General features: G+C 68.0%; 106 protein-coding genes, 1 tRNA gene and 3 pseudogenes (2 of these 110 cut by a window edge). 54 read left to right on the top strand and 56 right to left on the bottom strand.

Annotated elements, in window-relative coordinates:
- Positions 1-515, bottom strand: the 5' end (the start) of a protein-coding gene (gene clpX, locus MZV50_RS14310; RefSeq protein ID WP_223390216.1) for an ATP-dependent Clp protease ATP-binding subunit ClpX. The gene continues 748 nt to the left of window position 1, outside the view; the window shows 515 of its 1263 coding nt (coding positions 1-515); the start codon lies at positions 513-515; its stop codon lies off the left edge, out of view.
- Positions 516-852: 337 nt separating this feature from the next.
- Between clpX and MZV50_RS14315 the strand changes: the two genes are divergently transcribed.
- Positions 853-1527 carry an HAD-IB family hydrolase gene (locus MZV50_RS14315; protein ID WP_252629836.1) on the top strand — a complete coding sequence of 225 codons (675 nt, stop codon included), beginning with the start codon at positions 853-855 and terminating at the stop codon, positions 1525-1527.
- 82 nt (positions 1528-1609) lie between these two features.
- On the opposite strand, the gene MZV50_RS14320 is transcribed toward MZV50_RS14315, so the two are convergent.
- Both MZV50_RS14320 and tig read right to left on the bottom strand, forming a co-directional pair.
- Complete coding sequence (locus MZV50_RS14320; RefSeq protein ID WP_436792177.1) at positions 1610-2242, bottom strand: ATP-dependent Clp protease proteolytic subunit; 633 nt, start codon at positions 2240-2242, stop codon at positions 1610-1612.
- Positions 2243-2438: 196 nt separating this feature from the next.
- A complete protein-coding gene (gene tig / locus MZV50_RS14325) occupies positions 2439-3797 on the bottom strand; it encodes a trigger factor (RefSeq protein ID WP_289781867.1) in 1359 nt (452 codons plus the stop codon).
- A 202-nt stretch (positions 3798-3999) separates the two neighbouring features.
- Here tig and MZV50_RS14330 point away from each other — a divergent pair.
- Positions 4000-4082: transfer RNA gene (locus MZV50_RS14330), tRNA-Leu, on the top strand.
- A 2-nt stretch (positions 4083-4084) separates the two neighbouring features.
- Here MZV50_RS14330 and MZV50_RS14335 read toward each other — a convergent pair.
- From MZV50_RS14335 to MZV50_RS14350, 4 genes are all read right to left on the bottom strand, one after another.
- Positions 4085-4549 (bottom strand): potassium transporter Kef, encoded by a 465-nt coding sequence (locus MZV50_RS14335; RefSeq protein ID WP_252629838.1) that lies wholly within the window; start codon positions 4547-4549, stop codon positions 4085-4087.
- Between the two features lie 66 nt (positions 4550-4615).
- Positions 4616-6067 carry an NAD(P)H-hydrate dehydratase gene (locus MZV50_RS14340; RefSeq protein WP_252629839.1) on the bottom strand — a complete coding sequence of 484 codons (1452 nt, stop codon included), beginning with the start codon at positions 6065-6067 and terminating at the stop codon, positions 4616-4618.
- 9 nt (positions 6068-6076) lie between these two features.
- On the bottom strand, positions 6077-6646 hold the full coding sequence (locus tag MZV50_RS14345; protein ID WP_252629840.1) for a histidine phosphatase family protein: 570 nt from the start codon (positions 6644-6646) through the stop codon (positions 6077-6079).
- A complete protein-coding gene (locus MZV50_RS14350) occupies positions 6643-6876 on the bottom strand; it encodes a hypothetical protein (RefSeq protein ID WP_252629841.1) in 234 nt (77 codons plus the stop codon). Before MZV50_RS14350 ends, MZV50_RS14345 begins: the two co-directional genes overlap by 4 nt.
- 247 nt (positions 6877-7123) lie before the next feature.
- On the opposite strand from MZV50_RS14350, the gene MZV50_RS14355 reads away from it, so the two are divergent.
- The 3 genes from MZV50_RS14355 to MZV50_RS14365 all read left to right on the top strand — a co-directional run bounded on the left by MZV50_RS14355 (position 7124) and on the right by MZV50_RS14365 (position 11403).
- Positions 7124-7462 carry a P-II family nitrogen regulator gene (locus MZV50_RS14355; RefSeq protein WP_125158582.1) on the top strand — a complete coding sequence of 113 codons (339 nt, stop codon included), beginning with the start codon at positions 7124-7126 and terminating at the stop codon, positions 7460-7462.
- Positions 7463-7510: 48 nt separating this feature from the next.
- Complete coding sequence (gene glnA / locus MZV50_RS14360; RefSeq protein WP_252629842.1) at positions 7511-8920, top strand: type I glutamate--ammonia ligase; 1410 nt, start codon at positions 7511-7513, stop codon at positions 8918-8920.
- Positions 8921-9222: 302 nt separating this feature from the next.
- Positions 9223-11403: a TonB-dependent receptor gene (locus MZV50_RS14365; RefSeq protein WP_252629843.1), complete on the top strand. Its 2181-nt coding sequence runs from the start codon at positions 9223-9225 to the stop codon at positions 11401-11403.
- A 61-nt stretch (positions 11404-11464) separates the two neighbouring features.
- Here the strand turns inward: MZV50_RS14365 and MZV50_RS14370 are convergent, their stop codons facing one another.
- Together MZV50_RS14370 and MZV50_RS14375 are read right to left on the bottom strand one after the other, a co-directional pair.
- Entirely contained in the window at positions 11465-11854 is a 390-nt protein-coding gene (locus MZV50_RS14370) for a putative quinol monooxygenase (RefSeq protein ID WP_252629844.1), read from the bottom strand.
- Positions 11855-11928: 74 nt separating this feature from the next.
- Positions 11929-12279 (bottom strand): Kazal-type serine protease inhibitor family protein, encoded by a 351-nt coding sequence (locus MZV50_RS14375; RefSeq protein WP_252629845.1) that lies wholly within the window; start codon positions 12277-12279, stop codon positions 11929-11931.
- Positions 12280-12441: 162 nt separating this feature from the next.
- Between MZV50_RS14375 and MZV50_RS14380 the strand changes: the two genes are divergently transcribed.
- From MZV50_RS14380 to MZV50_RS14395, 4 genes and pseudogenes are all read left to right on the top strand, one after another.
- Complete coding sequence (locus MZV50_RS14380) at positions 12442-13893, top strand: amidohydrolase (RefSeq protein ID WP_252629846.1); 1452 nt, start codon at positions 12442-12444, stop codon at positions 13891-13893.
- Complete coding sequence (locus tag MZV50_RS14385) at positions 13893-15245, top strand: amidohydrolase family protein (protein WP_252629847.1); 1353 nt, start codon at positions 13893-13895, stop codon at positions 15243-15245. The genes MZV50_RS14380 and MZV50_RS14385 overlap by 1 nt, the downstream gene beginning before the upstream one ends.
- A gap of 103 nt (positions 15246-15348) precedes the next feature.
- On the top strand, positions 15349-17457 hold the full coding sequence (gene parE, locus MZV50_RS14390) for a DNA topoisomerase IV subunit B (protein ID WP_252635243.1): 2109 nt from the start codon (positions 15349-15351) through the stop codon (positions 17455-17457).
- Positions 17458-17638: 181 nt separating this feature from the next.
- Positions 17639-17997: pseudogene (locus MZV50_RS14395) on the top strand (hypothetical protein); the annotation flags it as partial.
- A gap of 214 nt (positions 17998-18211) precedes the next feature.
- Here MZV50_RS14395 and MZV50_RS14400 read toward each other — a convergent pair.
- Positions 18212-18937 (bottom strand): EcsC family protein, encoded by a 726-nt coding sequence (locus tag MZV50_RS14400; protein WP_252629848.1) that lies wholly within the window; start codon positions 18935-18937, stop codon positions 18212-18214.
- A gap of 211 nt (positions 18938-19148) precedes the next feature.
- Between MZV50_RS14400 and MZV50_RS14405 the strand changes: the two genes are divergently transcribed.
- The 4 genes from MZV50_RS14405 (at position 19149) to MZV50_RS14420 (ending at position 23773) form a co-directional block, all read left to right on the top strand.
- The gene (locus tag MZV50_RS14405; RefSeq protein WP_252629849.1) at positions 19149-20054 is read left to right on the top strand and encodes an STM4504/CBY_0614 family protein; all 906 of its coding nucleotides are present in this window, start codon (positions 19149-19151) and stop codon (positions 20052-20054) included.
- Positions 20055-20241: 187 nt separating this feature from the next.
- Positions 20242-20931 (top strand): DnaA regulatory inactivator HdaA, encoded by a 690-nt coding sequence (hdaA, locus tag MZV50_RS14410; protein ID WP_252629850.1) that lies wholly within the window; start codon positions 20242-20244, stop codon positions 20929-20931.
- A 230-nt stretch (positions 20932-21161) separates the two neighbouring features.
- Positions 21162-23387 carry an RNA degradosome polyphosphate kinase gene (locus MZV50_RS14415; protein ID WP_252629851.1) on the top strand — a complete coding sequence of 742 codons (2226 nt, stop codon included), beginning with the start codon at positions 21162-21164 and terminating at the stop codon, positions 23385-23387.
- Positions 23384-23773: a hypothetical protein gene (locus MZV50_RS14420; protein WP_252629852.1), complete on the top strand. Its 390-nt coding sequence runs from the start codon at positions 23384-23386 to the stop codon at positions 23771-23773. Before MZV50_RS14415 ends, MZV50_RS14420 begins: the two co-directional genes overlap by 4 nt.
- Here the strand turns inward: MZV50_RS14420 and MZV50_RS14425 are convergent.
- A complete protein-coding gene (locus tag MZV50_RS14425; RefSeq protein WP_252629853.1) occupies positions 23770-24753 on the bottom strand; it encodes a phosphotransferase in 984 nt (327 codons plus the stop codon). The two genes, MZV50_RS14420 and MZV50_RS14425, sit on opposite strands and share 4 nt — an antisense overlap.
- Positions 24754-24934: 181 nt before the next feature.
- Here MZV50_RS14425 and MZV50_RS14430 point away from each other — a divergent pair, with 181 nt between their 5' ends.
- Both MZV50_RS14430 and MZV50_RS14435 read left to right on the top strand, forming a co-directional pair.
- A complete protein-coding gene (locus MZV50_RS14430) occupies positions 24935-26461 on the top strand; it encodes a Ppx/GppA phosphatase family protein (RefSeq protein ID WP_252629854.1) in 1527 nt (508 codons plus the stop codon).
- A gap of 156 nt (positions 26462-26617) precedes the next feature.
- Entirely contained in the window at positions 26618-26890 is a 273-nt protein-coding gene (locus MZV50_RS14435; RefSeq protein ID WP_252635244.1) for a hypothetical protein, read from the top strand.
- 47 nt (positions 26891-26937) lie between these two features.
- Here the strand turns inward: MZV50_RS14435 and MZV50_RS14440 are convergent, their stop codons facing one another.
- Positions 26938-29523, bottom strand: a complete 2586-nt coding sequence (locus MZV50_RS14440) for a glycosyl hydrolase 115 family protein (protein ID WP_252629855.1) — start codon at positions 29521-29523, stop codon at positions 26938-26940.
- 204 nt (positions 29524-29727) lie between these two features.
- On the opposite strand from MZV50_RS14440, the gene MZV50_RS14445 reads away from it, so the two are divergent.
- On the top strand, positions 29728-30429 hold the full coding sequence (locus MZV50_RS14445) for a class I SAM-dependent methyltransferase (RefSeq protein ID WP_252629856.1): 702 nt from the start codon (positions 29728-29730) through the stop codon (positions 30427-30429).
- Positions 30430-30453: 24 nt separating this feature from the next.
- On the opposite strand, the gene MZV50_RS14450 is transcribed toward MZV50_RS14445, so the two are convergent.
- The 4 genes from MZV50_RS14450 to rnd all read right to left on the bottom strand — a co-directional run bounded on the left by MZV50_RS14450 (position 30454) and on the right by rnd (position 36483).
- Positions 30454-31941: a PAS domain-containing sensor histidine kinase gene (locus MZV50_RS14450; protein WP_252629857.1), complete on the bottom strand. Its 1488-nt coding sequence runs from the start codon at positions 31939-31941 to the stop codon at positions 30454-30456.
- Between the two features lie 121 nt (positions 31942-32062).
- Positions 32063-33364 (bottom strand): serine hydrolase domain-containing protein, encoded by a 1302-nt coding sequence (locus tag MZV50_RS14455; protein WP_436792178.1) that lies wholly within the window; start codon positions 33362-33364, stop codon positions 32063-32065.
- A 107-nt stretch (positions 33365-33471) separates the two neighbouring features.
- Positions 33472-35106, bottom strand: a complete 1635-nt coding sequence (locus MZV50_RS14460; RefSeq protein WP_252629858.1) for an ATP-binding protein — start codon at positions 35104-35106, stop codon at positions 33472-33474.
- A gap of 207 nt (positions 35107-35313) precedes the next feature.
- Positions 35314-36483 (bottom strand): ribonuclease D, encoded by a 1170-nt coding sequence (gene rnd / locus MZV50_RS14465; protein ID WP_252629859.1) that lies wholly within the window; start codon positions 36481-36483, stop codon positions 35314-35316.
- A gap of 136 nt (positions 36484-36619) precedes the next feature.
- Here rnd and purM point away from each other — a divergent pair, with 136 nt between their 5' ends.
- From purM to MZV50_RS14480, 3 genes are all read left to right on the top strand, one after another.
- Entirely contained in the window at positions 36620-37657 is a 1038-nt protein-coding gene (gene purM / locus MZV50_RS14470; protein ID WP_252629860.1) for a phosphoribosylformylglycinamidine cyclo-ligase, read from the top strand.
- Entirely contained in the window at positions 37657-38250 is a 594-nt protein-coding gene (gene purN / locus MZV50_RS14475; RefSeq protein WP_252629861.1) for a phosphoribosylglycinamide formyltransferase, read from the top strand. Before purM ends, purN begins: the two co-directional genes overlap by 1 nt.
- 84 nt (positions 38251-38334) lie before the next feature.
- Positions 38335-38976: a DedA family protein gene (locus MZV50_RS14480; protein ID WP_252629862.1), complete on the top strand. Its 642-nt coding sequence runs from the start codon at positions 38335-38337 to the stop codon at positions 38974-38976.
- A gap of 13 nt (positions 38977-38989) precedes the next feature.
- Here the strand turns inward: MZV50_RS14480 and MZV50_RS14485 are convergent, their stop codons facing one another.
- The 3 genes from MZV50_RS14485 to ndk form a co-directional block, all read right to left on the bottom strand.
- A complete protein-coding gene (locus MZV50_RS14485) occupies positions 38990-39340 on the bottom strand; it encodes a PRC-barrel domain-containing protein (protein ID WP_252629863.1) in 351 nt (116 codons plus the stop codon).
- 77 nt (positions 39341-39417) lie between these two features.
- On the bottom strand, positions 39418-40059 hold the full coding sequence (locus tag MZV50_RS14490; RefSeq protein ID WP_252629864.1) for a YoaK family protein: 642 nt from the start codon (positions 40057-40059) through the stop codon (positions 39418-39420).
- Between the two features lie 79 nt (positions 40060-40138).
- Positions 40139-40558 (bottom strand): nucleoside-diphosphate kinase, encoded by a 420-nt coding sequence (ndk, locus tag MZV50_RS14495; protein WP_252629865.1) that lies wholly within the window; start codon positions 40556-40558, stop codon positions 40139-40141.
- Between the two features lie 94 nt (positions 40559-40652).
- Here ndk and MZV50_RS14500 point away from each other — a divergent pair, with 94 nt between their 5' ends.
- Together MZV50_RS14500 and MZV50_RS14505 are read left to right on the top strand one after the other, a co-directional pair.
- A complete protein-coding gene (locus MZV50_RS14500) occupies positions 40653-42518 on the top strand; it encodes an ABC-F family ATP-binding cassette domain-containing protein (protein ID WP_252629866.1) in 1866 nt (621 codons plus the stop codon).
- Positions 42519-42606: 88 nt separating this feature from the next.
- A complete protein-coding gene (locus tag MZV50_RS14505) occupies positions 42607-43005 on the top strand; it encodes a hypothetical protein (RefSeq protein WP_252629867.1) in 399 nt (132 codons plus the stop codon).
- A gap of 7 nt (positions 43006-43012) precedes the next feature.
- Here MZV50_RS14505 and MZV50_RS14510 read toward each other — a convergent pair whose 3' ends face one another.
- Positions 43013-43918: a LysR family transcriptional regulator gene (locus tag MZV50_RS14510; protein WP_252629869.1), complete on the bottom strand. Its 906-nt coding sequence runs from the start codon at positions 43916-43918 to the stop codon at positions 43013-43015.
- A gap of 130 nt (positions 43919-44048) precedes the next feature.
- Here MZV50_RS14510 and MZV50_RS14515 point away from each other — a divergent pair, with 130 nt between their 5' ends.
- The gene (locus MZV50_RS14515; RefSeq protein WP_252629871.1) at positions 44049-44798 is read left to right on the top strand and encodes an SDR family oxidoreductase; all 750 of its coding nucleotides are present in this window, start codon (positions 44049-44051) and stop codon (positions 44796-44798) included.
- Between the two features lie 3 nt (positions 44799-44801).
- Here MZV50_RS14515 and MZV50_RS14520 read toward each other — a convergent pair.
- From MZV50_RS14520 to MZV50_RS14540, 5 genes and pseudogenes are all read right to left on the bottom strand, one after another.
- A pseudogene (locus tag MZV50_RS14520) lies at positions 44802-45083 on the bottom strand (c-type cytochrome); the annotation flags it as partial.
- Positions 45084-45247: 164 nt separating this feature from the next.
- Positions 45248-47734 (bottom strand): MASE1 domain-containing protein, encoded by a 2487-nt coding sequence (locus MZV50_RS14525; protein ID WP_252629873.1) that lies wholly within the window; start codon positions 47732-47734, stop codon positions 45248-45250.
- A gap of 89 nt (positions 47735-47823) precedes the next feature.
- On the bottom strand, positions 47824-48177 hold the full coding sequence (locus MZV50_RS14530; RefSeq protein ID WP_436792227.1) for a peptidase inhibitor I78: 354 nt from the start codon (positions 48175-48177) through the stop codon (positions 47824-47826).
- A complete protein-coding gene (locus MZV50_RS14535; RefSeq protein WP_252629875.1) occupies positions 48177-48641 on the bottom strand; it encodes a DNA polymerase III subunit chi in 465 nt (154 codons plus the stop codon). The genes MZV50_RS14530 and MZV50_RS14535 overlap by 1 nt, the downstream gene beginning before the upstream one ends.
- A 2-nt stretch (positions 48642-48643) precedes the next feature.
- Complete coding sequence (locus MZV50_RS14540; RefSeq protein WP_252629877.1) at positions 48644-50125, bottom strand: leucyl aminopeptidase; 1482 nt, start codon at positions 50123-50125, stop codon at positions 48644-48646.
- A gap of 228 nt (positions 50126-50353) precedes the next feature.
- Here MZV50_RS14540 and lptF point away from each other — a divergent pair, with 228 nt between their 5' ends.
- The 7 genes from lptF (at position 50354) to MZV50_RS14575 (ending at position 58910) form a co-directional block, all read left to right on the top strand.
- Positions 50354-51493 carry an LPS export ABC transporter permease LptF gene (gene lptF, locus MZV50_RS14545; protein ID WP_252629879.1) on the top strand — a complete coding sequence of 380 codons (1140 nt, stop codon included), beginning with the start codon at positions 50354-50356 and terminating at the stop codon, positions 51491-51493.
- Positions 51490-52596 carry an LPS export ABC transporter permease LptG gene (gene lptG, locus MZV50_RS14550; protein WP_252635246.1) on the top strand — a complete coding sequence of 369 codons (1107 nt, stop codon included), beginning with the start codon at positions 51490-51492 and terminating at the stop codon, positions 52594-52596. The genes lptF and lptG overlap by 4 nt, the downstream gene beginning before the upstream one ends.
- On the top strand, positions 52589-55018 hold the full coding sequence (locus tag MZV50_RS14555; protein WP_252629880.1) for an LPS-assembly protein LptD: 2430 nt from the start codon (positions 52589-52591) through the stop codon (positions 55016-55018). The genes lptG and MZV50_RS14555 overlap by 8 nt, the downstream gene beginning before the upstream one ends.
- Before the next feature lie 167 nt (positions 55019-55185).
- The gene (locus MZV50_RS14560; protein WP_252629882.1) at positions 55186-56547 is read left to right on the top strand and encodes a peptidylprolyl isomerase; all 1362 of its coding nucleotides are present in this window, start codon (positions 55186-55188) and stop codon (positions 56545-56547) included.
- Positions 56544-57542: a 4-hydroxythreonine-4-phosphate dehydrogenase PdxA gene (gene pdxA, locus MZV50_RS14565; RefSeq protein ID WP_252629884.1), complete on the top strand. Its 999-nt coding sequence runs from the start codon at positions 56544-56546 to the stop codon at positions 57540-57542. The genes MZV50_RS14560 and pdxA overlap by 4 nt, the downstream gene beginning before the upstream one ends.
- Positions 57543-57564: 22 nt before the next feature.
- Positions 57565-58383 (top strand): 16S rRNA (adenine(1518)-N(6)/adenine(1519)-N(6))-dimethyltransferase RsmA, encoded by an 819-nt coding sequence (rsmA, locus tag MZV50_RS14570; protein WP_252629885.1) that lies wholly within the window; start codon positions 57565-57567, stop codon positions 58381-58383.
- Between the two features lie 5 nt (positions 58384-58388).
- Positions 58389-58910, top strand: coding sequence for a GNAT family N-acetyltransferase (locus MZV50_RS14575; protein ID WP_252629886.1), 522 nt, complete (start codon positions 58389-58391; stop codon positions 58908-58910).
- On the opposite strand, the gene MZV50_RS14580 is transcribed toward MZV50_RS14575, so the two are convergent.
- Positions 58907-59317, bottom strand: a complete 411-nt coding sequence (locus tag MZV50_RS14580) for a MerR family DNA-binding protein (protein ID WP_252629888.1) — start codon at positions 59315-59317, stop codon at positions 58907-58909. The two genes, MZV50_RS14575 and MZV50_RS14580, sit on opposite strands and share 4 nt — an antisense overlap.
- A gap of 69 nt (positions 59318-59386) precedes the next feature.
- Here MZV50_RS14580 and MZV50_RS14585 point away from each other — a divergent pair, with 69 nt between their 5' ends.
- From MZV50_RS14585 to MZV50_RS14595, 3 genes are all read left to right on the top strand, one after another.
- Positions 59387-60148 carry a glutaredoxin family protein gene (locus MZV50_RS14585; RefSeq protein ID WP_252629890.1) on the top strand — a complete coding sequence of 254 codons (762 nt, stop codon included), beginning with the start codon at positions 59387-59389 and terminating at the stop codon, positions 60146-60148.
- 70 nt (positions 60149-60218) lie between these two features.
- Positions 60219-61898, top strand: a complete 1680-nt coding sequence (locus MZV50_RS14590; protein ID WP_252629892.1) for a sensor histidine kinase — start codon at positions 60219-60221, stop codon at positions 61896-61898.
- A 273-nt stretch (positions 61899-62171) separates the two neighbouring features.
- Positions 62172-62429, top strand: a complete 258-nt coding sequence (locus tag MZV50_RS14595; RefSeq protein ID WP_252629894.1) for a GlsB/YeaQ/YmgE family stress response membrane protein — start codon at positions 62172-62174, stop codon at positions 62427-62429.
- Positions 62430-62471: 42 nt separating this feature from the next.
- On the opposite strand, the gene gmk is transcribed toward MZV50_RS14595, so the two are convergent.
- From gmk to MZV50_RS14635, 8 genes are all read right to left on the bottom strand, one after another.
- Positions 62472-63119 carry a guanylate kinase gene (gene gmk / locus MZV50_RS14600; protein WP_252629896.1) on the bottom strand — a complete coding sequence of 216 codons (648 nt, stop codon included), beginning with the start codon at positions 63117-63119 and terminating at the stop codon, positions 62472-62474.
- Positions 63112-63993: a YicC/YloC family endoribonuclease gene (locus MZV50_RS14605; RefSeq protein WP_252629898.1), complete on the bottom strand. Its 882-nt coding sequence runs from the start codon at positions 63991-63993 to the stop codon at positions 63112-63114. Before MZV50_RS14605 ends, gmk begins: the two co-directional genes overlap by 8 nt.
- Positions 63994-63997: 4 nt before the next feature.
- On the bottom strand, positions 63998-65101 hold the full coding sequence (gene mltG / locus MZV50_RS14610) for an endolytic transglycosylase MltG (RefSeq protein ID WP_252629900.1): 1104 nt from the start codon (positions 65099-65101) through the stop codon (positions 63998-64000).
- Entirely contained in the window at positions 65098-66378 is a 1281-nt protein-coding gene (fabF, locus tag MZV50_RS14615; protein ID WP_252629902.1) for a beta-ketoacyl-ACP synthase II, read from the bottom strand. The genes mltG and fabF overlap by 4 nt, the downstream gene beginning before the upstream one ends.
- Before the next feature lie 166 nt (positions 66379-66544).
- Positions 66545-66781 (bottom strand): acyl carrier protein, encoded by a 237-nt coding sequence (locus MZV50_RS14620; RefSeq protein ID WP_004615098.1) that lies wholly within the window; start codon positions 66779-66781, stop codon positions 66545-66547.
- A gap of 138 nt (positions 66782-66919) precedes the next feature.
- On the bottom strand, positions 66920-67660 hold the full coding sequence (gene fabG / locus MZV50_RS14625; protein ID WP_252629904.1) for a 3-oxoacyl-[acyl-carrier-protein] reductase: 741 nt from the start codon (positions 67658-67660) through the stop codon (positions 66920-66922).
- Positions 67661-67694: 34 nt separating this feature from the next.
- On the bottom strand, positions 67695-68639 hold the full coding sequence (gene fabD, locus MZV50_RS14630) for an ACP S-malonyltransferase (RefSeq protein WP_252629905.1): 945 nt from the start codon (positions 68637-68639) through the stop codon (positions 67695-67697).
- A gap of 94 nt (positions 68640-68733) precedes the next feature.
- Positions 68734-69213 (bottom strand): group II truncated hemoglobin, encoded by a 480-nt coding sequence (locus MZV50_RS14635; protein WP_252629907.1) that lies wholly within the window; start codon positions 69211-69213, stop codon positions 68734-68736.
- A gap of 115 nt (positions 69214-69328) precedes the next feature.
- On the opposite strand from MZV50_RS14635, the gene MZV50_RS14640 reads away from it, so the two are divergent.
- The 3 genes from MZV50_RS14640 (at position 69329) to MZV50_RS14650 (ending at position 71954) form a co-directional block, all read left to right on the top strand.
- Entirely contained in the window at positions 69329-69862 is a 534-nt protein-coding gene (locus tag MZV50_RS14640; protein ID WP_252629909.1) for a peroxiredoxin, read from the top strand.
- A 68-nt stretch (positions 69863-69930) separates the two neighbouring features.
- Positions 69931-71058 carry a helix-turn-helix domain-containing protein gene (locus tag MZV50_RS14645; protein WP_252629910.1) on the top strand — a complete coding sequence of 376 codons (1128 nt, stop codon included), beginning with the start codon at positions 69931-69933 and terminating at the stop codon, positions 71056-71058.
- 71 nt (positions 71059-71129) lie between these two features.
- Entirely contained in the window at positions 71130-71954 is an 825-nt protein-coding gene (locus MZV50_RS14650) for a sterol desaturase family protein (RefSeq protein ID WP_252629911.1), read from the top strand.
- Here MZV50_RS14650 and MZV50_RS14655 read toward each other — a convergent pair.
- Positions 71929-72606 (bottom strand): hypothetical protein, encoded by a 678-nt coding sequence (locus tag MZV50_RS14655; RefSeq protein ID WP_252629912.1) that lies wholly within the window; start codon positions 72604-72606, stop codon positions 71929-71931. The genes MZV50_RS14650 and MZV50_RS14655 overlap by 26 nt on opposite strands.
- A gap of 270 nt (positions 72607-72876) precedes the next feature.
- Here MZV50_RS14655 and rpsF point away from each other — a divergent pair, with 270 nt between their 5' ends.
- The 13 genes from rpsF to MZV50_RS14720 all read left to right on the top strand — a co-directional run bounded on the left by rpsF (position 72877) and on the right by MZV50_RS14720 (position 87443).
- Positions 72877-73257, top strand: coding sequence for a 30S ribosomal protein S6 (rpsF, locus tag MZV50_RS14660; protein WP_252629913.1), 381 nt, complete (start codon positions 72877-72879; stop codon positions 73255-73257).
- A 14-nt stretch (positions 73258-73271) separates the two neighbouring features.
- A complete protein-coding gene (gene rpsR / locus MZV50_RS14665; RefSeq protein ID WP_172271605.1) occupies positions 73272-73553 on the top strand; it encodes a 30S ribosomal protein S18 in 282 nt (93 codons plus the stop codon).
- Positions 73554-73566: 13 nt separating this feature from the next.
- A complete protein-coding gene (gene rplI, locus MZV50_RS14670; RefSeq protein WP_252629914.1) occupies positions 73567-74151 on the top strand; it encodes a 50S ribosomal protein L9 in 585 nt (194 codons plus the stop codon).
- Positions 74152-74349: 198 nt separating this feature from the next.
- Positions 74350-76755: a TonB-dependent receptor plug domain-containing protein gene (locus MZV50_RS14675; protein WP_252629915.1), complete on the top strand. Its 2406-nt coding sequence runs from the start codon at positions 74350-74352 to the stop codon at positions 76753-76755.
- Positions 76756-76969: 214 nt separating this feature from the next.
- Positions 76970-78499, top strand: coding sequence for a replicative DNA helicase (locus MZV50_RS14680; RefSeq protein ID WP_252629916.1), 1530 nt, complete (start codon positions 76970-76972; stop codon positions 78497-78499).
- 80 nt (positions 78500-78579) lie between these two features.
- Positions 78580-79266, top strand: coding sequence for a MarC family protein (locus MZV50_RS14685; protein ID WP_252629917.1), 687 nt, complete (start codon positions 78580-78582; stop codon positions 79264-79266).
- Between the two features lie 39 nt (positions 79267-79305).
- Positions 79306-80385, top strand: a complete 1080-nt coding sequence (alr, locus tag MZV50_RS14690; protein WP_252629919.1) for an alanine racemase — start codon at positions 79306-79308, stop codon at positions 80383-80385.
- A gap of 83 nt (positions 80386-80468) precedes the next feature.
- Positions 80469-81851, top strand: coding sequence for a DNA repair protein RadA (gene radA, locus MZV50_RS14695; protein WP_252629920.1), 1383 nt, complete (start codon positions 80469-80471; stop codon positions 81849-81851).
- Positions 81848-82465 carry a CvpA family protein gene (locus MZV50_RS14700; protein ID WP_252629921.1) on the top strand — a complete coding sequence of 206 codons (618 nt, stop codon included), beginning with the start codon at positions 81848-81850 and terminating at the stop codon, positions 82463-82465. Before radA ends, MZV50_RS14700 begins: the two co-directional genes overlap by 4 nt.
- The gene (gene purF / locus MZV50_RS14705) at positions 82462-83964 is read left to right on the top strand and encodes an amidophosphoribosyltransferase (protein ID WP_252629922.1); all 1503 of its coding nucleotides are present in this window, start codon (positions 82462-82464) and stop codon (positions 83962-83964) included. The genes MZV50_RS14700 and purF overlap by 4 nt, the downstream gene beginning before the upstream one ends.
- Positions 83965-83973: 9 nt before the next feature.
- On the top strand, positions 83974-84957 hold the full coding sequence (locus MZV50_RS14710) for a bile acid:sodium symporter family protein (protein WP_252629923.1): 984 nt from the start codon (positions 83974-83976) through the stop codon (positions 84955-84957).
- A 48-nt stretch (positions 84958-85005) separates the two neighbouring features.
- Positions 85006-85761, top strand: coding sequence for an SDR family NAD(P)-dependent oxidoreductase (locus tag MZV50_RS14715; RefSeq protein ID WP_252629924.1), 756 nt, complete (start codon positions 85006-85008; stop codon positions 85759-85761).
- Between the two features lie 191 nt (positions 85762-85952).
- Positions 85953-87443, top strand: coding sequence for a methyl-accepting chemotaxis protein (locus MZV50_RS14720; protein ID WP_252629925.1), 1491 nt, complete (start codon positions 85953-85955; stop codon positions 87441-87443).
- Here the strand turns inward: MZV50_RS14720 and MZV50_RS14725 are convergent.
- The 16 genes from MZV50_RS14725 to MZV50_RS14800 all read right to left on the bottom strand — a co-directional run bounded on the left by MZV50_RS14725 (position 87440) and on the right by MZV50_RS14800 (position 99203).
- Positions 87440-88576, bottom strand: a complete 1137-nt coding sequence (locus MZV50_RS14725) for a serine hydrolase domain-containing protein (protein WP_252629926.1) — start codon at positions 88574-88576, stop codon at positions 87440-87442. The two genes, MZV50_RS14720 and MZV50_RS14725, sit on opposite strands and share 4 nt — an antisense overlap.
- A gap of 69 nt (positions 88577-88645) precedes the next feature.
- Positions 88646-90403: a ribosome biogenesis GTPase Der gene (gene der / locus MZV50_RS14730; protein ID WP_252629927.1), complete on the bottom strand. Its 1758-nt coding sequence runs from the start codon at positions 90401-90403 to the stop codon at positions 88646-88648.
- 131 nt (positions 90404-90534) lie between these two features.
- Positions 90535-91965: a PQQ-like beta-propeller repeat protein gene (locus MZV50_RS14735; RefSeq protein WP_252629929.1), complete on the bottom strand. Its 1431-nt coding sequence runs from the start codon at positions 91963-91965 to the stop codon at positions 90535-90537.
- On the bottom strand, positions 91962-92729 hold the full coding sequence (locus MZV50_RS14740) for a tetratricopeptide repeat protein (RefSeq protein WP_252629930.1): 768 nt from the start codon (positions 92727-92729) through the stop codon (positions 91962-91964). Before MZV50_RS14740 ends, MZV50_RS14735 begins: the two co-directional genes overlap by 4 nt.
- 154 nt (positions 92730-92883) lie before the next feature.
- Positions 92884-93711: a 3-methyl-2-oxobutanoate hydroxymethyltransferase gene (gene panB / locus MZV50_RS14745; protein ID WP_252635247.1), complete on the bottom strand. Its 828-nt coding sequence runs from the start codon at positions 93709-93711 to the stop codon at positions 92884-92886.
- A gap of 91 nt (positions 93712-93802) precedes the next feature.
- Complete coding sequence (locus MZV50_RS14750) at positions 93803-94183, bottom strand: hypothetical protein (RefSeq protein ID WP_252629931.1); 381 nt, start codon at positions 94181-94183, stop codon at positions 93803-93805.
- Positions 94176-94760: an RNA polymerase sigma factor gene (locus MZV50_RS14755; protein WP_252629932.1), complete on the bottom strand. Its 585-nt coding sequence runs from the start codon at positions 94758-94760 to the stop codon at positions 94176-94178. The genes MZV50_RS14750 and MZV50_RS14755 overlap by 8 nt, the downstream gene beginning before the upstream one ends.
- Before the next feature lie 22 nt (positions 94761-94782).
- Positions 94783-95169 (bottom strand): DUF6249 domain-containing protein, encoded by a 387-nt coding sequence (locus MZV50_RS14760; protein ID WP_252629933.1) that lies wholly within the window; start codon positions 95167-95169, stop codon positions 94783-94785.
- A 130-nt stretch (positions 95170-95299) separates the two neighbouring features.
- Positions 95300-95608 (bottom strand): hypothetical protein, encoded by a 309-nt coding sequence (locus MZV50_RS14765; protein WP_252629935.1) that lies wholly within the window; start codon positions 95606-95608, stop codon positions 95300-95302.
- A complete protein-coding gene (locus MZV50_RS14770; RefSeq protein WP_252629936.1) occupies positions 95608-96120 on the bottom strand; it encodes an RNA polymerase sigma factor in 513 nt (170 codons plus the stop codon). The genes MZV50_RS14765 and MZV50_RS14770 overlap by 1 nt, the downstream gene beginning before the upstream one ends.
- Positions 96120-96533 carry a hypothetical protein gene (locus MZV50_RS14775; protein ID WP_252629937.1) on the bottom strand — a complete coding sequence of 138 codons (414 nt, stop codon included), beginning with the start codon at positions 96531-96533 and terminating at the stop codon, positions 96120-96122. The genes MZV50_RS14770 and MZV50_RS14775 overlap by 1 nt, the downstream gene beginning before the upstream one ends.
- 13 nt (positions 96534-96546) lie before the next feature.
- Positions 96547-96726, bottom strand: a complete 180-nt coding sequence (locus tag MZV50_RS14780) for a hypothetical protein (RefSeq protein ID WP_252629939.1) — start codon at positions 96724-96726, stop codon at positions 96547-96549.
- Positions 96727-96773: 47 nt separating this feature from the next.
- Complete coding sequence (locus MZV50_RS14785; RefSeq protein ID WP_289781926.1) at positions 96774-97448, bottom strand: HAD family hydrolase; 675 nt, start codon at positions 97446-97448, stop codon at positions 96774-96776.
- Positions 97449-97565: 117 nt separating this feature from the next.
- Entirely contained in the window at positions 97566-97913 is a 348-nt protein-coding gene (locus tag MZV50_RS14790) for an ArsC family reductase (RefSeq protein ID WP_252629943.1), read from the bottom strand.
- Between the two features lie 40 nt (positions 97914-97953).
- On the bottom strand, positions 97954-98625 hold the full coding sequence (locus MZV50_RS14795) for a DNA alkylation repair protein (RefSeq protein WP_252629945.1): 672 nt from the start codon (positions 98623-98625) through the stop codon (positions 97954-97956).
- Entirely contained in the window at positions 98625-99203 is a 579-nt protein-coding gene (locus MZV50_RS14800) for a 2'-5' RNA ligase family protein (RefSeq protein WP_252629946.1), read from the bottom strand. Before MZV50_RS14800 ends, MZV50_RS14795 begins: the two co-directional genes overlap by 1 nt.
- A 126-nt stretch (positions 99204-99329) precedes the next feature.
- Here MZV50_RS14800 and MZV50_RS14805 point away from each other — a divergent pair, with 126 nt between their 5' ends.
- The 6 genes and pseudogenes from MZV50_RS14805 (at position 99330) to MZV50_RS14830 (ending at position 103439) form a co-directional block, all read left to right on the top strand.
- Entirely contained in the window at positions 99330-99713 is a 384-nt protein-coding gene (locus MZV50_RS14805) for a BlaI/MecI/CopY family transcriptional regulator (protein WP_252635248.1), read from the top strand.
- Positions 99703-100275 (top strand): annotated as a pseudogene (locus tag MZV50_RS14810) (M56 family metallopeptidase); the annotation flags it as partial. The gene MZV50_RS14805 and the pseudogene MZV50_RS14810, both read left to right, overlap by 11 nt.
- A 115-nt stretch (positions 100276-100390) precedes the next feature.
- Positions 100391-101170, top strand: a complete 780-nt coding sequence (locus tag MZV50_RS14815; RefSeq protein ID WP_252635249.1) for an ankyrin repeat domain-containing protein — start codon at positions 100391-100393, stop codon at positions 101168-101170.
- A gap of 48 nt (positions 101171-101218) precedes the next feature.
- Positions 101219-102742, top strand: a complete 1524-nt coding sequence (locus MZV50_RS14820; RefSeq protein ID WP_252629947.1) for a GMC oxidoreductase — start codon at positions 101219-101221, stop codon at positions 102740-102742.
- Positions 102739-103068 carry a hypothetical protein gene (locus MZV50_RS14825; RefSeq protein WP_252629949.1) on the top strand — a complete coding sequence of 110 codons (330 nt, stop codon included), beginning with the start codon at positions 102739-102741 and terminating at the stop codon, positions 103066-103068. The genes MZV50_RS14820 and MZV50_RS14825 overlap by 4 nt, the downstream gene beginning before the upstream one ends.
- Positions 103069-103118: 50 nt before the next feature.
- Positions 103119-103439, top strand: a complete 321-nt coding sequence (locus MZV50_RS14830) for a plasmid stabilization protein (protein WP_252629950.1) — start codon at positions 103119-103121, stop codon at positions 103437-103439.
- 12 nt (positions 103440-103451) lie between these two features.
- Here the strand turns inward: MZV50_RS14830 and MZV50_RS14835 are convergent, their stop codons facing one another.
- From MZV50_RS14835 to MZV50_RS14855, 5 genes are all read right to left on the bottom strand, one after another.
- The gene (locus tag MZV50_RS14835) at positions 103452-103922 is read right to left on the bottom strand and encodes a DUF2147 domain-containing protein (RefSeq protein WP_252629952.1); all 471 of its coding nucleotides are present in this window, start codon (positions 103920-103922) and stop codon (positions 103452-103454) included.
- A gap of 111 nt (positions 103923-104033) precedes the next feature.
- Positions 104034-104762 carry a response regulator transcription factor gene (locus MZV50_RS14840; protein ID WP_252629954.1) on the bottom strand — a complete coding sequence of 243 codons (729 nt, stop codon included), beginning with the start codon at positions 104760-104762 and terminating at the stop codon, positions 104034-104036.
- Positions 104763-104899: 137 nt separating this feature from the next.
- Positions 104900-108124 carry an autotransporter outer membrane beta-barrel domain-containing protein gene (locus MZV50_RS14845; protein ID WP_252629955.1) on the bottom strand — a complete coding sequence of 1075 codons (3225 nt, stop codon included), beginning with the start codon at positions 108122-108124 and terminating at the stop codon, positions 104900-104902.
- A gap of 207 nt (positions 108125-108331) precedes the next feature.
- Entirely contained in the window at positions 108332-110143 is a 1812-nt protein-coding gene (locus tag MZV50_RS14850; RefSeq protein WP_252629956.1) for a CIA30 family protein, read from the bottom strand.
- A 26-nt stretch (positions 110144-110169) separates the two neighbouring features.
- Positions 110170-112236 carry the 3' portion of a zinc-dependent metalloprotease gene (locus MZV50_RS14855; RefSeq protein WP_252629957.1) on the bottom strand. 444 nt of this gene lie beyond the right edge of the window, so only the last 2067 of its 2511 coding nucleotides appear in the window; the start codon falls outside the window, past its right edge; the stop codon is at positions 110170-110172.

A 112236-nucleotide genomic window follows, 5' to 3' on the forward strand; every position in this document is an offset into this window, starting at 1 on the left:
ACGTTGTAGTCGGCGGCTTGCAGCAGCTTCAGCACGATGTTCTCGACGTCTTCGCCGACATAACCGGCTTCGGTCAGCGTCGTGGCGTCGGCCATCGTGAACGGCACGTCGATGATTCGGGCCAATGTCTGGGCCAGCAGCGTCTTACCCGTACCGGTCGGACCGACCAGCAGGATGTTCGACTTGGCCAGTTCGACGTCGTTGTTCTTCGACGCGTGGTTCAGGCGCTTGTAGTGATTGTGCACCGCGACCGCGAGCACCTTCTTGGCGTGACCTTGACCGATCACGTAATCGTCCAGGACTTCGCAGATCTCACGCGGCGTCGGCACGCCGTCCTTGGACTTCACGAAGGCGATCTTGTGCTCTTCGCGAATGATATCCATGCAAAGCTCGACGCATTCATCACAAATGAACACCGTCGGCCCTGCGATGAGCTTGCGCACCTCGTGCTGGCTCTTTCCGCAGAAAGAACAATACAGAGTGCTCTTGGTGTCGCCGCTCGCGGCTTTCGTCATGATCGCTTCTCACACTATGGCGACTTACGGCTTTACGCCGAAACGCCCCTCCGAGCGCATACGCCGCCACCGAAGCAGACAGGATATACGCCGGGAGTTGTCTAATCCTTGACATTCCCCGATCCGGGGCCGGTTCACAACCCTTCGCGGCTCCTTTCAAGCCTCAAACGTTCAAACCAGCCGGATCGTGTCATGACCTCGTCATCTAAATTGGGCGATTGGCGCTCGGGTGCAAGCGTCGCGCGTCTTGGCCCTTACGGTTGCGGCGGGAAGACCGTATTACCGAAGCTGGAATCGCAAGGAAATGGGCGCGTCGTCGCGCTCTGATGGTAGGTCGATGGCGAAGCGTTCGTTGATGTCCAAGGGGTTGAGCGCGTCGCGCCCGATGACCGGCGACATGGGGCACGAGCCCGGTCTAGTGGCCTTCGATTTCGACGGCACCCTGACCGTCAAGGACAGCTTCAACGCGTTCCTGAAGTGGCGCGCGGGGCCGCGCAAGTGGACGCGTGGCGTTCTTCGCCTGACCCCCTCGCTGATCGCTTACGTGTTCGACCGCAACCGCGCGAAACTCAAGGCCGCCGCGGTTCGCGAGTTCCTGAAGGGCGCGAGCGTCGAGCAGATCGAGAACGACGCCAGGGCCTTCGCCCAGGCCCACGCCGCCTCGCTATTGCGGCCCGACGCGGTGGCCGTCTGGCGCGCGTGGCGGGCCAAGGGCGCCAAGCTGGTGATCGTCACTGCCTCGCCCGAGATCACCGTCGCGCCGTTCGCGCGAGGCCTCGGCGCCGATATGCTGATCGGCACCCGCCTGATGACCAATGACGCTGGCCGCATCCTGGGCGGCCTGGACGGAAACAACTGCCGGGCCAAGGAGAAGGTGCTGCGCCTGCGCGAGATCTTCGGCGCCGACGTCCGCCTGACGGCGGCCTATGGCGACACCTCGGGCGACACCGAGATGCTCGCCATCGCCGACGAGAAGGGCTACCGCGTCTTCCGGGGCAAGCCGATCACCTGAGCGGATTTGCCGCAGGGTCCGAAGCAACAAAAAAGCCGCCGATCCCGAGATCGGCGGCTTTGTCGTTCAGTGAAGCTTGGCCCTATTCGGCGCCGGCCTCGGCCGCTTCGCGGCTGTCGTAGACGTGGTCGACCAGGCCCCAGGCCTTGGCTTCATCGGCGCTCATGAAGTGGTCGCGGTCGAGAGTCTTCTCGACCTCTTCGTAGGTGCGGCCGCAATGCTTGACGTAGATCTCGTTCAGGCGACGCTTGGTCTTGATGATGTCCTCGGCGTGGCGCTCGATGTCCGAGGCCTGGCCGCGGAACCCGCCCGACGGCTGGTGCACCATGATGCGGGCGTTCGGCAGCGAGATGCGCTGGCCGGCGGCGCCGGCGGCGAGCAGCAGGCTGCCCATCGAGGCGGCCATGCCCATGCACACCGTCGAGACCGGGCTCTTGATGTATTGCATGGTGTCGTAGATCGCCAGACCGGCCGTCACCACGCCGCCCGGCGAGTTGATGTACATGGCGATCTCTTTCTTGGGGTTCTCCGACTCCAGGAACAGCAGCTGGGCGCAGATCAGGCTGGCCATGCCGTCTTCCACGGGACCGGTCAGGAAGATGATCCGCTCCTTCAGCAGGCGCGAGAAGATGTCGAACGCGCGCTCGCCGCGGCTGGTCTGCTCGACCACCATCGGAACCAGGTTCATCGCCGTCGCCATCGGATCGTACATCATAGGGATCGCCCTTCGTCGTGTATGCCTGAGCACTTGCTTATGGGGCGGCGCGAAAACGAATCAGCCCCCGCGCGCCGTCGCTACCGCATATCGCGTGGCGCTTAACAGGTTGCAAGGAGCGGACGTTTTCGTGGCGACACGAAAAAGGCGCGGCCCTCGCGGACCGCGCCTCGTTTCCTTCGGCTCGCAGGGGCTTTTAGCCGCCGTAGCCTTCCGGCAGGTCGTCTTCTTCCAGGAGCTCGTCCTTGGAGACTTCCTTCTCGTCGATCTTGGCCTTGCCGAAGATCAGGTCGACGACCTTGTCTTCGTAGATCGGGGCGCGAAGGGCGGCCTGCAGGTCGGCGCGCTGGCGGTACATGTCGAACACCTGCTGGGCTTGCGCGCCGTACTGGCGAGCTTCGCGCATGATGGCGTCGGTCAGTTCCTGGTCGGTGACGACGACGTCGTTCTTGCGACCGATCTCGGCGAGGACCAGGCCCAGGCGCACGCGGCGCTCGGCGATCTTCTTGTACTCGTCCTTCAGGGTCTCTTCCGACTTCTCGGCGTCTTCCGGCGGCAGGCCGCCACGGGCCTTGTCGGCCTCGACCTGTTGCCAGATGCCGGCGAACTCGGCGTCGACCATGCGCGGCGGCAGCGGGAAGTCGTGCTTGGTGTCCAGCACGTCCAGCAGGGCGCGCTTCAGCTTGAAGCGTGAGCTGTTGTCGTAGCGGCTGCCCAGGTTCGAGCGCAGCAGGTCCTTCAGAGCGGCCAGGTCCGACAGGCCCAGGCGCTTGGCCAGCTCGTCGTCGGCCTTGCCGTCGACCGGGGCGCGGACTTCGGTGACCTTGGTGGCGAACTCGGCGTCCTTACCGGCCAGGTCGGCGGCTTGGTACTCTTCCGGGAACTTCACCTTCACGACGATCTCGTCGCCCGGCTTGGCGCCGACCAGTTGCTCTTCGAAGCCCGGGATGAACTGACCCGAACCCAGGACGAGTTCAGCGCCCTCGGCCTTGCCGCCAGCGAACTCGACGCCGTCGATCGTGCCGACGAAGTCGATCAGCAGTTGGTCGCCGTCCTTGGCCTTCAGGCTCTTGCCGGTGCGCGGCTCATACGTGCGGGCCTGCTTGGCAAGCTCGTCCAGGGCCTCGTCGACCTCGGCGTCGCCGACCTTGTAGACCGGCTTGGTCAGCTCGATCGTCGCGGGATCGATCGGTTCGAACTCCGGCATCACCTCGACGGCCAGTTCGAAGGCCAGGTCTTCACCGCCGGCGATGACCTTTTCCATGTCCGACGACGGGTTCAGCTCGGGCTGACCAGCGGGACGCAGCTTGTTCTCTTCAAGGACCTTCTGGGTGGTCTCGTTCAGGGCCTGCTCGACGACCTCGCCCATCAGGGCCTTGCCGTACAGGCGACGGACGTGGGCAGTCGGCACCTTGCCGGGGCGGAAGCCCTTCACGTTCATCTGCGGGGCGACTTCAGCGATCCGCGCATCCAGGCGCGTGGCCAGTTCACTCGCGGGCACCGTGACGCCAAAAACGCGGCTGAGGCCTTCGCCCGACTTTTCAACGATCTGCATCGACATTCTTATTTCTCGGGTCCGGGTCGCCGCGCGCCCGAGCTCCGCCCTGGGGTCCAAAAGATCGACGCCGCCCGCGAAAGCCGGGGGCGGCGAAAGAGCGCCCTTATGTCACGACGTGCACGAGCATCCAAGAGCGGCGGCGAGAAAACTCATCAGGCGTCTGGATAATCGCGGCGGGTCGCGCTAGATCGACTGCCGCGCGGTTATGGCGGAATTGGTAGACGCAGCGGTTTTAGGTACCGCCGGGAGACCGTGGGGGTTCGAGTCCCTCTAGCCGCACCACATCATCGACCATTGGCGACCGGAGCTTCGGAAGCGATCCTGGCCCGCCAGTCGCGCGCCATGACCATGAAGGTCAACGAAGTCGACCAGCCGATCAGGATCAGCCCCACCAGCGGCTCCAAGCTCGCCAAGAGGCGCAGACCGCCAACCGGGTAGAGGTCGCCCACGCTTTGGGTGGTGTAGGTTTCCAGCGCGAACGAATAATACTGGAAGACGTCCGTCGGGGCCCGGCCGACGAACCGTCCGAAGTGCAGAACTTCAGCGCCCAGCCAGAAGCCGATGGCGAAAAGACCGGCCTCCAGCGCGTGAGCCGCCAGCACGCCGAAGATCACCGCCAACACCCGAAGCCTAGAAACCCCGGGGCGATCGATCAGCGACGTCGATATCACCCGCAGCGCTTCGTAGTGAATCAGCACCGCGAAACAGCTGACCACCAGCGCCAAGCACAGCCCTTCGGTGATGTTCATCGGCGACCTCTCGTCCTCGCGTGGCGAGGTTTCGGCGAAAATCGCGGCCGAAGCGAGACGGGCAAGTCAACGGCGGCGGTAGAGCTCGGCCAGAGCGGCCGGAGCCAGTCCCGGCAGATCCTCGGCGATCAATCCAGGGCCGTGACGGGCGCCGCACTCAGCATGGATCCAAGCGCCCGCGCAGGCCGCCTCGAAGCTCTCCATGCCCTGGGCGATCAGGCCCCCGATGAATCCGGCCAGCACGTCGCCCGATCCAGCGGTGGCCAGCCAGGGCGTCCCGTTCAGCGAGACGGCCGCCCGGCCATCCGGCGCGGCGACTACGGTGTCGGCGCCCTTGAGCAGCACCACGGCTCCGGCTTGGCTCGCCGCCTCCCGCGCCGCCGCGATCCGCTCGGGAGAGCCGGCCAACAGGCCCGGAAAGATCCGCTCGAATTCACCGGGATGCGGCGTCAGCACATCGTCGCGATCAAGGCAGGCGAACAGTTCCTCGGGATCGCGCCGGAAGCTGGTCAGGGCGTCGGCGTCGACCACGAGCGCCGCGCCGGTGCGGGCCAGGGCCGCCAGATTGCGGGCCGTGACCTCCCCTACCCCGGCCGCCGGACCGATGATCACCGCATCGGCCTGCTCGCCCGCGCTCTCCAGGTCGGCGTCCGTCTCGAACGGCGCCAGCATCACCGCTTCGAGATGGGCCGCGTTCACCGCCAGGGCGCTGGGCGGCGACAGCAGGGTCACCGCGCCGGCGCCGATGCGTAGGCCGCCACGCGCCGACAGCCGCGCCGCCCCGGTGTTCCAGGCCTCGCCGCTGACGACCTTCAACCGACCCCGCGTATGCTTGTGGGCGTCCAGCGCCGGCCAGGGAAAGCGCCGCTCCCAGAGCCTGGGATCGTTCTCGAACAGGTCCACGTCCTGGACGGACCGCAGGCCGATGTCGGCGACGACGATCTCGCCGCAGGCCTTGCGTCCCTCGACCAGCACATGGGCGCGCTTGCGGCGGTGGAAGGTCACCGTCAGGTCTGCGTGGAAAGCCGCCTCGCCCAAGGGTCGACCAGTATCGCCGTGAAGGCCCGAAGGCGTATCGACCGCGACGATGGCCAGCGGCTGCTCGCGGCACAGCCGCGCCAGCCGCGCGACCTCGCCCTCGAGCGGACGTGACAGACCCGCGCCGAACAGCGCGTCTATATAAAGAGCGCCGGCCGCCAGCTCCGTCGACAATGGTCGGGTTTCGCCCTTCCAGCGCGAAGCGGCCCGGCGGGCGGCGTCGGTGGATGGGGGATAGGCCACCTCGACCACCACCTGCCAGCCGCGCCGGCGCAGATGGCGCGCGGCGACATAGCCGTCACCGCCGTTGTCGCCGGGACCGCACCAGATCACCACCGGGCGACGGGCGTAGCGCGCGCGGACGGCCTGGGCCACGGCCTCGCCGGCCCGCTCCATCAGGACCGCCGTCGGTGTTCCCCCCGCGACGGCGGCGCGGTCGGCCGCGACCATCTCGGCGACGGACAGTATCTCTCGCGGCACGCCGACTCCTTAAAGGACCTGGCTTCGAGCTTCGCGCCCTTTCTCGATCAGGATCAAGCGGTCGCCGTCGATGTCGAAAACGGTGCGCGAACAATGGTCAGGTCGAAAGGCCATCACCTCGGCGCCGCCCGTCGCCGCCGAGACCGCCGCGTTCAGCGCCACGAAATGGCTGAACACGGCCGCGCCCCCATGCGCGCGCACGGCTTGGGCCACACTCTTCGTCCACGCGACATAGTTCAGGTCGCCGACGATCTCGTCCCAGCGCCCTTCGAACGCCCGACGCAGCCAGGCCGGCCGCTCCTCATGGCTGAGCGCCGCCGGGGTGGGAATCTCGCCGACGCGCGGATCGACGATGATCTCGACGCCCAGGGCGGCGGCCAGCGGCGCCGCCGTCTCGCGGCAGCGACGCAAGGGCGAGGACACGACGCGCGTCGGTCGCTGCGCCTCGGGCAGCGCCAGGATTTCCTTGGCGACGGCCACCGCCTGCGCCAGGCCCGCCTCGTCCAGGCCGGGATCCCCGTCGGCGTCGCCCCAGGTCGAGGCCGGACGGCCGTGACGGATGACGTGCACGCGGATCATGGCGCCCGATACCCGATGCGAAGGCCGCGTTCATCGCCACCCGCGCCGACATCGAACGCCACGATCGGAAAAGCGCCCAGATCGGCAAGAACCGACCCTTTGCAGCCCGCATCAAGACCCGCGCGTTCCGCCGCAACTTTCAGCAATTCCGGCTGAGATGGCGAATTTCCGCCATCTTCTCGATACGCGAATTGAGCTCCAGCGCCCCGGGCCAACGTGTCGTTGCGCAATTCCACCCCCGTTCAAACGAACGTTTTCCGCAATCGTAGGCGCCAAACGATGCATCGCAAGGCCATTTGGCAGCCATTCCGAAAATGCACACTTCATCGGCGCCATATGCGCAATTCTTGATCACATGCCTGCAACTCAATCGATCGGTCATGTTTGTCACGGGCGCTCGCTTGCGGCGCTCGGGGCGGCGTGATGGTTGCGCGCTCAGTGAAGGCGGTTCGCCGCCGACGGGCCCGAGTGGAACCGATGAAGAAGATCGAAGCCGTCATCAAGCCGTTCAAGCTGGATGAGGTGAAGGAGGCCCTGCAGGACATGGGCGTCCAGGGCATGACCGTGCTCGAGGCCAAGGGCTATGGCCGTCAGAAGGGCCATACCGAACTCTATCGCGGCGCCGAGTACGTCGTGGACTTCCTCCCCAAGATCAAGGTGGAGGTGGTCGTCGAGGACAGCCAGCTGGAACCCGCGCTGGAAGCCATCACCCGCGCCGCCCGTACGGGCCGCATCGGCGACGGCAAAATTTTCGTCTCGGACATCGCGGAAGTGATCCGCATCCGAACCGGAGAAAGCGGCCCGGCCGCCGTCTAGGCGTCTGGACCGTCAATACTTACGAGAGTTCTACAAAGGGGATACGGAATGACCACCGCCAAGGATATCCTGAACCTGATCAAGGAAAAGGACGTCAAGTACGTCGACGTCCGCTTCACCGACCTGCGCGGCAAGATGCAGCACGTCACGTTCGACATCGATCTGGTCGACGACGACTTCCTGAACGACGGCACGATGTTCGACGGCTCGTCGATCGCCGGCTGGAAGGCCATCAACGAGTCGGACATGAAGCTGCGTCCGGACCTGGACAGCGCCATCATCGACCCGTTCTACCAGCAGACCACGCTGGCCTTGTTCTGCGACGTCGTGAACCCCGACAGCGGCACCCCCTACAACCGCGACCCGCGCTCGATCGCCAAGGCCGCGCTGAACTACGTGAAGTCGGCGGGCGTGGGCGACACCGTCTACTTCGGCCCGGAAGCCGAGTTCTTCATCTTCGACGATGTGCGCTGGTCGACCTCGCCGAACAACACCGGCTACTCGTACGACTCCACCGAACTGCCGGTGAACTCGGCCAAGGAATATCCGGAAGGTAACATGGGTCACCGTCCGGGCCCCAAGGGCGGCTACTTCCCGGTGAACCCGGTCGACAGCTGCCAGGACCTGCGCGGCGAAATGCTGGCCGTCATGGGCGAGCTGGGCATGAAGCCGGAAAAGCACCACCACGAAGTGGCCCCGGCCCAGCACGAACTCGGCTTGAAGTTCGACACCATGGTCACCATGGCCGACCGGATGCAGCTCTATAAGTACGTCATCCACAACGTCGCGGCCGCCTACGGCAAGACGGCCACCTTCATGGCCAAGCCGATGTTCGCCGACAACGGCTCGGGCATGCACGTGCACCAGTCGATCTGGCAGGACGGCAAGCCGCTGTTCGCCGGCGACAAGTACGCTGGCCTGTCGCAGGAATGCCTGTGGTACATCGGCGGCATCATCAAGCACGCCAAGGCCATCAACGCGTTCTCGAACTCGACGACGAACTCGTACAAGCGCCTGGTGCCCGGCTACGAAGCCCCGGTGAAGCTGGCCTACAGCTCGCGTAACCGCTCGGCCTCGATCCGCATCCCGCACGTCGACTCGCCGAAGGCCAAGCGCCTGGAAGCTCGCTTCCCCGATCCGATGGGCAATCCGTACCTGACCTTCGTCGCCCTGCTGATGGCCGGCCTGGACGGCATCATCAACAAGATCGACCCGGGCGCGCCGGCCGACAAGAACCTGTACGACCTGCCGCCCCGCGAGCAGAAGAAGATCCCGGAAGTCTGCGGCTCGCTGCGCGAAGCCCTGGAAAGCCTGGACAAGGACCGCGCCTTCCTGAAGGCCGGCGGCGTCATGGACGACGATTTCATCGACAGCTACATTGAGCTGAAGATGGAAGAAGTGATGCGCCTGCAACTGCACCCGCACCCTGTCGAGTTCGACATGTACTACAAGTGCTGATCGCGTAAGCGTTAGGACGAACGAAGGGCCGGAGAGCGATCTCCGGCCCTTTTTCGTTGCGCCGCACAACAACAGCAGGCGCAAAGCTTGGGAATGACTTATTACTTATGGGCAGCGACTGAACAAAAATGTCGCAACTTCGCAACATAACCGCCGCAATCGCTCTTTTCGGGCTGAAATCGCATGGCGGGAGATATCCGGCGAGCCGAGACTTGGCCTATCGCAGCGCAAACGGAATCGCCCGCGAAACGCCCCATCCAGAGACGGCGGCGCGGGGCCAGATCACAACAGGATCTCTCTCCATGCCCAAGATCAACCGCTCCCTTCGTCACGCCTTGACCGTGTCTTGCGGCGCCGCCGCCCTCGCCTCGGCCCTGGCCGCAGCGCCGGCCGCCTTCGCCCAGGACACCAAGGTCGGCGAGGTGATCATCACCGCCCAGAAGCGCAGTGAAAATCTGCAGGACGTGCCCGTATCGGTGGCGGCCATCGGCGGCGAGAAGCTGCAGGCGACCTTCGCCGCCGGCGACGACATCCTGGCCCTGTCGGCCAAGGCGCCGGGCCTTTACGCCGAGTCCTCGAACGGCCGCGCCGCCCCGCGCTTCTACATCCGCGGCCTGGGCAACGCCGACTTCGACCTGGCCGCCTCGCAGCCGGTGTCGATCATCCAGGACGAAGTCGTCCTCGAGAACGTCGTGCTGAAGAGCTCGCCGATCTACGACCTCGACCACGTCGAAGTCCTGCGCGGCCCGCAAGGCACCCTGTTCGGCCGCAACACCACGGCCGGCATCGTCAAGTTCGACACGGTCAAGCCGAGCGAGGAGCTCAAGGGCCGTCTCGCGGCGTCGTACGGTTCGTTCGGCACCTTCACCTTCGACGGCGGCGTCGGCGGCGCCCTGGTCCCGGGCAAGGTCGCGGCGCGCGCCTCGGTGCTGTACCAGCACCGCAACGACTGGATCGACAATACCTACACCAAGGAAAACAACGCGCTGGGCGGATTCAATGAAAAGGCCGCCCGCCTGCAGCTGCTATTCACTCCGACCGAGAAGCTGTCGGCCCTGTTCAACGTCCACGGCCGCGACCTGGACGGCACGGCCGCGGTGTTCCGCGCCAACGTGCTGACCAAGGGCTCCAACAAGCTCAACAGCAACTACGACCGCGACAAGGTCGCCTACGACAACACCGCCAACAACCCGCAGAAGTACAAGGGCTACGGCGCGTCGGCCAACATCGAGTACGACTTCGACGGCGCCAAGCTGACCTCGATCACCGCCTACGAGAACACCCACGGCTACAGCCTGGGCGACATCGATGGCGGCAACCCGACCGGTCCCGGCTTCATCCCGTTCCAGTCCAACACCCAGGACGGCATCAAGAACCTGTTCCAGTGGACGCAGGAAGTGCGCCTGGCCAGCGACACCGACGGCCCGCTGAGCTGGCAGGTCGGCGGCTTCTACTTCGACACCAAGTACGACATCCGCACCGACCCGTTCTTCATGCCCGCCACCACCCTGCGCCAGAAGAACAAGGCCTGGGCGGTGTTCGGCCAGGCCTCCTACGCGGTCAACGATCAGCTGACCCTGACCGGCGGCCTGCGCTACACCGACGACGACAAGGACATGAACGTCGTCTCGGGCCCGAACCCGGCTCCGTCGGTCTCGGTGTCGGACTCGCAGGTCAGCTGGGACCTGTCGGCCTTCTACAAGATCGACGAGGACGTCAGCGTCTACGCCAAGGTCGCCTCGGGCTTCCGCGGCCCGTCGATCCAGGGCCGCGACATCGCCTTCGGCTCGCCGGCCTCGTCGGCGAAGTCGGAAACGATCATGTCCTATGAGCTGGGTCTGAAGAGCGAACTGATGGACCGCCGCGTCCGTCTGAACGGCGCGGTCTTCGCCTACACCATCGACGACCCGCAGTTCAGCGCCGTCGGCGGCGGCAGCAACTCCAACCGCCTGATCAACGCCAAGAAGGGCGAGGCCTACGGCCTGGAACTGGACAGCGAGTTCGTGATCACCCCGAACTTCGTCGTCACGGCCGGCTACAGCTACGCCCACACCAAGATCAAGGATAGCACGCTGGCCGTCGCGACCTGCGCCGCCTGCACCGTCACCGATCCGCTGAACGCCGCCGGCCAGGCCTTGGTGAACGGCAATCCGTTCCCGAACGCCCCGAAGTACACCTTCGACTTCACCGCCCGCTATGCCTACCCGGTGGCCTCGGGCGAGCTGTTCGCCTTCACCGACTGGAAGGTCCAGGGCTACACGAACATCTTCCTGTACCAATCGAAGGAGTTCTACACGAAGGGCGACTTCGAGGGCGGCCTGAAGCTGGGCTACGCCAACAAGGAAGGCGGCTGGGAAGTCGCGGCCTTTGCTCGCAACATCACCAACGAGAGCAACATCAAGGGCGCAATCGACTTCAACAACCTGACCGCGTTCGTCAACGAACCGCGTGTCATCGGCGTCTCGGTGGACGCGCGCTTCTAGGACCTTCGGGTTTTGCAGACAGGAAGGCCGCGGAGCGATCCGCGGCCTTTTCTGTTTGGGCTTAGGGCTTAGCCAGCCCGTGGCCGGTAACCGGGATGGTGTCGAAGTGCTGGGGGAAGCCGGCGATGATCGGCCGAGCCTTGGCGATGGCGGCCTGCACCGCCGGCAGCTTCAGAGACGCGGCGTGGGCGTCCTTGTCCGTCCAGACCTCGGTGATCCACAGCGCGTCGGCGTTGGCCGGGTCCTTGGCGATCACGTAGCTGAGGCAGCCGGGCATGTCGCCGGTGCTCTCGCCCAGGATGGCCAGCAGGTCGTCCCGCTTGCCGGGCGCGGCCAGCATCTGTCCGATCAGTCCGTACATGGGCGTCTTCTCCTGAGCTTGGGCGGCGAACGACAGCGCGGCAACCGCGAGGCCGCCGGTCAGCACGCCGCGTCGAACGATTTCGGTCATGGCTGTCTCCCCATTGAGCGCCAGTGTCGACCGGGACGGGCCTGATCCTGTCAGCATCCGTCCTCGGCTTGGCGCTAGGGCTTGCACGCGCCGGTGGAGGCGACGCTGACGCCCGCTCCCGCCGCCTGGCAGGCGTTGCCATAGGTCTTGCCGTCACAGCCGCAGACCGGCGCGTAGATCATCGGGCAGACATCCGGCTTTTTGCGGCAAGTCCCCGCCGCGTCGGCGATCGTCTTGCAGTGGCCGGTCTCCATCTGGCAGGTCAGGCCCGCCTGGCACTGGAAGCCGGCGAAGCCGCCGCACATGCCACCCTCGGCCACCGGCGTCCGGGGCGACTGGGCCGGCGGCGCGCCCGGCCCAGGCGTCGCCGGCGCCGTGCAGGCGGTCAGCACGATCATGGCGAGACAGGCGAGCAGACGGCGCATGGACGACCTCCGATAGACCAGCCGGTGGATTGAACGCGCGAACCGCCACCGGGGCGCCGCGCAATGAATTTGCTGGCGAATGCGTCCCGTGGGCGCTGTTCGACTTGATAACGAGGTTCTTTTCGTCTGTCCTTCCCGCCTCTGGGAGAGTCGGGGTTTTTCATGATCAGATGGCGTTCGGTGGCGATGGCCACGAGCCTGCTAGCGCTAGGCCTATCGGCCTGCGCGACGACCGGAACCACAGCGCCGTCCAAGCCGGCGGACAAGGCCGAGGCCAAGCCGCTGCCCAAGGGCCTGGACGGCCAGGCCTCGACAGGCTTCCCGTCGACCTATCAGCCCCTGCCCTCGCGCCCGACCGTCTTCATCGGCGCCACGGTGCTGACGGCCACCGGCCAGCAGATCGACAACGGTGTCGTCTTCGTCTCGGGCGGCAAGATCAGCGCCGTCGGCGGTCCAGACACCCCGATCCCGGCAGATGTCGCCGTGATCGACGCCAAGGGCAAGTGGATCACCCCTGGCATCATCGACGCCCACAGCCACCTGGGCGTCTATCCCTCGCCCGGCGTCCAGGCCCGCTCGGACGGCAACGAGGCCACCGATCCGAACACCGCCCAGGTCTGGGCGGAGCACTCGGTCTGGCCGCAGGACCCCGGCTTCAACCGGGCCCGCGCCGGCGGCGTCACGACGCTACAGATCCTCCCCGGCTCGGCCAATCTGTTCGGCGGCCGCTCGGTGACGCTGAAGAACGTGCCGGCCCTGACCATGCAGGGCATGAAGTTCCCGGGCGCCCCCTACGGCCTGAAGATGGCCTGCGGTGAGAACCCCAAGCGGGTCTATGGCGGCAAGAGCCGCTCGCCCTCGACGGCGATGGGCAACGTGTTCGGCTACCGCAAGGCCTGGATCGACGCGGCCGACTATGCCCGCAAGTGGGACGACTATCGCGCCAAGCAGCAGAAGGGCGAGAAGGGCGACGCCCCCAAGCGCGACCTGCAGCTGGAGACCCTGGCCGGCGTGCTGAAGGGCGAGATCCTGGTTCAGAACCACTGCTACCGCGCCGATGAGGAAGCGGTGATGATCGATATCGCCAAGGAGTTCGGCTACAAGGTCACGATGTTCCATCACGCGGTGGAGAGCTACAAGATCGCCCCCCTCCTCGCGAAGGAAGGCATCTGCTCGGCGACCTGGGCGTCGTGGACCGGCTTCAAGATGGAGAGCCTGGACGGCATCGACGCTAACGCCGCCATCCTCTGGAAGGCCGGCGCCTGTGTCGTCATCCACTCCGACGACCCGATCATGACCCAGCGGCTCAACCAGGAGGCCGCCATCGCCATGACCGCCGGCAACAGGCTGGGCTACGGCATCAGCCGGGCCGAGGCGATCAAGTGGATCACCGCCAACCCGGCCAAGGCCATGGGCATCGGCGACAAGACCGGCAGCCTCGAGCCCGGCAAGGCCGCCGACCTGGTGGTCTGGAGCCGCGATCCGTTCAGCGTCTACGCCCAGGCCGACAAGGTCTTCATCGACGGCGCGCTGATCTATGACCGCCAGGACAAGCGGTTCCAGCCCAAGTCCGATTTCGAACTCGGCCAGCCCGGCCAGGGAGCGTTCAACTGATGATCCGGTCCCTTCTTCTCGCCGGCGCAGCCTGCGCCCTGGCTCTTCCCGCCGCCGCCCAGACCGTGGCCATCGTCAACGCCCGGATCGAGCCGGTCTCGTCCGCCGCCATCCCGAACGGCGTGCTGGTCATCACGGACGGCAAGATCGCCGCCGTCGGCGCCGGCGTGGCCGTTCCGGCCGGCGCCAAGGTGATCGACGCCAAGGGCGGGGTCGTCACCCCCGGCCTGGTCGCCCCGGCCTCGAACCTGTCGGCCTCCGAGATCGGCGGGGTGCGCGAGACCCGCGACGACGGCACCGGCAGCGCCCTCAGCGCCGCCTTCGACATAAGCTACAGCGTCAATCCGGCCTCGCCGATGATCGGCTTGGCCCGCGACGGCGGGATCACCAGCTCAGCCGTCACCCCCGTCCTGTCGGGAACCGGCGGCGGCGCTCACGAGCATGCCGACGACGGCGTTGTCGAGGAGATGACCGCTGGCAAGGACGGCGCGGGCGATCCGCCGCTGTTCGGCGGCCAGGCCGCGTTCATCCGCCTGAAGGCCGGCGCCCCCGACATCGTCGAGGCCTCCAAGCTGGCCGTCACCGTCTCGCTGGGCGAAAGCGGGGCCCGGGCCGCCGGCGGTTCGCGCGGCGCCGACCTCGTCCTGATCCGCTCGGCCCTGGAGGACGCCCGCGCCTTCGCCAGCCGCCGCGCGGCCTTCGAGCAAGGCGCCACCCGCGACTTCGGCCTTTCGCGCCTGGATCTGCAGGCCTTGATCCCGGTCGTGCAGGGCAAGACGCCGCTGCTGATCCGCGTCTCCCGCGCCGCCGACATCCGCCAGGCCCTGAAGCTGGCGGCCGAGGAGAAGATCCGCGTCGTCCTGGAAGGCGTCGAGGAAGGCTGGCTGGTCGCCGCCGAGATCGCCAAGGCCGGCGCGCCCGTCATCGTCGATCCGCAGGCCGACCTGCCCGACAGCTTCGAGACCCTGGCCTCGCGGCTGGACAACGCCGCCCGCCTGAACGCCGCCGGGGTCACGGTGGCGATCAATGGGGCGCGGGACTTCAACAATCTGCGCCAGGAGCGGCTGAACGCCGGTCTGGCGGTCGCCAACGGCCTGCCCTACGCGGCCGGCCTGGCCTCGGTCACCCTGACCCCGGCCAGGATCTGGGGCCAGGACGGCAAGATCGGCTCGCTGGATGTGGGCAAGCTCGCCGACGTCGTGGTCTGGAACGGCGATCCTCTGGAGACGACCAGCTGGCCGCTGAACGTCTTCGTCGGCGGCGTCGAGCAGCCGCAGGACAGCCGCCAGACCCAGTTGCGCGACCGCTACGCCGCCACCGACGGCAGCGGCTACCCGCCGGCCTATCGTTGAGCGTGACGATCCGCTCCCGGCATCAGCTGGGGGCGGATTTCGCTTTTCAGGGGAAGCCGACGGGCTCATACGAGCGCTCCCGCTCGAATCGCTTAGATTTCCGCTGATGTCCTCCGATAAGCTTCCTTCCCTGTTCGACGACGACGCCCTGGCGCCCGTCCCCGCCGCGCCGCTCCGGGGCGGCGTGGAGCCACACGCCGAGGCGCCCCCGCGTCCAATCCCGCCTCCGCCGCCGTCCAAAGCCGCCCCGCCCCCGCCGCCCTCGAAGGCGTCGGCGCCCGGCGAGTACTCGGCCGCCGACATCGAGGTGCTGGAAGGGCTGGAGCCCGTCCGCAAGCGGCCCGGCATGTACATCGGCGGCACCGACGAGCGGGCGCTGCACCACCTGTTCGCCGAAGTCCTCGACAACTCGATGGACGAGGCCGTGGCCGGCTTCGCCAAGACCATCGAGGTCAAGCTGGACGCCGACGGCTTCCTGTCGGTCAAGGACGACGGCCGCGGCATGCCCGTGGACCCGCACCCCAAGTATCCCGGCAAGTCGGCGCTGGAGGTCATCATGACCGTCCTGCACGCCGGCGGTAAGTTCACGGGCAAGGCCTATGAGACCTCGGGCGGCCTGCACGGCGTCGGCGCCTCGGTCGTCAACGCCCTGTCCGAACGCGTCGAGGTCACCGTCTGGCGCGACGGCTTCGAGCACCTGCAGGTGTTCTCGCGCGGCAAGCCGCTGGGCCCGATCCAGCAGGTCGCCCCGTCGAAGAAGAAGGGCACCATGGTGCGCTTCAAGCCCGACGACGAGATCTTCGGCGAAGGGACCAATTTCAAGCCCGCTCGCCTCTACCGCATGGCCCGCTCCAAGGCCTATCTGTTCCGCGGCGTGCAGATCAAATGGTCCTGCGATCCCTCGCGGATCCATGACCAGACCCCGCCGGAAGCCGTCTTCCACTTCCCCAACGGCCTGGCCGACTTCCTGGCCGAGCGCACCAAGGGGCTGAACACCGTCACCCCCGAGAGCTTCTCGGGCCGCATCGAGCGCCAGGGCGAAGCCGGCGCCGTCGAGTGGGCCGTCAGCTGGACGCCCCAGGGCTTCGGCGAGCACGACGGCTTCATGCAGTCGTACTGCAACACCGTCCCCACCCCCGAAGGCGGCACCCACGAGAGCGGCTTCCGCGCCGCCCTGACCAGAGGTCTGAAGGCTTACGCCGACCTCAAGGGCGAGAAGCGCGGCACGATCATCACCGCCGACGACGTCGTCGCCCAGGCCGGGGCCCTGATCTCGGTGTTCATCAAGAACCCGGAATTCCAGGGCCAGACCAAGGAGAAGCTGTCGACGACCGAGGCCCAGCGCTTCGTCGAGGCGGCCCTGCGCGACCCGTTCGACCTGTGGCTGACCTCCAGCCCCAAGAACGCCCAGGCCCTGCTGGAATTCGTCATCGAGCGGGCCGAGGAGCGCCTGAAGCGCCGCAAGGACAAGGAAGTCTCCCGGGCTTCGGCGACCCGCAAGCTGCGCCTGCCCGGCAAGCTGGCCGACTGCGCCGGCGGGGCGGTCGACGGCGCCGAGCTGTTCATCGTCGAAGGCGACTCGGCCGGCGGCTCGGCCAAGCAGGCCCGCGACCGCAAGTACCAGGCCATCCTGCCCCTGCGCGGCAAGATCCTCAACGTGGCCTCGGCCAGCGGCGAGAAGTTTACCGCCAACAAGGAGCTCAGCGACCTGATGCTGGCCCTGGGGGCTCAGGGCGGCAGCAAGTACAAGGAAGAGGATCTGCGCTACGAGCGGATCATCATCATGACCGACGCCGACGTCGACGGCGCCCACATCGCGTCCCTGCTGATCACCTTCTTCTATCGCACCATGCCGGACGTGATCCGCCAGGGGCACCTGTTCCTGGCCCTGCCGCCGCTGTACCGCATCGCCCACGGCGGCAAGAGCGAGTACGCCCGCGACGACGCCCACAAGGACGAGCTCTTGGCCACGGTGTTCAAGGGCAAGAAGCCCGAGATCGGCCGCTTCAAGGGCCTGGGCGAGATGATGGCCTCCCAGTTGAAGGAGACCACCATGGATCCCAGGAAGCGCACCCTGGCCCGCGTGACCCTGCCGCGCCACGAGGAGAGCGTCGAGGAACTGGTCGAGACCCTGATGGGCCGCAAGCCCGAACTGCGCTTCCGCTTCATCCAGGAAAACGCCGAGTTCGCGGCGGCGGACCTGGATCTGTAGTCGACGAAGCGCCCCCTCCGTCACGAGGCTTCGCCGCGCGCCACCTCCCCCGCTTCACGGGTGAGGAGAAACCCCATCCTCCCCCGCCCGCGGGGAGGTGGATCGGCGCGGATACGCGACGAGACGGAAGGGGCGCTCAGAAACAGCTCCGCCCCCCTCACGCGGTTCAGCCGCTGAAGTGATGGAAAGGGACGCGGAGCGCCGGACGTTCGTCCGGAGGATTTGGATAGATTACCGTTTCGACGAAGCCAGACGCTCCGCGCGACCGTTATCCGCCAGCGTCCCGTCAGGTGGCCCTGTTGAGGCCTTACCGGGACCCGGGTCCTTCCGTTTCCAGAAAGCCCCGAAGGTCGAAGAGGGCGGATCAATACTGATCAGGACAGACCCTTTTGCCTCCAACCACGCCGACGACGGGCGGGTGAGCCCAGCAAGCCCAGCCCCGGACCGTCCGAGTATCCCCCTCGGACCTGTCCCCGCTCGATCGCCCCCCGCCGCCACGATGGTCGCTGGCCACGCGCCCTTTCCTCGCGACGAGGTGGCATCATTGTGCGGGTGGTTTTGAGCGCGGATCATTCAGCAACGTCTAAAATCGACAAGCGCTTGATTTTGCTGGCTTCGATCTCGCGAATTCCGAGGATACAGGCGTTCCAATCCCCCTACTCGCCCCCTCCGCGCCTACGGCGCTCCTCCCCCGGAGGGGGAAGACGGATCACCTTCCGCCCCCTCCGGGGGCGGACGACCACGCGCAGCGTGGTCAGGTGGGGGCCTGCGGCGTCTGCAGGTCTGCCTGCTCCGCCCGCAGCCGGTACGCCATCACCGCCGTGTGGCCCAGCCGCTCGACCAGCCGCCAGTTGACGATCGCCCCCAGCGGCGCGCCGACCACGGGCAGGAACTGGGCCAGCTTGGCCAGGTCGATGTGGTCGCGGTACTGCTGCTGGAAGGCCCGCCAGTCGAAGTCGTCCAGGTGCTGGGGATGGGCGCGCGCGTCCCAGTCGTCCATCGCCGCCAGCACCCCGGCCCGGTGCTGGGCGTCTGAAAACGCCAGCTCGAAGATGTGCAGGATATAGAGGCGCTCGGGCAGGTCCGTCCCGTCATGGCCGAAGATCGCGGCGATCTCGAACAGGAGCTTGATCTTGAAGCTCATCAGCAGCGGGAAGTCGGCCGCCGCCGCCAGGAACCCGCCCAGCCCCGTGACCCCGCCCTCGGCCGCCGCCGCCTTCTTCCAGCCGTCGATGGCCTTGGCCGCCCGCGCCCGCCGCTCGTCCAGGGTCAGGCCGATCAACGGCGAGCCCGTCGCGAAGTCCGACCCGACCAGCAACGCCCGCGTCATCCCCTCGATGGCGGCGGTGATGGCGGCGTGGACCTTCTCGGGGATCAGCCGGTTGATCCGCTGTTGCGTGGCGCGGGCGAGGTTGTTGAGGGGGCCGGCGGGGCGCGTGAGGTCGGCGCGCCAGGTGACGAGGTCGGGGGAGAGGTCCATCCCCCTCAGGTAACCCTTCTCCCCTCGCGGGAGAAGGTGACCGCCGAAGGCGGTCGGATGAGGGGTCGCGCTAGCCTTTGACGGCCCCAGTCAACCTCCTCTACCTCAAGCCCCCAAATAGCAATCATGGACTGGTTCAGACCAACATTCGCTTTTACTGCGTTCTGCTCCAGCTATAGAATCGAGAGCCGTTAATGGGCATATTCATGCCATGGCGATCTTCGAACTGTATCATCAACGGAAGCAGGTGGCTGACCGGGCTGGTCAGCCCGAGGTCTACGTCTATGACGAGTTGCCCGGTCAACTCCGAACTCAAATCACCCAAATTGCTGTGGATGCAATTGGACAATGGGACTCATATGGACCTCAGAACAATGATTGGTGGAGCGAGATAAGGGGAATACTTTGTCGGGAGCTTGGCGTTGATCGACTATCTCCTGCCTACAATCACGCGGACGAAGTTCTTCAATTTTTTCGCTCCTGCGAAGATGTTGACATATGCCTAAGCATACTTGAATTGTTTTGCCGGGTAATCGATAAGGTTATGCCAGACCTCACCCATACGGGCGCCACACAAGCCCCCGAAGAGGCAATCAAAGAGATTAATTTTCGTCTACGCCGCGCAAGCGTAGGTTATCAGTACGAAAATGACCATATTATTCGATTTGACTCACAGATAATACATCAGGAAATCGTCAAACCAGCACTCAATCTACTAAATGATAGAAGATTTTCCGGCGCAGAGGAAGAGTACCTCACTGCACACAAACATTATCGTGACGGAAATTCGAAGGACGCGGTCATTTGGGCAAATAAGTCCTTTGAAAGCGCACTCAAAGTAGCGTGCGATATAAAAGGCTGGACATATGAGAAGGGAGCAACAGCCTCACAATTGCTAAAAATTTTGCAAGCAAACAAGCTATGGCCTGAATATCTAGACGCCTCATTTGAACAGCTATTAGCGACACTCAAGACTGGGCTACCCAAGGTTCGGAACGACGCTGGTGCTCACGGGCAAGGTGCGCTTCCGAGGGAGACGCCCGATTACGTCGCCGCCTATGCACTTCATCTTGCGGCAGCAAAGATTGTCCTAATCGGCGAAGCGACGCTGGCTTAACCAGCAGCCTCCCTCCCTTTCCGGTCTCGCTGGCGGAAGGCTTGCCGTCTGCGAATAGCAATCTTTCCAATCGGCCAATCCACACCCCCTTCCCTCCTATCCCCACTATCCCCAGCCCGTCACCTCGCCCCGCCGGCCGACGCGCCCTATATCCCTACCCTGACGTTCACCACGCCGGGCTCCAGGCTTGTCCACCCAGTTCAAACTGCCGCTGGCTTCGCCGCTGACCTATGCTCGCGAGGACTTCGCCGTCTCGCCGAGCAATGCGGCGGCGGTGGCGCGCGTGGACGCCTGGCCGGACTGGGCCGAGGGGCGGCTGGCGCTGGTCGGGCCGGCCGGGTGCGGCAAGAGCCATTTGGCGCGAAGCTGGGCCCAGGCGACCGGCGCGGTAGTGGTCGAGGCGGCCGATCCGGCGGCGCCGGCCGTGGACCTGGCGGCCCTGCGTGGCCGGGCCGTGCTGGTCGAGGACGCCGATCGGAGATCGGACAGCGCCCACTTCAATGACGAGACGCTGTTCCACATCCTCAACATGGCCGGGGTCGACGGCGGGACGGTGCTGCTGACCGGCCGGACGACGCCGGTGGGCTGGGCGACGTCGGTGGCCGACCTGCGCTCGCGGCTGAACGCCCTGTCGGTGGCGCAGATCGACGAACCCGACGACGCGGTGCTGCACGCGGTGCTGAAGCGCGCCTTCGCGGCCGCCTGGTGGAACCCGGAACCCGACCTCTATCCCTACCTGATCGCCCGCCTGCCCCGCTCGGCGGCCGAGGCCCAGGCCGCGGCCGCCCTGCTGGCCGAGGCGGCCGAGGACGGCCGGCGCGAGCTGACCAAGGCCCTGGCGCGCGAGGTGCTGGGGGACTTCGAGGGCGAGGAGTAGCGGGTTGGCGCTCGCGGCCCCCTTCCACCGCTTCCCCGGCGAAAGCCGGGGCCCAGATTCAGCCTGAGCGCTTAGGGTGAGCGCGCCTGTCGACGGCGCTAAATATTCGAACACTCCGGGTTCGATCTGGGCCCCGGCTTTCGCCGGAGAGACGGTATCGCCGCGCTGTCTTCGTCCCGTCACTTGCCTCGTTCACCATGCCGGAACACACTCGCGCCTAAAGTGACCCCATGAACGAGATCACCGCCCTGACCGCACCGGCCATCGCTCCGTCCCCTGAAGGTTCCGCGCCGCTGACGCTGGACGCCGAGCTGATGGCCTCGCCCGAGCGGTTCTTCAATCGCGAGCTGTCGTGGCTGGCCTTCAACCAGCGAGTGCTGGAGGAGAGCGGCAATCCGCGTCACCCGCTGCTGGAACGCCTGCGGTTCCTGTCGATCTCGGCCAACAACCTCGACGAATTCTACATGGTCCGCGTGGCCGGCCTGAAGGGCCAGGTGCGCGAGGGCGTGCGGGTGATCAGCCAGGACGGCCTGATCCCCAGCGAGCAGCTGACCCACATCAACGCCTCGGCCTTCGAGCTGATGACCCAGCAGCAGAAGATCTGGCGCCAGGTCCGCACCGAGCTGTGGGACGAGGGCCTGAAGCTGCTGGACGCCAAGGACATCGAGGGCGAGGACCGGGTCAAGGCCGAGGAGATCTTCCTCAACCAGATCTTCCCGGTGCTGACGCCGCTGGCCATCGATCCGGCCCACCCGTTCCCGTTCATCCCGAACCTGGGCTTCTGCCTGGCCCTGAAGTTGCGCCGGATCGCCGACGACAAGCACCTGTACGCCCTGGCCCCGGTGCCCTCGCAGGTGCGGCGGTTCTGGGAGCTCAGCAGCGTCGTCACGCGCGGCAAGAAGCGCCAGCGCAAGATCGTGGCGCTGGAAAGCTTCATCATCCTGTTCCTGGACCACCTGTTCCCCGGCTACGAGGTCGAGGGGCGCGGCCTGTTCCGCCTGATCCGCGACAGCGATCTGGAGATCGAGGAAGAGGCCGAGGACCTGGTGCGCGAGTTCGAGGCGCGGCTGAAGAAGCGCCGCCTGGGCCGGGTGGTGCGGGTCAAGATCCAGACCACCATGCCGCCCGACCTGCGCGACTTCATCATCGAGGGCCTGCGCGCCGAGCCCGAGGACGTCGTTTTGGTCGACGGCAAGCTGGGCCTGGCCCAGATGTCCGAGCTGATCCCGCCCGACCGTCCGGACCTGAAGTTCCCGGCGTTCAACGCCCGCTTCCCCGAGCGCATCCGCGACCACGGCGGCGACTGCTTCGCGGCGATCCGCGAGAAGGACATTCTCGTTCACCACCCGTTCGAGAGCTTCGACGTGGTGGTGCAGTTCCTGCGCCAGGCCGCGCGCGATCCCAACGTGCTGGCGATCAAGCAGACCTTGTACCGCACCTCCAAGGACAGCCCGATCGTGGCGGCCCTGATCGAGGCGGCCGACAACGGCAAGAACGTCACGGCCCTGGTCGAGATCAAGGCGCGGTTCGACGAGGAGAACAACCTCAAGTGGGCGCGCGACCTGGAGCGGGCCGGCGTGCACGTGGTGTTCGGCTTCGTCGACTGGAAGACCCACGCCAAGCTGTCGGTGGTGGTGCGCCGCGAGGCCGACAGCAGCTTGCGGACCTATTGCCACTTCGGCACCGGCAACTATCACCCGCAGACGGCGCGGGTTTACACCGACCTTAGCCTGTTCACCTGCGACCCGGCCCTGGGGCGCGACGGGGGCAAGCTGTTCAACTTCATCACCGGCTACGCCCAGCCCGGGCGGCTGGAGAAGCTGTCGTTCTCGCCCCAGACGCTGAAGCCCGACCTCTTGCGGATGATCGAGACCGAGGCCGAGGCGGCGCGCGCCGGTCGGCCGGCCGGGATCTGGGCCAAGATGAACGCGGTCGTGGACCCGCAGATCATCGACGCCCTCTACGCCGCCAGCCAGGCCGGGGTGCAGATCGACCTGGTGGTGCGCGGCATCTGCTGCCTGCGGCCGGGGATCGTGGGGCTGTCGGAGAACATCCGGGTCAAGTCGATCGTCGGCCGCTTCCTGGAACACGCTCGCATCGTGGCCTTCGCCAACGGCGCGACCATGCCCAGCGCCCAGACGCGGGTGTTCATCAGCTCGGCCGACTGGATGCCGCGCAACCTGGACCGCCGGGTCGAGAGCCTGGTGCCGATCGAGAACCCGACCGTCCACCAGCAGGTGCTGGACCAGATCATGGTCGCCAACCTCAACGACGAGGCCCAGAGCTGGAAGCTGGACAGCGAGGGCGACTACGCCCGCGACCCGGCCTGGAACAGCAAGGGCGCGTTCTCGGCCCACGACTACTTCATGACCAATCCCAGCCTGTCGGGCCGCGGCCACGGGGCCCGCGACCTGCCCCGCGCCTTCGACCACGTGGGGCCCAAGCGCAAGCGTTGAGACGGCTCGCCGCGCTCCTTCCGCCCCTGCTGGCGCTGGCCGCCTGCGGTCCGGCTCCGGCGCGGCGGGCGGACATATGCGCCATCCAGGCCCTGCCCGCCCGTCCCGGCGTCGATCGCTTCGGCGTCGCGCCGGGCGTCGAGCACAAGGCCCAGGCGCTGGGCGCGGTCTACGGGCCGGGGATCCTCGGCGGCTACCATATCCGCTGGTGGGGCCTATGCCCTCGCAAGGCCGACACCACGGACATGCTGTTGCTCGGCCCCGAACCCTGGGCCCTGACCAAGGGCGGCCAGCGCGCGCATGGCCGGCAGGTCAGCTACGGCACCTGCTATCACCGCCGCGAGGATGACGGCTGGAAGACCGTGGCCTGCCGGATCAATCCCTAGGCGGCTCGTCCCGCCGCCTCGGCGAAGGCCGGCGAGGCCAGGTTGGCGTTCGCCGTCCGCAGCCGCGCCAGGCCATAGGCCAGCCGGCCCTCGGGCGTGTCCAGCAGCGGCTCGCCCAGGGCCAGACCCTGGTGGAGGGCGTCCAGCGTCGGCCCTTCCAGCGTGTCCGCCCTGGCCCGCCCGGCCTCGCCGACGACGAAGATCGCCGCGTGGAAGACGTGGCTGACCTGGCGGAACAGCCACAGCCGCGCCCGCTCGGCGTCGCTGGCCTCGCGCCCGAAATAGGTCCGCAGCAGCAGGGTCTCGCCGTGGGCGTCGGCGGCGAAGGTGTTGGCGATGGCGGCCAGGTCGACATAGCGGTCGGCCCGGAACGCCGCCTCCCAGTCTATCAGCCAGATCCGCCGGCCGTCATGGAGCAGGTTGCGGGGATTGAGGTCGTTGTGGCTGGACACCGGCTGCGGCGTCAGGCGCGCGCAGACGGCGTGCAGCCGAGGCCAGGCGTCGAAGGCCCCGATCGGGACCACGCCGGCGCGGCCGGCCTGGCCGACCAAGCCCTCCAGCCCATCCAGATAGTCGACCAGCGGCGGAAAGCCCTCGATCGCGTGCAGCGCCCGCACGGCCTGGGCCAGTTCGACGACCAGATCGTCCCGCGAGCCGAAGTGGTCGAGCACCGACCCGCGCGCCTCGATGTAGTCCAGGATCACGACCCCATCGTCCGGATCGGCGTAGCGCACCCGCGGCGCCAGGCAGGCCCCGGCCGCCAGCGTCATGCAGCGATAGGCGCGATGCGGGTCGCGCAGGGCGTCGCGCGCCGGCGCCTCGACGCGCAGCAGATAGGCGATGCCGCCCACCCGCACACGCCAGAGTTCGGCGCCCGACAGCCCGCCCGACAAGGCCGTCCAGGTATCGAGTTCATCGGTTCCGAACGCCGCGCGCAGAGCCTTGGCGACGTTGGGGCGTTGATGGGGTGGCAGGAACATCGGCGGAACCTCGCGGCAAGGCCCGCCTTATTCACCCGGATAAAATATGAGTCAATATAACCCGGATGATATTCTGAGGCGTTCCCGGCCAAGGCTTTCGGCGCGATCATCCCCATGGAAAATAGCCGCGAAGGTCGCGCCGGCGCTTCCCCCGCCGGCCGAATACGCTAAACCGGACCCCATGCCTTCCCAGGCGCCGCGCGACGCGGCCGTGATCGATATCGGTTCCAACTCGGTCCGCCTGGTGGTGTACCGGCTGGAAGGCCGCGCCATCTGGACCGTGTTCAACGAGAAGGTGCTGGCGGGCCTGGGCCGCGACCTGGCCAAGACAGGCCGGCTGTCGCCCGACGGCGTGATCCAGACCCTGCAGGCCCTGAAGCGTTTCCGCGCGGTGCTGGAGGCGGTCAATCCGGCCGAGACCTTCGTGGTCGCCACCGCCGCCGCTCGTGACGCCCAGGACGGGCCTGACTTCATAGCCCGTGTGAAGGCCGAGGCGGGCTTTACCGTCCGCGTGCTGACCGGCGAGGAAGAAGCGCATTACGCCGCCGTCGGCGTTCTGGCCGGCGCGCCAGACGCCACAGGCGTGGTCGGCGACCTGGGCGGCGCCAGCCTGGAGCTGATCCGCCTGTCGTCCACCGGCGCGGGCAAAGGCGTGACCCTGCCGCTAGGCCCCTTCAGCCTGGCCAGCGCCAGCGGCGGCCCCAATGGCAGTCTTGGCGGCGGCCTGAGCGGCGGCTTCGACGGCGAACGCGTGCGTCGCCTGACCCGCGAACGGATCGCAGCCGTCGCCGCCGACTTCCGCACCGACACCTTCCACGCCGTGGGCGGCGCCTGGCGCAATCTGGCGCTGCTGCACATGCGACTGTCGGGCTACCCGCTGCACGTGGTCCACCAGTACGAAATCCCGGCCGCCGAAGCGGTCGAGGCCGCCCGCCTGGTCAGCCACCAGTCCAAGAGTTCGCTCGAGCGCATCGAGGGCATGAGCAAGAAGCGCTCGGAAACCCTGCCCTACGCCGCCGTGGTGCTGGAGATCCTGATCGAGCAGCTGGGCCTGAAGCGCATCGAGATCTCGGCCTTCGGCGTGCGCGAGGGGCTGCTGTTCGAGGCCATGCCGCCGCGCGTGCGCGGCCTGGACCCGCTGGTCGAGGGTTGCACGGCGCTGGGCGCGCGCCAGGGCATCTCCGACGACCTGGGCCCGGCGCTGGAAACCTGGATCGCCCCGGCGTTCCGCGCCCTGGCCCCGCTGTTCGGCGAGCGCGACGAGACCCTGATCTCGGCGGCCTGCCGCCTCTCGGACGTCGGCGCGCGCCTGCACCCCGACCATCGCGCCGACCTGGTGTTCGAGCAGGTGCTGCGCGCCCCGATCGCCGGACAGAGCCACGCCGAGCGCTGCTTCCTGGCCGTGGCCGCCCACGCCCGCCACGCCACCAACTTCAATCCGCCCGAGCTGGCCACGCTGGAGCGCCTGCTGAGCCCGGCCCAGCTGAAGCGCGCCCGCGCCCTGGGCGCCACGATCCGCCTGGCCTGCGATCTTTCCGGCCGCAGCCCCAGCCTCCTGGCCCATTCCCGACTGACGCTGGACAAGAACCACCTGACCCTGGCCGCCGAGCCGGGCTTCGCCGACCTTCTGCTGGGCGAACAGACCAGCAAGCGCGCCAATACCGCCGCGCAACACCTGGGCCTGAAGCCCAAGATCATTACGGGATAAAGGCAGGTATAGGTCGCTCTGGCCGCATGCTTAATCGCGCCTGAACTTCCCCAATACGGGGAAAATGACAAGTTGCCGCAGCGAACCGGCGCTCAATGAGCATGATTTGTTAGCCCTGCCTCGCGCACCGTACCTCCAACGACACCCAGGAGGTCACTGATGTTGAAGCGTAAGTTCGACTATCTGGACGCCATCGCCCCGGTCGCGGACGTCCCCAAGCGTCCTGACCTGCGTCTCGCCGCCGACCACGACGCGCCCGTTTCGAGCGGCGCGCGCACGCTGCAGTCCGAACTGGGCCGCGTCCTCGCCCAGGAAAGCACCTGGTCGGTCCGCCGCACCGTCGCCCTCGGCGTCGTCTTCCACCTGGGCGTCTTCTGCGCCCTCGCCCTGGCCGCCGGCGGCGCCCTGACGACGATGGGACATCACTAGCCGGAACGACCGCGACCGAGGCTGGCGAAGGGTCGAAGCGAATCCGCTCACCGCAAGTCGATGAGCACCTTCTCCAACACCGCGTTGTCGTCCAGCCGCCAGACCTTGACCACATGCGACCCCTGCGTGACGGCCGGGAAGAGGGTCTCGACCGTATGGGCGTGGTCCTTGACCGCCGCCACCCAGGCGGCCTGTTCTGGCGTCGAGGCCGAGCCGGCGGTCGGAACCAGATTGGCCGTCACCACCTGCACGGGGCCGTCGTCGAGCGAGACGCCGATCCGGATCCCCTTTCCGCCCGTCGCGTCCAGCGTCGGCGCCAGGCGCAGTCGGACGCGAGCGGGACCCGAGCGCGAAACCGATACGGCGTAATCCAAGCGAACCCCGTCGCGGACGTCGGTCGAGGGCCTGCCCTGGGGCAGAGCCACCACGGCGTCGCCATCGCCCAGATTCGACAGCACCGTCCAGGTCAGCCCCTTGCCGCCGACCGCGCGGTCGAACTTCGCGGCCGGTATCGTGACGACCCGGGGATCCTCGGGCCGCGATCGGCCGAACTGGACCTTCGCCGCCAGCTTGTCGGGCGGGGTGTCGGCCGCCACCCGTGTGACGCTGGGCATGGACTGCTGGGTCGGGTCGTTCCAGATCACATAGCTCATATGGACCTGGTTCATCATGCCGGCCCATTTGCCGCCGTTCACAGCGTGGTACTGGGCGGTCAGCTCGGCGTCGCGCTTGAACGCGGCTTCGACAGTGTCGGCGAAGACGTTGGCGCGGGCGTCGTTGCGCGACGACAGCCGTCGGTTCCAGGCCGTCGCGTAGTACATCTCGTAGAGGTTGGCGAAGGCCAGCACCGGGTGCTCGACCAACTGGAAATAGGCGTCCCGCTGGTCGGGACGTAGCCGAGCCTTGATCGCCTCGACCTTGGCGACGAGGCCACGCCAGTCGTCGACGATGTTGCCGAACGGGCCACCGTCCAGCACCGGCCCCGCCTCGCCGATGGGAAAGCTGTCCTGGTCGATCAGCTCCGGCTTGCGCCGCGAGGCCAGGGTTCCGTGCGTCGCCACGACCTGACCGATGTCGGCGCTCAGGGCCTCGCCGAAGGTCTCGCTCGCCCATTGCCGGGGAAAGGCCTCCAGCGCCTGGGGCGTCATCGCCTCGGGGTTCCAGGCCATGCGCATGTAGAAGTCGAGCGGATACTCCAGCGGCTTGATGTCGCCGACATTGACGATCCACAGGGCCCGCGCCCCGCGCCTGTAGGCCAGGTCCATCTGCTGCCAGACCTTGGCGATCTGGTTGGTGTTGATCCACTTGTAGTTCCGGGGCGCCCCGACATAGTCGAAGTGGTAGTAGACGCCGTAGCCGCCGGCGCGATCCAGCTTGTCCTTGCCCGCCACCGGCAGGCGCCGGATCTGACCCCAGTTGTCATCGGAGAACAGCAGCGTCACGTCGTCCGGCACCCGCATGCCGTGGTCGTAATAGTCCTGGACTTCCTTGTAGAGGGCCCAGACCTGTGGGGTCTTCTCGGCGGGCCGGCCCGTGACCTCGGCGATGATCTTGCGCTGGTCGGCCACGACCTGTTCCAGCAGGTGGGTCGCCGCCCCCTCGGCCATGGGCTCGTCGCCGTCGCCGCGCATGCCTACGGTGACCAAGCTGTCATAGGGCGTCCCGTCGCCCTTCGACATCATCCGTTCGATGCCGCCGCGCCAGAAGGCGCGCAGGTTGTCGCCGTTGGTCGCGTAGTCCCAGCGCCCGCCGGTCACGCCCTTGTCGGTGTTGCGATGCCATTCGGCCTGGGCCCGGGTCATCGGCTCGTGGTGCGAGCTGCCCATCACCACGCCCATCTCGTCAGCCAGAACCTTGCTTCGCGGATCGTCGTCGTTGAAGGCCTTGGGCGCCCACATGGCCGGCCAGAGATAATTGCCCTTCAGGCGCAGCATCAGCTCGAAGACGTGGGCGTAGGCGTCGGCGTTGACGCCGCCGAACTTCTTCTTGGCCCAGCCGCTGAACGCCGGGTCCTCGTCGTTGATGAAGAACCCGCGATAACGAACACGTGGATGCTCGGCTCTGGCGCCGGCGGTCAGGAACAGATCGGTCTTGCGGACGACCGGCACGTCTGCCCACCAGGCCCAAGGCGATACGCCGACCTTTTCGGAGAGATCGTACGCGCCGAAGACCGCGCCACGCCGGTCGGATCCGACGATGACCAGGGCGCGGGGTATGTTGGCGGCTGGCCGCTCGACCACGACCTGCCGGAAGCCCTCCCATTGGCCCGCCAGATCCTCGGTCTTCAGCTTTCCGTCGCGGACCAGGGCGTCGATGGCCGGGCTGGCGCCCAGAACGCCGACGATGATGGCGGGTCCCCGGGCCTTGGAAAGATCCGAGAGCGGGGCCGACACGCCGCCGCTGACGCGATCCAAGTCGCCGCGCAAACCCTCGGCGGCGTGACGCACCGCCGGATCGGCCGTGGCGTCCACATACACCGGTATGGGCCGTCCATCGCGGATCAGCGGCAGGCTCGACGCCCGCTGGGTCTCGCACACACTGACGGGTCGGTCGCAGGCGAACGCGCTGGATGCGCCCCACATGGCCACGGCCAGACCGCACGCCATGCGCATCAGAACTTCTTGGGCGCTCACGCTTCCTCCAGGCCTGGCGCCTGGATTCGCCGGCGCATTATCTGACCAATAAACTCAAGAGGTCAGACCATAGCAAGGCGGACCGATCGCACAAGACCTGTCAGGGAGCCAAGCGCCAGACCGTCGTGCCAAATACTCCAAGCCTTCGACGCTGATGGAGACGAGACGGGTAGCGCAGCTCGAACTCTTTGTTATTTTATAACAATGAGCCAGCCGAAACCCACGACCCCGCACAACTTCTTCAACCAGGAGATCGCTGACGCCTACGATCGTCGCAACAGCGCGCTCTCGCCGATCTCCGACGGGCTGCATTTCCTGCTGGGGTTGGTCCTGGCGGACTTGCCCGCCGACGCGCGCGTGCTGTGCGTCGGGGTGGGGACCGGCGCCGAGATCCTGGCCTTGGCGAAGGTCTATCCGGGCTGGTCGTTCGTCGGCGTCGATCCCTCCGATGACATGCTGGCCGTGGGACGACACCGGCTCGAACAGGCCGGCGTGCTGGATCGTTGCGAGCTTCTGCGGGGCTATGTCCAGGACGCCCCTCTCGGCGGCTTTGACGCCGCGGTCAGCCTGATGGTCGCGCACTTCATCAAACGCGAGGACCGCCACGCCTTCTATTCGGCCATTCATGACCGTCTGAAGCCGGGAGGCCGCTTCGCCAGCGCCGAGATCAGCGCCGACCTTGACGCTCCAGAGTTCCCCGAGATGCTGGAAGACTGGAAACGGATCCAGGTTCTGATGGGCGCGACGCGGGAGTCGCTGGCGAAACTCGGCGGCATGCTGCGCGACGTGCTGGGCGTCGTGCCGCCGGAAGAGACGGAAGCCCTGTGGGAGGCGGCCGGCTTTCGGAAGCCGATCCCGTTCTTCCAGGCCTTCATGCTTCGAGGATGGCGCGCGGCGAGGACCTGATCCCAGGCCCGTCCCCGCCCTGCCCTACAGCGCCGAGGCCACCGCGCTCAGCAGGGTGCGATCGTCGAACGGCTTGCGCAGCACCGCCGCGCCGCTGATGCCATCCAGCGCCAGGGTGTCGTAGTAGCCGCTGACGAACAGGATTGGCAGCTGGGGCAAGGCGTGCTGCAGTCGCCGCCCGACCTCGTCGCCGTTCATGCCCGGCATCAGGAAGTCGACGACCGCGACGTCGGGCTTGACCGAGTCCAGCTTGGCCAGCCCCTCGGGGCCGTCGGCGGCCTCCACCACGCTGTAGCCGGCGGCCTTCAGGGTCTCGGCCAACACCGCGCGGACGCTGCTGTCGTCGTCGATCACCAGCACCACCCGCCCTTCGCCGTCGACGGGTTCGGTCGAGCAATCGACCGCCTCGACCACCGGCGTTTGGGCAGCCTCGGCGCGCTTCAGGCGCATCGCGATCGTCGATCCCGCGCCCGGCGCGCTGTCGATGCGCAAGGCGCCGCCGCACTGGGTGACGAAGCCGTAGACCTGGGCCAGCCCCAGGCCGGTGCCCTTGCCGCGCTCCTTGGTGGTGAAGAACGGCTCGATCGCCTGCCGGGCCACCTCGGCGGTCATACCCGTTCCCGTGTCGGAGACGCGCACCAGCAGGTGGTCCGGCCCGTCCGCCCGACTCTCGACCCGCAGCTCGCCGCCGCCCGGCATGGCGTCGCGCGCGTTCAGCGCCAGGTTCAGGATCGCCAGCTCCAGCTGGTCGGGATCGGTCAGGACGCAGGCGTCCTGGCCGCCCAGCACGAAATCCATGGCGATCGCCGGCGGCAACGCCGTACGGACCAGCTCGCGGGCTTTGTCCAGCACCGTGTCCAGCCTGACGGACCGGATGCTGAGCTTCTGGGTCCGCGAGAAGGCCAGGAGCTGGCTGGTCAGCTTAGAGCCCTTGTCGGCGGCCGAGGCGGCGCTGTCGACGAAACGCCGGCCCGGGTGGTCCTCGGGGATCCGCTTGGCCAGCAGTTGGAGGTTGCCGACGATGGCCATCAGCAGGTTGTTGAAGTCGTGGGCGATGCCGCCGGTCAACTGACCCACGGCCTCCATCTTCTGGGCCTGGCGCAGGGCGTCCTGGGCGGCGGACAGGTCGACCTGCAGACGCAGGCGCGCCGAGATGTCCTGGGCGTGATGGAAGGCGCCGATGATGTCGCCCGCCTCGTCGCGCAGCGGCGCGTACCAGATCTCCCAATAGGGTCGGTCGAAGCTGGGGTCGCCGAACTCCTCGACGACGCTGAACACCTCGCCACCGAGCGCCCGGGCCATGAAGCCGCGGATGATCGGCGCCTGCTCGGGCAGGAAGAGATCGGGAAAGACGTCGCCCAGCTCCACCCGATAGCCGTAGATCCGGAAGAACTCGTCGCTATGGGCCTGGTTGAACCCGATCAGACGGAAATCATGGTCGAACGCGCAGATCGGCGAACGATCCGACTGCCCGATGATCTCCCAGAGCTTATCCTTGACGACCGCGCCCATTCATCCCCTAGAGGCAATTCTAAGCTGACCGCACCCTATAGTTGCGGTTGTAAACGAGAAAATGACGGCGCCAAGAGTGGTCCCGCTACCATGGCCTCGCGCCAAACTGTCGCGGCCCTGATCAGCCCTGATCGCCCGAGACCTCGTCCGGACTGGAGGTCGGCGAACCGTCCTTCAGGTCCAGATAGTCGGTGAACGGCAGGCGGTAGGCGCGGTCGAAGAACTCGGCCTGGAAACGGAAAGGCAGGTTGGCGTCGCTGTTCCACAGCATCACCACGCCCGTCTTGGTCGCCGGGTCGAACATCATGGTCGAGCGATAGCCCGACACCCCGCCGCTGTGGCCGATCAGGTGATGGCCCTTGTAGTCGAAGCTGCGCATGCCCAGGCCGTAGCCGGGGCTCTTCAGCTCGCGGGCGATGTTCAGGCGGCCATAGGGACGAGCGGTGGCGACGCGGGGGCGCTGCACCGCGTCCAGCACCGCCTGCGGTAGGACGTCGGGCCGCAGCCCCATCTGGGCCTGCATCCAGATGGCCAGATCCACGATGGTCGAATTGACCCCGGCGGCGGCGGGCACGCGGTAATAGGCCTCGGACAGCTTCAGCTCGTTACCGTGGCGGTGCGGCCTGGCCCAATGGGCCGCGGAGGTCAGGCCCGCCATGCCGACCGAGGCGCCGGTCATGCCCAGCGGCCCGAACACCCGGTTCTTGACCGCCACGGCGTAGGGCGCGCCCGTGCGGGCGGCGATGACCTCGCTGATCGTGTCGTAGGCGATGTTCTGATAGCTGTGGCAGGTTCCCGGCGGGCAGACGGTCTTCAGGTTCACGAAGGACTGGCGGATCCTGGCCGGATCCTGGCCGTCCTCCAGCTGGCCGTCATAGGCGTTCTTGCCCAGGCCCGTGCGCTGCGACAGCAGCTGCTCGAGGGTCAGGCTGTTCTGGGCGTCGCCCGGCAAACGCAGGCTGGTGTCGAAGATCCCCACGGGATCGGACAGCGAGAAGGTCCCCTCGGCGGCCAGGCGGGCGCTGAGCGTGCCGGCCACGGTCTTGGACAGCGAGGCCCAGCGAAACACCGTGCGGGCGTCGACCGGCTCACCGTCGCGGGTCGCGGTTACGCCGTAGCCCTTCACGAAGGACAGGCGGCCGTTCTCGACGACCGCGACGCCCAGTCCCTCCATAGACGGATCGGTCATCATCGCGCGTATGCGGCCGTCCAGCGCCGGATAGTCGATGCTGCCATGCCAGTTGGCCGGGGTCTCGGGCAGCTTTTGCGCCTGCGCCGTGGCGGCGGGGCCCACCTTCAGCGGCTTGTCCTTGGCGCGCGGCAACAGCACCGCCCCGACGATGGCCAGCAGCACGCCGCCGGCGATCAGCCATTGCGCGTGCCGTTTCCGGCCTATGACGTTTTCCGTCCCGACTTCCGACACCGTCGCCCGTACTCTTGAACCGTTTTGGATCGCGGGCCCGACTCGCGCGGCCTCGCCCCTCCTGTCTAGGCAAGAACGGCAGGCCTGTGCGGCGAAAATGCGTGCGGCTACTCGAAAAGCGCCGCGTAGAGGTCGCGGGCGTTCACCGGCTTCTCGACCCAGCCGGTCATGCCGGCCTCGCGGCAGGCGGCGACCTCCTCGGGCGACACCGCCCCGGTCACGGCGATGACCGGCGTGGCCCTGTTGGCGCGGCTGGCGCGCAGGCGGCGGGTGGCCTCCAGCCCGTCGACGCCGGGCATGCGCACGTCCATCAGGATGGCGTCGAAGACGCGCCGTTCGGCCATGGCCAGGGCGGTCAGGGCGTCCTCGGCGGTCTCGACCCGCGCGCCGAACGCCTCCAGCATCTGGCGCAGGGCCCGACGGTTGATGTCGTGATCGTCGACCACCAGGATCAGCGGCGCATCGTCGCGAACGGCCAGGACCTCGACCTCATGGGCCTCGGGCGGCGGCGGCGCGACGCCCGCCGGGGTCGGCAGGCGCAGGGTGAAGCGGGCGCCGCCCTCGGCCGTGTTGGCCGCTGTCAGTTCGCCGCCCATCAGCCGGGCCAGATCGCGGCTGATCGCCAGGCCCAGGCCCGTGCCGCCGAACGCGCGCGCGGTCTCGACGCCCAACTGTTCGTAAGGGCTGAACAGGCGCCCGATCTGGTCTTCCGAGAGGCCTGGTCCCGTGTCGCGAACGTCGATACCGATCATCTCCGGCCCCTTGACCCGGATCCCGACCGTCACAGCGCCCTCGGCCGTGAACTTGATGGCGTTGCTGAGCAGGTTGTTCAGCACCTGGCGCACGCGCATCGGATCGCCCCGCACCCATTGCGGCAGGCGCTCGACGCCTTCCAGTTCCAGGCTCACGCCCTTGGCCTCGGCGGCCTTGCGCCAGAAGTCCAGGGCGTCGGTGACCAGGGCCCGCAGGTCGTGGTCGACCACCTCGACGCCCATGCGCCCAGCCTCGATCTTGGACAGGTCGAGAAGGTCGTTCAGCAGGGCGCGCATCATCGTGCCGGCGTCGGCGATCAACGAGGCATCGGCTCCGGAAGCGCCCGCTCGGCCGCCGTCCAGAGCCTCGGCCCCGTTCAGGATGGCGTTGATCGGCGTGCGCAGTTCGTGGCTGACCATGGCCACGAAGGCGGACTTGGCGGCGGTCTGGGCCTCGGCGGCCCGCCGCGCGGCGCGCTCGGCCTCAAGGGTTCGCCGCGACCACAGGAACACCAGGGCCACCGTTAGGCAGAACAGGCCGACGCCGGCGGTGAAGAAGGGCATGACCGGATCGTGGATCCCGCCGGCGACCAGCGGCGTGATCAGGACATAGGCCAGGTGGGGCGTGGCCGAGGCGGCGAAGGCGGTCAGACACCCCTCGGCGCCCATCAGCGCGGTGATGATCGATCCGGACAGCAGCAGAACCGCCCCGGCGGCGCCGACGGGCGTGCCGGTCGCCCAGACCGGGATCGCCAGCCAGCCGAACACCACGGCCAGCGCGAAGTCGGCCAGCAGGTTCAGGGTCACCGTACCGCGCCCCGGCTTGGCCCGGCGCAGGAAGTTGTTCAGCGCCAGGATCTCGCTGACCTGGACGATCAGGTAGAGGACCGACCAGCCGAACACGAAGTTCATGCCGGGCTTCACCAGCGCCAGGGCCGCCAGCACCAGGACGACGAACAGCCTGAGGGAGACCTGCTTTCGTCGCGACACCGCCGCCGGCCGGTACGCGACCGCCAGTCTCTGCCAGAACCCACCCAACGCGACCCCCTACTCGACGCGCTCGTCCCCCATGCCCTCCAAGGCCGAACGAAAGCTTCGCCGTAGTACGCCAGCAAACCTTTGCACGGCGTTTACCAGAACTCGGTTCGGGTTCAAAAACCCTAAGCCCCTTAAGGAATCCGAGCTCTGGAAGCGGGCCTATTCGGCGCGTGGCGCGCGGCGCACCTCGACCACCCGGACCTTGGCGCCGTCCAGCACCAGGGCCAGCTCGCCGCGCTTGATCTTCAGGGCGTCGGCCCCGAAGGCGTCGCGACGCCAGCCGGTCAGGGCCGGGGTGGCGGCGTTGTCGTCGGCGGCGATCTTTTCCAGGTCCGAGACCGTGGCGATCAGCTTGGAAGCGACACCCGCCTCCTCCGCCCGCGCCTTCAGCAGCACCTTGAGCAGCTCGACCACGGCGCCGGCGTTCTGGGGCGGCGGCGGGCCGGGCTTGTCGACGACGGGGGCGTAGCCTTCCGGATCGGCCAAAGCCGCCTTGATCGCGGCCAGCAGGTCGGGACCGAACTTGCTGCCGCCGAACCCCTTGGGCACGCCGCGCAGGTTGTTCAGGGCGTCCAGGCTGGTCGGGGCCTGAGTGGCCAGCTCGTCGATGGCCTCGTCCTTGAGGATGCGGCCGCGCGGCTGGTCGCGGTTCTGGGCGGTGCGCTCGCGCCAGGCGGCGACGGCTTTGAACACGGCCAGGTACTTCGGCGCCGTCTTGCGCGGACGCAGGCGACGCCAGGCCTTTTCCGGATCGACGTCATAGGCGGCGGGATCCGAGATGGCGGTCATCTCTTCCTCGACCCAGGCCAGGCGGCCCGAGGTTTCCAGGCGCTCGCGCAGAATCGGGAACAGGGCGGCCAGGTGGGTGACATCGGCCAGGGCGTAGGTCAGCTGGGCCTCGGTCAGCGGCCGGCGGGCCCAGTCGGTGAACCGGCTGGACTTGTCCAGCTCGATGCGCAGCATCTGGCGGACCAGGGCGTCATAGGCGATCTGCTCGCCGAAGCCCGCCGCCATGCCCGCCACCTGGGTGTCGAACAGCGGCCTCGGCATGGCCTTGAGGTTGTTGAAGATCTCGACGTCCTGACGCGCGGCGTGGAACACCTTGAGGATGCTCGTATCGCGCATCACCGCCAGCAGCGGCTCCAGGTCGATATCGTCGGCGAGCGGGTCGATGACGGCTTCGTGCGTGGGCGAGGCGACCTGGATCAGGCACAACTTGGGCCAGTAGGTCGTCTCGCGCATGAACTCGGTGTCCACGGCGACGAAAGGCTCGCCCGCGAGTGCATTACAAAACGCCGCCAGTTCGGCGGTGGTGGTGATCGGCTTCATCCGCTGCTAATAGCCTCGCGCACCCCCGAGTCTGCAAGCGTCAAGACGCGCTCACCGTACCCGGGACGCAAATTTTCCGCGTGTTCGGAGGATCTTACCGTCCTCCGATAGATCCAGAGCGAGCGCCAGAGCGACCATGAGCGACCAGCCCAACGGCCTTACCTACGCCCAGGCGGGTGTCGACATCGACGCGGGCAATGCGCTCGTGGACGCCATCAAACCCTTGGCCAAGGCTACCCGCAGGCCTGGCGCGGAAGCCAGCCTGGGCGGCTTCGGCGCCCTGTTCGACCTGAAAGCGGCCGGCTACGAGGACGCCCTCCTGGTCACCACGACCGACGGCGTCGGCACCAAGCTGCGGATCGCCATCGACGCGGGCATGCACGCCACGGTCGGCATCGACCTGGTGGCCATGTGCGTCAACGACCTGCTGGCGCAGGGCGCCGAGCCGCTGATGTTCCTGGACTACTTCGCCACCGGCAAGCTGGACGTCGAGACCGCAAAGAGCGTGGTCGCCGGCATCGCCGACGGCTGCAAGCTGGCCGGCGCGGCCCTGGTGGGCGGCGAAACCGCCGAGATGCCGGGCATGTACGGCGACGGCGAGTACGACCTGGCCGGCTTCTCGGTCGGCGCGGTCGAGCGTGACGGCGTCCTGCCCAAGCTGGACAAGCAGCGGGCCGGCGACATCATCATCGGCCTGGGCTCGTCGGGTCCGCACTCCAACGGCTATTCGCTGGTGCGCCGCGTGGTCGAGCGCTCGGGCCTGGCCTGGGACGCCCCCTGCCCCTTCCCCGTTCCTGGCGAAGACGGCAAGACGCTGGCCGAGGCGCTGATGGCCCCGACCCGCATCTATGTGAAATCGCTGCTGCCGCTGCTGCAGTCGGGTCGCGTCAAGGGCGGCGCGCATATCACCGGCGGCGGCCTGATCGAGAATCCGCCGCGCGCCATCGCCGAGGGCCTGGCCGCCGAGTTCGACTGGAACGCCTGGGCCATGCCCCCGGTATTCGAATGGCTGGCCCAAGTCGGCGGCGTCTCGGAACACGAGATGCGCCGCACGTTCAACTGCGGGGTCGGCTTCATCATCATCGTGGCCCAGGCTGACGCCGAGCCGGTGCTGGCCGCCCTGCTGAACGCCGGCGAGGACGCCTTCATCTGCGGCCAGCTGGTCAAGGCTTGATGGACCCCAAGACCAAGGTCGCCGTCCTGATCTCGGGCCGGGGCTCCAACATGGAGGCCCTGATCCGGGCGGCCCAGGCGCCCAGCTGCCCGTTCCAGATCGCCCTCGTCCTGGCCAACAAGCCGGACGCCAAGGGCCTGGAGATCGCCGCCGAGGCCGGGGTCGAGGCGCTGTGCGTGGACCAGAAGCCCTTCGGCAAGGACCGCGAGGCCCATGAGCGGGCCATAGACGCGGCGCTGCGCGAACGCGGCGTCGAGGTCATCGCCCTGGCCGGCTACATGCGAATCCTGACGCCGTTCCTGGTCGACGCTTGGGAAGGCCGCATGCTGAACATCCACCCGTCCCTGCTGCCCAAGTATCCGGGTCTCGACACCCACGCCCGCGCCATCGCGGCCGGCGACGTGGAAGCCGGCTGCACCGTCCACCTGGTCACCGCCGGCGTGGACGAAGGCCCGATCCTGGGCCAGGCCCACGTGCCGATCCTGCCCGACGACGACGACCACACGCTGGCCGCGCGAGTGCTCGAGCAGGAGCACAAGCTGTATGCGGCGACCCTGGCCAGGTTCGTCAGCGAGCAACGGATCAAGGCCTAGCGCCCGCGCCTGGGACCGCGTGTCGCAGATCACAAAGACTGATCGGTCAGAACTTCGTCACCATCTGACGGCACGATGCCGTTGATGGACGCCTGGATCGCCGACCTTTTCAAAGTCGCCGCCGACAACGCCGGTCTCGCTGGCGCGGTCCTGTTCGCCATGACCCTGCTGGAGGCCCTGCTGATCGTGGGCCTGCTGATCCCCATCCTGGGCGTCATGCTGGCCGCCGGGGCCCTGGTGGCCCAAGGCGCTCTGCATCCGGTCGAGGCCATCCTGTGGTGCAGCGCCGGGGCCGCCGCCGGCGACGCCATCTCCTATCTCATGGGCCGAGGCCTGGGCGGTCGCCGGGCCTTACGCCTGCTGTTCCGGGGCCCTGTAGACAAGAAAGGTGGGCGTCGCCTCCTGGCCCGCGCCAAGCTCTTGACCCGCCGCCATGGTGTGCTGGCCATCGCCGCGGCCCGTTATCTCGGTCCGGCGCGCCCCTTCATCCCGATCCTGGCGGGCATGTCGCGCTCGGGCGGCTGGAGCTTCCAGGTCGCCAACGTGCTGTCGGCGCCGATCTGGGTGATCTCTCTGCTGGCGCCCGGCTATCTGGCCGCCCGGAACCTGGAGATGTTCGGGACCAACCCGGCCCTGGCCAGCGGCATGGCGCTGGTCGCAGTGCTGGTGATCGGCGCCGGCGCGCTGTGGCTCAGGCAAGGCAAGCGCGGCGGGGCGGCCGCCTAGCGCCGCTGTCGCCTCAGGTGACTGGGGCGATATCCGACGGGGCGTCGTAGTATCGGATCGACTGCTCGTCCCAGGCATAGTCGGCGCTGGCGATCTGCGTGCGGTCGTAGCTGGGCGAGGCCTTGAACCGATCCTTGGAGATGTCGGCCTGGTACGTCTTGGCCATGGGATCGTAGTGAACGATCGACCACGGCACGGGATGGTACCTGCCCGACCCGCCCAGCATTCCCGTTCCCTCGACCACGAGGAACTCGATCCGCCCGGTATCCAGGTCGACAAACGTCTCCGCGATGGTTCCCAGCTTGCCGCCCTTCTCGCCCAGAAGGTCCTCGCCAAGGATGTCTTTGCTTCTCGTCAGGGGCATCGGATTCTCTCTCGACCGACCGGCGTGGCTCGCCACGGGAGAAAGCGCCCGACGGGGCTAACGGTTTCGGCGGAGACTCAAACCGATCGCCAGCGCCGCTCGGCCCAGATCGCGCCCCCCAGCACCACCGCCACGGCCAGCCATAGCGCCGCGGCGCCGATCGTCACATAGGTCAGGGCGCCCAGCGCGCCGCCGGCGGCCAGGCCCGTCCAGAGGAACACGTAGCGCGGCCAGTCCGAGGGCTCGCCGCCAACCAGGGCGCCGGCGATGCGCTGGCCGGCCTTGACCAGGGCGCCGGTCATGTAGGTCAGGCCGACGGCCACGTCGCCGTTGCGCTGGAAGACGGCGTTCTCGGCCCCCATGGCCATGGCCACGGCCGTCACGCCCGCGGTGTCGAAGCCCAGGGCCAGCAGGCCAGCGCCCGCCGCCAACAGGGCCGCCTCCAGCGCCAGGACCGGCGATCGCCGGTTCTCGCCGCACGCCCGGGCCGTCAGGGCGCCCAGCACCACGCCGACGACGAACGAGCCCACCAGGGTCAGGACCGTCAGCACCGCGTGCCAGTTGGCGGTCGCCAGCCCCACGCCTAGGCGGGTGGAATTGCCGCTCATGAACGAGACGAAGAACCCGCCCAGCTTCAGGAAGCCGATCGCGTCGACATAGCCGGCCACGCCCGCCAACGTGACGGCCAGCGCCACCTCGCCCCGCTCGTAGTGCTTCACCCCGATGTCCCCGAAAAAGAAAACGGCCGGATCGTCTCCGATCCGGCCGCTCTCCGTCATCTAAAAACGTAGGCTGAAATCAGCCGACGATTTCGTCATCGGTGAAGAACTGGGCGATTTCGATGCCCGCGTTCTCCAGGCTGTCCGAGCCGTGGACCGAGTTTTCGCCGATCGACAGGGCGAATTGCTTGCGGATGGTGCCTTCGTCGGCGTTGGCCGGGTTGGTGGCGCCCATGACTTCGCGGTACTTCAGGACGGCGTTATCGCCTTCCAGGACCTGGACGACGACCGGCTCGGCGGTCATCTGCGCCACGAGTTCGCCGTAGAACGGACGCTCGGCGTGCACTTCGTAGAACTTCTTGGCTTGGGCTTCGGTCAGCTTCACGCGACGCTGAGCGACGATGCGCAGGCCGGCGGCCTCGATCACGGCGTTGACGGCGCCGGTCAGGTTGCGACGGGTGGCGTCCGGCTTGATGATCGAGAAGGTGCGTTCGGTCACGAGAGGTCTCACACAAGAGTTGTGAATTGGGAGGTTGCGGGCTTATAGCCGTGCGCCTCCTCCCCGCCAACCCCGCCGCGTAACCTTCACAAATATGCTCCAGATCAACGACCTGACGTTCAACGCCTGGGGACGGAAGTTCTTCGACCACGCCAGCGTCAGCCTGCCGCCCGGCGCCAAGGTCGGCCTGATCGGCCGCAACGGCGTGGGCAAGTCGACCCTGTTCAAGCTGATCCTGGGCCAATTGCACGCGGGCGACGATGAAATCAGCCTGCCCAAGGCCGCGCGCATCGGGTCGGTGGATCAAGAGCACCCGGCCACGCCCTTCACCCTGCTGGATACGGTGCTGGAGGCCGACGAAGAGCGTCACGGCCTGCTGACCCGGCTGGAAACGGCCGATCCCGAGGAGATGGGCGAGATCTGGGGTCGCCTGATCGAGATCGATTCCGACGCCGCCCCGTCGAAGGCTTCGGAAATCCTGGTCGGCCTGGGCTTCACCCAGGAAGACCTGACCCGCCCCATGTCCGAGTTCTCGGGTGGCTGGCGCATGCGCGTCGCCTTGGCGGCGGCGCTGTTCGCCGAGCCCGACATGCTGCTGCTGGACGAACCGACCAACTATCTCGATCTGGAAGGCGCCCTCTGGCTGGAGGCGCGGCTCCAGAAGTACCCGCACACTGCCCTGATCGTCAGCCACGACCGCGAGCTGCTCAACAACAGCTGCACGCACATGCTGCATCTGGCCGGCGGCAAGCTGGAACTCTACACCGGCGGCTACGACGACTTCGAGAAGCGCCGCGCCGAGAAGGCCCGCCTGCAGCTCTCCGCGAAAGCCAAGCAGGACGCCGAGCGCGCCCACCTGCAGGCCTTCGTCGACCGCTTCAAGGCCAAGGCTTCCAAGGCGGCGCAGGCGCAGTCCCGCATGAAGCGCCTGGCCAAGATGGAGCCCGTGGCGACCACGATCGAGGAGCGCGTCGCGCCGTTCACCCTGCCCTCGCCGCCCAGGCCCCTGCCTCCGCCGCTGATCCGCCTGGAGAAGGCCAGCGTGGGCTATGAGGAAGGCCGCTCCATCCTCAAGAACCTCAACCTGCGCATGGACCTGGACGATCGTATCGGTCTGCTGGGCGTCAACGGCGCCGGCAAGTCGACCTTCGCCAAGATGATCGCCGGGGCGCTGGACATCCAGAAGGGCGAGCTGCACCGCGACAAGAAGATGAAGGTCGGCTGGTTCCACCAGCACCAGATCGAGGCGATGGATCCCGAGGACACGCCGCTGGAGATCATCCGCCGGGCCATGCCGGACGCGTCGGAAAGCTCGCGCCGATCGAAGCTGGCCCAGTTCGGCCTGGGCTTCGAAAAGCAGGAGACCAAGGTCGACAGCCTGTCGGGCGGCGAGCGGGCTCGCCTGCTGCTGAACCTGGTGGCGATGGACGCCCCGCACCTGCTGATCCTGGACGAACCGACCAACCACCTGGACATCGACAGCCGCCGCGCCCTGTTGGACGCGCTGAACGACTACATGGGCGCGGTGATCCTGATCACCCACGACCGCTCGCTGATGGAACTGGTCGCCGATCGCCTGTGGCTGGCCGCCGACGGCACGGTGAAGCCGTTCGACGGCGACATGGACGACTACGCCAAGTTCGTGCTGGACCGCGCCAAGCAGGCCGTGAAGCCGACCCAGGTCGCCCGTGAGCCCGAGCCGGCCGCCGCCGCCGCGCCGAAAAAGGCCGCCGTCGAGCCGCTGCGCCGGAAGGTCGAGGCCGCCGAGCAGGTCATGACCCGCTGCACGCGCAACCTGGCCGAACTGGACGCCCAGCTCGAGGATCCGGACCTGTATGTGAAGAACCCGGCCAAGGTCGCCGAGCTGACCAAGCGTCGCGAGAACGCCAAAGCCAAGCTGCAAGAGGCCGAGGACGCGTGGATGACCCTGGCCGAGGAACTGTCCCTGGCGGAGGCCTGAAACGCCCTCTCCCTCAGGGAGAAGGGTAAACGCGCCTAAACCATGAAGTTTAGTGGTTAAGCGACATCTCGCGTTCATGGTGTGCGACATGACAACGCACCCCGCACGCAATCACATCGTCGCCAACCCCGAAGGCCTCTCGGCCGAAGTGGTGCTCGACGCCTTCGCCCACTGGGTGAATGATCGCATCGGCGAAGCCATGCGGATCGAGATGGATCTGGCGTTCCGCGACCGTCCGTTCGACATCGAAATCGGCCGTTCGCCGGCTCTGGTCGGCTGGGAGCACAAGTTCATCCCGCCGGGCGCGCCGAGCCCCAAGGGCAAGATGTGGACCGTCTATCGCCTGCACGACCAGGAAGGCCGTCCGGCCCACCTGCCGCATTCCGGCGATCTCGTCGAGGACCTGACGCCGCTGCTGGGCGAGCTGGGCTATCTGGGCGTCTTCGACGGCCAGCCGGCGATGTTCCCCGGCGTCGGCAAGCGCTGACGCCCGTCTACCGATCCCATGGCGGCGTTCCCTTGAACGCCTCGGCCAGGAAATCCACCATCAGGCGCACCTTGGCGCTGAGATGCCGACGGCTGGGATAGACCGCCAGCACGTCTATGTCAGGCAGGCTCCAGTCCGGCAGCAGTCGCACCAGGCGTCCGGCTCGCAGGTCTTCCCCGACGATGAACGTGGGCTGCCAGATCACGCCCTGTCCGGCCAGCGCCGCCGCTCGCGCCGTATCGCCATTGTTCGAATACATCACCGGCCGCATCCGCACGACCGCTTCGCGGCCGTCCAGATGGGTCAGCCGCCAGTCCTCGGCCATGGCCGTGTAGCTGTAGGCCAGGCAGCGATGCTCGGCGAGCGCCTCCGGCGTCTCGGGCGCGCCATGACCCTTCAGATAGTCCGGCGAGGCGCAGACGATGTTGCGCGAGGTCGCCAGCTTGCGGGCCACATGCGCCTGGGAGCCGCCGCGCGAGATGCGGATGGCCAGGTCGTAGCCCTCCTCGACCAGGTCGACGACGCGGTCGGACAGGCTGATCTCCAGCTCGACCCTGGGATGGCGAGCCATGAACACCGGCCACAGCGGCGCCAGGCACAGGACGCCGAAGCTGAGCGGCGCGTTGATCCTGAGGCGACCGCGCGGTTCGGCGACATTGGCCGAGGCGGCGGCTTCGGCCTCGGCGATCTCGTCCAGGAAGGCGCGAGCCCGCTCGTACAGCGCTTCACCGGCCTCGGTCAGCGACAGGCGCCGCGAGGTGCGGTTCAGCAGCCGCGCGCCCAGATGGGCCTCCAGCTCGGCGACATAGCGGGTGACATTGGCCGGCGAGGTGTCCAGAGCCTCGGCCGCCTTGGCGAAGCCGCCCTTGCCGACCACTGTGGTGAAGACCTCGAAGGCGCGCAGGCGGTCCATGGACTCATCATTCCGGAAAACTGAATAATAGATCGCGTTTTAGCCCATCGTTCAAGAACGATGCCCAGCCTAAATCTTCTCCCGTGACCGACGCGCGGTGCGCCGGCCCGTCAAACGGAAGGAACACACCATGCCTCGCCTCGCCAACAAGACCATCCTGATCACCGGCGGCACCACCGGCATCGGCTTCGCCGCCGCCCAGCGCGCGATCGAGGAAGGCGCCCGAGTCGCCATCACCGGCACGAACGTCCAGCGCCTTCAGGAGGCGAAGGTCGCCCTCGACGCCGATGTCCTGGCCATCCAGGCCGACGCGGGCGACGTGGCCGCCCAAGCCGATATCGCCAAGGCGGTCGCCGAGCGCTTCGGCAAGCTGGACGCCCTCTTCGTCAATGCCGGCGTTGCGCCGTTCGGCCCGCTGGAAAGCTGGACAGAGGACGCCTTCGACAAGGCCATTGGCGTCAACCTCAAGGGCCCGCTGTTCCTGATCCAGGCCCTGGCCCCGATCCTGGCCAATCCGGCCTCGATCGTGCTGAACGGCTCGATCAACGCCCATATCGGCATGGCCAATTCCAGCGTCTACGCCGCCAGCAAGGCCGGCCTGATCTCGCTGGCCCGCACGCTGTCGGGCGAGCTGATCGGACGCGGGATCCGCGTCAATGTGGTCAGCCCCGGACCGGTGGCGACGCCGCTCTATGGCAAGCTGGGCCTGGACCAGGCCTCGCTGGACGCGATGTCGGCCGGCATCCTGGCCAACCTCCCCGCCGGCCGCTTCGGCGACCCCAGGGAGATCGCCGACGCGGTGGTGTTCCTGGCCTCGGACGAGAGCCGCTTCACCGTCGGCAGCGAGCTGATCATCGACGGCGGCATGAGCACGCTGTGAAGATCAGGGGCGGCGTCGCCCCTTGTCCGACTCGATCGACAGCGAGCGGATATAGGCGGTGACGTCGCCGATCTGGATGGCGGTCATCGCCTTCGGCGGCATGGCGTAGTGCCCCACCGAGGCGATGGTCTCCAGCTCCCAGTCCAGACGGTAGTCCGCGTACTTGCGGGCGATCTCCCCGAACGGCGGCGATTCCATGCGCGGACTGACCCCGTCCTGGGTGATCGCGTGGCACCCCGAGCATTCGCGCGCCGCGAAGGCCGCGCCCCTGGCGGGAGAGCCCGCCTGTTCGCCTGGCCGCTCGACGCCCCCGCGGGCCTGCCCGAGGGCTGGTCCGCCGATCGCCAGCGCCAAGGCCGCTCCCATTGTCATCACGCGCCACATGTCGACACCTCCGCTTCGTCCGGAGGATCGCGGGCGGCGGCGCGCTCGCCAATTCGGGATTCTGCTTAGGCGGTCGCCGGACGCGGCGTGGCGAGCGCCGCCGCTAGCGTAGACAGCAGCGACAGCACGGTCAGCGGCTTGGGCGTGGCGCCGTCGAACACCGGATCCAGCGCCCCCGAACGCACATCGGCCGAGAAGGCGATAATCGGCGAGCGGGCGCTGGGTCCCTCCTCCGACCGGATCCTCAGAGCGGCCGACACGCCATCCAGTCGCGGCATGCGCAGGTCCATCAGGATGGCGTCGAACGGGGCGGCCCCGGCGGCGGCGACGCCCTCCTCCCCGTCCACGGCCTCGGCCACCTCGACCCCCACCGCCTCCAGCACGGAGCGGACCAGCTCGCGGTTGCCGGCGTTGTCGTCGACCACCAGCACGCGGCTGCCCGGCGGCGGCAGCGGAATGTCGTCCTCGCCGGCCTCGTCGTCGGCGTCATCATCCTGGCCGGTCCGGGCGGGAATCTCGAACCAGAAGCGCGCGCCCTGGCCCAGGGTGCTCTCGACCCCGATGTCCCCGCCCATCAGCTCGACCAGCCCGCGCGAGATGGCCAGGCCCAGGCCCGTGCCTCCATGCTCGCGGGTCAGGGCCGCGTCGATCTGGGCGAAACGAGCGAAGATCAGCGCCTGATCCGCTTCCGTGACCCCCGGCCCGGTGTCGGTGACACTGACCCGCAGCCGCCCGGCCTGCAGGTCGTAGTCGGTCTCCAGCCGAACCTCGCCGACCTCGGTGAACTTCACGGCGTTGCCCACGAGGTTCAGCAGCACCTGCCGCACGCGCTCGGGATCGAGCCGCAGCACCGGCGGCGCGACCTCGTCGCCCACCGCGCGCAGCACCAGGCCTTTGGCGGCCGCGTCGGAAGCCAGCATCTCCAGCACTTCCGACACCAGGTCGGCGATCATCACCGGGCGCCGGCTCAGGGTGATGCGCCCCTGCTCCAGTCGCGAAAAGTCGAGGATGTCGTTGATCGTCGCCAGCAGGGTCCGGCCGCCGGTGGTGATCCGGTCGACGTAGCGGCGGCCGCGCGGGCTGAGGCCCGGCTCGTCGGCCAGAAGGTTGGCGAAGCCGATCACGGCGGTGAGCGGCGTGCGCAGCTCGTGGCTCATATTGGCCAGGAACTCGCCCTTCACGGCGGCCGCCTGCTCGGCCTCGGCGCGGGCGGCGCGCAGATCCAGCTCCAGCGTCTTGCGGGCGGTGACGTCGCGGATGATGTCGGTGATGCCGGTCGGCGCGCCGGTCACCGGGTCGCTGGCCAGGGTCGGGCGTGATTCCAGCCAGATCATCCGGCCGTCCTTGCGGAAGGCGCGATACTCGACCGTCTCGGCCGGCGGCGCGGTGACGTCCTCGGGACAATACCGCTGCGCATCGACCACCCGGCGGATCGCGGCCCGATCCTCGTCGACCAGGATCTTCACGTACCGCTCGCCCAGCAGCTCGTCAGGCTCGTAGCCCAGGATGGCGCGGGCGGCGGGCGATATGTAGGTCATCCGCCCTTCCAGATCGCTGTGGGCGATGATGTCGAGCGCGCTTTCGGCCAGCAGGCGGTAGCGGGCCTCGCTGCGTTCGGCCTCCGCGCGGGCCTCGACGATATGGGCCAGGATGGCGCGCCGCTGGCGCTGGAACGCGGCGACCGGCAGGCTGACGAAGGTCGAGACGGCCAGGAACAGCTGCAGCACCGTCGACTGCGTATCCGTTCCCGCCAGGATCAGATGGATCGGCCCCCGACCGGAAATGGTCAGGACCATGGCGATCGCCGCCACCAGGGCCGCGCTCAGGGCCGCGCCCAGCACCTCCTGGCGCCAGGCCGCCAGCAGCATGGCCGGCGGCACCAGGAACAGCAGCGGATACTTGGTCTGGGCGAAGACCGCCGCCGTCATCAGGCAACAGATCACGATCGACAGCACGCCGTCGCGCGACAACGGCCGCTCGCGCAGATAGAGCCCCGCCTTGAAGAACACCACCAGGCACGGGCCGATGGTCAGCATGCCCAGGATGTCGTTCAGCACCCAGCCCACGACCGTGGTCCGCAGGTCACCGCCCAGCAGCAGGGTATAGATCGACGACGCCGCCCCGCCGGCCACGATCGGGGCCAGGAAGCCGCCCAGCACCACGAAGGCCAGCATGTCGCGCGGCCGCCCAAGGTCGATCGTCTCGCCCGTCATCCGCCGCACGGCGCTCGCCGCCAGCAGCGCCTCGGAGAGGTTCAGGGTGACCAGGATGACGTTGACCAGTGGGCTGTCGCCGGCATGCGCCCCAGCGAAAAGGGCCCCGACCGCGGCGCCGAGCATCAGCGCCGGCCAGCGCCGCGTCGGCGACGACAGCAGGCAGGCGGCCAGGAAGCCGTTCGACAGCCAGATCGGCGTCAGATGATTGTAGGCGCGCGGAATCTCGACGCAGAGATAGGCCAGGAACGCGAAGCCCACGGCGACGCCCAGCGCCGCCGACACCGTGGTCGCCAACGCATCGCGGGTCTTGGATCCGATCGTCGGCTGGTCGACCATGCTCTGAACCGGCCGGTCACGAATCTCCGGCTGTCAGAGTTATTTCATCTCAAACGCACGGGAGCCACCAAAGCTTGCTCGGTGGCGATTCAGCCGCACTTGACCTGTTGAACGACGCCCGTGTCGGCGTTGAACAGGATGTTCAGCCGGTCGGCACGGTAGTCCATCGTCACGGGACAGGTCGTGCAGGCCACCCGCCAGCGCGACGGGTCGACCGGGGCCGGCAAGCTGGTGCGCGGCTTGCCGACATACTGTTGCGCGTCCTTCAGGCCGCATTCGTCCTTCCTGGCCTCGGCCGTCGGCGGCGTGGCCGGCAGAGCGATGGCCGGCGGGGCGGTGGGCGTCGTGGGCGGCGGCGGCGGGGCCGGCTCGGGCGCGCTGGAGCATGAGGCCACGACCAGACCCAGCGCCAACGCCGCCCCGAGACCCGAGATCACCCGCATCATGCCTGCTTCTCCCAACCGCGTTCGGCGCCCTGGCGCCAGTACGACACCGGATGACCGGCCTTCTTGAACACCGCCCATCGTCCGCGAGCCTGCGACAGCGCCTGATCGTCGCGACCGTCGAACAGCAGGATGCAGCGCGAAACCCCTGAAAGATCTCCAGGTTCGGCTCCGTCGATCAGGAACAAAGCGTCGCCGGCGTTGGGGTTCCCGTCCTGCTCGGTCAGCAGCACCGGTTGGCGCTCGGCCATCGGCTCGGTCGCCAGGCCGTGCGGCAGGAAGCTGTCCTCGCGATAGGTCCAAAGGTGCTGGTCCAGGGCTTCCAGCCGCCGGGGATCGCCGCCGCGCACCAGCGCCTTCCAGCCCCGCCCGAGCGTCTTCTCCAGAAGCTCGGGCAGCACGGCCTCGAGCGGCGAGCGCTCGAGGTGATAGAACCAGACCTCGCAGGGCGCGGCGTCGGCCATGCTCAGCTTTCGTAAGCGTCGGCGACGAGACGGTTCAGCAGACGCACGCCATAGCCGGCCGCGCCGTCCGGCACGGTCGGGTCGGTCGAGGGCTTCTTCCAGGCCACCGAGGCGATGTCGAGGTGGGCCCAGGGCGTGCCGTTGACGAACTTCTGCAGGAACAGGCCGGCGGTGATCGAGCCGGCCGGCCGGCCGCCGATGTTCTTCATGTCGGCGATCGGGCTTTCGATCTGCTTCTCGTACGAGGCCGGCAGCGGCAGGCGCCACAACGGCTCGCGCTCGGCCTTGCCGGCTGCCAGAAGTTTTTCCGACAAGCCGTCGTTATTGCTGAACAAACCGGCGTAGTCATGACCCAGCGAGATGATGATCGCGCCGGTCAGGGTGGCCAGGTCGATCATGAACTGCGGCTTGAAGCGGTCCTGGCAGTACCAGAGCGCGTCGGCCAGCACGAGGCGGCCTTCGGCGTCGGTGTTGATGACCTCGATCGTCTGGCCCGACATCGAGGTGACCACGTCGCCCGGACGCTGGGCGTTGCCGTCGGGCATGTTCTCGACCAGGCCCAGGATGCCGATGGCGTTGACCTTGGCCTTGCGGCCGGCCAGGGCGTGCATGACGCCGATCACGGCGGCCGCGCCGCCCATGTCCCACTTCATGTCCTCCATGCCGTCGGCGGGCTTGATCGAGATGCCGCCGGTGTCGAAGCAGACGCCCTTGCCGACGAAGGCGATCGGCTGCGCCGCCTTATCGGCCGCGCCCAGCCAGCGCATGATCACCAGCTGGCTCTCGCGCACGCTGCCCTGGCCGACGCCCAGCAGGCTGCCCATGCCCAGTTCAGCCATGGCGGCTTCGCCCAGAACCTCGACTTCGAGACCCAGACTTTCCAGGCTCTTGGCGCGGGCGGCGAACTCTTCGGGATGCAGGATGTTGGCTGGCTCGGAGACCAGGTCGCGGCTGAACACGATGGCGTCGGCCAGGGCCGACAGCGGCTCGAACGCCTTCTGGGCCTTGACCGGGTCGGCGGCGGCGACCTTGACCACCTGGACCGACGGCTTTTTCTCGGCCTTCTCGGTGGTGCGGTACTTGTCGAAGCGATAGGCGGCCAGGCGCGCGCCGAACGCGGCGCGGGCGGCGCTCTCGGCGTCGGCGCCCAGCTTGAGGACCAGCTCGGTCACACCCGTGGTCTTCACGGCCTGGTAGGCCGAGGCCGCGGCGGTCTCGACCGCTTCCGGCTCGACCGCGCCCGCGCCGTCGACGCCGACCAGCACCAGGCGAGCCGCTTCAAGGCCATGCGGCGCGACGACGTCCAGGGTCTGGCCCTTGGCGCCGGTGAAGCGGCCGCCGGCGATGGCGCGCGCCAGGGCGCCGCCGGTGGCCTCGTTGGCCGCCTTGGCCTCGGGGGACAGGGCCGCGCCCTCGTGGGCCAGAACCGCCAGCGCGGCGGTGGCGCCGGCCTGGGTGTCGACGGGGACGAACTCGATACGCATGCCGCGCTCCTGCATCTGGGCGACTTCGAAGCGGCGCGTCGCGACGGCGCTGCCGCTCCCTTCTCGACTAGGCGGCATAGTCCAATGCCGCGCCTTAGAAAAGGCTCCGTTCGGCCCCAGTCGGAATGGTCAAGTCAGGTCCCCGGTTGTGCCGACGCGAAGCCCCCGTGTAGAACGGCCCATCTTCGGGGTTCGTCCCACGAATCCATCCGCCCCGAACGTTTCTTCATGCGCCTCATAGAACGCTATCTCTTCCGCCAGTTGCTGGGTCCGACGCTTCTGGCGACCGCGGCCTTGGTGGCGCTCGCCCTGTTGGCGCGCAGCCTGTCGGAGTTCGACGTGCTGGTGGAGCAGCGCCAGAGCGCGGTGGTCTTCCTGAAGATCATCGTGCTGGCCCTGCCCCAGCTCTTGGGCATCATGATGCCTCTGGCCCTGTTCGTGGCCGCGCTGGTGGCCTTGAACCGCCTGCACACCGAGCAGGAGATCGTCGTCTGCTTCGCCGGCGGCATGAGTCGCTGGAGCGTGATCTCGCCGGCCATGCGCCTGGCGGTGATCGCCGCCCTGGTGTCTCTGGTCTCCGGCCTGTGGCTGCAGCCCTGGAGCGCGCGCCAGATCCGCGAGACGGCCTTCGACATCAAGACCGACGTCGCCTCGACGCTGGTCCAGCCGGGCCAGTTCACCGAGCCGGGCCCGGGCCTGACCGTCTACGCCCAGTCGATCGACCGCGACAACAAGATCCAGAACCTGTTCATCCACCAGGAAATGCCCAACGGCGGGGCCTCGACCTATTCCTCCCGCGAGGCCGAGATCGCCACGCGCAAGGGCCAGCCGGTGCTGATCATGCGCCACGGCTCCAACCAGCAGTTCTCGCGCCAGGGCGTGCTGCAGTACACCTCGTTCGACGAGTACACCTTCGACCTGTCCAGCCTGTTCCACTCCGACGAGCTGCTGCACTACAAGATAGCCGACCGCTATCCGCACGAGCTGTTCTTCCCGGACATGACCCAGGACTGGGAGCAGAGGAACCGCGAGAAGATGCTGGCCGAAGGCCATTCGCGCTTCGCCGGTCCGCTGTACAACATCGCCCTGATGACCATGGCCCTGGCGGCCGTGCTGGGCGGTTCGTTCAGCCGCATGGGCTACGGCAAGCGGATCGCCGCCGTCGGCGCGGCCGCGGCCATCGTCCGCATCGTCGGTTTCGGCGTCCAGGCCGCCTGCGAGGACGATCCCTGGCTGAACATCCTGCAGTACCTGGTGCCGCTGGCGGCCATGTGGTGGGGCCTGTCGCAGATCTTCCGCCAGAAAGTCTCGGCCCGGATCCGGCGCAAGCTGGCCAAGGCCGCGCCGGCCTGGACGGGAGCGGCCTGATGCTGACCATGGGCATGCTGGAACGCTACGTCCTCAAGCGCACCATGAGCGCGCTGGTCGGCGCCCTGGCGGTGCTGGGCGCGATGGTGATGCTGATCGCCTTCGTCGACATCGCCCGCAATGTCGGCACGCGCGCGGACGCCAGCTTCCTGCAGCTGCTCTACCTGACCTTGTTGCAGGCCCCGGCCACCATCCTGGTGCTGGCGCCGTTCGTCTTCCTGTTCGGCACCATGTGGGCCTTCGTCGAGCTGAACCGGCGCAGCGAGCTGATCGCCATGCGCGCGGCCGGCGTCTCGGCCTGGCGCTTCATCATGCCGGCGGCCTTCGCTTCGTTCTTCATCGGCCTGTTGACCATCACCCTGCTCAACCCTCTGACCACGGCGATGACCGCCAAGTTCGAGACCGAGCGCGACGCCCTGATGAACGGCTACCTGAAGGAAGCGCCCAAGGGCACATGGCTGCGGCAGGGCGACGACAAGACCCAGATCGTCATCCGCGCCCGGGCCCGCGACGTCATCGACGGTTCGGTGCGGCTGAAGGGCGTGTCGCTGTTCGTCTACAGCCTGAACGCCAAGGGCGTGATGGACTTCACGCGGCGCATCGAGGCCAACGAGGCCAAGCTGGAACCAGGCTTCTGGCGCCTGACCGGCGTGCGCGAGGCCACGCCGGGGGCCGGGGCGATCCGTTCCGACAGCCTGTCGATCCCGTCCAACCTGGACGACCGCACCGCGTCCGAGCGGTTCAACACGCCCCAGGCCGTGGCCCTGTGGCGCCTGCCGGCCACGATCGAGCGCACCGAGGACGCCGGCTTCTCGGCCGCGCCGTTCAAGCTGCGCCTGCAGCAGGACCTGGCGACGCCCCTGCTGTTCGCGGCCATGTCGGTGCTGGCGGCGGCGTTCTCTCTGCGCCTGATGCGCCTGGGCGGTCTGGCCGCCCTCGCCGGTTCGGGCGTCGCGCTGGGCTTCGGATTCTTTTTCTTCAACGAACTGTGCAGCACCTTGGGCAAGGCTGACGTTCTGGCCCCGTTCATCGCCGCATGGACGCCGCCGACCGTCGCGCTTTTGGCGGGCTTCACTTTGCTTTGCTATACGGAAGATGGGTGAGTCATTGCCAAGGTCGTCCATGACTGAACAGCGTCACAGCGTCCCGCACGCCGGCCGCGCCCTGCTTATGGGCAGCGCGGCCTGGCTGGCGCTCGCCTGCGCGAGCCCGGCCAACGCCCAGCAGAGCCTGGCGGCGATCCCGCCGACGCCCGTCGTCGCCACAGCGCCGTCGGACGGCCTGGGTGACGACGCCTACTACCTGGAAGCAGACCTGCTGATCCGGGACGACAAGAACGAGATCATGACCGCCAAGGGCTCGGTCGAGACGCGCTATCAGGGTCGAACCCTGCGCGCCGACGAGGTCGTCTACAACAACAAGACCGGCGCGGTGACCGCCAACGGCCACGTCCAGATCATCAATCCGGACGGCACCGCCGAGTTCGCCGACCACTTCGAGGCCGACAAGGACTTCAAGGCCGGATTCGCGCGCAACTTCGCCGCCCGCCTCGACGAGAACATGAAGGTGGCCTCGGTCACCGCAGTGCGCCGCAACGCCAACATCCAGGAGCTGAACAAGGCGATCTACACGCCTTGCGAGGTCTGCGCCGAAAAGCCGACCCCGACCTGGTCGGTCTCGGCCGATAAGATCGTCCAGGATAAGCAGAAGCAGCTGATCTACTACAAGAACGCCGTCATCCACCTGTGGGGCGCGCCGGTCCTGTACATGCCGCTGTTCTGGCACCCGGACCCGTCGGCCAAGCGCAGCTCGGGCTTCCTGGCGCCCAAGATCACGCCTTATTCCAAGAGCCGGGGCGTCTCGTACGAGCAGCCCTATCTCTATGTGATCTCGCCGTCCTCGGACGTGGTGGTCACGCCCCAGATCAACAGCAAGGTGAACCCGTTCCTGAACGTGGACTACCGCAAGCGCTTCTATTCGGGGATGCTGCAGGCGCGCGGCGGCTTTAGCTACGACAAGGACTTCGACATCCGCGGCGACCGGTTCGGCAAGGCCACCGCGATCAGCTACATCCTGGCGGATGGCAAGTTCGATATCGACGAAAAGTGGAAGTGGGGCTTCTCGGCCGAGCGCGCCTCGGACGCCCTGATCTTCGACCGCTACAAGGTCAACGACGTCTACCAGCAGCGCGGCCTGTTCACGAGCGACGACCATCGGCTGGTCTCGCAGCTGTACGCCACGCGCCAGGACCAGCGGTCGTGGTTCTCGGTCTCGGCGGTGTCGGTTCAGGGCCTGCGCGTCGTCGGCACCAGCGCCACCGGCACGGCCAACGCCTTCGAAAACAGCGGCGCCTTCCCGTTGATCGGCCCGCTGGTCGAGGCCCGCTGGGAGCCGGACGCCCCCGTGCTGGGCGGCCGCCTGCGCCTGCAAGGTTCGGGCGTCATGCTGAACCGCTCGGAGAGCCAATACGGCGAGGCGCCCTACTATCTCGGCGCCTACAAGGGCCAGGACGGCGTCGATTCCAGCCGCGCTAGCGTCAAGGCCGACTGGCGCACCAGCACGATCGTCGGCAACGGCCTGAAGATCTCGCCGTTCGCCCAGGCCCGCGCCGACGCCTATTCGATCAAGACCTACGTCACCGCCGCGGCGGCCGCGCTGGGCGACGACTCCAGCGAGAAATACACCCGCGCCCTCGGCGTGGGCGGCGTCGACTTCAGCCTGCCGTTCTACAAGCCGCTGAGCAATGGCGGCAACATCGTGCTGGAGCCCCTGGCCCAGATCGCCGCCGGCTCGGACAGCTCGCGCGTGCCCACGGTCGTGGCCCGTAACGGCACGACGACCTACCTCTACAACGAGGACAGCGCGACGCTGGAGTTCGACGAGACCAACCTGTTCAGCGCCAACAAGTCGCCGGGCTTCGACCTCTACGAAGGCGGCCAGCGCGTGAACGTCGGCGGCCGCGCCACCTACAGCCTGCCTGACGGGCGCGGCGGCAGCGTGCTGGTCGGCCGCAGCTTCCGCTCGAAGTTCGACCCCCTGCTGCCGGCCCGCACCGGCCTCCAGACCAAGTCGTCGGACTGGATCGTGGCCGCCACGGTCACGCCGATCCATGGGGTCACCGCCTTCGCCCGCACCCGCCTCGACTCGGACACCCAAGAGATCCACCGGATCGAAACCGGGATCGACGCCTACACCTCCCGCGCCAACGGTTCGATCCGCTATCTGAAGGACGAACTGGACTCGAACGGCTCCCGCCAGGAGAGCTTCGAGGCGCGCGGCGAACTGAAGCTGACCAAGCGATTCTCGCTGACCACCTTCGGCCAGCGCGACATGGTCGCGGACGTCTGGCGCCGCCGCGACGTGGGCGTCGCCTACCAGGACGACTGCATCCGCATCGACGTCATCTACCAGCAGGAAGACCGCTACGCCTCGACGGCTTCGGGCCTGCGCCTGCAGCCTGACCGTACGATCGTCTTCAGCCTTTCGTTCGCCACATTGGGCAGTGCAGGTAGCGTCGCAAGATGAGTGAACACGTTTGGGGGGCGTGCAGCGTTGTCGCGTCCGTCTCCCGGGTGTGTCTCGGGGGCGACGACCACGGGGAAACGTCAGATTTGGCGTTCGTCACTTCCGAAAACATGATAACCGACCGCGCCTGCCATGTGCGGCCTGGGACTAGAGGAACGACACTATCCATGCGGTCTGCGCGTAGCGTGACGACTTTCGCGGCCGGCGCCGCGTCCATTCTCGCCCTGACCGTGGCGAGCCTCGGCTTGCCGGCGCTGGCGCAAGAGCAACAAGCGGCTCCGCCCCAGGTCGACGCGCCGCCGGCGGCGCCCGCGCAGCCCGCCGCGCCCCAGCCGCTGCAGGAGAGCGTGTCCGCGGTCGTCAACGACGAGATCGTCTCCAGCTATGACCTGATGCAGCGCATGCGCCTGCTGATGGCCACGTCGGGCATGCAGCCTACCCAGGAGAACCTGCCGCAGATCGAGCAGGAAGCCCTGCGCTCGCTGATCGACGAGCACCTGCAGATGCAGGAGCTGCGTCGCGTCGAGAAGCAGCAGAAGATCACGATCATCTCGACCGACAAGGAAGTCGACGAGCAGATCGCCGACATCGCCCAGTCCAACAAGATGACCCCCGACCAGCTGAAGCAGTCGCTGGTCCAGCAGGGAATCGGCCTGGACACCTGGCGCGCCCAGCTGCGCGCCGATAGCAGCTGGCAGTCCTGGATCCAGGGCCGCTACGGCTCGCGCCTGCGCATCGGCGAGGACCAGATCAAGGCCTATCAGCGCCGTCTGGCCGAGTCGGCCGCCAAGCCGCAGTACCAGGTCAGCGAAGTGTTCTTGGACGCCGCCCGCGTCGGCGGCATGCAGGTCGCCGAGAACGGCGCCAACCAGTTGATCACCCAAATGCAGCAGGGCGCGCCGTTCGCGGCCGTCGCCCGCCAGTTCTCGGGCTCGGCCACCGCGGCCAACGGCGGCGACGTGGGTTGGATCAGCCCCGGCGAAATGCCGCCCGAGGTCGACGCCGCTCTGGAACAGCTGCGTCCCGGCCAGCTGTCCAAGCCCATCCAGGTCAAGGACGGCGTCTACATCGTCTATCTGCGCGACAAGCGCGCGGGCTCGAAGACGGCCATCGTCGACCTCAAGCAGGTCGCCGCGCCCCTGGCCGCCGACGCCACTCAGGCCCAGGTCGACGCGGCCACCAAGCTGCTGACCGACCTGAAGCCCAAGATCACCAGCTGCGCGACGCTGGAAGCCACCGCCGGCAAGGTGGACGGCCTGGTCGCCGGCGACCTCGGCGAGGCCGAGATCACCGATCTGGCCCCGGCCTTCCAGGACGCGGCCAACAAGCTGGAAGTCGGCCAGGTCTCCGATCCGATCCGCACCGACGCCGGCATGCACCTGATCGCCGTCTGCGGTAAGCGCCAGGGCGGGGCCAACGCGCCCACCCACGACCAGATCGAGAACCGGCTGCGCGGCCAGCAACTGGCCCTGATCGCCAAGCGCTATCTGCGCGACCTGCGCAACCAGGCCACCATCGAGACCCGGTGACGCGGCCGCTCGCCCTCAGCGCCGGCGATCCCGCCGGCGTCGGCGCCGAGATCATCGCCAAGGCGTGGCGCGCGCTCCGCCAGGACGGACCGCCCTTCGTGGTCGTGGGCGACGCCCAGCTGCTGGCCTCGGCCGGCGGCGACGTCAAGGTCCGCCCGGTGACAGGGCCCCGCGAGGCCCTGGAGGTCTTCGCCGAGGCCCTGCCGGTCATCGACATCCCCCTGCTCTCGCCCGTCATCGCCGGCCAGCCCTCGCCGGTCCACGCGACGCAGGTGATCCGCTGGATCGAAACCGGCGTCGGCCTGGCCCTGTCCGGCGCGGTGTCGGGTCTGGTCACCGCCCCGATCGCCAAGGCGCCGCTCTACGAGGCGGGCTTCAAGTTTCCGGGCCATACCGAGTTCCTGGCCGAGCTGACCGCCGCCGAACGCTTCGAGGGCGCGCGCGGGCCGGTGATGATGCTGGCCGCCGGCGATCTGCGCGCCACGCTGGTGACCATCCACACCAGCATCGCCAAGGTCCCGGGCGCGCTGGACATCGAGAGCATCGTCAACAGCGGCCTGGTCACCGCTCAGGCCCTGCGCAAGGACTTCGGGATCCAGACCCCGCGCCTGGCCGTCGCCGCCCTCAACCCGCACGCCGGCGAAGGCGGCGCGCTGGGACGCGAGGAGATCGAGATCATCGAACCGGCCGTCCGCGCGCTGCGGGACCTGGGCGTCGACGCCACGGGCCCCTCGCCGGCCGACACCCTGTTCCACGCCGAGGCCCGCGCCCGTTTCGACGGGGTCCTGTGCATGTATCACGACCAGGCGCTGATCCCGGTCAAGATGCTGGACTTCTGGGGCGGGGTGAACATCACCCTGGGCCTGCCGATCGTGCGAACCTCGCCCGACCACGGCACCGGCTTCGACATCGCTGGACGCGGGATCGCCCGGCCCGATAGCCTGATCGCCGCCATCAAGCTGGCGGACCAGATCGCCGCCCGCCGCGGCGCCTGAGAGGCCTTGAGAAAGACGTAAGATGAGCCTGGCCGACCTGCCGCCCCTGCGCGAGGCCCTGGAGCGCCACGACCTCTTGGCGCGCAAGAGCTTCGGCCAGCACTTCCTGCTGGACCTGAACGTAACGCGCAAGATCGCCCGCCTGGCTCAGGTCGGCGAAGGCGACACCGTGGTCGAGGTCGGTCCCGGGCCCGGCGGCCTGACCCGCGCCCTGCTGGAAACCGGCGCGCGCGTGGTGGCGATCGAAAAGGACAGCCGCTTCCTGCCCCTGCTGTCGGAAGTCGCCGAGGTCGCCGACGGCCGCCTGGAACTGATCGAAGGAGACGCCTTGAAGGTCGACGGGGCCAAGGCCGCCGGCGGCCCGGCTCACGTGGTCTCGAACCTGCCCTACAACGTCGGCACCCAGCTCCTGATCAACTGGCTGACCGGCCCCTTCCGACCGCTGTCGATGACCCTGATGTTCCAGAAGGAGGTCGCCGATCGCATCGTCGCCCAGACCGACGATGACGCTTACGGCCGCCTGGCGGTGATCTCGCAGACCCTGTGCGAGGCCAAGACCGTCATGGACCTGCCGGCCAAGGCCTTCACCCCGCCGCCCAAGGTGGCCTCGGCGGTCGTGCGCCTGGTCCCCAAGGCCGATCCGCCGCCCGCCGGGATCGTGGCCGCCCTGGAGCGCGTCACCGCCGCCGCCTTCGGCCAGCGGCGCAAGATGCTGCGCTCCAGCCTCAAGGCCCTGGGTGGCGCCGAGCTGTGCGAGAAGGCCGGCGTCAGCCCCGACGCCCGCGCCGAGGTCATCGACCTGGCGGGCTTCCTGGCCCTGGCGAAGGCCACGCAGACCTGACACCCGTGATCGTCCTCGTTACCCCTCGCCTGCGCCTTCGCACCGCCCGTCCGGACGATCTGGAGGCCATGCACGCCGTGCTGAGTTCGGTCGAGGCGACCCTCTACTGGTCGACCCCGCCCCATGCGGACCTCGATCGCACGGCGGTGTGGCTGCGGGCCATGATCGACATCCCCTCCGGCGAAGGCGAGGACTTCGTCGTCGAGCACGAAGGACGGGTGATCGGCAAGGCGGGGCTGTACCGCTTTCCGGAGATCGGCTTCATCCTGCACCCCGACAGCTGGGGTCAAGGTCTGGCGAGCGAGGCGCTGACCGCCGTGCTGACCCGTGGTTTCGATGTCCATGGCCTGGACGCCGTCATCGCCGACGTCGACCCACGTAACGCCGCCAGCCTGCGCCTGCTGGCCCGCCACGGCTTCGGCGAGACCGGCCGGCGCGAGCGCAGTTGGCTGGTCGGAGAGACCTGGTGCGACAGTATCGATCTGGCGCTGACGCGGGACGACTGGTTGGCCGCCCGGCCAGGCTAGCCGCCGTCGACCCGGAAGGCCGAGATGATCGGGCACGGTCCCGCCCGCCCCTCGCCACACGCCGCGGCCAGCCGTTGCAGACTCTCCCGCGCCGCCTGAAGCTCGGCGATCTTGTGGTCCAGCGCCTCGATCCGTTCCCGCGCCAACGCGCGGGCCCGCGCACGGTCCTCGCTGGCGTCGAGGTCGAGCAGTTCGCCGACCTGCTCCAGGGTGAAGCCCGCGGCCTGGGCGGCGCGGATGAACTTCAGCCGCCTGATGTCCTCGCCGTCATAGCGCCGGATGCCGCCCGAAAGCGCCGAGCCGCCCGACTTCTCGGGCGTTCGAAGCAGTCCCCGGCGTTGGTAGTAGCGCACCGTCTCGACGCCCACGCCGCCTTCGCGCGCCAAAGCCGCGATCGTGTTGGCCATGCCTTGACTCCGTACCATGGTACGGAACCTACATGGGGCGGGTCCAATCGCGAATCCAGGAGTGATGCGATGCGTCCCGCCCAGGCGACCACCGCCAAGACCGCCCAGCTCTACCGCATGGTCATGCCCGGGCATGTCTGCCCCTACGGCCTGAAGGCGCTGCACCTGCTGAAATCCAGGGGCTACGCGGTCGAGGATCATTGGCTGAAGACCCGCGAGGAGACCGACGCCTTCAAGGCCGAACACGGGGTGAAGACCACGCCCCAGGTGTTCATCGACGGCCAGCGGGTTGGCGGCTACGACGATCTGCGCCGGCATTTCGGCCAGAAGGTCCGCGATCCCAAGGCCCTGACCTACGCGCCGGTCATCGCCCTGTTCGCCGTGGCCGCCCTACTGGCCCTGGCGGCCAGCCAGGCCGCGTACGGCAGCCCGCTGACCGCTCGCGCGGCCGAGTGGTTCGTGGCCTTCAGCATGGTCCTTCTGGCCCAGCAGAAGCTGCGCGACGTCGAGAGCTTCTCGACGATGTTCCTGAACTACGACCTCCTGGCCGCGCGCTGGGTTCCGTATGGCTATGTCTATCCGTTCGCCGAACTGACGGCGGGGGTGTTGATGGCCGCGGGCGTCCTGACCTGGCTGGCCGCGCCGCTGGGCCTGTTCATCGGCGTCGTCGGCGCGGTGTCGGTGTTCAAGGCCGTCTATATCGACAAGCGCGCGTTGAAGTGCGCCTGCGTCGGCGGCGACAGCAACGTCCCCCTGGGTTTCGTGTCCCTGACCGAGAACCTGCTGATGGCGGCCATGGCGATCTGGATGTTGAGCCCCTATCACGGGTGAAACCGTCGGGAAAACTATTGACGGTAGAGCCGACGGTCGCCAGCTTGCCCCTGGGCTAAGCGGGGCGAACGTGACCACCAACAGCGCGGGGAATGCGCCTTCAACCGTCGCGCGGCGGCTATTGTTCATGGCCCTCACCCTGGCCGCGCCCGCCATCCTGTTGATGGGCGCCCTGGTGGCCATGCAATACAACGAGGGCCAGCGACGCTTCTCCACCCAACTGGTCGCCATGACCCGGGCCCTGTCCCTGGCCACCGACCGCCAGATCGAGCAGGGCCACAGCGTGCTGCAGGGGCTGGCGGTCTCGCCCGCCCTGGCCGAGGGCGACCTGGCGACCTTCGAAAAGCAGGCCCGAGAGGCCGTGCAGGGGCGCGAAGGCTGGATCGTGCTGATGACCATGGATCGCCAGCTGATCAACACCCGAATACCGCCGGGCCAGCCGAGACCGATCGCGCCCGTCACACCCCAGTCCTGGAGCGAGATGACGACGGGCAAGTCGAACGTCAGCAACCTGATCCCCCGCCACGGGGCCGGTCCGATCATCGGCACCAACGTGCCGGTGCTGGTCAGGGGCAAGTTGCTGGTGCTGGCCTACATGCAGCACCCGGCCGCCTTCCACGCCCTGATGACCGGCCAGACCTTCCCCGACAGCTGGACAGCCAGCATCGTCGACCGCAACGCCGCGCTCGTGGCCCGCTCGCGCGACCAGGACAAGATGCTGGGCAAGCACGCCAGCCCGGACATGCGCAGGGCCATGGCCCGCGCCAATGACGGCGTGGTGCGCACCCATACCCTGGACGGCGTCCAGACCCTGTCGGCCTTCAGCCGCTCGCCGACCTATGGCTGGACCTTCATCGTCGGGGTGCCCCGCGAGGAGCTGAATCGCGCCGTCATGACCTCACTGGGCCCCGCCGTCGCCGGGGCGGCGTTGCTGATCGCCCTGGGCGTCACGGCCGCCTTCGCCTTCGCCCGCCCGATCTCGCGCGACGTGCGCGGCCTGGTCGGCGAGGCCGAGGCCCTGGCCGGCGGCGCGCCGCTGGATCCCGCGCCCTCGCACCTGCAGGAGATCGCCGAGGTGCGCGGCTCGCTGCAGGCGGCCGCCGACATCCTGCGCGCCCGCGACGCCGAGGCCCGCCGCGCGGCCGAGCGCCAGCAGCTGATGATCAACGAGCTGAACCATCGGGTGAAGAACACCCTGGTCGTCGTCCAGTCCCTGGCCCGCCACAGCCTGCGCGCCAAGAACGACGAGCTGACCAGCGACCAGGGCCTGACCCAGTTCAACGACCGCATCCACGCCCTGGCCACGGCGCACGACCTACTGACCCGCCGCAGCTGGGAGGGCGCCGACCTGGGCGAGCTGCTGGCCGAGGTCCTGCAGCCCTACGCCAGTCAGGTGAGCCTGGAAGGCCCTCCCCTGCCGCTGCGCCCGAACGCCGCCGTGGCCCTGGCGATGATCTTCCACGAGCTGGCAACCAACGCCTCCAAGTACGGCGCCCTGTCGACGCCAGCCGGCCAGGTCGCCGTCCGCTGGAGCCTGGACGGTCGTACGCGCCTGGTCGTGGACTGGCGCGAGACCGGCGGCCCCGAGGTTAAACCGCCCAAGCGCAAGGGATTCGGCTCGCGCCTGATCGCCGCCAGCCTGAAAGGCGACCTGGCCGGCGCGGCGGACTTCGACTACGCGCCGAGCGGCCTGATCTGCGTGCTGACCATCCTGACCCCGCCCCGAACGGCCCAACCGACGGGCGCCTGAACGACCGATCGTCGCAGCGCCCCGATGTCGCCTTGGCTCGGCCATGGTGCGCTGCGATAGCTCTTCCTGGTTAGTCGCAGGGGAAGTCGCGCGATGAGTTTGTCGTTTCTGATCGGAGCCGTTCTAGGGTCCGGCCTGTTCATCGCGCTGGGTCGCGCCCCGGCCGAGAAGCTGATCGCCTACGTGCAAGATCGGGTGCGCGGGAACTAACGGCGCCGTCGGGCTCTTGATTGGGCAGGGTCGCACAGGGCGACCGCTCACGGAGTCCCTACGATGTCCATTCTCGCCTGGCTCCTTCTGGGCCTGATCGCTGGCTTCATCGCCAGCAAGCTCGTCAACCGCACTGGCAGCGGCGTGCTGCTGGATATCGTGCTCGGCATCGTCGGCGCGTTCGTCGGCGGCTGGCTGTTCAACCAGTTCGGCAACAGCGGCGTGTCGGGTTTCAACCTCTACAGCCTGCTGGTGGCCACCATCGGCGCCGTCGTCATCCTGGCGCTGTACCACCTGATCTTCGGCCGTCGCGCGCTTTAGGCGCCCGGCCCGTGGCGGCGGACGAAAGTCCGCCGCCTACGCTCAGATCTCTTCCTTCAGAAGATCGCCCACCAAGTCGCCGATCCAGGGGTTTCGGGCCCGCTTCAGACGTTCGGCGTGATAGATGTGGGCCAGATCCGCGTAAGCGCGATCAAAATCCTCATTCAGAATGACGTAGTCGAAGCGCTCCCAGTCGGCGACCTCGTCCTTGGCACGCGAGAGACGGCGATGGATCACCTCCTCGCTGTCCTGGCTGCGCGTATGCAGGCGGCGGCTCATCTCCGCCAGGGACGGCGGCAGGATGTAGACCAGCACGCTGTCTTCCTTGGCCTGGGCGTGCACCTTCATGGCGCCCTGGAAGTCGATGTCGAACAGAGCGCTCTCGCCCCGCTCCAGCGCTTCCATGATCGGCGGACGCGGGCTGCCGTAGTAGTTGCCGTACACCTCGGCCCACTCCAGGAAAGCGTCCTGGTCGATCATCGCCTTGAACTTGTCCTTGGTGACGAAGTGGTAGTCGCGGCCGTCGTGCTCGCCCGGGCGCGGATCGCGGGTCGTGGCGCTGATCGACAGGTGCAGATCGTTATGGTCGGCCACCAGGCGGCGGGTCAGCGAGGTCTTGCCGACGCCCGAGGGCGCGACGACCATCAACAGCAGACCCCGGTGAGGCGAATGGGCATGGGGCTTATTCAACGTTCTGGACCTGCTCGCGGAACTGCTCGATCACGGCCTTCAGCTCCAGACCGATGGCCGTCAGGCTGGTCAGGGCCGACTTCGAGCAGAGGGTATTGGATTCTCGCATGAATTCCTGGGAGAGGAAGTCGAGCCTGCGGCCCGACGCGCCCTCGCCCGACAACAGACCCCGCGCCGCCACGACGTGGCTGGCCAGGCGGTCCAGTTCCTCGCGCACATCGGCCTTCACGGCCTGGGCGGCGGCTTCCTGGACGATGCGTTCGTCGCTGGCGGCCTCGCCGACCAGTTCGGCCATGCGACGGGCGAAGCGTTCCTTCAGCACCGCCGGCTGGCCCGCGGCCTCGCGCTCGGCGTCGGCGGTCAGGGCCTCGATGCGGTCGACCAGGCCGTTCAGCACCGGATCCAGGGCCGCGCCCTCTTCCAGTCGCGCGGCCTTCAGCCCGTCCAGGGCCTGGGCGATCGAAGCGGCCATGGCGGCCTCGGTGGCCGCCCGCGCCTCGGCGTCGTCCTCGTCCTCGCGCGCCTCGATAACCCCCTTCAGGGCCAGCAGGCCGTCCAGGGTCGGCTTGGCGACCATGCCGGTGGCGACATAGGGGCCGCCGGCGGTCAGATAGCGTTCCAAGGTCGCGATATTGACCTGGGTCTCGCCCGAGGTCTCGGCGCGCTTGGCCTGGACATTGACGGTCAGCTGGCCGCGCTGGAAGCGGGCCTGCGAGCCTTCGCGCGCGGCGCGTTCCAGGCTCTCGAAGCCGGGTGGGCCGCGAAAGCGGGTCTCGAGGTTGCGACCGTTGACGCTGCGCGCCTCGACCGCCCAGGACCAGGCGCCGTGAGCGCCCTCGACTCGGGAAAAGCCGGTCATGCCCGAGATCGGCATCGTCCTAGTTCCTCGCCGGCTTGGCCGGCACGACGGGAGCATCCCCGCCGGCGCGGTCGCGCTCGATCTGCCGCCACTTGGCGACGTTGGCGTTGTGCTGCTCCAGGGTGGAGGCGAACACGTGGCCGCCCGTGCCGTCGGCGACGAAGTAGAGATCGCCGCTCTTGGGCGGATTGAGCACCGCCGCCAGGGCCGCGCGGCCGGGATTGGCGATCGGCGTCGGCGGCAGGCCGTCGATCAGGTAGGTGTTGTACGGCGTCGGACGCTGCAGCTCCGACAGGCGGATGCCGCGCCCCAGCGGGCGACCACGCGAGATGCCGTAGATGATCGTCGGGTCCGAACCCAGGCGCATGCCGGTGCGCAGGCGGTTGACGAACACGGCGGCGACCTTGGGACGCTCTTCCGCCAGGCCGGTTTCTTTCTCGACGATCGAGGCCAGGGTGACGGCCTCTTCCTTGGTCCGGAACGGCAGGCCCGGCTGGCGGCTGGCCCACAACTCGTTCAGCAGGGCGTCGCGGTCGTCCATCATCCGCTTCAGGACGGCGGCGCGGTCCTCGCCGCGCTGGACCTCGTAGGTCTCGGGCAGGATGGAGCCTTCGGGCGGCGTCGCGGCGCTGCCGGTCAGCACGTCGGACGCGTTCAGGATGTCCATGACCATGTCCGAGGTTCGGCCCTCGGGAATGGTGATCCAGTGGCGGACGATGCGGCCATGACGGATGGCGTCCAGGACCTGGGCCATCGAGGCGCGCGACTTGAATTCGTATTCGCCGGCCTTCAGCGTCCGAGCCGCGCCGGTGACCTTGGCGGCGGTCATGAAGACCGACGAGGAGCGGATGACCCCGCCGCGCTCCAGGCTGGCGGCGATCTCGGGCAGGCTGGCGCCCTTGCGCAGGATCACGGTGGTCTTGTCGCCCGCGTTGGCGGCGGGCCCGGGGCCGTTATAGACGAAGACCGCGCCCAGAAGCGCGGCCACACCGATCACCACCAGGGTGGTGACCGCGCCCATCAGGGCGCGGGTCAGCCGCCGCCCGGCCGTGGCGGTCTCCCGACGGGAGGCCTTGCCTCGCGAGGGCGCTTTCCGGCGGGCGGGCGACGGCTTCTTGCTCACGATATCTTCTTGAACACGACCGAGGCGTTGGTGCCGCCGAAACCGAAGCTGTTGGACACGGCCACGTCGATCTTGTGCGGCACGGCCTTGTTCGGCGCCAGGTTCATGGCGACCTCGACGTCGGGGTTGTCGAGATTGATGGTCGGCGGGGCGATCTGGTCGCGGATCGCCAGGATCGAGAAGATCCCCTCGATCGCGCCGGCCGCGCCCAGCAGGTGGCCCGTCATCGACTTGGTCGAGGACATGACGACGTTCTTGGCGTGATCGCCCAGGAAACGTTCCACGGCGCCGGCCTCGAGGCCGTCGGCCATGGTCGAGGTGCCGTGGGCGTTGACGTAGTCGATGTCGGAGGGCTTCAGACCCGCGTCCTTGACCGCCGCCGACAGGGCGCGGAAGCCGCCTTCGCCGTCTTCCGACGGGGCGGTGATGTGGTGGGCGTCGCCTGACAGGCCGTAGCCGACCACCTCGGCGTAGATCTTGGCCCCACGCGCCTTGGCGTGCTCGTACTCTTCCAGCACCAGGACACCGGCACCCTCGCCCATGACGAAGCCGTCGCGGTCCTTATCATAGGGGCGCGAGGCCTTCTCGGGCGTGTCGTTGAACGCCGTAGCCATGGCGCGGCAGGCGATGAAGCCGGCGACGCCGACCTTGCAGACGGCTGCTTCGGCGCCGCCGGCGACCATCACGTCGGCGTCGCCGTACTTGATCAGGCGCATGGCGTCGCCGATGGCGTGAGCGCCGGTGGCGCAAGCCGTCACGACCGCGTGGTTGGGGCCCTTGAAGCCGTACTTGATCGAGACCTGGCCCGAGATCAGGTTGATCAGGGCCGAGGAGATGAAGAACGGGCTGACCCGGCGGGGGCCCTTGGCCTCCAGCTCGATGGCGGTGTCGGCGATCGTCGACAGGCCGCCGATGCCCGAGCCCAGGATGACGCCGGTGCGCCACTTGTCCTCGTCGGTCTGGGGAACCCAGCCCGAATCCTTGATCGCCTCGTCGGCGGCGGCGATGCCGTAGAGAATGAAGTCGTCCACGCGCTTCTGGTCGCGCGGGCTCATGGTCTGGTCGGGATCGAAGGAGCCCTCGATATCCGGACCGCCGCCGCCGCGACCATCGACGCGCGGCACCTCGCAGGCGACCTGACAGGCATAGTCGGTCGGATCGAAGGCGGTGATGCGGTTCGCGCCCGACTTGCCGGCGAGGATGTTCTTCCAGGTGACATCAACGCCCTGGCCCAGAGGGGTCAGCAGGCCGATACCCGTGACAACGACTCTACGCATGGATCACTCCCAAACCTTCGGCGCGGAGCGCGGTATCTGGGGACTCCCTCGATACAACGCCAGCCGCGAATCTCGGCCTCAAACGAAAACCGCCGCGCGCACGATGGCAAGAGCCCGTGCGACGCGGCGGAAATGGTCAGGTTCGCTCGGGCGAACTCGACGCCTTTTAGGCGGTCTTTTCCGTGATGAACTTCACGGCGTCGCCAACCGTCTGGATGTGCTCGGCGGCGTCGTCCGGGATTTCGATGTCGAACTCTTCTTCGAACGCCATCACCAGCTCGACGTTGTCGAGGCTGTCGGCGCCCAGGTCGTCGATGAAGGAAGCCTTCTCGGTGACCTTCTCGGGATCGGCATCCAGGTGTTCGATGACGATCTTACGCACGCGCTCGAGAATGTCGGACATTCTGTTCAGTCCCTCGTTATGAAATTTCGGCCCACGAACAGCGAGGCAGAACCGCCGCTATCCGCAGGAATTGTCGGGCACCGCCTATCACGTTCCTTTTCGGCTTACTAGCGGGTCGCCGAAAGGAACTGGGCGGTGTCAGATCATGGCCATGCCGCCGTTGACGTGCAAGGTCTGACCGGTGACGTAACCGGCCTGATCGCTGGCCAGATAAACGCAGGCGGCGGCGATATCGCTCCCCTCGCCCAGTTTTCCGGCCGGAATGGTCGACAGGATGCCGGCCTTCTGCTGCTCGTTCAGGGCGTCGGTCATCGGGCTGGCGATGAAGCCGGGGGCGACGCAGTTGACGGTCACGCCACGGCTGGCCAGCTCCTGGGCCAGGGCCTTGGAGAAGCCGATCATGCCGGCCTTGGAGGCCGCGTAGTTGGTCTGGCCGGGATTGCCCGTGACGCCCACCACCGAGGTGATGCCGATGATGCGGCCGGCGCGGCGCTTCATCATGCCCTTGGCGGCCGCGCGGGCCAGGCGGAAATAGCCTTCCAGGTTGACCTTGATGACGGTCTCCCAGTCCTCGTCCTTCATGCGGACGATCAGGCCATCGCGGGTGATGCCGGCATTGGCGATCACGATGTCCAGCGGCGCGCCGGCGGCTTCCTCGGCCTTGCCGACCAGGCCGTCGACCTGCTCGGCGTCCGAGAGATTGGCCACGACGGTCGAAACGCGTTCGCCCAGTTCGGACTTCAGCTCGGCCAGAGCCGATTCGCGGGTGCCCGAGAGGACGACGTGAGCGCCCTGGGCGTGCAGGGCGCGGGCGATGGCGCCGCCGATGCCGCCGGTGGCGCCGGTGACGAGAGCGGTCTTGCCGGTCAGATCGAACATGTGTCGGTCTTCCTTCGAATTAGAGCGGCTCTTTTCAGAGCGATTGGGCGAACGCTTCGAGGTCCGCCGGGGTGTTGAGCGGGGTCGCCTCGGCGTCCGGGGCGATGCGCTTGGCCATGCCCGAGAGCACCTTGCCGGCGCCGGCCTCGGCGAAACGCGTGACGCCGCCGTCCGTGGCCAGCCAGGTCATGCTCTCGCGCCAGCGGACGCGGCCGGTGACCTGCTCGACCAGCAGCTTGCGGATGACGTCCGGATCGTGGACCGGGGCGGCGGTGATGTTGGCGACCAGCGGCGTGCGCGGGGCGATGATCGTCGTCTTCGAGAGGGCGTCAGCCATCTCGTCGGCGGCGGGCTGCATCAGCGGGCAGTGGAAGGGCGCGGAAACGTTCAGCGGGATGGCCCGCGCGCCCAGCTCCTTGGCCTTCTCGATGGCCTTGTCGACGGCGGCCTTGGCGCCCGAGATCACGACATTGCCGTTGTTGTTGTCGTTGGCCACGACGCAGACGCCGACTTCCGAGCCGGCGGCCGCGGCCGCTTCGGCCAGAGCCAGATCCGTCTTCGGCCCGATCAGCGAGGCCATCGCGCCCTCGCCCACCGGCACGGCGCGCTGCATCGCCTGGCCGCGCAGCTTCAGCAGGCGCGCGGTGTCGGCCAGGCTGATGGCGCCGGCGGCGGCCAGGGCCGAGTATTCGCCCAGGCTGTGGCCGGCCACGAAGGCGGCCTTGTCGATCCCGATGCCGAAGCCCTTCTCCAGCACGCGGGTCACGGCCAGGCTGACGGCCATCAGGGCCGGCTGGGCGTTCTCGGTCAGGGTCAGGTCGCCCTCGGGACCTTCCTTCATCAAGGCGAACAGCTTCTGGCCCAGGGCGTCGTCGACTTCCTGGAACACCTCGCGCGCGGTCCCGAAGGCCTCGGCGAGATCGACGCCCATGCCGACCGACTGGCTGCCCTGGCCCGGGAAAATGAAGGCGATGCTCATGGAAGCCCGCTCCGTCCTTTAGAGATTCAAGGCCGGGAGGGTTAGGCCAAAGGGCGCCAGGCGGCAAGTCGCCCCCACTTCCCCCGCGCCGCGGTCACCCCAGCCAGGGGCCTCCAGGCGGTCCCCAGCCCCAAACCGGCATGGGCGGATCGCCTTCCGGCTCGGGAACGCCTTCGGCCGAATTGATCACCGCCAGGCGCGTTCCCCACTCGAGATAGCCGACGAAGGCGGCGCGGAACTCCGGGTCGTCCGGCAGGCCCACGGCGTCGGCGGTTTCGAGCATCAGGGCGACCCAGGCGCGGCGCTGCTCCTGGGTGAGATGCCGACCCATATGCTTGCGGATCATCGCGGCGTGGCCGCCGCCGGCCTCGGTATAGGCCTTGGGCCCGCCGAACACTTCGCCGACGAAGGCCGCGACATGCTGGGCGTGATGCGGATCCATGTGCGCGAAGACCGGCGCCAGGGCCGGATGGTTCGGAACCCTGGCGTAGAAGGTCTCGAACAGCGCCTTCAGCTTGTCGGGACCACCCGCCCACTCGGCGAGAGTCGGAACGTTCGCGTCGCTTGCCGCCATGTTTTCCCGCTTAGCTCCCCACAGCAGGTAACGACGAAGGTAGCAGTTTGGAAGATCGAAGAATGGGGTTATCCAAGACGGGACCATAAACATCCTCCCCCGCAGGAGCTTTTCGATGTCCCGTCTGCTCGTGGCCGCCACCGCGCTCGCCCTGGTCGCCGCCTCTCCCGCCCTCGCCGCCCTGAAGGTCGGCGACAAGGCCCCCGATTTCGACGCCAAGGCCGCCCTGGCCGGCAAGGACTTCGACTTCAAGCTCTCCAAGGCTCTGAAGAAGGGCCCGGTGGTGCTTTACTTCTTCCCCGCCGCCTACACGTCCGGCTGCACGGCCGAAGCGCACGAGTTCGCCGAGGCCACGCCCGAGTTCGAGAAGCTGGGCGCGACGGTGATCGGCGTGACGGCCGGCAATGTCGACCGCATCAAGGATTTCTCCAAGGAGCACTGCCGCGACAAGTTCGCGGTGGCCGCCGCCGACAAGGCGCTGATCAAGAGCTACGATGTGGCGATGATGGTGAAGCCCGACTGGTCCAACCGCACCTCGTACGTGATCGCCCCCAACGGCAAGATCCTGATGTCGTACACCGACGGCAACTTCGCGGGCCACGTCACCCAGACCATGGACGCCGTGAAGGCCTACAAGGCCAAGAAGTAGCGAGCGTTTTTGGGTTTCAACCAGCCGCGCGGCTTGAGGGTCGCGCGGCGCGCGGGAGATGATCGCCCATGATCGATCCCGCCCATATCGACCTCTCTGGTGTTGAACTCGGCTTGAGAGGCGTCGCGATCGGCGCCTTTACCGCCACCGGCGTCTCGCTGGCCGCGAGTCGCAAGATGACGCCGACCCGCTGGGTCGGCGTACTGTTGATGGCCTGCGCCATCGCCCACGCTTTCGAGAGCCACTTCTACTACACCACGCGCCTGCACATGAGCCTCCTGACCTGGATGCTCAGTTCGATGGCCGCCGGCGTGTTCTGGCTGTTCTGTTCGGTGCTGTTCGAGGACGAGCCGAAGATCCCGGCCTGGCGCTTCGCCGTGCCCGGGCTGGCGTTGGCGCTCTGGCTGCCCGGCGCATTTCTGCCGCCATCTCCAGCCCGGGCGATCGCCTGGTGGATCTTCGCCGCCTCTTCGCTGGTGATCCACATCCACATCCTGCTGATGACCTGGCGGGGATGGCGCATCGACCTCATCGAACGGCGACGCCATCTTCGCGCTCCGATCGCGGCCGCAGCAACCGGCTACATGCTGGTCCAGACCTTATGCGACTTCGGTCTGGGCAAGGGGCCCGTCCTCCCCAGCCTCATCCAGGCCGTCGCCCTGGCCGCCCTGGGCGTCGGTTCGGCCCTGGCGCTGCTGCGCGCCGAGCCGGTGCTGGTCCAGGCCGCTCCCGCCGTCGGCGAGGCGCCCGCGCCCAAGCCCACCGAGACCCTGGACCTTACCCCCGCCGACCGCCTGGTTCTGGCGCGCCTGGACAAGGCCATGAACGAGAACGAGGTTTGGCGTGGCGAGGACCTGTCGATCGTGACCTTGGCCGCCCTGGTCGGCGCGCCCGAGCACCGGCTGCGCAAGCTGATCAACGGCACGCTGGGCCATCGCAACTTCGCCGACTACGTCAACGGCCGGCGGATCGAAGCGGCCAAGATCGCCCTGGCCGACCCCGAACAGGCGCTGAAGTCTGTCTCGACCATCGCCTATGAGCTGGGCTTCGCCTCGCTGGGACCGTTCAACCGGGCCTTCCGCGCCGTCACGGGCGTCACCCCGACCGCCTGGCGCCAGGACGTCACGCCGCCGCACCCGCACCTGCGGCTGGTCGAAACCGGCGAAGGCGCGCCGAAAGCCGACAAGCGGGCCTGATTTCGCGAACGGCGAGACGGTCTGGCGGCCGATCCTTTGTCCTGAGGCTCTCTCACCACCAGGAGCCCGAGATGCTCGACACCCTTATCCCCTTCGCCCACAACTGGCTCGGCGCCATGCAGGTCGATGTCACCCGCTACGTGATTTTCTCGGTCGGCGTCTGGCTGGCCCTGTGGGTCGTGCTGGCCGCGCCGCTGGCCGGCCGCAAGATCCGCGACAGCCGGCCCGCCGCGCGTCAGCTGCTGATCGAGTTCCTGACCTCGATCCGCTCGATCGCCATCTTCTCGACCGTGGGCCTGCTAACCTTCGCCCTCTTCCGCGCCGGCTGGCTGCCGGGGCCCTACATCGCCAAGGGCTGGGGCCCGGTGTGGTTCTGGACCAGCCTTGTCCTGATGATCGTCGCCCACGACGCCTGGTTCTACTGGACGCACCGGCTGATCCACGATCGGCGGCTGTTCCGGCGCTTCCACCGGCGGCACCACCGGTCGAACAACCCCTCGCCGTTCACCGCCTACAGCTTCGACCTGGGCGAGGCGTTCATCAACGGCGTGTTCGTGCCGCTATGGATGATCCTGGTCCCGACCCAGTGGCCGGTGGTGGGGCTTTTCATGCTGCACCAGATCGTCCGCAACACGATCGGCCATTCGGGCTATGAGCTGTTCCCCGCCCGCAAGGACGGCCGGCCGCTGATCCCGTGGCTGACGACCGTGACCCACCACGACCTGCACCACGCCCAGGCCGGCTGGAACTATGGCCTGTACTTCACCTGGTGGGACAAGCTGATGGCCACCGAGAACCCGAACTATCTGAAGCGCTTCGCCGAGGTCACGGCCAAGACGCAAAAAGGCGGCAAGGGCCGCAAGCTGGAGACTACCAGCTCGCCTTCACCAGCTTGACCATGGCGCGGGCGTCCTGCAGGCGCCATTCGTCGCGGGCGTTGACGCCCCGGACGTTGGCGCCGCGCAGGCTGACCGTGATCTCGGCCGGGATGTCGAAGGGCCGCGTCAGGCTCAGGTCGATGCCTTCGTTCCCGGTCGAGCCGCCGCCGAAGGCGATCGAGCCGATCGGCTTGCCGTCCAGGGTCAGGGACGAGCGGAGGTTGGCGCGGGCCACCGGCACCTTGTCCGGCACGGCGACGGCCTGGCTGGCGTCCATATCCATCGAGAAGCGGATGTAGTTGGCGCGCGGCAGCAGGCCGAAGCCGAACATCCGCGACATCGACGAACGCAGCTTGGCTTCATTCTGATTCCACGAAGCCCCGAGGGCCATCGAGCGCTCGCCCAGCCGATCGTCGTCGGGTTTGCGCGACAGGTTCAGATCGAAGTCATAGGTCGGATTGTCGAGCATGCCCGACGACTTGACCGTCAAGGCCACCTTCTCGCTGTCGGTCGATAGATCCAGCGGCAAGGCGGCCGAATAACCGGTGAAGCGACCTTCGTAGGCCGAGACTGAAGTGACGGGCTTTTGGACGACGACCTCGGCGCACGCCGGCGCGGCGACGGCGGCGGCCGCCGCGAACACGATGACAAGGCGTGTCGCGATCCCCATGCCCGCCTGCTAGCACAAGTGGCCGGAGGGATGAACCCCTGCACGCGCGCGATTTGTATGACGGATCGGGATCCGCCCGTCTTGCAGGCAAAAACCCCATGCGGCTTGCCTTTCGCCCCCATCTTCTGTAAGAGCGCGCGTTCTCACGGAAGGCGGTCTTGCACGCACCCATCCGGGACCGGGGTTTCCCCGCTCGGCGTGCCGGATCCATCGTGGTCGACGGACTTCCGTCGTCGTCCGCGCCGCCTTCCACAACGGAAGAAGGAAAACATGGCCCTCTACGAACACGTGGTCATCGCGCGGCAGGACATCTCGCCGCAACAGGCCGAAGCTCTGAACGAGCAACTGAAGACCCTCCTGGAAGAAAATGGCGGCCACATCGCCAAGATCGAGTACTGGGGTCTGCGCAATCTCACCTACCGCATCAAGAAGAACCGCAAGGGTCACTATTCCCTGCTCGCGATCGACGCCCCGGCGCCGGCCGTGAAGGAAATGGAACGCCAGCTGCTGATCAACGAAGATGTGCTGCGCTTCATGACCATCCGCGTCGAAGAGCTGGATCTCGAGCTGTCGCCGGTTCTGGCGCGTCGCGACCGCGGCGATCGTCCGGAGCGTCCGCGCGACGACTTCGGCGCTCAGCCGCAAGCGTAAGGGAGAAATAGATCATGACCGATACGACTGCTCCCGAAGCCGGCGCCGCTCCGGCCGCCGCCGCTGGCGGCGCTCGCCGCCCGTTCTTCCGTCGCCGCAAGGTTTGCCCGTTCTCGGGCGCCAACGCGCCGAAGATCGACTACAAGGACGTGAAGCTGCTGCAGCGTTACGTTTCCGAACGCGGCAAGATCGTGCCGTCGCGCATCACCGCGGTGTCGGCCAAGAAGCAACGCGAACTGGCCAAGGCCATCAAGCGCGCCCGCTTCCTGGCTCTGCTCCCCTACGTCGTGAAGTAAGGGAGACACCACGATGAAAGTCATTCTGCTCGAACGCGTCGAAGGCACCGGCGTCCTGGGTGACGAAGTCACCGTGAAGGACGGCTTCGCCCGTAACTTCCTGCTGCCCCGCGGCAAGGCCCTGCGCGCCACCAAGGCGAACCTGGCCACCTTCGAAGCTCAGCGCGCTGAGATCGAAGCCCGCAACGTGAAGAACCGCGAAGCCGCCGGCAAGAACGGTGAATCGCTGGACGGCACCCAATACGTCCTGATCCGTCAGGCTGGCGAAAGCGGCCAGCTGTACGGTTCGGTCGCGGGCCGCGACGTCGCCGACGCCATCAAGGCCGAAGGCGGCAAGGTCGACCGCTCGATGATCGTGCTGGACAAGCCGATCAAGACGCTGGGCGTCCACGAAGTGAAGGTGAAGCTGCACGCCGAAGTGACCATCACGGTCACCCTGAACATCGCGCGCAGCCAAGACGAAGCCGAGCGCCAAGCGCGCGGCGAGAACGTCATCAACTCGCAATTCGAAGAAGATCGCGCCGCCGAGGCCGAAGCCGCCCAAGACATGGCGGAAGGCGGCGCCGGCTCGTTCGAAGGCGACCACTACGAAGCCTAACTCCTTCCGGAGTCGGAGCTTTTCCAATGAGAACGGCGCGGAGCGATCCGCGCCGTTTTTTTTCTGTCTCGACGCGTAGAAATGCTCAGCTTGTGTGCAAGTAGACGAAATCCCATCTTCGGTCGGGGGCGATGAAGACCCCCGCCTCGGGGCGCGAGGACGCATGTCCGAAGCCCCGGCCACGAGAGGGGATTTCTCATGCGTTACAGAAGCTTGTTGCTGGCCGCCGCCTCGCTGACGGCCTTCGCCGCCACCGCCCACGCCCAGACCGCCGCGCCGGCGGCTGACGATTCCACGGTCGAGCAGATCGTCGTCACCGGCACCCGCGTCGCGCGCTCGCGCCTGGACACCGTCTCGCCGGTCGACGTCGTCGACAGCAAGGCGCTGACCCGCCAGGGCACGCCCGAACTGGCCCAGGCCCTGGCCAACCTGGCGCCGTCCATCGACTTCCCGCGTCCGGCCGTGACCGACGGCACCGACTCGGTGCGCCCGGCCACCCTGCGCGGCCTGGCCCCCGACCAGACGCTGGTGCTGCTGAACGGTCACCGGGCCCACACCTCGGCCCTGGTCAACATCAACGGCTCGATCGGCCGTGGCTCGGCCCCGTTCGACCTGAACACCATCCCCACGGCCGCCCTGTCGAGCGTCGAAATCCTGCGGGAAGGCGCGGCGGCCCAGTACGGCTCGGACGCCATCGCCGGCGTCATCAACCTGCGCCTGCGCGAGGCCAGCAGCGGCGGCGGCGCCACCGCCAGCTACGGCGTCTATCACACCACCATCAAGACCACCCGCAACACCGCCGGCCGCAAGGCCGACGACGGTCCCGTCTACAGCGCGTCGCTGTGGCAAGGCTTCGCCCTGCCCAACGACGGCTTCCTGACCGTCACGGGCGAGTATTCGTACCGCAACCCGACCAACCGTTCGGACCTCGACCCCCGCGTCACGCCCAACATGGTCACCGGCGTCTACGGCGACCCGCAGGTCGAGACCAAGACCATCTACGCCAACTTCGGCCTGCCGCTGAACGAGGCCTGGAAGCTGTACGGCCTGGCCGGCTACCAGAACCGCAAGGGTGAGAGCGCGGCCTTCCCGCGCCTGGCCGACAACGCCAACAACTACATCTCGGTCTATCCGAGCGGCTATGTGCCGAAGATCACCACCGACATCGACGACTACAACCTGGCCTTCGGCGCCAAGGGCGATGTCGCCGGCTTCACGGTCGACGCGGCGGTGAACTACGGGAACAACAAGGTCGAGTACGGGACGATCAACTCCCTGAACGCCTCGCTGGGCCCGTCGTCGCCGACGCGGTTTAAGGACGGCTCGATGCAGTACGGCCAGTGGGTGGCCTCGCTGGACATCACCCACCCGCTGGAGCTGTTCAACTTCGCCAAGCCCAGCACCCTGGCGTTCGGCGCCGAATACCGGGACGAGAGCTACAAGATCCGCGCCGGCGAGACGGCCTCGTGGACCAACGGCGGCAACGGCAAGGGCGCTGGCGCCCAAGGCTTCCCGGGCTTCCGTCCCAGCAATGAGGTCGACGTCAGCCGCAACTCCAAGAGCCTGTATGTCGATCTCGACAACCAGATCACAGACAAGTTCGACGTCGATCTGGCCGTCCGCTACGAGGACTACTCGGACTTCGGGTCGACCACGACCGGCAAGATCGCCGCGCGCTACGACCTGACCGACAGCTTCGCCGTTCGCGGCGCCTACTCGTCGGGCTTCCGCGCCCCGGCCCTGCAACAGCAGTACTTCACCACCACGTCGATCAACATCATCGGCGGCGCGGCGGTGGATGTCGGCACCTTCCCCGCCACCAGCGCCACCGCCAGAGCGCTGGGGGCCAAGCCGCTGGAGCCTGAAAAGTCCAAGAACTACTCGTTCGGCGCGGTCTTCCACAAAGGCCCGTTCGAGCTGACCGTCGACGCCTATCAGATCGACATCGACAACCGGATCGTACTCTCGGAGAACATCCAGGGCTCGGCCACCGGCACGGCCACGCAGCAGGCGATCTACGGCCTGCTCCAGCCGTTCGGCGTCACCACGGCGCGCTTCTTCATCAACGGCGTCGACACCAAGACCAAGGGCGTCGACATCGTGGGGCGCTATCGTCTGGACGCCGACGAGGCCGGACGCTTCGACCTGACCCTTGCGGCCAATTTCAACGACACCGAAGTCACCCGCGTGCCGACCACCAGCACGCTGTCTTCCCTGCCCGTCCCGCCGGCCCTGTTCGCCCGCGTCAACGTGGCGACCTTCGAGGAAGGCACGCCGGACAAGAAGTTCGTGGCCTCCGGCGACTGGTCGAACGGTCCGTGGGGGGCCACCCTGAAGGGCGCCTTCTACGGCTCGGTGCTGGTGCCCAACGCGACCCAGACGCTGGACTACCGCACCGGCGACAAGACGGTCTGGGACCTGGAAGGCCGCTACACCTTCGCCCAGAAGGTCACGTGGGCCGTGGGCGTGAACAACCTGTTCGACGAATATCCGAACCGGGCTCCGGCGGCGGTCAACACGACCGGCGTGGTCGGCTTCCCCAGCTTCTCGCCGTTCGGCTTCAACGGCCGCTTCCTCTACACGCGCCTGGCTTATAACTGGTAGTTATCCACAGGCTTCACAGGCCGCAAACGTTTGGGCGCGGAGAGCGATCTCCGCGCCCTTTCCTTTGCCTGCTCACGTCAGAAACGGACGCCCCGAAAGGCCCGTGCGCTTGCACTCTTGGTAACTCAAAACATACACAGAACATCCCCGTTCATCTGAGTCGCCGGGCCAACTCGCCCGCGCGTCCGAACCGCCGTCGCGTTAATTTCCTCCGATGTCTCTCGTTCCCGCGCTCGACCTCGTTCTCCCAGGCCTACCCGAGCCCACGATCAACGTGGCGCCGCACAACATGGAAGCCGAGCAGGCCCTGCTCGGGATCCTGCTGTACGACAACGCCGCGTACGAACGCCTGACCGACAGCCTGCAGGCCCGCTGCTTCTACGAGCCCTTCCACCAGCGCCTGTTCCAGGCGATCGAAACCCACGTCCGCAAGGGTCAGCTGGCCGAGCCGATCCTGCTGGCCGACGAGTTCAAGGCCGACGCCGCGTTCGAGGAACTGGGCGGCCTGCGCTACTTGGCCGACCTGGTCGATCGCGCCCCGCCCGCCGCCAACGCCGGCGACTACGCCCGGGTGATCTTCGACCTCTCCTTGCGCCGTGAGCTGATCCGCATCGGCGGCGACATCGCCACGGCCGCCCAAGGCGTCGCCGAGGTGAAGGACGGGGAAAAGAAGACCGCTCGCGACCAGATCGAGGCGGCCGAACAGCAGCTGTACAGCCTGGCCGAAAGCGGCACCGCCTCGTCGGGCTTCGTTTCGTTCGGCGACGCCCTGCGCGGCGCGGTCGAGATGACCGCCGAGGCCTATAGCCGCGAAGGCGGCATGTCGGGCGTTTCGACCGACCTGATCGACCTGGACCAAAAGATCGGCGGCCTGCACCCGTCCGACTTGATCGTGCTTGCCGGCCGTCCGTCGATGGGCAAGACCGCGCTGGCGACCAACATCGCCTTCAACATCGCCAAGAAATACGCTTACGAAATCCAGCCCGACGGGACCAAGAAGACCGTCCAGGGCGGAGTCGTGGCCTTCTACTCGCTGGAAATGAGCGCCGAGCAGCTGGCCCTGCGTATGCTGGCCGACGCCTCCGGCGTGTCGGGCGACAAGCTCCGCAAGGGCGAGATCGACGCCAGCGAGTTCGGCCGGGTTCGCGACGCGGCCATGGAGCTGCAGGAAGCGCCGCTGTTCATCGACGCCACCGGCGGCATCTCGATCGCCAAGCTGACCGCCAGGGCGCGCCGCTTGAAGCGCCAGCACGGCCTGGACCTGGTCGTGGTCGACTACCTGCAGCTGGTCACCGGCTCGGACCTGTCGTCCAACGCCAGCCGCGTGCAGGAGGTCTCGCAGATCACCATGGGCCTGAAGGCCTTGGCCAAGGAACTGGCCTGCCCCGTCATCGCCCTCTCGCAGCTGTCGCGTCAGGTCGAACAGCGCGACGACAAGCGACCCCAGCTGTCCGACCTTCGCGAATCCGGTTCGATCGAGCAGGACGCCGACATGGTCTGGTTCGTGTACCGCGAGGCCTACTATGTCGGCCGCGCCGAGCCGCGCGAAGGCACGCCCGAGCACCTGACCTGGCAGGAGGACATGGACCGCCTGCACGGCCTGGCCGAGGTGATCATCGCCAAGCAGCGTCACGGTCCCATCGGCACCGTGCGCCTGTCGTTCAACAGCGACACCACCCGCTTCGGCAACCTGGCCCGCGACCACTACTTCGCCCAGGCCCGGAACATCCCGTCGGACGAGTAGGTCCTTCGCGGGGCGCGGTTTGACACCCGCGTCCTCCGCGCGCCACGGTCGGCGCCTCGCCCTTCAGCCCGACGAGTCGCATGGACTTTAGCCCCCTGCCCACCACCAGCCTGGTCGGCGCCTTCCTGCTGGCGTTTCCGGCGCTGTTCTCGATCGTCAATCCGGTCGGCGCCTCGCTGATCTTCCATCAGGCGATGGCCGGACGTTCGCGCGAGGAACGGCGAGGACTGGCGCGCCAGATCGGCTTCTACGCCTTCCTCGTGCTGCTGGGGTCGCTGCTGCTGGGCGGCTACATCCTGAACTTCTTCGGCGTCAGCCTGGGCGCCTTGCGCGTGGCCGGGGGCCTGGTCGTGGCGATCCGCGCCTGGGGCCTCCTGATGGATCCTCAACAGAACGAGGACCGCAAGACCAGCCAGACCGAGACCGCCCAGACGCACGAAGACGTCGCCTTCTTTCCGCTAACCATGCCGTTCACAACCGGCCCCGGCTCGATCTCGGTAGCGATCGCCCTGTCGTCCCAGCGTCCGACCGAGGGCGCGGCGGTGGCGCCGTTCTTCGTCGGCGCGAGCCTGGCCGCCGCGCTGGTCGCGGTGATGGTCTGGATCTTCTACAGCGCTTCGGGCCGGGTCATGCGCCTGTTGGGCCCGTCGGGGGCACGGGTGCTGTCGCGGCTGGTCGCCTTTCTGCTGCTGTGCATCGGCGTCCAGATCATCGCCTCGGGGGCCGAGAACCTGGTGGCCAAGTTCATGGCCTCGCACCATGGTTAAATTATTGAACGGCAAGGCCGCGTCCGCTACCCCGTCCGCGTGACCGAAGCCCGCCTCATCCTCGACCTCGACGCCCTGGCCGCCAACTACTGGGCGCTGCGAAAGCGCGCGGGCGACACCGAGCTCGCGCCGGCGGTCAAGGCCGACGGCTATGGTCTGGGCGCGCCCGAGATCGCCGACCGCCTGTGGCTCGAAGGCGCGCGCAGCTTCTACGTCGCCCGGCTTTCGGAGGGCGTCGCCCTGCGCCGCGCTCTGGGCGACCGCGACGCGACCATCTATGTCCTGGACGGCGCCACGCCCGGCTCGGGCGATACGCTGGAGGGCGCGGGCCTGATCCCGGTGCTCAACAGCCTGCCGCAGATCGAAGCCTGGAACGCCCAGGCCCGCGCGGGTCGGCTGAAGGCGGCGCTGCACGTCGACACCGGCATGAACCGCCTGGGCCTGCGTCCGGAGGAGGTCAAGGTTCTGGTCGGCGCGACCGATCGCCTGAGGCGCCTGGATCTGGATCTGGTCATCAGCCACCTGGCCTGCGCCGACACGCCGGACAGCCCGATGAGCGCCCACCAGCTGGCGCGCTTCGAGGAGGCCACCGCCCTGCTGCCCGGCGCCCGCCGCAGCTTGGCCAATTCCGCCGGCCTGTTCCTGGGCGAGGCCTATCGCTTCGACCAAGCGCGCCCGGGCATCAGCCTGTATGGCGGCGGCCCCGAAGGCGTTCCCCATCCCGAGATCTGCGCGGTCGCCACGGTCGAGGCCCCGATCCTGCAGGTCCGGGTCGTGCCACGGGGCGAGAGCGTCGGTTACGGCGCCGGCTGGACCGCGCCCGACACCACCCGCGTCGCGATCGTGGCGGCCGGCTACGCCGACGGCGTGCCGCGCGCCAGCCATCCGAATGGCCAGGCCTGGTTCGACGGCGCCCGGCGCCGACTGCTGGGCCGCGTCTCCATGGACCTGCTGGCCATCGACATCACCGACTGCGACGCCGCCCGACCGGGCGCGATGGTCGAGCTGTTCGGCCGGAACCTGCCGATCGACGAGGCCGCCACCGCCGCCGGCACCTCGGCCTACGAGCTGCTGACCCGCATCGCGCCGCGGGCGCGCCGTGTCGTGGTCGGCCGCTAGCGCCCGCCTCTCGGCTGCGTCCGGCTTTGGCGCACCGGGCCGCCAGCCTGTACTCTCCCGACATTCGAGAATCAGGAGACCCCATGGCCCGCGACGGCGCCGTCTACGCCTGCCAGTCCTGCGGCGCGGTCCAGACCAAGTGGTCCGGCCAGTGTCCCGCCTGCCAAAGCTGGAACACGCTGGTCGAGGAGGCCGGCGCCAGGCCGCCGGGCGCGCTGGCGACGACCAAGGCGACGCGGGTGCGCGGCCTGCAGTTCACCGGGCTGGAGAGCGACACCGCCCCGCCCCCGCGCATCCTGACCGGCGTCGACGAGTTCGACCGGGTCTGTGGCGGTGGCGTGGTGCCAGGCTCGGCCCTGCTGATCGGCGGCGACCCCGGCGTGGGCAAGTCGACCCTGCTGCTGCAGGTCTGCGCCAGCGCCGCCCTGCGCGGCGTCTCCTGCGCCTACATCTCTGGCGAGGAAGCCGTCGAGCAGATCCGTGGCCGCGCCGATCGCATGGGGCTCGCGAAAGCCAATGTCAGCCTGGCCGCCGAGACCTCGCTGCGCGACATCCTCGATGGCCTGAAGCGCGACAACTTCGATCTCGTCGTCATTGACTCGATCCAGACCCTGTGGAGCGACGCCCACGAAGCTGGGCCCGGCACGGTCACCCAGGTCCGCGCCTGCGCCACCGAGCTGGTCCGCCTGGCCAAGAAGAAAGGCGTGGCGATCCTGCTGGTCGGCCACGTCACCAAGGACGGCCAGATCGCCGGCCCGCGCGTGGTCGAGCACCTCGTGGACGCCGTGCTCAGCTTCGAAGGCGAGCGTGGCTATCCGTTCCGCATTCTGCGCGGGGCCAAGAACCGCTTCGGAGCCACCGACGAGATCGGCGTCTTCGAGATGGGCGACGTCGGCCTTCGCGAGGTCAAGAACCCCTCGGCCCTTTTCCTGAACGAGGGCGGCGAGCGCGCGGCGGGCGCGGCGGTGTTCGCCGGCATCGAGGGCAGCCGGCCCGTCCTGGTGGAATTCCAGGCCCTGGTCGCGCCTTCCGCGTACGGAACGCCAAGACGCGCCGTGGTCGGATGGGATTCCGGACGCCTGGCCATGGTGTTGGCCGTACTCGAGGCCCGATGCGGCCTTGGTTTTGGCGACAAGGACGTCTATCTGAACGTCGCCGGCGGCCTGCGCATCACGGAACCGGCGGCGGATCTCGCGGCGGCGGCGGCCTTGGCCTCCTCCGCCCTGGACGTCGCCCTGCCCCAGGACTGCGTCGTGTTCGGCGAGCTCAGCCTGTCGGGCGAAGTACGGCCCGTCAGCCGGATGGAGACGCGTTTGAAGGAAGCCGCGAAATTGGGATTTGGCCGGGCGCTGGGACCGCTCGCCGGCCTGCCTGAGGGCGGCGGCGCCTTGCCCGTGGCCGGCGTGGCGCGCCTGACCGACGCGGTCCGTCGCATCGGCGACGAGATCTGGACGAGCCTGACGTGACGCCTTTCGACATCATCGCCGGCCTGCTGCTGCTGGTGTCCGGCGTCACCGGCTGGGTGCGCGGCGCCTCACGCGAGCTGACTTCGGCCCTGTCGTTCATCTTCGCCGCCGCCATCGCCCTGTTTGGCCTGCGGATCAGTGGGCCGATCTTCCGCAAGCTCATGGATCCCGACTGGGCGGCGACGGGCGCGGCGGTGCTGGTGGTCTTCGTCGTCTTCTTCCTGATTTTCCGCCTGATCGGCGGTCGCCTGACCGAAAGTCTGCAACAGAGCTCGGCCGGCATGCTGGACCGCGCGATCGGCGCGACCTTCGGCGCGATCCGGGCCTGCGTGGTCCTGGGCGTCTTCAACCTGCTGCTGCACCTGGCGACGCCGCCGGACCGCATGCCGCACTGGGTGAAAGACTCGATGTTCTACCCCCTGTCCGAGGCCAGCGGCCAGGTGCTGAAGGTCTTCGCGCCCAAGGGCAAGGCGTTGGCCGGCAAGCTGGCCCCCGCGATCAAGGAAGCCGTCCATGAGGGCGGCGACAATACGTCCGGCGAGAAATCGTCGGGAAAAGGCTATGATGAGAACCAGCGTCGGCAAATGGACGACCTGGTGGAGAAATCGCGATGACCTTCCTGGGCCAGTCGACCGACCGGTACTCCTCCACGCCGTTCCGGGATCCAGAGGACGACACGCTACGCCTCGAATGCGGCGTGTTCGGTGTCTTCGGCGTCCGTGACGCCGCCGCCATCGCCGCTCTGGGCCTGCACGCCCTGCAGCACCGGGGCCAGGAAGCCTGCGGCATCGCCGCGTTCGACGGCAACCGCTTCCACACTGAACGCCACATGGGCCACGTCGGCGACGCCTTCACCGGCTCGGATCTGGTGCAGCGCCTGCCCGGAAGCCTGGCCATCGGCCACACGCGCTACTCGACGGCCGGCGGCAGCGGCATCCGCAACGTCCAGCCGATGTTCGCCGACCTGGAGACGGGCGGGGTCGCCATCGCCCACAACGGCAACCTGACCAACTTCCTGACCCTGCGAGAGCGCCTGGTGCAGGAAGGCGCGATCTTCCAGTCGACCTCGGATTCGGAAGTGATCCTCCACCTGATCGCCCGCTCGCGGAAAGCCAAGATCGTCGACCGCTTCATCGACGCGGTCGGGCAGATCGAAGGCGGTTATGCGCTCGTGGCCATCACCAACAAGAAGATGATCGGCCTGCGCGATCCGCTGGGCATCCGCCCGCTGGTGCTGGGCGACCTAGACGGCAAGCCGGTCCTGGCGTCCGAGACCTGCGCGCTGGACATGATCGGCGCCCGCTTCGTGCGCGACATCGAGCACGGCGAAATGGTGGTGATCGAGGAAACCGGCATCACTTCGACTAAGCCGTTCCAAACCAAGGCTGCGCGTCCCTGCGTCTTCGAATATGTCTACTTCGCCCGTCCCGACAGCGTCGTGAACGGCCGCTCGGTCTATGGCGTGCGCAAGCGCATGGGCCGCAACCTGGCCAAGGAAACCGGCGTCGAAGCCGACGTCGTGGTGCCGGTGCCGGACTCGGGCGTGCCGGCCGCCTTGGGCTACGCGCAGGAAAGCGGCCTGCCGTTCGAGATGGGCATCATCCGCAATCACTATGTGGGCCGCACCTTCATCCAGCCGACCCAAGGTGTTCGTGAACTGGGCGTGCGCATGAAGCACAGCCCCAACCGCGCCATTCTGGCCGGCAAGCGCGTGGTGCTGATCGACGACTCGATCGTGCGCGGCACCACCTCGTTGAAGATCGTCCGCATGGTCCGCGAGGCCGGCGCCAAGGAGGTGCACCTCCGCTCGGCCAGTCCGCCGATCAAGTGGCCCGACTTCTACGGCATCGACATGCCCGAGCGTGAACAGCTGCTGGCGGCCAACAAGTCGCTGGAAGAGATGGCCAAGTTCCTGGAAGTGGACAGCCTGGGCTTCCTGTCGGTCGAGGGCCTGTACGACGCCCTGGAGGCCGGTCCGCGCGATCCCGCCGCCCCGCAGTTCACCGATCACTACTTCACCGGCGACTATCCGACCCGCCTGACGGACCGCGAGATCGCAGAAGGCCGCAACGAAACCAACGACAAGCAGCTGTCGCTGCTGGTCAGCGCCTAAGTCCGCCTTGTGAACCTGAAGACCGTTCTCGAGAAGCTGAAGCTCGAGCCGTACGTCCTCGCCCTGTTCGGCATGGTCGTGCTGGCCTCGATCCTCCCCGTGCGGGGCGAGGTCGCGCACGGGCTGAACATCGTCGTCAAGCTGGCTATCGCCCTGCTGTTCTTCCTGCACGGCGCCAAGCTGTCGCGGGAGTCGGTGGTCGCGGGCGTGACCCACTGGCGGCTGCACCTGCTGATCCTGGCCTTCACCTTCGTGATGTTCCCGGTCCTGGGCCTGGTGGTCAGCAAGACGGGCGTGCTGCAGCCGACCCTGGCGGCTGGGATCCTGTTCCTGTGCTGCCTGCCCTCGACGGTGCAGTCCTCGATCGCCTTCACCTCGATCGCGCGCGGCAATGTCGCCGCGGCCGTCGTGGCGGCGTCGGCCTCGAACCTCTTCGGCATCTTCATCACGCCCGTGCTGGTCGGCCTGCTGATGCACACGCAAGGCGGCGCCTCGGGGGGCTGGAAGTCGGTGCAGGACATCGTCGTCCAGCTCCTGCTGCCCTTCATCGCCGGCCAGCTGGCCCGGCCGCTGGTCAGCGGCTGGATCGCCAAGCACAAGGGCCTGATCGGCTATGTCGACCGGGGCTCGATCCTGCTGGTCGTCTATTCGGCCTTCAGCGAGGCCGTGGTCGGCGGCATCTGGCACAAGATCTCGCCGCTGCAGCTGGTGCTGCTGCTGGTCGTGTGCGGCGCCCTGCTGGCCATAGTACTGGCGGCGACCACCTTCGGCGCGCGCGGCCTGGGCTTTTCGCCCGAGGACGAGAAGGCCATCACCTTCTGCGGCTCCAAGAAAAGCCTGGCGACCGGCGTGCCCATGGCCGGCATCCTGTTTCCGGGCCCGACGGCGGGGATCATCGTCCTGCCGCTGATGATCTTTCACCAGATCCAGCTGATGGCCTGCTCCGTCATCGCCCAGCACTACGCCAAGAAGGCCCGCGAAGCGGAAGCTTAAGGGCTTCTCCCGGTTTCCGTTCGCCCTCCCCTGCTCTAGAACCCGCGCATGACTTCCGACTCCCAAAAGCCGCTGGCCGGCCGCATCGCCCTCGTCACCGGCGCCACGCGCGGCATCGGCGAAGCGATCGCCCTGGGCCTGGCCAAGGCCGGCGCCCATGTCATCGCGGTCGGCCGCACCCAGGGCGCGCTCGAGGCTCTGGACGATGCCATCCTGGACGCCACCGGCGAGCACGCCACCCTGGTTCCGCTGGACCTGCGCGAGCCCGACGGCCTGGATCACCTCGGCGCGGCGATCCACCAGCGCTGGGGCAAGCTGGACATCGTGGTCGGCGCGGCCGGCCTGCTGGGCCCTCTGACGCCGGTCAGCCATCTGGAGCCCAAGGGTTGGGACATGATCCTGTCCACCAACCTGACGGCCAACTGGCGGCTGATCCGCGCCATGGACCCGCTGCTGCGCGCCTCGGACGCCGGCCGCGCCCTGTTCCTTTCCAGCAGCGTGGCCAAGACCCGCCCGGCCTTCTGGGGCGCCTATGCGGCGACCAAGGCGGCGCTGGAAGCGATCGTCGACGTCTATGCCGACGAGACCGAGAACACGCCGATCCGCGCCTTCTGCGTCGATCCCGGCGCGATGCGCACCAAGATGCGCGCCGGCGCCTTCCCGGGCGAGGATCCCAAGACCGTGCCCGCGCCGGAGACCATCGTCCCGTTCGTCGTCGACCTGGTTCGCCCCGACCGCGCGCCGCCCAAGGGGGTCGTCCGCTTCAAGGATCGCGGCCAGGAATCGCCCAGCATCGACGCCTGAGCAAAACCCAACGTGGGGTTTGAATTGTTACGGAAATAGCCGCACGGGTTGCATAGAGGTTAAAAATACCACCCTGACGCTGATCCGAGGAACAATGTTTTGCGAGCGGACGCCAAATTAGCACCGCGTTAACCACCCTCCCCCGAGACGTTTGAACGCGGCGACGACGTCGCGTCCTTGGGGGGCTCCACATGGCGCTGTTCTCTCGTGGCCGTGAAACGGCCGACACGGCTCAAGTCTCCGATCTCGCGGGCATCGTCGCGGCGATCCAGCGTTCCCAGGCGGTAATCGAATTCAGCCTGGACGGCACGATCCTGACGGCCAACGAGAACTTCCTGCGGACGATGGGCTACACCCTCTCCGAGATCCAGGGCCGCAAGCACAGCATCTTCGTCGACGCCGCCCAGGCCGCCTCGCCGGCCTATCGCGAGTTCTGGGCCGCGCTGAATGCCGGCCAGTACGTCGCCGACAAGTTCAAGCGGGTCGGCAAGGGCGACAAGGAGGTCTGGATCCAGGCCTCGTACAACCCCGTGCTCGACAAGCAGGGCCGCCCCTTCAAGGTCATCAAGTTCGCCGCCGACGTCACCGCGGTCGAGGTCGAGCGCCGCGAAACCGAAGCCGAGCGCGAAAAAGTCCGCCAGGAGCAGGAGCACATCGTCTCCGTCCTGGCCGAGAGCCTGGGGCGCCTGGCCCGCGGCGACCTGACGGCGCGCATCGACACCCGTTTCGAAGGCCGCTACGCCCAGTTGCGCGAGGACTTCAACGCCGCGATCGACAGCCTGCGCGACGCCATGACCGCGATCGCCGACGCCGCCAACAGCATGGAGACCGGCGCCAACGAGATCGCCAGCGCCTCGAACGACCTGTCCAAGCGCACCGAGCAGCAGGCCGCCAGCCTGGAAGAGACGGCCGCCGCCCTCGACCAGATCACCGCGACGGTCAAGCGCAGCGCCGAGGGCGCCCGGCAGGCCTCGGCCGCCGCCTCGGCGGCCAGCACCGACGCCGACCGTTCCGGCGAGGTCGTCCAGCAGGCCGTCGCGGCCATGGGCGAGATCGAGAAGTCCTCGGGCCAGATCACCCAGATCATCGGCGTCATCGACGAGATCGCCTTCCAGACCAATCTCCTGGCCCTGAACGCGGGTGTCGAGGCCGCCCGCGCCGGCGAGGCCGGCCGCGGCTTCGCCGTCGTCGCCCAGGAGGTGCGAGCCTTGGCCCAGCGCTCGGCCGAAGCCGCCAAGGAGATCAAGACCCTGATCGCCAACTCGTCCACCCAGGTCGAGCACGGCGTGCGGCTGGTCGGCGACACCGGCCAGGCCCTGACCGGCATCGTCGCCAAGGTCGGCGAGATCAACGGCCTGATCCGCGAGATCGCCGAGTCCTCGCAGGAGCAGGCCACCGGCCTGAATCAGGTCAACGCCGCCGTGAACCAGATGGACCAGGTCACCCAGCAGAACGCGGCCATGGTCGAGGAGGCCAACACCTCGTCGGCTTCGTTGCGCGGCGAGGCGCAGGACCTGGCTCGCCAGGTGGCCCGCTTCCAGACCGGTCGCGTGGCCGCCCGCCATCCCGGAGCGGCCCCGGCCCGCAACACCGTCGCCGAACAGCGCGCCCGCATCCAGAGCTTCGCCCGACCGGGCGGCGCCGCGACGGCCGCCGCTCCGGCCGAGTGGGAAGAGTTCTAGTGGGGGGCCGCAACCTGCCTTAGCAGCAGGTTCGCCGTGGCCGCCGCCGAGCCGTCTCCGGTCAGGGCGGCGGCTACGATCGCTCCGTCCTTCGCTGAATACGCCACGACCGCGCCGGCGCCCGGCGTTCCGCCCAGGTGGCCCAGCCACAGGCTTTTGGAACCGTTCGCGTCCGGAACCTCGATCGCCATAACGCCCAGGCCATAGAAGCTGCCGGCGTCGAACATCGGGTAGAGCTTTTCGAACATCGCCGCGACGGTCTCGCGTTTCAGAAGCTGGCCGCCCAGCAGCGCCGCCCATACCCGCGCCATGTCGCCCGCCGAGCCCACGGCCGGCCCCGCCGGCCCGGCCCAGGCGGGCTCGATCGGCGCCTCCTTGGCCGAGACCAGCCCGGCGACATCCTCGGCCTTGTCGCCATCGGCCAGCATCCGCAGGGATTTCAGGCCCAGCGGCTTGACGATCCTGGCGTCGACCGCGTCCTGCCAGGACCGCCCGTCAACTTCTTCGATCACCTTGCCCAGCAGGGCGTAGCCGGTGTTGGAATAGCGCCAGCGCTCGCCGGGGCATGACATCGCGCCATGACGGGCGATGATCTTCACGTCCTCGTCCAGGCTGTGGGCCCGTCGCTCGGCGCGAGCCTTGAGATCCTCATTGGCGCTGAACAGGCCACCGGTATGGGCCAGGAGGTCGCGGATCGTGACGACGTCGCCATTGGGAACGCCGGCCACGTACTTGCCGATCGGATCTTCCAGCTTCAGCTTGCCGGTCTCGACCAATTGCAGCGTCACCACGGCGATCAGGCTCTTGCCGGCGCTGGCCCAGAACAGCAACGGTGGCTGGTCGCCGCTGTCGGTGCGTTCCCAGGCGCCCTTGCCGGGGACCAGGACGGCGACGGTCATGGCCGGCGCCTTGGTCGCGGCCTTGGCCGACAGGAAAGCCGCCTCCAGTCGCGCCACGGTATCGGAATCCAGCGCGGCCTTCGGGACTTCGGGCAGCAACGGCGGCGCGACCGACGCGTGCAGCGGCGGGCCAGCATAGGTCACCGCGCTCTTGCAGACGACGGGCTTGTAGTCCGCCGCCAGCGCCATGGCAGGCAGGCTCGCCCCGACCATAGCCAGGAGCGGCAGCGCCAATCCTATCCCCCGCATCGCCATTCTCCGGTCCAGCTCCAGGAAGCTAAACGCTTATGGCGAAGTTTGGGCTCAACGCTTCTTGCTGCCCGGGCCCGTATTGCCACGTACGGTGCGCGAGCCGGCCGTCGGACGCTTGGGTCCCGCCGCCTTGCCGCCGGCCGACTTGGCGCCGACCTTGTAGCTGGGCGTCGTCGAGACCTTCTTCTGGACCTTGGGGCCCAGTTTCTTGACCGACTTAACCGCTGCCTTGCCCGGCTCGGCGGCGACAGCGGCGTTGTCGACCGCGGTCTGGAGCGCGGCCTTGGGGACCTTCTTCTTGGCCGGCTTCACGGTGGGGTCCGGCAGGCCCGCTTCGGCAGCGGCCTTGGCGGCGGCCTCGTCGGCCAGGCGCTTGGACTTCTTGACCGTGTTGCGCGAGGCGCGGATGCGTTCCTCCTCGCGCTCGCGGCGTTCGAACTCGCGCTTGCCCCGGCCACTGTGGCCCTTGGCCTCGCCATCGGCATAGGGGTTGGCGCCCGACTTGATGGTGATGCGCAGCGGCACCCCCGGCAGGTCGAAGCTTTCGCGCAAGGAGTTGATCAGATAGCGCCGATAGTGGTCGGGCATCTGGTCGGCGCGGCTGGAGAACAGCACGAAGGTCGGCGGCCGGGCCTTGGTCTGGGCCATGTACTTGGGCTTCACCCGGCGACCGCTGACGGCGGGCGGCGGGTGACGCTGCATGGCCATCTGCAGCCAGTCGTTCAGGTCGCGGGTCTTGACCTTGGTCGACCAGTCCTTGTGGATCTTCAGCACGGCCGGCATCAGCTTGTTGACGCCGCTGCCGGTCTCGCCCGACAGCGCCACCACCGGCGCGCCGCGCACCTGGGGCAGCATGCGCTCGGCGTGCTCGCGGAAGGCGGCCAGGGTCGCGGCCTGATCCTCGATCAGGTCCCACTTGGCCAGGCAGAAGACCAGGGCCCGCCCTTCCCGCTCGGTCAGGTCGGCGATCTGCAGGTCCTGGATCTCGAACGGGTGGGTGGCGTCCATGACCAGAACCACGACCTCGGCGAAGGTGATGGCGCGGATGGTGTCCTGGGTGGAGAGCTTCTCCAGCTTCTCCTGCACCTTGGCCTTCTTGCGCAGGCCGGCGGTGTCGACCAGGCGGACCTTCTTGTCGCCCCAGACCCAGTCGACCGAGATCGAGTCGCGGGTGATGCCGGCCTCAGGGCCGGTCAGCAGGCGCTGCTCGCCGATCAGACGGTTGATCAGGGTGGACTTGCCGGCGTTCGGGCGCCCGACGATGGCCAGGCGGATCGGCTTGTCCTCGTCATCCTCGTCGTCGCTGTACTGGTCCTCGGGGACGGCCTCCAGCATGGCGGCGTACAGCTCGGCCATGCCTTCGCCGTGCTCGCCCGAGATCGGGATCGGTTCGCCGAGCCCCAGCTTGTAGGCCTCGCCGATGCCCGACTGGCCAGCTTTGCCCTCGGCCTTGTTGGCGGCGATGATCACCGGCTTGCCGCGGCGGCGCAGCAGGGCCGCGAACACCTCGTCCAGCGGCGTGACCCCTTCGCGGGCGTCGTAGATGAACAGCGACAGGTCGGCTTCCTCGATCGCCAGCTCGGTCTGGGCGCGCATGCGCGCTTCCAGGCTCTCGTCGGAGACGTCCTCGAAGCCGGCGGTGTCGATCAGCTGCAGGTCGAGGTCGCCCAGGCGGCCGTCGGCGTAGCGGCGGTCGCGCGTGACCCCCGGCTGGTCGTCGACGATGGCCAGCTTCTTGCCGGCCAGACGATTGAACAGCGTGGACTTGCCCACATTGGGGCGGCCGACGATGGCGAGTTTCAAAGGCATAGGCGTCCAGTAGTCGATTTTCGCCCCAACAGCAAAAGGGGGCCGCAAAAGCGAAGGCCCGGGCCGGCTTTCACCGTCCCGGGCCCGAAGGCGTTCGATTGTCTTTCCGCCCCCGCGAGGGGGCAGGAAAGCTAGCGGATGGCCACCAGTTCGGCGTCGTCCGTGACGACGTAGAGGGTGTCGCCGACCGCGATCGGGTTGATCAGCACCGGGGCGCCGATCTTCAGGGTCTTCTCCTTGGCGCCGGTCTTGGCGTTCAGGGCCACGGCCTCACCGGCGCTGGACATGGTGATCAGGCGACCGTTGGCCAGGATCGGCGTCGACCAAAGGATCGGGTGCTTGGCGCGCTTCTTCTTCTGTTTCTTGGTCAGGGCCTCGGTGTTGTTGAGGTCCTGGATCCAGTAGACCGAACCGTTCTCGCGCGAGACGCAGATCACCTGGCCGGCCTTGTCGACGACGAAGACGACGTCGCCGGCGACCCACGGGGTGGTGATGGCGGTCACCGGCAGGCTCCAGCGGGCCTGGCCCGAGCGCAGGTCGGTGGCGGCGAAGACGCCTGAGTGGCTGACGGCGAAGACGTCGCCCTTGTAGATCACCGGACGGCCCGGGATGTCGCGGATCTCCGACAGGGCGTTGGTGCGGCTGGCGCGGCTCAGGGCCTCGCTCCACAGGTCGTTGCCGTTGGCCGCGCGCAGGGCCACCAGTTCGCCCGAGGCGAAGCCGGCCACCACGGTGTCGCCACTGACCGCCGGGGTCGAGGCGGCCAGGATGCGAGCCGGCTCGCTGAGGGCCTGATAGGTCCAGCCCGGCGCGCCTGTCTCGGTGTTGTAGGTCAGCAGTTCGTTGTCGGTCGACACGACGAACAGGCGGCCGTCGACGACCGTCGGCGCGCCGTGGATCGGGGTCGAGGTCTGCTGTGTCCAGCCCAGATTGCCGGTGGCGGCGTCCAGCTGGGCCACGAAGCGGAAGCCCGAGGCGACATACAGCTTGTTGTCGGGGCCGACGGCGACGCCGCCGCCAAAGCCGAGGCGATCGTTCTTCTTGGGCATCAGGCCCAGGAAGCCGCCCTTCTTGGTCGGGCCGGCGGCCGGACGCAGGTCCTTACGCCAGATCTGCGAGCCGGACTTGGCGTCGATGGCCACGACGTCGGCCTCACCGTCCATGACGTAGATGCGACCGTTGGCCGAGACCGGCGGCGCGGTGACGTGGAACGTCTTGCCGCCCTTCTTGCCGAAGCCCTTCTTCCAGGCGATCTGGAAGCCCTTGCCGGCGTCGACATGCTCGATCGACTGCTCGGCGTTGCCGCCCGGCAGGCGCCACTCGGTCACCGCGGCCGGCTCGGGCAGGAAGAAGTCGGCGCCCTTCAGCGACTCGTTGGCCTCGACCTTCTGGTCGAAGGCGATGATCGAGATGCGCTGGCCCTGGCTGGCCGTGGACTTGTTCTTGTCCTTACCGCCAAAGGGATTGAGCTTGGAAACCGTCGAGCAGCCGGTGACGGCCATGGACGCCGACATCAGCGCGACCAGGGCGACGGAACGCTTGGAAATCATCAGGCGGCTCATTGAGGGACGTTGGGGGCGGCGGCGTCGGGCGCGAGGCCGGCGGGCAACTGGCCCATCGGCGGCATGGGAGGCAGTTTGGCGGCGGCCTTCACGGCCGCGCCCAGTTGCTTGGCCGCGCCGGAATCGATCAGTTGCATGGCGGCCTGGGCGCGCTGGCGCACATCCTCCGACGTGCTGGTGTCCAGCGAATTGGCCAGGATCACGAAATCGGCGCGCGCGCCGGCCAGATCGCCGGCCTGCAGCTTGGCGAAGGCCAACGCCTCTCGGGCGTACACGCGGTACGGACTCTTTTCCCCCGCCAACGGCGTCAACCTCGACTCGATATCCTTGTACGAGGCGGTGTCCATCAGGGCGAAGGCGGATTTGAGGCGCGCAAGGTCACCGAGGATTGCGTTCGGCGCGGCCTTGGCGGCCTCGTCGAAATATCCGACGGCTTCCTGGGTCTTGTTCTCTTCGACGCGGATGTCGCCCATCTGCAGCAGGGCCAGGGCCTTGTAACCTTGGGCGCCGCCGTCGGCGACGGTCTTGAACTGAGCGAAGGCCTTGGCCGGGCCCTGCTTCTGGGCGGTTTCCAGCGCGGCTTGATAGCCTTCCGACGCCTTATCGGCCTGGTTGGTCTGGTACGAGGTCCAGCCCCAATAGCCGCCGACGCCGATCACCACGGCCGCCGTCGCCGCCGCCACCCAGGGCAGCGACTTCACCGCCAGGCTGCGATAGCGCTCCGACCGAAGCTGCTCTTCGACTTCGTCAAAAACATCGACCACGAAACGAGGCTCCGAAACGGGGGCGCAGCGCCCCTAGGACGTCGCGCCCGAACGCGGCCGACGTCGCTGGTTTAAGACAGAATGTGGCTAGCGAAGGGCCGCTCGCCGAGGCGGCGAACCTATAGCGTGCCGCGCCACGCCGCAACGCGCGCTTTCATCCCTTCTTGGCGTAATAGGTTTCGGCCTCTCCCGGGAAGCTGCGATCCTTTACGTCGCTGGCGTATTGAGCGGCGGCGCGCTCGATTTCGCCCTTCAGGTCGGCATAGCGGCGCACGAACTTCGGGGTCCAGTCGAACAGGCCCAGCATGTCGTCGGTGACCAGGATCTGGCCGTCGCATCCGGCCGAGGCGCCGATGCCGATGGTCGGGGCGTCGATGGCGGCGGTGATCTCGCGGGCCAGGGACTCGGCCACCCCCTCGACCACCACGGCGAAGGCCCCGGCCTCGGCGGTCGCACGGGCCTCGGCCAGGATGCGCTCGCGCTCGGCGGCGTCGCGGCCCTTGGCCTTGAAGCCGCCGTCGACCAGCACCGCCTGCGGGCGTAGGCCGACATGGCCCATCACGGGCACGCCGCGCTGGGTCATGTAGCGGATGGTCTCCGGCACCGTCGGGCCGCTCTCGACCTTCACCGCCTGAGCCCCGGTCTCCTTCATGATCCTGACCGCGTTGGCGTAGGCCTCTTCCTGCGAGCCCTCGTACGAGCCGAAGGGCATGTCGATGACGACCATGGCCTTCCTCGCGCCTCGCATGACCGCCTGGCCGTGCAGAATCATCATCTCCAGCGTCACACCGACGGTGTTGGGCAGGCCGTGGACGACCATGCCCACCGAATCCCCGACCAGCAGCAGGTCGCACGCGCCGTCCAGGGCGGCGGCGACCGGCGCGGTGTAGGCCGTCAGACAGACGATGGGCTCACCGCCCTTGCGGGCGGTGATATCGGGCGCGGCCAGACGGCGGATCGTCTCTTGACGTTGGGCGGACAGGGCGAGCGCTCCCTAACGGCTTCTTTTGGGCGCCGTTTGTGGGCCGGATCGCGCCGCGCCGCAACATGAACGGCGTTCCTGGCGGGAGCCGCTAGAAGTCCTCGACCATCCGGGTGACCGCGAAGGCCAGCGCCACCACCGCCAGACAGGCCGCTAGCCACACCGCCTCCGAACTGCCTGGCGAGGCGAACAGCGCGTTGAACTTGGCATAGCCCGCGTCGAGTTCGGTCTGCAGGTTATGGCCGCTGTTGCGAGACAGCTGTGTAACCTCGCTGGAGAAGCGCGAACTCAGGATCTGGAACGCAGCGATCAGGCCGGCGGCCGTGCCGGCCAGGCCGATGAACATCCGCCGCATCGTCCAGCCGCGATCCAGCTTGGCCGCGACCTCGGCGTTGAACAGCGGGGCGTCCGGGAAGGACGGCGCTTCGGCGAACATGCGGGTCAGTTGGGCTTCGAAATCGGGTTCAGCCATGCGCTTCCCTCCTCGCCCCTTCTTCTGGTCGGGCGAGTTTCGCCCGAAGTTTGTCCAAACCACGTTTGACATGGGATTTGACCGTGCCGATCGGGATGTTCAAGGCCTCGGCCGCCTCGCCATGGGACCAGTCGGCCCCGTAGCACAGGGAAACGCACAGCCGCTCGCCGCGCGACAGCGCCTTCAGCGCCTCGTCGAGATCGATGCGGCTGGCGGCGTCCCCAGACGCGTCGCGGGCCATCGCGTCCTGGACCGGCTCCACGGTGTCCGAGAAGATCAGACGCGCCTCGCGCTTGACCTTCTTCAGGTAAAGGCGGGCGGCGATCTTCTTAATCCAGGCCCCGAAGGTTCCCTCCCCCCGGAACTCGGCCACTTGCTCGAAGCCGGTCATGAACGCGTCCTGGGCCAGGTCGTCGGCGGTGGCCGAGTCGGCGCCCAGGCGTCTCAAGAGACCCCGAACGGCCGAGCCGTGCCGACGCACCAGCTCCCCATAGGCCCGTCGGTCGCCCGCCGCCGCGGATGCAGCGAGCTCGACGTCGTGACCGGTTGGCGGGCGATCCATGCCCATTGCTCTCAAGCCCCTCCCAAGGCTCTGGGCGCTAGACCCGCTCTTCCTTGTTGGGATTGAAGAAGCTCAGAACGATGTAGGCCACGCCGATCACGGCGGGGATGCAGGCGATGCCGAGGCCCTCGAAGTCGCCATTGCCGTGAATGAAGTCGCCGAAATAGGTGGCCAAGCCGACGCCGATGCCGATGGCCAGCCAGATTACGCCGGTTCGCAGGTCGCGCAGGCGGGTCGGCGGCAACTTGACGCTCTTGGTCATCGCCTCGATCACCTCGGGTGGGATCTGCTGCCCCTTGTCGATGGCCGCGCGCAGCGTGCGCTGCATTTCGCGGCGCTCGCGGCTCTTGAAATAGAATGGCAGGCAGACGACGGCGACGATCATCATGCAGCCGACGACGGGAACGACGATATCAGGACCCATATCAAATCCTCCAGTAACTCGCTGAACGACGCCCCCAGCGCCGCCTTCACAAGTAAGAGGCGTTCACGGTCTCGTTTGGAGGCGCCCGCCCGGATGAAACTTTCGTAAGGCCAGAATCAGCCGGCTGACATCATCCGATCGACAGACCCAGCCGCCGCCACACCCCCGGCCCGCCGGCGACCACCGCCGCGCCCACGAAGCTGAGCAGCGCCGCGACGGGCGCCAGGCTGGGCGCCACCCGCGAGACCGCCAGGTCCAGCACCGGCGAGCAGGCCCACAGGACCATGCCGATGGCCGCCGCGCCGGCGCCGATGGCCCACAGGCGATCCACGAACACGCGCCGCTCGACCGCCTTCATCACCTCGGCGCTGAAGAGGTCGGCGCGGCTCTGCCTGGGGGCCTCGCCCAGGAAGGCGGCCAATTGATCGTCCAGGGTCATCAGGAACCTCCCAATACGGCCAGCAGCCGCTCGCGGCCGCGGGTAACATGCGATTTGACGGTGCCCAGGGGAAGTCCCAGGGCCTCCGAGACCTCGGCGTGGGACCAGCCCTGGCCCAGGCACAAGGTGACGCAGGCGCGCTGGTCTTCCGGCAGGGTCGCCAGGGCTGCTTCGAGGGCCATGCGGTCCTCCACTCCGACCTCGGCGGCGGTCTCCAGGTCCTGTTCACCACGCCAAGCCTCGTCGCGGGCGGCAGCGCGCTGGGCGCCGCGCCGCTGCGAGAGGGCCTTCCTCCACGCCACGCCGTAGAGCCAGGCCCGGAAACCCTCATCCTCGCGCAGCTTGTGAAGCCCGGCCCAGGCCGCCACGAACGCCTCCTGGGCGATGTCGTCGGCGTCGATCCAGCCGCTCTTGCGCAGGAACCCCCGCAGCGGCTTCTCGTGGATCGCCACCAGCCGGGCGAAGGCGGCCTGAGATCCGGCGCGCGCCTGTCTGACAAGCGCGGCGTCCATCAGATGGTGGGTCCGTTCCGATCGATCAGAACCTGCACCAGGGTCGCCGCGCACAGGGCGCCCATGACGAAGGCCACGATGACGAAGGCCTGACCCGCGCCATAGATGTCGGTCGCGGCGGCGACGGCGAAGCCCAGGCCCAGGATGCCGAACAGCACCACCTGGTACCAGGACCGCTCGCGGCGGCGGCGATAGCGCGGACGCTCGTCCTCGTCCTCGTCGTCACGCAGGCGTCGGCTCAGCCGGTTCAGCAGCTCGGCCGGCGGCTCGCGGCCGGACGCCACGTAGGTCTTCATCAGGTCCAGCGCCTCGCGGTTGGCGCGGTAGGACAGCCACGCCCGGAAGGCGCCCAGCAGCATGAAGCCCACCGGGAAGATCAGCCACCAGAACTGCCAGAAGATGTGCTCGGGCATGAAGGCCTCTCCCTTAGCGATTCAATTGGGCGACGAGGGCGGCGGGCGGCTCGCGGCCGGCCTTGGCCAGATCGCGCAGGGCTTCCACCACCTCGCGGCGGGCGCGGTAAGACAGCCACGCGCGGAAGGCGCCCAGCAGCATGAAGCTCACCGGGAACATCAGCCACCAGAAGCTCCAGAACAGGTCTTGCATAGGTCCATCCCTTCGATCAGAGGCGCGATCATTCGCGCTTTCGAAGGTTAGTCGCCGCCGACCGCCGCCTTGGATGCGCCGACATACGAAATAATTTCGGACATCGAGTTGAACGACACGGTCGGCCGATGTTCGGCCAGGATCGAGGGCTTGGCGTAGCCCCAGCCGACAGCGCCGCAGTCCAGACCCACCGCGCGGGCGGCCTCGATGTCGCGGGTCTCGTCGCCGATGCAGATGACCTTGTCGCGACTGACGCCCTTGGACGTCACCTGCTTGAACTTGCGGGCCTTGCCGAACAGCGACGCACCGCAGGCATAGAGACTGACCAGGTCTTCCAGGTCGGGCCCCAGCACTCGGCGGATCACCGCCTCGCTGTTGGAGCTGACCACCGCGATCTTGACGCCTGCCTGGTGCAGGGCGCGCAGCATCTTGGCCGTTTCAGGAAACAGCGGAATCTTGTGGGCGTCGGCCGCCATCAGCTTCTTGCCGGCCCGCGCGATCAGCGGGAGCTTCCAGGGCGAGACGCCCAGATAACGGATCACCTCGCGCGTGCTGCGGCCGCGCAGCATCTCGATCTCGTCATCGGTGACGGTCTTGAATCCGTACCGACGCGCCATGGGATTGACAGCCCGCATCATCCACGCGGCGCTGTCAGCCAGCGTGCCGTCGAAGTCGAAGATGACCAACTCGTACCGCGAGACGGCGTCCCCCACGCGCGCAATGTCCTTATCAAGTCCGCTCAAAGCGGATGTTCCGTTCAGTGATAGACTGATCCCCGCCAAGTTGTCGTCTTAAACTTCGCTCACCAGCCGGCCGAATGCGTGGATAGTTTCCAGAGCTTAGCTCAACGCCTTCTCATAGAGGTCCGGCTTGAAGCCGACTAGGCGACGGTCGCCCAGGTCCAGGACGGGACGCTTGATCATCGATGGCTGGGTCAGCATCAGGCCGATGGCCTTGTCGGCGTCGAGGTTCTGCTTGTCGGCCTCGTCCAGCTTGCGGAAGGTCGTGCCGGCGCGGTTCAGGATCGTCTCCCAACCGTGCTCGGCGACCCAGCCCTCCAGGGTGGCGCGGTCGATGCCCACGGCCTTGTAGTCGTGGAAGGCGTAGGCCTGCCCCCGCTCCTCCAGCCACTTGCGGGCCTTGGCGACGGTGTCGCAGTTCTTGATGCCGTACATCGTCGGGGTCATGGCCAGGCTCCTTGGGCGAATCCCGCTGTCACCCCCTGCCCTAACCTTTCTGGTTTCCGCGGTTCAACTGTCTCAGGGCGTCCTTGCCGTTCCAGCGGGCGGTGCGATCGGTGGAGGCGGCGAGCCGCGCGGCGCAATCCAGGGCGGCGGCCCGCAGCACCGGGCTCTTGCGCGAGCCGATCGCCCGGAGCGCCCAGTTGACGCCCTTCTTGACGAAGTTGCGAGGATCGGTGCTCCCGGCCTCGATCAAGGACAGGCGCTCCAGGAACGGCGCGTCCGGCAGTTCCTTGCGATGCAGGGCCACGCTGGCCAGCAGGACGAAGCCAGCGCGCTTGTCGAACTCGCCCTCCAGCGTCACCCACGCGTCGATCTTGGCCGGGGCGTGGGGCGTGCGGTCGAACAGGTCGAAACACAGAGTGTCGGTCACCGCCCAGTTGTCGAAGTCCGCCCGCCAGGCGTCCATCTGCTCGGGCGTGACCCACTCGGGATCGTCGACCATCGCCGCCAGCAGCCGGGCCTCGTACCAACCGGTCTCCCACAAGGCCTGAGCCAGGGCGTGGTCACGGCCCAGCCGCTTGGAAAGCGTCCGGATCTTGCCCACCGCCACGCCGAAGGCTTTGGGTGCGGTGATCGCATAGCGCGCCATGCCCGCGCGATAGGCTTCGTCGCCGAGCGCTTCCAACTGCTGGAGGGCTTCGGCGACGCTCGCCATCAGGCCAGGTCCCAGGCCTTGAGCACGATGTGCTGGGTCTGGCCCAGCTTGCTCTGGACGAGGGCGAAGCGGTTCACCGTCCAGCGGATCGGCGCGATCGCCTGGGCTGGAACGACCTGGCCGTCATAGAGCAGCGTGATGTGCGGGAGGAACTGCTTGTCAGGTTTCAGGCCCGCGCCGGCCATCTTCAGGCCCAGCGCCTGCTGGAAGGCGACCAGCGTGGAGACGCCGTCCCCGCCCTGCAGGGTGAAGGGGTTGTTGCCAGGGCGATTGGCGAAGCTGACGGCCTTGTCGAACACGACCTCGAACGGCGCGGCCGTCACGGCCTGTCCCGCCGCCTCGCCCTTGCGGACCATGTCGGCGGGCAGGCCGACATAGTCGCCCAGGTGATGCAGGGTGACGTGGAAGCGGTCGGTCGGCAGCGGCAGCCCCCTCAGACCCAGGGCTTCCTTCAGCCGGCGGGCCTCGCGTGCGATGGCCTCGGCCGTCGCCGGATCGGGATACAGTAGGAACATCAGCCGGTCGGTCGGCGTCGGCGGGTCGAAGCCCGGGAGGCCCATCTGCAGCGTCTCGGCCATGCGGCTCCCCTCTGGTCGCCGACAGGATTAAGCCGCTTCGCCGCCGCCTCCAACGCCACATTACAATTCGTTTACATGCGTAATCGGCCGCTTGACCGGAACGTTTACGTGCGTAATCGTCACGCCATGGATACGAGCCCGCACCGCATCAGCGCCGCCGAGAGCGAAGTCATGAAGGTCCTGTGGGCCAACAGCCCCAAGGCCGCCGAGGACATTCTCGCTCTGCTAGCCAAGGACCAGGGCTGGGCGGAAGGCACGGTGAAGACCCTGCTGAACCGCCTGCTGAAGAAGGGCGCGATCGCCGCCGACAAGGATGGCCGACGCTTTCTCTATCGTCCGCTGATCGGTCGCGAGGACTATGTCGACGCCGAGAGCCAGGGCCTGCTGGATCGCCTGTTCGATGGCCGCCTGGCGCCGTTGGTCAGCCACTTCTCCAAGCGCGAGAGACTGGCCCCCGAGGACGTCGCCGAGCTGCGCCGTCTGCTGGAGAAACTCGACGATGGCCAATGATCTGATCCTGTTCGCGATCAAGGCCAACCTGGCCCTGGCCGCCGCTGTCCTGCTGGTGCTGGCCCTGCGCAAACCGGTCCGCGCCGCGTTCGGCGCGCGCAGCGCCTACGCCCTGTGGCTGGTCGCACCGCTGTCGATCCTGCCCCTGCTGGTCCCGGCGCGAACGATCGTCCGGCCACTGGCTCCTGCCGAAACGACGGCGAGCATGCACGCGCCGGCCAAGGCCGTCGCTTCGACGAGCGCCTCGACCGAGACCGCGGAGTTTCGCCCTCTCGATCTTCCGGTCGACGAAATCCTGCTAGGCCTTTGGGGCGCCGTCGCCTTGGGCGGCCTCGTCATCCAGGCCGAACGCCAGCGGCGGTTCATCCGCTCGCTGGGGCAGCTGAGCGCCACGGGCGAACCGGGCTTGATGCGGTCGGAGCGCCCGGGCGTCGGTCCCGCCGTGATCGGCGCCCTGGCCCCGCGCATCGTGCTGCCGGCCGACTTCGCCAGGCGCTTCTCGCCCGAGGAGCAGATCCTGATCCTGGCGCACGAGAAGAACCACCTGGCGGTCGGCGACGCCCAGATCAACGCCGTAACCACCGCGCTGCGGTGCCTGTTCTGGTTCAACCCTCTGGTCCAATGTCGGCGCGTCCTTCGCGCGGATCGACCAGGAGATCGCCTGCGACGCCGCCGTCCTGGCCCGTCATCCCAAGACCCGCCGCGCCTATGGCGAGGCCATGCTGAAGACCCAGTTGGCGCCCTGCGCGCCGCCGCTGGGCTGCTGCTGGCCCGCCTCGGCCAACCAGCAACTGAAGGAGCGTTTCACCTTGCTCGCCCATCACCACGCCAACCGTCGCCGCCACCTTGCCGGGGCGGCCGCCGTCGCGGTCCTGTCCCTGTCCGCCGGCGTCGCCGCCTGGGCCGCCCAGCCGGCGCAGGTCGTCCGGCCGTCCCCCGAGCAGACCAAGCGCGCCGTCGCCCGCCATCTCAGCCAGCCGTTGTTCGACGCCGTCCGCGCTCGCGACGTGGCGGCCGTCCGTGAGCTGATCGCCCTGGGCGCCAACGCCAACGCCGTACTGCCCGGTGACGGCTCGCCCCTGATCGAGGCGGCCCGGCGTGGCCAGCTGGAGATCGTCCAGATGCTGCTGGCCGCCGGCGCCGATCCGAACCTGGCCGTGCGCGGCGACGGCGCCCCGCTGATCCAGGCCTCGCTGTCGGGCAATCTCGAGATCGTCCGCCTGCTGGTCGAGCGCGGCGCCGACGTCGAAGTCTTCGTTCCCGGCGACGAGACCCCGCTGATCAACGCCGCCCAGGCCGGCAACCTCGACATCGTCGCCTATCTGACCGAGCGCGGCGCCGACGTGAACCGTGAAGTGCCGGCCAATGGCGGGACGCGCTCGCCCCTGGGCGAGGCCAGCCGCAACGGCCACGGCGACGTCGCCGCCTACCTGAAGAGCCGGGGCGCGCGGTCCTAAGGGACCCGCCCCGCAACTTCCCCAGCAAAATCAGAGGCTTTTTGAACGATGGCGATCATCGACGCTCGGACTCTGCCCGATGCCAGCCGGATTGAGGCCGACCTGATCATCATCGGCGGCGGCATGGCCGGCATCGCCCTGGCCAAGGAACTGGCCGGCGGCCCTCTGAGGGTGACGATCCTGGAGAGCGGCGGGTTGGAGATCGACGCCGACAACCAAGCCCTCTACGCCGGCTTTGGCATGCAGCGCGCGCCGGGCAATCCGGATCGGCCGTTCGACGACTATCCCGTCCAGTCGCGAGTCCGGGCCCTGGGCGGTTCGGGCATGGTCTGGGGCGGCAAGTGCGCGCCGCTTGACCCGGCGGACTTCGCCGAACGTCCCTGGATCCCGTACAGCGGCTGGCCCGTCACGCGCGCGCAGATGCAGCCATACTACGATCGGGCCTGCGACCTGCTGGAGATCCCGCGCTTCCCGCTGGACCGGCCCAGGCCATCCGGGCCCGAGCGCCAGCCCCTGGCGCTCGATCCCGCCGACGGCTTCTTCCCCGCGCCCCGCGAATTCTCCCGCTTCTCGGGCGGCGTGGACAAGACCGCCTTCGACGCCTTCCGCACCCAGTTCGCGGAAGTCCCGAACATCGCCGTCTATCTACACGCCAACGTCACGAGGATCCGGCGTGAAGGCCTTGAAATCGTTGGGCTGGATATCGCCTGCCTCAACGACCATCGCCACACCGCCCAGGCGGCGCGCTACGTCCTGGCGGTCGGCGGCATCGAGAACGCCCGCCTGCTGCTGGCCTCGGACAATCTGGGCAACGGCCACGACCTAGTCGGGCGCTTCTTCCAGGGTCACGTCACCTACTCCAATGACGGCGACGATCAGAACGAGGGCACGGCGATCGCGATCAGCCGCGCCACGCCGATGGACCTCTACGCTCCGGACAAGGGCCGGACCGCCCACTGCGTCATCGGCGCGGGCCTCCCGGCCCAGACGCGGATGAAGACCGGCAACTTCACCGCCACCCTGTTCCGGGTGAGGGCGTCGGAGCCTCAGACCCCAGTCGCCGCCGATACCGTGACGATTAGCAAGACGGTCGCGCGCCTCGCTCGCCAGGGTGACGGCCAGTTGCTCGGCTACTTCGCCATGGCCGAGCATTTTCCCAATCCCGACAGCCGCGTGACGCTGGACTCCGACCAGAAGGACGCCTTGGGCATGCCGCGCGTGCGCCTGACCTGGGCCTATGGCGACAAGGACTACGTCGACCTGGAGCGCTCGGTCGCGGGCCTGGCCGACGCCCTTGGCGCGTCGGGCGAAGGCCGCCTGTGCTGGTCTCTGGAGCGGAGCAAGCTGCTGGGCGCCTGCAGCGCCTCGCGCCACCACATGGGGACGACGCGGATGCACGCCGATCCCGCGAAAGGCGTCGTCGACCCGGACCTGCGGCTGCACGAGGCCCGCAACCTCTATGTCACCGGCAGCTCGGTGTTCCCGACCTCGGGCATCGCCAATCCGACCCTGACCCTGTTGGCGCTGACCATTCGGCTGGCTGATCACCTGAAGCAAGAGACCGTGCGATGACCACCCGCCGCGACCTCCTGGCCGCCCTCGTGGCCTTGGCCGCCACGCCCGCCCTCGCCGCCACGCCGGACGCCCTGGCGGGTCTCGACCGCGCCGCCACCCGTCGTATCGGCGAGGCTTGGCGGACCCGAAATCCGAAGGCCACGGTCAGCCAGCTGACCACCCGCCTTTTCCCGAACGGCCGGGGCCGCGACGCCCTCGACCGACTGCGCGCGCTCGCGGCCGCCGACTTCCACCAAGGCGCGGTTTTCGTCCATCGCGGCTGGCGCCTGTCGGACACCGAAGGCGCGCTGTTCGCCCTGCTGTCACTGGAAGGTCAGCCGTAGGAACCGCGTGACGCCCGACGGGTTGGCCTTGTCGTCAGAGGAGATCCGTCATGCCCCAGGGCGACAAGAGCAAGTACACCGACAAGCAGGAGCGCAAGGCCGACCACATCGCCGAAGGCTACGAGGCCAAGGGTGTGTCGGAGACGGAGGCCGAACGGCGCGCCTGGGCCACCGTCAACAAGGACGACGGCGGCGGCAAGCAGCCCGGCGGCTCGGGTCGCGGCAAGCACACCGGCCATCCAGCGGCCCACAAGGGCGGCGAAAAAGGCGGCGAGGCCTCGGCCAGCCGCAGCGCGGCGGACCGCTCGGCCTCGGCCAAGAAGGCCGCCGCCACCCGCAAGCGCAACGCCGAGCATCACTCCCGCCACTGAGGGCGAAAAGACCTAGAGGGCGTGGCCGGTCGGCGCGGTGGCGGTGTCGACCCGCGTCCAGGTCTGCGACTTGCACAGGAAGTTGGGCAGCAGGCAGCCCTTGGCCTTCAGCGAGACACGGTCCAGCAGCTTGACCTGGCCCGAGAAGGTCATGTCCAAGTCCGGCACGAAGACGCGGCCCTTCCACTCGTTGGGATCCGTCGCGGAGAAGTCACGCAGCAGCTGCATGCCGACCAGATCCTGGTTGTTCTTCTTCTTCACGTCAGCCCGCGCGTCGGCATTGGCCCAGACGACATAGCCGCAGGTGCGGTTCTCGCAGGGCTTGATCTCGATGTGGACGCTGCCCTTGGGATTGCGCCACACGCCGTAGATGTCGCCCGGCTTCGGCGGCGTGGCGTCGGCGGCCAGCGACGCGCTCGCCGCGCCCAAAAGCGCCAACACCGCTGCCGCCAGGGGCAGCCCGCCCGAAATCCTTCGGCTCATAAAGGGCCCTCTTCCACTCATCGCGCGGCGCACGCCACCGAACGCGCTCAAGGCTAGACGTTCGAGGAGATCAGGTGAAGCCGTCAGAATCGTGGCGAGCGGTGGAGCCGGTCAGTCGAGGGTCAGGCTCTCGACCGGCACAGTCAGCAGATACCCCTGCCCCCGCACCGTTCGAACCAGGCCCTCGCCCCCTTCGACCCGGGCGAGCTTGGCGCGCAGTCGGCTGACGATGACATTGATCTGGCGCTCGCCGTCCGAGCGATCGCCGGTCTTGGGATCCTGCAGCAGGCGAGCGCGCGGCACGATCTGCTGTGGGCTGGCCAGCAAGGCGCTGAGCAGAGTGAACTCGCCCGAGGACAGCTCGACGCTGCGGTCGTAGGGATCGAAAAGCTGTCGGGTGATGATGTTCAGCCGCCAGCCGTCGAAGCGATAGACGTTGGCGCGGTCGTCGTCGCGCTTGAGGCGCATTCCGGCCTGCCGCCGGCGCAGCACCGAGCGGATGCGGGCCAGCAGCTCGCGGGAGCGATAGGGCTTGGCCACATAGTCGTCGGCGCCGATCTCAAGCCCGACCACCACGTCGCTCTCGTCGGCCATGGCGCTGACCACGATCACGCCGGGCTGGGGCTGATGGCTGCGCAGGCGATTGCACACCGAGAAGCCGCCCTCGCCGGGCAGCATGATGTCCAGCACGACCGCGTCGATCGGAACCGTGGTCAGGATCCTGTCCATCTGGCGCGCCGACGACGCCGTGACGACCTCGTACTCGTGCCTGCACAGCAGGTCGTACATTTGCGATCGCGCGGCCTGGTCCGCGTCGAGAAGTAGGATCCTTTGCCGCACGCCCGTTACTCCTTCTGGCACGGGTAAGGCTTAGCTGGGCGGGGCGGCGAAATTACCTTCTGTTTGTATTGCTACATTCGCGATCAAGGCGCGATTGTGGCGGAATTCGCCACAATCCTGACCCGTGTTCTCCGGGGCTAGAACATCGACCGGCCCGAGAAGCGCATGTAGTAGCGGGTCTGCTTCTTGGCCGCTTCCGCCCCGCCCTCCAGGGCCAGGTACGACATGGTCGAGCCCGCGCGGATGGCGAAGCCCAGGGTCGGCGCGCCCTTCTTGTCGGTCACCGAGGTTAGGGTGAACGATTCGCCGCTCCGGAAGCGGGCCACGGTGTCATCGATATTGCCCGAAAGCGTCTTGCGGTAGCCGATGCGGATCTCGGGCCGCCACCAGACCGCCTCGCCGAATTGCGCGCCCAGGACCAGGCCTATATCGCCGCTGAGGTTGCTGAAGCTGCGCGCGTCGCGGATCAGGTCGAAGCCGTCGCCGCCGCCCGTCTCGCTGCGCTTGCCCTCGGAGAAATAGACGTAGTCGAGGCGGCTTTCCGGTCGGACGAAATAGCGGCCCAGCTTCTGCTCGTAGGCGATGCCGGCGAAGGCGTTGGCCATGGCGCCGTTCCAGTGAGCGACATTGGTGGCCGAGGCGTCGGCCTCGCCGTCGCCGTCGACGTCCTCGCTGTAGAAGCTGCGGTCGCCGGTCAGCCAGCCGTAGCCCGCCCCGCCACCCAGATTGAAGCGCCAGCCGCCGACCGAACGGCGCCAGTATAGCCCGGCCTGGACCATCGTATTGACCGTGCGCTCGCCGGCCTTGGCGGTGGTGTCGTGCTCCTCGATATTGACCATGGCCAGGGTCACGCCTAGCGCGCCGCCTGCGTCGCCCATCGCCTCATAGCCGGCCACGAAGCCCAGGGCCTGGGTGTCCGAACCCTGGTCCGAGCCGTCCTCACGCCGGATCATGGTGTTGATCTGCTGGACCCAGACGCTGTCGGGGCCGTAGCGCTCGCCCTGGTCGGGGCGGATCATGGTGGCGGCCGAGATCTGCTGGTTCACCGCCTGCAGGGCCGAGAACATGCCCAGGCCCTGGTCGGGCAGCATCTGGCTGTAGAGGTTGTAGAAACCGTCGCGAGTGCTCTGGTTGAGGAAGGCGCCGGCGATGTCGTCGTTCTTGGACAAGGCCGCGAACACCGCGTCGTACGCGGCGGCCTGATTGGTCGTCATGCCGGCCTCGCTGGCCGTACGGCGTCGGACGTCGATGTTGACGCTATTACCTGACTGGTAGGCGCTGGCGACATAGAGGTACGGCGCGTCGCCCAGCAGGTCCTGGCTGATGTCGCCGGCGGTCAGGGTTCCGGCCCGGATGACCTCGAAGGTCGAGGCCGTGGTCAGCAGGTTGTTGAGCACAAGGCCCAGATTGGTCCCGGTCGCGAGGGTCGCGGTGTCGGCGACGATGCGCGTCCAGGTCCCCGCGGTCGGATCGACGCTGAAGATCAGCTTGCTGCTGGACCCGAGGGTCAGGTTGGTGACCTTCAGGTCGTTGGTGTTGGTCAGGCCCAGGACGCCGTCGCCGATCGTGATGTTTAGACGCCCATCAGTGTCGGACAGGCCCGTCAGCACGTAGCCGCCGCCGTCGATCGTCAGGTTGTCGGCGCCGTCGCCGAACGAGATGTCGCCGATCACCGTGCCGTTCAGGACGTTCAGGGTGTCGTCGCCCGAGCCGAAGCGGATCTTGCCGATGATCGCCGGCTCGTCGGCGTCGTCCACGCCATCGCCGTCCGTGTCGGTGTCGGCCACGCCGTCGTCTCCATCGTCGCCGTCGTTGACGCCGGTCTGGGTGATGGTCACGCCCGTGGTGTTCTTCGAGACGTCGATGGCGATCGACTTGCCGGTGATCGTCTCGTTGGAAGCGTCCGTATCGTCGTCGTCGTCGGTGGCCACGACATAGGCGGCGATCGTCCGGGTGTTGTTGATGGTCGTCAGCGTGCCGGAGTTGTCCAGGATCGCGTAGGACGTGCCCTTCTCGCCTGACACCGTGGCGCTGATCACCCCGTCGTTGTTGAGCACGCTGGTCGCCGCGCCGGAGTCGATGACCAGGGCTCGCGCCGAGTAGTCGCCCTCGGAGATGGTCGTGGCGCTGATCGTCCCCGCGTTCCAGATCGTGTCGGCGATCGCGCCGGCCTTCAGCCGCAGGGCGTTGGTCTGGGCCTCATAGGCCGAGGCGCCGACCGAGCCGGAAATTCGGATGCCGTTGGTGATCAGGGTCTCATAGCCGGCGTCGCCGCCGATCTGAACGCCCGTGGTCTCGACGCCGTCATAGACGCTGGCGGCGCTGACCGAGCCTCTGATGATCAGGCCATAGGCGTCGTCGCCCGTCCCGACCGCGCCGATCGTGACGGTGTTGCTGTTCGAGCCGATCTTCAGCGCCGGCGCGCCGCCGTAGACGCTGATCGAAGCCGAACCTTCCGAGCTGTCGGTGACCCCGTCGCCGTCCTCGTCGTCGCTGGTGTCGTCGTTGGTGTCGGTCGGCGGCGTGTCCAGCAGCACCCCGCCCGTGACGTTGGCCGCGATGTTCACCCCGCCGCCGCCTTCCAGCATGTCGTCGGCGTCCAGCAGCGCCCGGTCGTCCGGATCGCTGTAGCGCGAGGTGACGCGGTAGCCGCTGGAATAGACCGAGCCTTGCAGGACGAAGGCGCCGTCGATGGCGGAATCGACCGCCACGCCGACCGAGCCTTCGCCGGTCACGCTGGTCGAGCCCTCGATCTGGACCTTGCCGGTCACCGGCGCGGCGATGTGGATCCCGTAGCCGCGGTCGCCGGTGACGCTGATCGATCCCGAATGGACCAGATTGCCGACCAGGGGGACCTCGACGCTGATGCCCGCCGAATCCATGCCCTCGATGGTGATCGTGCCGGAATTGGTGATCGTGCCAGTGAAGGCGTCGGTTCCGGTGACGCGGATGCCGTAGCGTCGATAGCCCTTGGCGAAGAGGCCGTCATAGTCGCCGTCGTCGTCGCTGTCCTCGTAGTCGTAGTCTTCGGTCAGGCTGATCGTGCCTTCACTGGTGACCGTTCCGGTGTGCCCGCCGAGCACCAGGACGCCCACCGAATCGTCGACATCGACGCTGGCCAGGCCGCCGTTCATGGTGACGGTGTTGTCGCTGTTCAGCGTGACGATCGCCCCGGACGCGCTCAGGGTTATGACCCCGTCCTCGGTGACCTTGACGTCGTCGGCGCTTCCGCCGTTCGGGCTGGCGGTGGTGATCGCCGTGGTTCGCGAGCTGCTGGTGACCTCGACCTCCGCGAAGGCGTAGCCAGCGTAGAGGAGCATCGGAGCGGCGGCGGCCGTGGCGACGAGGAACTTGCGCGGCATAGGGGACCTTCGAGGACAATCCCCGCAGCCCTAGCGAGCCCGCTTGGCCGCCGCGTGGCTGGCTTGTTTCCCGTCCGCCGCGCCGCGCAACCTGACGCAGCCTTGCGAGATCTTCCGTTATGTTCGGAGACATTCGATCGCCCCAAAGCAAGAAGCCCCCGCCTTTCCGGGGCGAGGGCTTCAGACTATCCGACGAGGCGGAAAGGCTCAGTAGAAGGTCACGTCGTCCAGCTCGAACCACAGCTTGCGGCCAGCGGGACGCGAGCCCGAGACGCCCACTTCCAGGAGGTCCGTCCCGGTCCAGGCGCCCTCGCCTCGGCCCGATCGCTTGAAGTCGGCGAACGGCACCGTGACCTTGCCCCAGGTCTTGTCGGCCGAGACCTTGGCGACCCATGAGCCAGAGACACTGTTGATCGTCACGATGTAAGGGCCGCCGTCGCCGCGCAGGTCGAAGGTCACGCCCTTGAACGCCGAGGCGTCGACGGGTTCGACCGAACCTCGGCTCAGCGGCAGCAGGACGCCGGCGTCCGGCTCGGCCTTCTGGGCCATCTTGGCCGCCACGCTCAGCACGTGGTCGCCGTCGCCCTTGTCGATCGTCTGCAGCACCTCGACGCTGCGGTCGCGGCCGCCGTCGAAGTCGCTGAGGCGCAGGGTGTCCAGGCTGGTCCGGCCGTCGGCGCGTTCGAAGTCGTCGACCAGCGGACCCTTGGCCTTCAGGGTCGGCATGGTCGGCTGGTCGTTGGCGGGCGAGCGCGTCGAGCCGGGCCCGAACACCGCCTTGCCGTCGATGAACACGCGGTCGACCTTGCGGATGTCGGTGATGGTCGTCCACGGCTGGCCGGCGATCAGCACGAAGTCGGCGCGCTTGCCCTTCTCCAGCGTGCCGCGATCGGCCAGCAGGTTCATGGCGCGGGCGCTGGTGGCCGTGCCGGCGATCAAGGCTTCCGACGGGGTCAAGCCGGCTTGGACCAGCAGCTCCATCTCCCGCAGCGTCGAGGCGCCGTGCGGCGTGCCGGGCATGCCGGCGTCGGTGCCCAGGGCGATCGGCACGCCGGCGTCCTTGAGCGTCTTCACGTTGGCCAGGGCGTAGCCGAACTTCTGGACCGCAAGCTTGGCGCGCGGGCTGTTCGGGTCGGCCGGCGGCTTCTGGCCGGGCTTGACCGGTTCGTAGACCGCCAGGGTTGGGGCGTAGTAGGTGCCGTTAGCCTTCAGCTTGGCGACGGTCTCGGCGTCGATCGGCTGGTCCTGCAGGCTGTGGGCGATGATGTCGACGCCGCTGTCGGCCGCGACGGCGCCGCGCTCGACCGTGACGGTGTGCGACAGGACCTTGAGGTTCAGCTTGTGGGCCGAGTCCGTCAGGGCCTTCAGCGTCCAGCCGTCCATGCTGGTGTTGTCCGGGGCCGCGCCATAGCGCCAGCCGTCGGTGAAGGCCTTGATGGCGTCGGGCTTGTACGGGGCCAGGCCCTCGATGGCGGCCTTGGCCGCTTCGGGGGTGTCGACCCAGCGGGTGGTCGCCTCGTCGGCCCAGTCGGCGCCGTGGCCGCCCGGCGTGCTGACCCGGGCCACGAAGTTGACGTGCGGCGTGGTCAGGGTCGACAGCCACTGACGGCGCGGCGCGAAGGACTCCGGCTGCTGGTGGAAGTCGTTCACCGTCGTCACGCCCGAGGCGACATAGGCGTCGGCGATCTTCGGCGTGATGGCCGGCGCGCCGGCGGGGGTCCAGTGGGTGTGGACGTCGAAGAAGCCGGGCGTCACCGCCTCGCCCTTGGCGTCGACGACCCGAGCGCCCCTCGGCGCCTTCACGCCAGGGCCGACGTCGACGATGCGGCCGTCCTGAACCACCAGGGTCCCCTTGTAGGGCGCGGCGCCCGTGCCGTCGAAGATCTGGGCGTTGACGATCGCCAGGGCCGGCGTCGCGGCCTGGGCGGCGGCCATCGGCAGTAGGACGCCGGCGGCGGCGATCAGCGCGCCTCGGGAGCAGGCCTTGAACAGCCGGGACGTCGTGGGGGGAGCGGTCATGAGACGCTTTCCTTCTTGGATACGCATTACAAACCCGCGCTCGGCGCGCAGAACCAGCAGTCTTCCCCGCCGATCGGCATGCCGGGCGGCAGGGTCTCGACCGCGCCGGAACGGGGCGCGGCGAGAGCTTGTTTGGCGGTGGCGTCCTCGCCGAGCAAGGCGCGCGACAGCGCCGCGGCCTGATCACCCTCGGCCCCGCCGCCCTGGTAGGCGGCCAGCGTCTTGCCGAAGGTTCGCAGCGCCGCGTCGATCTGGGCGGCGGCCGTCGGCGACAGGGCCTTGTCGCCCTGGGCCTCGACCAGATCGCCGACCACCCGCGCGCGAATACGGCGACGCAGGTCGCCCAGCCGTCCCTCCGCGCCGCTGGGCGCCACGCCAGCCAGCAGTCGCTCGGTCAACTCGCCAACACCCAGCTGCGCCGGATCGCGGCGGTTCTGCTCGACCACCCGGTTCAGCCGCTGCGGATTGAGCAGCAACGACACGGTCTGGTCGGCGGCCATCTCGGCGGCCGTCGGCAGGTCGAAGACCGAGGGCCCCGAGGTCGGGAAGATCTCGATCTCGTAGGCCTTGTCGCGCACGCCCGACTGGCCCGACGACAACAGGTTCAACAGGGGATCGGGCAGGTCCAGCGTCGCCGGATCGGTGGTCCGCAGCAGGGCGTCCAGCGCCTTGCGCTGGGCGGCCGCCGACGGGATCGACGCGGCCTCATGGCCGTCGCCGCGCACGGCGTAGGCGTAGTCGACGCCGCCGATCAGTTTCACAGCGGCTTCGACCTGGTAGCGGTGGAACAGGTAGATCGGCGCCAATACACGCTTGAGATCCGCCGCCGGGGCGCCCTTGGGCAGGTTGGCCAGGCCGAACTTGCTCAGCGCGATCTTGCGCACGGCCAGCACATGATCCAGCTCGGCGACCGCGTCGGGGCCGTTGTCCCAGAGCGCGCCGTAGGGCTGACCGGACGCCGCCCCGCGCGAGTCCGCGTCGGTGACGAAGCGCAGCCCCTTGGCTTGCGCGTCCCGCGCCAGGCGATCCAGGCGCGCGGGCTCATCCGAGCCGGGCGCGCCTTGCGAGTACAGCCAGTTGATCGCGAAGCGGTCCCAGGCCCCAACGCCCTTGGCGTAGGCGTCGGAGAGGTCCAGGCGATCGCCCTCGATCTTCACCAGCGGCGCCGGGTAGTCCATCACCGAGGCTCGGCCGTAGGTGCTGCCCGCGAAGTTGTGCGCCAGGCCCAGGGTGTGGCCGATCTCGTGCACCGACAGCTGGCGGATGCGGGCCAGGGAAACGTTGAGCGGATCATCGGGACCGCCCTTCCCTGTCTTGTCGGCGCCCACCAGGCCCTCGAAGATCAACCGATCCTGGCGCACGCGCAGCGAGCCCAGCTGGACCACGCCGCGGACGATCTCGCCGGTGCGGGGATCGACCACCGTCGTCCCGGTCGACCAGCCGCGGGTCTGGCGGTGAATCCAGTTGACGACATTGTAGCGCGCATCCATCGGGTCGACGCCCTCGGGCAGCGACTCCACGCGGAAGGCGTCGATATAGCCGGCCTCCTCGAAGGCCTTGGCCCACCAGCGGCCGCCTTCGATCAGGGCGGCGCGGATCGGCTCGGGCGCGCCGCGATCGACGTAGTAGACGATCGGCTTCTTGACCCGCGAGCGGGCGGCGGTCGGGTCGGTCTTCTCCAGCCGGAACCGGCGCGCCAGGCGCTGGACGATCGGCTGGTCCAGCGGCGTGGCGTAGTCGGCGAACAGAACCTGGGCCGAGGTGCCGGTGCGTGGATCCTGCGGCCGTGGGATGAAGCCCGGTCCCGGCAGGCGGATGAAGCTGTGGTGGACGCCGAAGGTCACCGCGCGCCCGTCCGGGACGATTCCGTTGACCTCGGGACCCGGGTCGTCGGCGGTGAAGGTCTGCCGCGTATCGAACTCGAGGTTGTCGGGGAAGACGCCAATGGCCGGCAGGTCGATGTAGCTGAGCGTCGGCGCCAACTTGTAAGCGCCCTGCTTGCCGCGCTTGAGGCCGCTGGCGATGTCGAAGGCGTCGCGCAGCAGGAACGAGGCGATGTCCACGGTGACGCCGCCGTCCGGCGTGTCGGCGAT

This window comes from Caulobacter segnis, from assembly GCF_023935105.1.
In the GTDB taxonomy this organism is placed as follows: Bacteria; Pseudomonadota; Alphaproteobacteria; order Caulobacterales; family Caulobacteraceae; genus Caulobacter; species Caulobacter segnis_B.

What these genes read in the sequence shown, in the direction of transcription:
- MZV50_RS14500 (WP_252629866.1), top strand. Translation starts at nt 40,653, where the DNA reads ATGCTCCAGATCAACGACCTGACGTTCAACGCCTGGGGACGGAAGTTC.
- MZV50_RS14385 (WP_252629847.1), top strand. Translation starts at nt 13,893, where the DNA reads ATGATCCGGTCCCTTCTTCTCGCCGGCGCAGCCTGCGCCCTGGCTCTT.
- MZV50_RS14635 (WP_252629907.1), bottom strand. Translation starts at nt 69,213, where the DNA reads ATGGCGGCAAGCGACGCGAACGTTCCGACTCTCGCCGAGTGGGCGGGT.
- MZV50_RS14400 (WP_252629848.1), bottom strand. Translation starts at nt 18,937, where the DNA reads ATGGACCTCTCCCCCGACCTCGTCACCTGGCGCGCCGACCTCACGCGC.
- MZV50_RS14640 (WP_252629909.1), top strand. Translation starts at nt 69,329, where the DNA reads ATGTCCCGTCTGCTCGTGGCCGCCACCGCGCTCGCCCTGGTCGCCGCC.
- MZV50_RS14770 (WP_252629936.1), bottom strand. Translation starts at nt 96,120, where the DNA reads ATGGACGCCGCGCTTGTCAGACAGGCGCGCGCCGGATCTCAGGCCGCC.
- MZV50_RS14835 (WP_252629952.1), bottom strand. Translation starts at nt 103,922, where the DNA reads ATGAGCCGAAGGATTTCGGGCGGGCTGCCCCTGGCGGCAGCGGTGTTG.
- MZV50_RS14825 (WP_252629949.1), top strand. Translation starts at nt 102,739, where the DNA reads ATGACCACCCGCCGCGACCTCCTGGCCGCCCTCGTGGCCTTGGCCGCC.
- MZV50_RS14780 (WP_252629939.1), bottom strand. Translation starts at nt 96,726, where the DNA reads ATGCAAGACCTGTTCTGGAGCTTCTGGTGGCTGATGTTCCCGGTGAGC.
- MZV50_RS14405 (WP_252629849.1), top strand. Translation starts at nt 19,149, where the DNA reads ATGGCGATCTTCGAACTGTATCATCAACGGAAGCAGGTGGCTGACCGG.
- MZV50_RS14320 (WP_436792177.1), bottom strand. Translation starts at nt 2,242, where the DNA reads ATGATGTACGATCCGATGGCGACGGCGATGAACCTGGTTCCGATGGTG.
- rnd (WP_252629859.1), bottom strand. Translation starts at nt 36,483, where the DNA reads ATGAAGCCGATCACCACCACCGCCGAACTGGCGGCGTTTTGTAATGCA.
- MZV50_RS14765 (WP_252629935.1), bottom strand. Translation starts at nt 95,608, where the DNA reads ATGACCCTGGACGATCAATTGGCCGCCTTCCTGGGCGAGGCCCCCAGG.
- MZV50_RS14315 (WP_252629836.1), top strand. Translation starts at nt 853, where the DNA reads ATGGCGAAGCGTTCGTTGATGTCCAAGGGGTTGAGCGCGTCGCGCCCG.
- radA (WP_252629920.1), top strand. Translation starts at nt 80,469, where the DNA reads ATGGCCCGCGACGGCGCCGTCTACGCCTGCCAGTCCTGCGGCGCGGTC.
- purM (WP_252629860.1), top strand. Translation starts at nt 36,620, where the DNA reads ATGAGCGACCAGCCCAACGGCCTTACCTACGCCCAGGCGGGTGTCGAC.
- MZV50_RS14735 (WP_252629929.1), bottom strand. Translation starts at nt 91,965, where the DNA reads ATGAGCCGCCTGATGATTTCCAAGCGTTCCGTCGCCCTGGTCGCGCTG.
- MZV50_RS14345 (WP_252629840.1), bottom strand. Translation starts at nt 6,646, where the DNA reads ATGATCCGCGTGCACGTCATCCGTCACGGCCGTCCGGCCTCGACCTGG.
- glnA (WP_252629842.1), top strand. Translation starts at nt 7,511, where the DNA reads ATGACCACCGCCAAGGATATCCTGAACCTGATCAAGGAAAAGGACGTC.
- MZV50_RS14505 (WP_252629867.1), top strand. Translation starts at nt 42,607, where the DNA reads ATGACAACGCACCCCGCACGCAATCACATCGTCGCCAACCCCGAAGGC.
- MZV50_RS14375 (WP_252629845.1), bottom strand. Translation starts at nt 12,279, where the DNA reads ATGCGCCGTCTGCTCGCCTGTCTCGCCATGATCGTGCTGACCGCCTGC.
- MZV50_RS14650 (WP_252629911.1), top strand. Translation starts at nt 71,130, where the DNA reads ATGCTCGACACCCTTATCCCCTTCGCCCACAACTGGCTCGGCGCCATG.
- MZV50_RS14515 (WP_252629871.1), top strand. Translation starts at nt 44,049, where the DNA reads ATGCCTCGCCTCGCCAACAAGACCATCCTGATCACCGGCGGCACCACC.
- MZV50_RS14355 (WP_125158582.1), top strand. Translation starts at nt 7,124, where the DNA reads ATGAAGAAGATCGAAGCCGTCATCAAGCCGTTCAAGCTGGATGAGGTG.
- MZV50_RS14800 (WP_252629946.1), bottom strand. Translation starts at nt 99,203, where the DNA reads ATGGCCGAGACGCTGCAGATGGGCCTCCCGGGCTTCGACCCGCCGACG.
- MZV50_RS14680 (WP_252629916.1), top strand. Translation starts at nt 76,970, where the DNA reads ATGTCTCTCGTTCCCGCGCTCGACCTCGTTCTCCCAGGCCTACCCGAG.
- MZV50_RS14445 (WP_252629856.1), top strand. Translation starts at nt 29,728, where the DNA reads ATGAGCCAGCCGAAACCCACGACCCCGCACAACTTCTTCAACCAGGAG.
- MZV50_RS14760 (WP_252629933.1), bottom strand. Translation starts at nt 95,169, where the DNA reads ATGGGTCCTGATATCGTCGTTCCCGTCGTCGGCTGCATGATGATCGTC.
- MZV50_RS14480 (WP_252629862.1), top strand. Translation starts at nt 38,335, where the DNA reads ATGGACGCCTGGATCGCCGACCTTTTCAAAGTCGCCGCCGACAACGCC.
- MZV50_RS14805 (WP_252635248.1), top strand. Translation starts at nt 99,330, where the DNA reads ATGGATACGAGCCCGCACCGCATCAGCGCCGCCGAGAGCGAAGTCATG.
- MZV50_RS14525 (WP_252629873.1), bottom strand. Translation starts at nt 47,734, where the DNA reads ATGGTCGACCAGCCGACGATCGGATCCAAGACCCGCGATGCGTTGGCG.
- MZV50_RS14750 (WP_252629931.1), bottom strand. Translation starts at nt 94,183, where the DNA reads ATGGCTGAACCCGATTTCGAAGCCCAACTGACCCGCATGTTCGCCGAA.
- rsmA (WP_252629885.1), top strand. Translation starts at nt 57,565, where the DNA reads ATGAGCCTGGCCGACCTGCCGCCCCTGCGCGAGGCCCTGGAGCGCCAC.
- fabF (WP_252629902.1), bottom strand. Translation starts at nt 66,378, where the DNA reads ATGCGTAGAGTCGTTGTCACGGGTATCGGCCTGCTGACCCCTCTGGGC.
- MZV50_RS14485 (WP_252629863.1), bottom strand. Translation starts at nt 39,340, where the DNA reads ATGCCCCTGACGAGAAGCAAAGACATCCTTGGCGAGGACCTTCTGGGC.
- MZV50_RS14585 (WP_252629890.1), top strand. Translation starts at nt 59,387, where the DNA reads ATGCGTCCCGCCCAGGCGACCACCGCCAAGACCGCCCAGCTCTACCGC.
- MZV50_RS14645 (WP_252629910.1), top strand. Translation starts at nt 69,931, where the DNA reads ATGATCGATCCCGCCCATATCGACCTCTCTGGTGTTGAACTCGGCTTG.
- fabD (WP_252629905.1), bottom strand. Translation starts at nt 68,639, where the DNA reads ATGAGCATCGCCTTCATTTTCCCGGGCCAGGGCAGCCAGTCGGTCGGC.
- purF (WP_252629922.1), top strand. Translation starts at nt 82,462, where the DNA reads ATGACCTTCCTGGGCCAGTCGACCGACCGGTACTCCTCCACGCCGTTC.
- rpsR (WP_172271605.1), top strand. Translation starts at nt 73,272, where the DNA reads ATGACCGATACGACTGCTCCCGAAGCCGGCGCCGCTCCGGCCGCCGCC.
- fabG (WP_252629904.1), bottom strand. Translation starts at nt 67,660, where the DNA reads ATGTTCGATCTGACCGGCAAGACCGCTCTCGTCACCGGCGCCACCGGC.
- MZV50_RS14365 (WP_252629843.1), top strand. Translation starts at nt 9,223, where the DNA reads ATGCCCAAGATCAACCGCTCCCTTCGTCACGCCTTGACCGTGTCTTGC.
- MZV50_RS14530 (WP_436792227.1), bottom strand. Translation starts at nt 48,177, where the DNA reads ATGCGGGTGATCTCGGGTCTCGGGGCGGCGTTGGCGCTGGGTCTGGTC.
- MZV50_RS14715 (WP_252629924.1), top strand. Translation starts at nt 85,006, where the DNA reads ATGACTTCCGACTCCCAAAAGCCGCTGGCCGGCCGCATCGCCCTCGTC.
- tig (WP_289781867.1), bottom strand. Translation starts at nt 3,797, where the DNA reads ATGCAGATCGTTGAAAAGTCGGGCGAAGGCCTCAGCCGCGTTTTTGGC.
- MZV50_RS14415 (WP_252629851.1), top strand. Translation starts at nt 21,162, where the DNA reads ATGAACGAGATCACCGCCCTGACCGCACCGGCCATCGCTCCGTCCCCT.
- MZV50_RS14795 (WP_252629945.1), bottom strand. Translation starts at nt 98,625, where the DNA reads ATGGCGAGCGTCGCCGAAGCCCTCCAGCAGTTGGAAGCGCTCGGCGAC.
- MZV50_RS14430 (WP_252629854.1), top strand. Translation starts at nt 24,935, where the DNA reads ATGCCTTCCCAGGCGCCGCGCGACGCGGCCGTGATCGATATCGGTTCC.
- MZV50_RS14845 (WP_252629955.1), bottom strand. Translation starts at nt 108,124, where the DNA reads ATGCCGCGCAAGTTCCTCGTCGCCACGGCCGCCGCCGCTCCGATGCTC.
- MZV50_RS14450 (WP_252629857.1), bottom strand. Translation starts at nt 31,941, where the DNA reads ATGGGCGCGGTCGTCAAGGATAAGCTCTGGGAGATCATCGGGCAGTCG.
- rpsF (WP_252629913.1), top strand. Translation starts at nt 72,877, where the DNA reads ATGGCCCTCTACGAACACGTGGTCATCGCGCGGCAGGACATCTCGCCG.
- MZV50_RS14370 (WP_252629844.1), bottom strand. Translation starts at nt 11,854, where the DNA reads ATGACCGAAATCGTTCGACGCGGCGTGCTGACCGGCGGCCTCGCGGTT.
- purN (WP_252629861.1), top strand. Translation starts at nt 37,657, where the DNA reads ATGGACCCCAAGACCAAGGTCGCCGTCCTGATCTCGGGCCGGGGCTCC.
- MZV50_RS14675 (WP_252629915.1), top strand. Translation starts at nt 74,350, where the DNA reads ATGCGTTACAGAAGCTTGTTGCTGGCCGCCGCCTCGCTGACGGCCTTC.
- MZV50_RS14820 (WP_252629947.1), top strand. Translation starts at nt 101,219, where the DNA reads ATGGCGATCATCGACGCTCGGACTCTGCCCGATGCCAGCCGGATTGAG.
- MZV50_RS14830 (WP_252629950.1), top strand. Translation starts at nt 103,119, where the DNA reads ATGCCCCAGGGCGACAAGAGCAAGTACACCGACAAGCAGGAGCGCAAG.
- MZV50_RS14580 (WP_252629888.1), bottom strand. Translation starts at nt 59,317, where the DNA reads ATGGCCAACACGATCGCGGCTTTGGCGCGCGAAGGCGGCGTGGGCGTC.
- MZV50_RS14850 (WP_252629956.1), bottom strand. Translation starts at nt 110,143, where the DNA reads ATGACCGCTCCCCCCACGACGTCCCGGCTGTTCAAGGCCTGCTCCCGA.
- MZV50_RS14595 (WP_252629894.1), top strand. Translation starts at nt 62,172, where the DNA reads ATGTCCATTCTCGCCTGGCTCCTTCTGGGCCTGATCGCTGGCTTCATC.
- MZV50_RS14775 (WP_252629937.1), bottom strand. Translation starts at nt 96,533, where the DNA reads ATGCCCGAGCACATCTTCTGGCAGTTCTGGTGGCTGATCTTCCCGGTG.
- MZV50_RS14790 (WP_252629943.1), bottom strand. Translation starts at nt 97,913, where the DNA reads ATGACCCCGACGATGTACGGCATCAAGAACTGCGACACCGTCGCCAAG.
- MZV50_RS14535 (WP_252629875.1), bottom strand. Translation starts at nt 48,641, where the DNA reads ATGGCCGACGCCGCGCCCTGCGAGGTCTGGTTCTATCACCTCGAGCGC.
- der (WP_252629927.1), bottom strand. Translation starts at nt 90,403, where the DNA reads ATGCCTTTGAAACTCGCCATCGTCGGCCGCCCCAATGTGGGCAAGTCC.
- MZV50_RS14540 (WP_252629877.1), bottom strand. Translation starts at nt 50,125, where the DNA reads ATGCGTATCGAGTTCGTCCCCGTCGACACCCAGGCCGGCGCCACCGCC.
- lptF (WP_252629879.1), top strand. Translation starts at nt 50,354, where the DNA reads ATGCGCCTCATAGAACGCTATCTCTTCCGCCAGTTGCTGGGTCCGACG.
- MZV50_RS14655 (WP_252629912.1), bottom strand. Translation starts at nt 72,606, where the DNA reads ATGGGGATCGCGACACGCCTTGTCATCGTGTTCGCGGCGGCCGCCGCC.
- MZV50_RS14620 (WP_004615098.1), bottom strand. Translation starts at nt 66,781, where the DNA reads ATGTCCGACATTCTCGAGCGCGTGCGTAAGATCGTCATCGAACACCTG.
- MZV50_RS14380 (WP_252629846.1), top strand. Translation starts at nt 12,442, where the DNA reads ATGATCAGATGGCGTTCGGTGGCGATGGCCACGAGCCTGCTAGCGCTA.
- MZV50_RS14555 (WP_252629880.1), top strand. Translation starts at nt 52,589, where the DNA reads ATGGGTGAGTCATTGCCAAGGTCGTCCATGACTGAACAGCGTCACAGC.
- MZV50_RS14335 (WP_252629838.1), bottom strand. Translation starts at nt 4,549, where the DNA reads ATGAACATCACCGAAGGGCTGTGCTTGGCGCTGGTGGTCAGCTGTTTC.
- MZV50_RS14510 (WP_252629869.1), bottom strand. Translation starts at nt 43,918, where the DNA reads ATGGACCGCCTGCGCGCCTTCGAGGTCTTCACCACAGTGGTCGGCAAG.
- MZV50_RS14685 (WP_252629917.1), top strand. Translation starts at nt 78,580, where the DNA reads ATGGACTTTAGCCCCCTGCCCACCACCAGCCTGGTCGGCGCCTTCCTG.
- MZV50_RS14425 (WP_252629853.1), bottom strand. Translation starts at nt 24,753, where the DNA reads ATGTTCCTGCCACCCCATCAACGCCCCAACGTCGCCAAGGCTCTGCGC.
- rplI (WP_252629914.1), top strand. Translation starts at nt 73,567, where the DNA reads ATGAAAGTCATTCTGCTCGAACGCGTCGAAGGCACCGGCGTCCTGGGT.
- MZV50_RS14605 (WP_252629898.1), bottom strand. Translation starts at nt 63,993, where the DNA reads ATGCCGATCTCGGGCATGACCGGCTTTTCCCGAGTCGAGGGCGCTCAC.
- MZV50_RS14560 (WP_252629882.1), top strand. Translation starts at nt 55,186, where the DNA reads ATGCGGTCTGCGCGTAGCGTGACGACTTTCGCGGCCGGCGCCGCGTCC.
- MZV50_RS14720 (WP_252629925.1), top strand. Translation starts at nt 85,953, where the DNA reads ATGGCGCTGTTCTCTCGTGGCCGTGAAACGGCCGACACGGCTCAAGTC.